This window comes from Paenibacillus sp. MY03, assembly GCF_002165585.1.
Taxonomy (GTDB): domain Bacteria; phylum Bacillota; class Bacilli; order Paenibacillales; family Paenibacillaceae; genus Pristimantibacillus; species Pristimantibacillus agaridevorans.
The window spans coordinates 1-115,343 of sequence record NZ_MXQD01000042.1; the positions used below are offsets into that span (position 1 = coordinate 1).

Annotated in this window: 95 protein-coding genes and 1 pseudogene (1 of these 96 running past the window's edge); 78 read left to right on the top strand and 18 right to left on the bottom strand. The window is 53.7% G+C overall.

The features are described from left to right. Positions 1-390: 390 nt before the first annotated feature. The 4 genes from B1748_RS26620 to B1748_RS26640 all read right to left on the bottom strand — a co-directional run bounded on the left by B1748_RS26620 (position 391) and on the right by B1748_RS26640 (position 6,237). A complete protein-coding gene (locus tag B1748_RS26620; protein WP_256975944.1) occupies positions 391-2,811 on the bottom strand; it encodes an FtsX-like permease family protein in 2,421 nt (806 codons plus the stop codon). Then, positions 2,808-3,575, bottom strand: a complete 768-nt coding sequence (locus B1748_RS26625; RefSeq protein WP_179215841.1) for an ABC transporter ATP-binding protein — start codon at positions 3,573-3,575, stop codon at positions 2,808-2,810. The genes B1748_RS26620 and B1748_RS26625 overlap by 4 nt, the downstream gene beginning before the upstream one ends. 481 nt (positions 3,576-4,056) lie before the next feature. Next, positions 4,057-5,499, bottom strand: coding sequence for a sensor histidine kinase (locus tag B1748_RS26635; RefSeq protein ID WP_256975946.1), 1,443 nt, complete (start codon positions 5,497-5,499; stop codon positions 4,057-4,059). Between the two features lie 27 nt (positions 5,500-5,526). After that, a complete protein-coding gene (locus tag B1748_RS26640) occupies positions 5,527-6,237 on the bottom strand; it encodes a response regulator transcription factor (protein ID WP_087570990.1) in 711 nt (236 codons plus the stop codon). Positions 6,238-7,025: 788 nt separating this feature from the next. On the opposite strand from B1748_RS26640, the gene B1748_RS26650 reads away from it, so the two are divergent. The 4 genes from B1748_RS26650 (at position 7,026) to B1748_RS26665 (ending at position 11,078) form a co-directional block, all read left to right on the top strand. Beyond that, positions 7,026-7,748 carry an HIT family protein gene (locus B1748_RS26650; protein WP_256975947.1) on the top strand — a complete coding sequence of 241 codons (723 nt, stop codon included), beginning with the start codon at positions 7,026-7,028 and terminating at the stop codon, positions 7,746-7,748. Between the two features lie 200 nt (positions 7,749-7,948). Then, positions 7,949-8,560, top strand: coding sequence for an FHA domain-containing protein (locus B1748_RS26655; RefSeq protein ID WP_246608596.1), 612 nt, complete (start codon positions 7,949-7,951; stop codon positions 8,558-8,560). 19 nt (positions 8,561-8,579) lie between these two features. Then, positions 8,580-9,899 (top strand): UDP-N-acetylglucosamine 1-carboxyvinyltransferase, encoded by a 1,320-nt coding sequence (gene murA / locus B1748_RS26660; RefSeq protein WP_087570993.1) that lies wholly within the window; start codon positions 8,580-8,582, stop codon positions 9,897-9,899. A 159-nt stretch (positions 9,900-10,058) separates the two neighbouring features. After that, positions 10,059-11,078, top strand: coding sequence for a leucine-rich repeat domain-containing protein (locus tag B1748_RS26665; RefSeq protein WP_087570994.1), 1,020 nt, complete (start codon positions 10,059-10,061; stop codon positions 11,076-11,078). Positions 11,079-11,178: 100 nt separating this feature from the next. Here B1748_RS26665 and B1748_RS26670 read toward each other — a convergent pair whose 3' ends face one another. The 3 genes from B1748_RS26670 to B1748_RS26680 form a co-directional block, all read right to left on the bottom strand. Then, entirely contained in the window at positions 11,179-11,610 is a 432-nt protein-coding gene (locus tag B1748_RS26670) for an NUDIX hydrolase (protein ID WP_087570995.1), read from the bottom strand. 145 nt (positions 11,611-11,755) lie between these two features. Next, a complete protein-coding gene (locus B1748_RS26675) occupies positions 11,756-12,637 on the bottom strand; it encodes a putative RNA methyltransferase (RefSeq protein ID WP_256975948.1) in 882 nt (293 codons plus the stop codon). A 244-nt stretch (positions 12,638-12,881) separates the two neighbouring features. Further along, the gene (locus tag B1748_RS26680) at positions 12,882-13,751 is read right to left on the bottom strand and encodes an AraC family transcriptional regulator (RefSeq protein ID WP_087570996.1); all 870 of its coding nucleotides are present in this window, start codon (positions 13,749-13,751) and stop codon (positions 12,882-12,884) included. Between the two features lie 163 nt (positions 13,752-13,914). On the opposite strand from B1748_RS26680, the gene B1748_RS26685 reads away from it, so the two are divergent. Further along, positions 13,915-15,891 (top strand): alpha-amylase family protein, encoded by a 1,977-nt coding sequence (locus B1748_RS26685; protein ID WP_087570997.1) that lies wholly within the window; start codon positions 13,915-13,917, stop codon positions 15,889-15,891. 44 nt (positions 15,892-15,935) lie between these two features. After that, positions 15,936-17,069 (top strand): serine hydrolase domain-containing protein, encoded by a 1,134-nt coding sequence (locus B1748_RS26690; protein WP_087570998.1) that lies wholly within the window; start codon positions 15,936-15,938, stop codon positions 17,067-17,069. A gap of 95 nt (positions 17,070-17,164) precedes the next feature. Here the strand turns inward: B1748_RS26690 and B1748_RS26695 are convergent, their stop codons facing one another. From B1748_RS26695 to B1748_RS26705, 3 genes are read right to left on the bottom strand one after another with little or no spacing between them, the layout of a single operon-like run. Beyond that, entirely contained in the window at positions 17,165-18,754 is a 1,590-nt protein-coding gene (locus B1748_RS26695; RefSeq protein WP_087570999.1) for a methyl-accepting chemotaxis protein, read from the bottom strand. A gap of 56 nt (positions 18,755-18,810) precedes the next feature. Then, entirely contained in the window at positions 18,811-19,236 is a 426-nt protein-coding gene (locus B1748_RS26700) for a chemotaxis protein CheW (RefSeq protein ID WP_087571000.1), read from the bottom strand. A 56-nt stretch (positions 19,237-19,292) separates the two neighbouring features. Next, entirely contained in the window at positions 19,293-19,928 is a 636-nt protein-coding gene (locus B1748_RS26705) for an HD-GYP domain-containing protein (protein WP_087571001.1), read from the bottom strand. 479 nt (positions 19,929-20,407) lie between these two features. Here B1748_RS26705 and B1748_RS26710 point away from each other — a divergent pair, with 479 nt between their 5' ends. From B1748_RS26710 to B1748_RS26755, 10 genes are all read left to right on the top strand, one after another. Next, positions 20,408-20,890: a helix-turn-helix domain-containing protein gene (locus B1748_RS26710; RefSeq protein WP_087571002.1), complete on the top strand. Its 483-nt coding sequence runs from the start codon at positions 20,408-20,410 to the stop codon at positions 20,888-20,890. Between the two features lie 220 nt (positions 20,891-21,110). After that, a complete protein-coding gene (locus B1748_RS26715; RefSeq protein ID WP_179215842.1) occupies positions 21,111-21,728 on the top strand; it encodes a uracil-DNA glycosylase family protein in 618 nt (205 codons plus the stop codon). A gap of 92 nt (positions 21,729-21,820) precedes the next feature. Next, positions 21,821-22,408: a P-loop nucleotide/nucleoside kinase family protein gene (locus tag B1748_RS26720; protein ID WP_087571004.1), complete on the top strand. Its 588-nt coding sequence runs from the start codon at positions 21,821-21,823 to the stop codon at positions 22,406-22,408. A gap of 40 nt (positions 22,409-22,448) precedes the next feature. After that, positions 22,449-22,940, top strand: a complete 492-nt coding sequence (locus B1748_RS26725; protein ID WP_087571005.1) for an SRPBCC domain-containing protein — start codon at positions 22,449-22,451, stop codon at positions 22,938-22,940. Positions 22,941-23,169: 229 nt separating this feature from the next. Next, positions 23,170-23,679, top strand: coding sequence for a DUF2569 domain-containing protein (locus B1748_RS26730; RefSeq protein WP_179215843.1), 510 nt, complete (start codon positions 23,170-23,172; stop codon positions 23,677-23,679). 150 nt (positions 23,680-23,829) lie between these two features. Then, positions 23,830-25,635, top strand: a complete 1,806-nt coding sequence (locus B1748_RS26735) for a sensor histidine kinase (RefSeq protein ID WP_087571007.1) — start codon at positions 23,830-23,832, stop codon at positions 25,633-25,635. Positions 25,636-25,644: 9 nt separating this feature from the next. Continuing rightward, the gene (locus tag B1748_RS26740; protein ID WP_087571008.1) at positions 25,645-26,433 is read left to right on the top strand and encodes a response regulator; all 789 of its coding nucleotides are present in this window, start codon (positions 25,645-25,647) and stop codon (positions 26,431-26,433) included. 154 nt (positions 26,434-26,587) lie between these two features. After that, positions 26,588-27,928 (top strand): ABC transporter substrate-binding protein, encoded by a 1,341-nt coding sequence (locus B1748_RS26745; RefSeq protein ID WP_256975949.1) that lies wholly within the window; start codon positions 26,588-26,590, stop codon positions 27,926-27,928. Between the two features lie 154 nt (positions 27,929-28,082). Then, a complete protein-coding gene (locus B1748_RS26750) occupies positions 28,083-28,964 on the top strand; it encodes a carbohydrate ABC transporter permease (protein WP_087571009.1) in 882 nt (293 codons plus the stop codon). Positions 28,965-28,988: 24 nt separating this feature from the next. Further along, on the top strand, positions 28,989-29,837 hold the full coding sequence (locus tag B1748_RS26755; RefSeq protein WP_179215844.1) for a carbohydrate ABC transporter permease: 849 nt from the start codon (positions 28,989-28,991) through the stop codon (positions 29,835-29,837). Positions 29,838-30,103: 266 nt separating this feature from the next. On the opposite strand, the gene B1748_RS26760 is transcribed toward B1748_RS26755, so the two are convergent. After that, positions 30,104-30,982 (bottom strand): LysR family transcriptional regulator, encoded by an 879-nt coding sequence (locus tag B1748_RS26760; RefSeq protein ID WP_087571073.1) that lies wholly within the window; start codon positions 30,980-30,982, stop codon positions 30,104-30,106. Positions 30,983-31,101: 119 nt separating this feature from the next. Between B1748_RS26760 and uxuA the strand changes: the two genes are divergently transcribed. The 5 genes from uxuA to B1748_RS26785 all read left to right on the top strand — a co-directional run bounded on the left by uxuA (position 31,102) and on the right by B1748_RS26785 (position 37,432). Next, positions 31,102-32,193, top strand: a complete 1,092-nt coding sequence (uxuA, locus tag B1748_RS26765; RefSeq protein WP_087571010.1) for a mannonate dehydratase — start codon at positions 31,102-31,104, stop codon at positions 32,191-32,193. Next, positions 32,183-33,043: an SDR family oxidoreductase gene (locus B1748_RS26770; RefSeq protein WP_373271308.1), complete on the top strand. Its 861-nt coding sequence runs from the start codon at positions 32,183-32,185 to the stop codon at positions 33,041-33,043. Before uxuA ends, B1748_RS26770 begins: the two co-directional genes overlap by 11 nt. 243 nt (positions 33,044-33,286) lie before the next feature. Beyond that, positions 33,287-35,269, top strand: coding sequence for a transketolase (tkt, locus tag B1748_RS26775; RefSeq protein WP_087571075.1), 1,983 nt, complete (start codon positions 33,287-33,289; stop codon positions 35,267-35,269). A 79-nt stretch (positions 35,270-35,348) separates the two neighbouring features. Next, positions 35,349-36,017, top strand: a complete 669-nt coding sequence (fsa, locus tag B1748_RS26780; RefSeq protein ID WP_087571011.1) for a fructose-6-phosphate aldolase — start codon at positions 35,349-35,351, stop codon at positions 36,015-36,017. 56 nt (positions 36,018-36,073) lie between these two features. Beyond that, the gene (locus B1748_RS26785; protein WP_087571012.1) at positions 36,074-37,432 is read left to right on the top strand and encodes a glucose-6-phosphate isomerase; all 1,359 of its coding nucleotides are present in this window, start codon (positions 36,074-36,076) and stop codon (positions 37,430-37,432) included. Positions 37,433-37,801: 369 nt separating this feature from the next. On the opposite strand, the gene B1748_RS26790 is transcribed toward B1748_RS26785, so the two are convergent. Further along, positions 37,802-39,181 (bottom strand): MFS transporter, encoded by a 1,380-nt coding sequence (locus B1748_RS26790; RefSeq protein ID WP_256975950.1) that lies wholly within the window; start codon positions 39,179-39,181, stop codon positions 37,802-37,804. Between the two features lie 115 nt (positions 39,182-39,296). On the opposite strand from B1748_RS26790, the gene B1748_RS26795 reads away from it, so the two are divergent. The 10 genes from B1748_RS26795 to B1748_RS26840 all read left to right on the top strand — a co-directional run bounded on the left by B1748_RS26795 (position 39,297) and on the right by B1748_RS26840 (position 55,406). Continuing rightward, a complete protein-coding gene (locus B1748_RS26795) occupies positions 39,297-39,602 on the top strand; it encodes an ArsR/SmtB family transcription factor (protein WP_087571013.1) in 306 nt (101 codons plus the stop codon). A gap of 222 nt (positions 39,603-39,824) precedes the next feature. Continuing rightward, positions 39,825-41,495: a sulfatase family protein gene (locus B1748_RS26800; RefSeq protein ID WP_087571014.1), complete on the top strand. Its 1,671-nt coding sequence runs from the start codon at positions 39,825-39,827 to the stop codon at positions 41,493-41,495. Between the two features lie 100 nt (positions 41,496-41,595). Beyond that, positions 41,596-43,377, top strand: a complete 1,782-nt coding sequence (locus tag B1748_RS26805; RefSeq protein WP_256975951.1) for a sensor histidine kinase — start codon at positions 41,596-41,598, stop codon at positions 43,375-43,377. Beyond that, the gene (locus tag B1748_RS26810; RefSeq protein ID WP_087571015.1) at positions 43,355-44,947 is read left to right on the top strand and encodes a response regulator; all 1,593 of its coding nucleotides are present in this window, start codon (positions 43,355-43,357) and stop codon (positions 44,945-44,947) included. The genes B1748_RS26805 and B1748_RS26810 overlap by 23 nt, the downstream gene beginning before the upstream one ends. Positions 44,948-45,058: 111 nt before the next feature. Beyond that, entirely contained in the window at positions 45,059-46,600 is a 1,542-nt protein-coding gene (locus B1748_RS26815; protein WP_087571016.1) for an ABC transporter substrate-binding protein, read from the top strand. A gap of 105 nt (positions 46,601-46,705) precedes the next feature. Further along, entirely contained in the window at positions 46,706-47,629 is a 924-nt protein-coding gene (locus B1748_RS26820; protein WP_087571078.1) for an ABC transporter permease, read from the top strand. A gap of 15 nt (positions 47,630-47,644) precedes the next feature. Next, complete coding sequence (locus B1748_RS26825; protein WP_087571017.1) at positions 47,645-48,529, top strand: carbohydrate ABC transporter permease; 885 nt, start codon at positions 47,645-47,647, stop codon at positions 48,527-48,529. A gap of 29 nt (positions 48,530-48,558) precedes the next feature. Beyond that, positions 48,559-51,093: a glycoside hydrolase family 3 N-terminal domain-containing protein gene (locus tag B1748_RS26830; protein WP_087571018.1), complete on the top strand. Its 2,535-nt coding sequence runs from the start codon at positions 48,559-48,561 to the stop codon at positions 51,091-51,093. A gap of 70 nt (positions 51,094-51,163) precedes the next feature. Beyond that, positions 51,164-53,389 carry a beta-glucosidase family protein gene (locus tag B1748_RS26835; protein WP_256975960.1) on the top strand — a complete coding sequence of 742 codons (2,226 nt, stop codon included), beginning with the start codon at positions 51,164-51,166 and terminating at the stop codon, positions 53,387-53,389. Between the two features lie 43 nt (positions 53,390-53,432). After that, the gene (locus B1748_RS26840; protein WP_179215845.1) at positions 53,433-55,406 is read left to right on the top strand and encodes a beta-N-acetylhexosaminidase; all 1,974 of its coding nucleotides are present in this window, start codon (positions 53,433-53,435) and stop codon (positions 55,404-55,406) included. Here B1748_RS26840 and B1748_RS26845 read toward each other — a convergent pair. Continuing rightward, complete coding sequence (locus tag B1748_RS26845) at positions 55,360-56,286, bottom strand: aldo/keto reductase (RefSeq protein ID WP_087571020.1); 927 nt, start codon at positions 56,284-56,286, stop codon at positions 55,360-55,362. The two genes, B1748_RS26840 and B1748_RS26845, sit on opposite strands and share 47 nt — an antisense overlap. Before the next feature lie 109 nt (positions 56,287-56,395). After that, positions 56,396-57,271 (bottom strand): deoxyribonuclease IV, encoded by an 876-nt coding sequence (locus B1748_RS26850; protein WP_087571021.1) that lies wholly within the window; start codon positions 57,269-57,271, stop codon positions 56,396-56,398. Positions 57,272-57,424: 153 nt separating this feature from the next. Here B1748_RS26850 and B1748_RS26855 point away from each other — a divergent pair, with 153 nt between their 5' ends. The 4 genes and pseudogenes from B1748_RS26855 (at position 57,425) to B1748_RS26870 (ending at position 68,617) form a co-directional block, all read left to right on the top strand. Continuing rightward, positions 57,425-58,069: a methyltransferase domain-containing protein gene (locus B1748_RS26855; protein ID WP_179215846.1), complete on the top strand. Its 645-nt coding sequence runs from the start codon at positions 57,425-57,427 to the stop codon at positions 58,067-58,069. Between the two features lie 47 nt (positions 58,070-58,116). Next, positions 58,117-64,887, top strand: a pseudogene (locus B1748_RS26860) (DUF7507 domain-containing protein). Continuing rightward, positions 64,884-66,212, top strand: a complete 1,329-nt coding sequence (locus tag B1748_RS26865; protein ID WP_087571022.1) for a DUF11 domain-containing protein — start codon at positions 64,884-64,886, stop codon at positions 66,210-66,212. Before B1748_RS26860 ends, B1748_RS26865 begins: the two are co-directional and overlap by 4 nt. A gap of 650 nt (positions 66,213-66,862) precedes the next feature. Further along, positions 66,863-68,617 (top strand): glycoside hydrolase family 2 protein, encoded by a 1,755-nt coding sequence (locus B1748_RS26870; protein ID WP_087571023.1) that lies wholly within the window; start codon positions 66,863-66,865, stop codon positions 68,615-68,617. A gap of 281 nt (positions 68,618-68,898) precedes the next feature. Here B1748_RS26870 and B1748_RS26875 read toward each other — a convergent pair whose 3' ends face one another. Then, the gene (locus B1748_RS26875) at positions 68,899-69,819 is read right to left on the bottom strand and encodes an ArsR/SmtB family transcription factor (protein ID WP_087571024.1); all 921 of its coding nucleotides are present in this window, start codon (positions 69,817-69,819) and stop codon (positions 68,899-68,901) included. A 197-nt stretch (positions 69,820-70,016) separates the two neighbouring features. Here B1748_RS26875 and B1748_RS26880 point away from each other — a divergent pair, with 197 nt between their 5' ends. The 15 genes from B1748_RS26880 (at position 70,017) to B1748_RS26950 (ending at position 83,796) form a co-directional block, all read left to right on the top strand. Continuing rightward, positions 70,017-70,949, top strand: coding sequence for a hypothetical protein (locus B1748_RS26880; RefSeq protein ID WP_087571025.1), 933 nt, complete (start codon positions 70,017-70,019; stop codon positions 70,947-70,949). 124 nt (positions 70,950-71,073) lie between these two features. Further along, entirely contained in the window at positions 71,074-71,295 is a 222-nt protein-coding gene (locus B1748_RS26885; protein ID WP_087571026.1) for a hypothetical protein, read from the top strand. A 543-nt stretch (positions 71,296-71,838) separates the two neighbouring features. Continuing rightward, positions 71,839-72,819, top strand: coding sequence for an ABC transporter ATP-binding protein (locus B1748_RS26890; RefSeq protein ID WP_256975955.1), 981 nt, complete (start codon positions 71,839-71,841; stop codon positions 72,817-72,819). Next, on the top strand, positions 72,812-73,570 hold the full coding sequence (locus B1748_RS26895) for an ABC transporter permease (RefSeq protein WP_087571027.1): 759 nt from the start codon (positions 72,812-72,814) through the stop codon (positions 73,568-73,570). Before B1748_RS26890 ends, B1748_RS26895 begins: the two co-directional genes overlap by 8 nt. Positions 73,571-73,614: 44 nt before the next feature. Beyond that, entirely contained in the window at positions 73,615-74,001 is a 387-nt protein-coding gene (locus B1748_RS26900) for a GntR family transcriptional regulator (protein ID WP_087571028.1), read from the top strand. Between the two features lie 6 nt (positions 74,002-74,007). Then, the gene (locus tag B1748_RS26905; protein WP_087571029.1) at positions 74,008-74,706 is read left to right on the top strand and encodes an ABC transporter ATP-binding protein; all 699 of its coding nucleotides are present in this window, start codon (positions 74,008-74,010) and stop codon (positions 74,704-74,706) included. Further along, positions 74,703-75,473: a hypothetical protein gene (locus tag B1748_RS26910; protein WP_087571030.1), complete on the top strand. Its 771-nt coding sequence runs from the start codon at positions 74,703-74,705 to the stop codon at positions 75,471-75,473. The genes B1748_RS26905 and B1748_RS26910 overlap by 4 nt, the downstream gene beginning before the upstream one ends. A gap of 146 nt (positions 75,474-75,619) precedes the next feature. Then, positions 75,620-76,162, top strand: coding sequence for a nickel-responsive transcriptional regulator NikR (gene nikR, locus B1748_RS26915; RefSeq protein WP_087571031.1), 543 nt, complete (start codon positions 75,620-75,622; stop codon positions 76,160-76,162). Positions 76,163-76,234: 72 nt separating this feature from the next. After that, positions 76,235-78,040, top strand: coding sequence for a hypothetical protein (locus B1748_RS26920; protein ID WP_087571032.1), 1,806 nt, complete (start codon positions 76,235-76,237; stop codon positions 78,038-78,040). 39 nt (positions 78,041-78,079) lie between these two features. Next, positions 78,080-78,598, top strand: a complete 519-nt coding sequence (locus B1748_RS26925) for a YbjN domain-containing protein (RefSeq protein WP_087571033.1) — start codon at positions 78,080-78,082, stop codon at positions 78,596-78,598. Between the two features lie 185 nt (positions 78,599-78,783). Next, positions 78,784-80,409, top strand: a complete 1,626-nt coding sequence (locus B1748_RS26930; RefSeq protein WP_256975956.1) for an ABC transporter substrate-binding protein — start codon at positions 78,784-78,786, stop codon at positions 80,407-80,409. A gap of 58 nt (positions 80,410-80,467) precedes the next feature. Then, positions 80,468-81,505, top strand: a complete 1,038-nt coding sequence (locus tag B1748_RS26935; RefSeq protein ID WP_087571034.1) for an ABC transporter permease — start codon at positions 80,468-80,470, stop codon at positions 81,503-81,505. Further along, complete coding sequence (locus B1748_RS26940) at positions 81,502-82,359, top strand: ABC transporter permease (RefSeq protein WP_087571035.1); 858 nt, start codon at positions 81,502-81,504, stop codon at positions 82,357-82,359. Before B1748_RS26935 ends, B1748_RS26940 begins: the two co-directional genes overlap by 4 nt. Before the next feature lie 17 nt (positions 82,360-82,376). Further along, a complete protein-coding gene (locus tag B1748_RS26945; RefSeq protein WP_087571036.1) occupies positions 82,377-83,189 on the top strand; it encodes an ATP-binding cassette domain-containing protein in 813 nt (270 codons plus the stop codon). Further along, positions 83,176-83,796, top strand: a complete 621-nt coding sequence (locus tag B1748_RS26950) for an ABC transporter ATP-binding protein (RefSeq protein ID WP_256975957.1) — start codon at positions 83,176-83,178, stop codon at positions 83,794-83,796. The genes B1748_RS26945 and B1748_RS26950 overlap by 14 nt, the downstream gene beginning before the upstream one ends. 293 nt (positions 83,797-84,089) lie before the next feature. Here B1748_RS26950 and B1748_RS26955 read toward each other — a convergent pair whose 3' ends face one another. Continuing rightward, the gene (locus B1748_RS26955) at positions 84,090-84,965 is read right to left on the bottom strand and encodes a helix-turn-helix domain-containing protein (RefSeq protein WP_087571038.1); all 876 of its coding nucleotides are present in this window, start codon (positions 84,963-84,965) and stop codon (positions 84,090-84,092) included. A gap of 153 nt (positions 84,966-85,118) precedes the next feature. On the opposite strand from B1748_RS26955, the gene B1748_RS26960 reads away from it, so the two are divergent. The 19 genes from B1748_RS26960 (at position 85,119) to B1748_RS27050 (ending at position 102,461) form a co-directional block, all read left to right on the top strand. Continuing rightward, a complete protein-coding gene (locus tag B1748_RS26960; RefSeq protein ID WP_087571039.1) occupies positions 85,119-86,189 on the top strand; it encodes a Gfo/Idh/MocA family protein in 1,071 nt (356 codons plus the stop codon). Positions 86,190-86,217: 28 nt separating this feature from the next. Then, positions 86,218-87,054 carry a sugar phosphate isomerase/epimerase family protein gene (locus B1748_RS26965; protein ID WP_087571040.1) on the top strand — a complete coding sequence of 279 codons (837 nt, stop codon included), beginning with the start codon at positions 86,218-86,220 and terminating at the stop codon, positions 87,052-87,054. A 1,212-nt stretch (positions 87,055-88,266) separates the two neighbouring features. Beyond that, positions 88,267-88,695, top strand: a complete 429-nt coding sequence (locus tag B1748_RS26970; RefSeq protein ID WP_179215847.1) for a transposase — start codon at positions 88,267-88,269, stop codon at positions 88,693-88,695. A gap of 45 nt (positions 88,696-88,740) precedes the next feature. After that, a complete protein-coding gene (locus tag B1748_RS26975; protein ID WP_087571042.1) occupies positions 88,741-89,304 on the top strand; it encodes a hypothetical protein in 564 nt (187 codons plus the stop codon). 276 nt (positions 89,305-89,580) lie between these two features. Next, complete coding sequence (spoVAC, locus tag B1748_RS26980) at positions 89,581-90,033, top strand: stage V sporulation protein AC (RefSeq protein ID WP_087571082.1); 453 nt, start codon at positions 89,581-89,583, stop codon at positions 90,031-90,033. A 1-nt stretch (position 90,034) separates the two neighbouring features. Continuing rightward, entirely contained in the window at positions 90,035-91,060 is a 1,026-nt protein-coding gene (spoVAD, locus tag B1748_RS26985; protein WP_087571043.1) for a stage V sporulation protein AD, read from the top strand. After that, the gene (gene spoVAE / locus B1748_RS26990; RefSeq protein WP_087571044.1) at positions 91,057-91,407 is read left to right on the top strand and encodes a stage V sporulation protein AE; all 351 of its coding nucleotides are present in this window, start codon (positions 91,057-91,059) and stop codon (positions 91,405-91,407) included. The genes spoVAD and spoVAE overlap by 4 nt, the downstream gene beginning before the upstream one ends. A gap of 194 nt (positions 91,408-91,601) precedes the next feature. Beyond that, positions 91,602-92,537 carry an AAA family ATPase gene (locus B1748_RS26995; RefSeq protein WP_087571083.1) on the top strand — a complete coding sequence of 312 codons (936 nt, stop codon included), beginning with the start codon at positions 91,602-91,604 and terminating at the stop codon, positions 92,535-92,537. Positions 92,538-92,540: 3 nt separating this feature from the next. Then, positions 92,541-93,785, top strand: a complete 1,245-nt coding sequence (locus B1748_RS27000) for a DUF58 domain-containing protein (RefSeq protein ID WP_087571045.1) — start codon at positions 92,541-92,543, stop codon at positions 93,783-93,785. Continuing rightward, positions 93,782-96,022, top strand: a complete 2,241-nt coding sequence (locus B1748_RS27005; protein ID WP_087571046.1) for a DUF4129 domain-containing transglutaminase family protein — start codon at positions 93,782-93,784, stop codon at positions 96,020-96,022. The genes B1748_RS27000 and B1748_RS27005 overlap by 4 nt, the downstream gene beginning before the upstream one ends. Before the next feature lie 133 nt (positions 96,023-96,155). Beyond that, positions 96,156-96,680, top strand: coding sequence for a YqeG family HAD IIIA-type phosphatase (locus B1748_RS27010; RefSeq protein ID WP_087571047.1), 525 nt, complete (start codon positions 96,156-96,158; stop codon positions 96,678-96,680). Beyond that, a complete protein-coding gene (gene yqeH, locus B1748_RS27015; protein ID WP_087571048.1) occupies positions 96,677-97,804 on the top strand; it encodes a ribosome biogenesis GTPase YqeH in 1,128 nt (375 codons plus the stop codon). Before B1748_RS27010 ends, yqeH begins: the two co-directional genes overlap by 4 nt. 51 nt (positions 97,805-97,855) lie before the next feature. Continuing rightward, the gene (aroE, locus tag B1748_RS27020; protein WP_256975958.1) at positions 97,856-98,734 is read left to right on the top strand and encodes a shikimate dehydrogenase; all 879 of its coding nucleotides are present in this window, start codon (positions 97,856-97,858) and stop codon (positions 98,732-98,734) included. Between the two features lie 81 nt (positions 98,735-98,815). Continuing rightward, complete coding sequence (gene yhbY / locus B1748_RS27025) at positions 98,816-99,106, top strand: ribosome assembly RNA-binding protein YhbY (protein WP_087571049.1); 291 nt, start codon at positions 98,816-98,818, stop codon at positions 99,104-99,106. A gap of 54 nt (positions 99,107-99,160) precedes the next feature. Continuing rightward, positions 99,161-99,763 carry a nicotinate-nucleotide adenylyltransferase gene (gene nadD / locus B1748_RS27030; protein ID WP_087571085.1) on the top strand — a complete coding sequence of 201 codons (603 nt, stop codon included), beginning with the start codon at positions 99,161-99,163 and terminating at the stop codon, positions 99,761-99,763. Continuing rightward, the gene (gene yqeK, locus B1748_RS27035; protein ID WP_087571050.1) at positions 99,738-100,310 is read left to right on the top strand and encodes a bis(5'-nucleosyl)-tetraphosphatase (symmetrical) YqeK; all 573 of its coding nucleotides are present in this window, start codon (positions 99,738-99,740) and stop codon (positions 100,308-100,310) included. Before nadD ends, yqeK begins: the two co-directional genes overlap by 26 nt. A 98-nt stretch (positions 100,311-100,408) precedes the next feature. After that, positions 100,409-100,756 carry a ribosome silencing factor gene (gene rsfS, locus B1748_RS27040; RefSeq protein ID WP_087571051.1) on the top strand — a complete coding sequence of 116 codons (348 nt, stop codon included), beginning with the start codon at positions 100,409-100,411 and terminating at the stop codon, positions 100,754-100,756. After that, positions 100,753-101,691: a CvfB family protein gene (locus B1748_RS27045; protein WP_087571052.1), complete on the top strand. Its 939-nt coding sequence runs from the start codon at positions 100,753-100,755 to the stop codon at positions 101,689-101,691. The genes rsfS and B1748_RS27045 overlap by 4 nt, the downstream gene beginning before the upstream one ends. Positions 101,692-101,693: 2 nt before the next feature. Continuing rightward, entirely contained in the window at positions 101,694-102,461 is a 768-nt protein-coding gene (locus B1748_RS27050; protein ID WP_087571053.1) for a class I SAM-dependent DNA methyltransferase, read from the top strand. A 204-nt stretch (positions 102,462-102,665) separates the two neighbouring features. On the opposite strand, the gene B1748_RS27055 is transcribed toward B1748_RS27050, so the two are convergent. Then, on the bottom strand, positions 102,666-102,884 hold the full coding sequence (locus B1748_RS27055; protein ID WP_087571054.1) for a hypothetical protein: 219 nt from the start codon (positions 102,882-102,884) through the stop codon (positions 102,666-102,668). A gap of 281 nt (positions 102,885-103,165) precedes the next feature. Between B1748_RS27055 and nrdI the strand changes: the two genes are divergently transcribed. From nrdI to B1748_RS27085, 6 genes are all read left to right on the top strand, one after another. Beyond that, a complete protein-coding gene (gene nrdI / locus B1748_RS27060; RefSeq protein ID WP_087571055.1) occupies positions 103,166-103,525 on the top strand; it encodes a class Ib ribonucleoside-diphosphate reductase assembly flavoprotein NrdI in 360 nt (119 codons plus the stop codon). A gap of 91 nt (positions 103,526-103,616) precedes the next feature. After that, a complete protein-coding gene (nrdE, locus tag B1748_RS27065; protein WP_087571086.1) occupies positions 103,617-105,701 on the top strand; it encodes a class 1b ribonucleoside-diphosphate reductase subunit alpha in 2,085 nt (694 codons plus the stop codon). Positions 105,702-105,768: 67 nt separating this feature from the next. Then, positions 105,769-106,725 carry a class 1b ribonucleoside-diphosphate reductase subunit beta gene (nrdF, locus tag B1748_RS27070; RefSeq protein WP_087571056.1) on the top strand — a complete coding sequence of 319 codons (957 nt, stop codon included), beginning with the start codon at positions 105,769-105,771 and terminating at the stop codon, positions 106,723-106,725. 134 nt (positions 106,726-106,859) lie between these two features. After that, positions 106,860-107,774: an HPr(Ser) kinase/phosphatase gene (gene hprK, locus B1748_RS27075; protein WP_087571057.1), complete on the top strand. Its 915-nt coding sequence runs from the start codon at positions 106,860-106,862 to the stop codon at positions 107,772-107,774. Between the two features lie 161 nt (positions 107,775-107,935). Beyond that, complete coding sequence (locus B1748_RS27080; RefSeq protein ID WP_087571058.1) at positions 107,936-108,397, top strand: GyrI-like domain-containing protein; 462 nt, start codon at positions 107,936-107,938, stop codon at positions 108,395-108,397. A gap of 77 nt (positions 108,398-108,474) precedes the next feature. Next, the gene (locus tag B1748_RS27085) at positions 108,475-109,293 is read left to right on the top strand and encodes a PhzF family phenazine biosynthesis protein (protein ID WP_087571059.1); all 819 of its coding nucleotides are present in this window, start codon (positions 108,475-108,477) and stop codon (positions 109,291-109,293) included. Between the two features lie 141 nt (positions 109,294-109,434). Here the strand turns inward: B1748_RS27085 and B1748_RS27090 are convergent, their stop codons facing one another. Beyond that, positions 109,435-110,607: a GGDEF domain-containing protein gene (locus tag B1748_RS27090; protein WP_087571060.1), complete on the bottom strand. Its 1,173-nt coding sequence runs from the start codon at positions 110,605-110,607 to the stop codon at positions 109,435-109,437. A 345-nt stretch (positions 110,608-110,952) separates the two neighbouring features. On the opposite strand from B1748_RS27090, the gene B1748_RS27095 reads away from it, so the two are divergent. The 3 genes from B1748_RS27095 to B1748_RS27105 form a co-directional block, all read left to right on the top strand. Next, positions 110,953-112,092, top strand: coding sequence for a glycosyltransferase family 4 protein (locus B1748_RS27095; RefSeq protein WP_087571061.1), 1,140 nt, complete (start codon positions 110,953-110,955; stop codon positions 112,090-112,092). Between the two features lie 61 nt (positions 112,093-112,153). Beyond that, positions 112,154-113,434, top strand: coding sequence for a metallophosphoesterase family protein (locus B1748_RS27100; RefSeq protein ID WP_087571062.1), 1,281 nt, complete (start codon positions 112,154-112,156; stop codon positions 113,432-113,434). After that, on the top strand, positions 113,431-115,343 hold the 5' portion of the coding sequence (locus tag B1748_RS27105) for an AAA family ATPase (protein ID WP_087571063.1). 1,465 nt of this gene lie beyond the right edge of the window; the window shows 1,913 of its 3,378 coding nt (coding positions 1-1,913); the start codon lies at positions 113,431-113,433; the stop codon falls past the right edge of the window. The genes B1748_RS27100 and B1748_RS27105 overlap by 4 nt, the downstream gene beginning before the upstream one ends.

Below are 115,343 nucleotides of genomic sequence, written 5' to 3' on the forward strand. Positions count from 1 at the left end.
ATCCCATAATCGTTAAAAACGACTATGGAGCTCGAAACAGCAACAAACATATCCCATAATCGTTAAAAACGACTATGGAGCTCATAACAGCGACAAATCCATCCCATAAGCGTTAATAACGCCTATGGAGCTCGAAACAGCAACAAATCCATCCTATAAGCGTTGCTAACGACATTCCTGCTTCGAGGCCTGCATAAGGAAAGCCTTGAGGTCGGATGGCTTTCGTTCGCCCACAATTTGCTCAATAATGCGGCAATAGAACAAATACCAGAAATGGCTGTGCAGGGTAACGCCCTAGCACCGCCATTTCTTCGTTTTTGACGTTTCATTCAACAAGTGAGCTATTTCATCAAGCGAGCGATCATACTTTTGAGACAGCTCGTTTCTGCATTAATCGATGGTTAGAATGCGAGGCGAAGTATCCCGGATGACCTTGGACGAAGCCCATGAGCCGAGAAAAGCCGCCGCGACGCTAATAATAGCGGCTAAGGCAATACTTCCGCCATTAAGAATGACCGGCAAACTCACGATGCCGTAGCCGGATAGTACCATCTCCAAGAGAACAGGGAGGACGAAGATGCCGAGTACGATGCCGGGGATCGTGCCGCTGAACGCCAAAGCGACGATGCCAAGCGCGATCGCTCCGCGAATCCGACCGGAAGTCATGCCAATCGATTTGTAGATGCCGTAGGTTTTGCTGGCCAACCGAATGTTGATGCGGCAGGTGCTGTATATAATGAGGAAAGTCGCAAGCAGGAACAGCAGACCCATGAGACTCATGGGATAGACCAGTATGGCGGAAGCTTGATTGTATACGGAATCCAGCAGCGTACCTTGCGTGACGATGGAAGCAGTCTCCTTAAAGCGGTCGTTGAGATCGCTGACGACAGCATTTGCTTCCTTCGGATTAAAGACATTAATAAAGGCGACGTCACGATTATTGAAGTCGGGATAAACCGCAAGCGCGCCTTCCATCGTTATACGCGCCGAGTTGGACATATTCGCAATGGCTTGATAAATGCCGGTTACGATCATCGTTACCCTTTGGCCGGCAATATACACGTCGATGGTGTCGCCCGGCTGCTTGTTCAGGTTTCTTGCCACTTGAACGCCGATGGAGATCTCGTTCCGCAGAACAGGGTGATCCCCCTCCAGATTCGCGAAGCCCAGCTCCTCATAACTGCCATCCAGAATACTGAGAGAGATGCTTGAAGCAGGGGCGGAAGCCGAGTTTTGCTGATCGCTCGCAAGGCTTCCGGACTGGACGATTGCCGTCATGTTGCCTTGCCAGCCAAACCCCGAGATACGGGAGTCCGATGCGAGCGTTTGCTCGAATTCGTCGAAAGGAAAAGCGGATTTGTTCACGACCATGGAGGCTGCGTTAGCCGAATCATATCCCCACTGCGCGGCCGTGCCCTGAATGCCGCCAATGCTGCTCAACACCACGGAACCTAACGTCAATACGGAGGAGGCCAGCATCGTCAGAATGAGCATAATAACGGCGCCCTTCCGGTTAATCAACAGGTTCCTAAGCCCGATGGCGGCGCTGACGGGAAGATGGCCGAACCTGATTCCGGTTGAGCCCGCCGCATTCGATCTGCTTAACAGACGTTTGCTGTCGCCCTCCGACATCCCGTAACGAATGGCCTGGGCCGGCATGACGGCACGCGCTCGCCTCGCATAGACGACGACGAAAAGCAGCACAAGCGCAAAAACCATGATGGCCACGATGACCGCAGCCCCTAAACCTTGAATGGCTGACCCGTAGCCAGGTGTACGCAACGACGACGCGCTCAGATCGATGATCATCTTGGCTAGCACGGTGCTTAGCGCGAAAGCAGGCAGGATGGCTGCGGCCGACAATAAGCCGTATTGCATGAGATAAGGCAGGATCGTCGCGCGGGAAGTCATCCCGAGTGACTTGTAGACGCCAATCGTCCTGTAGTTGGCCAGAATGCCATCGGAGATCGTAAAGCCAATCGTCAATAAGGCGATGATCAGCATGACGGCGCCCAAAAAAATCATAATGAAACCAACGATCTGATTAATGATGAGATAGAAGGCGGATATTTCTTCGAACTCCATCTTGCTTTCCAGGAAAGGCGTGCCCATGGCGCTCGAGAAGGAATGCCAATAAGCAAGATTATCTCCGTAGTTGTCGAACCGAAGTCCCAGCAAATAGTTGCTGCCCCCGTCCAAGCCATCTATTCGGGTCTCATAGTCCTCATGGTTCATCCAGACGCGGGCCGTGTTCGAGAAAGGAGCACCGTACGGAACATCGACTACGATAGCGGATACCTGAAGCTCTAGCTTGGTCCCGTCTACGGGAATAGAGATTTCGTCTCCCAAAGAAATGCCGACCGGATAAGCCATCGAGGTGGGAATCCATATGGTGCCGGGCGCGGGCTCCACTCCCGTTTTTCCTTCGGTAACGATGAGCTGATCGACGGACGGGATGTTCTTTGGTGTTTCCATCATGAACATATAGAGATTGGGAATATCTTTGCCTTTATGAACGATGCCGGACAGTGTATGGTATCGCATGAGATCCGAAGTTTGAACGCCTTGCTGCGATTGCCACCAATGTTGTACGGCCTCCGGATCGTGCAGCTTCTTCTCGAAAGTCAGAATTTGATGAGAGCCGTTAGTACGCATGTGCATTTCGTCGAAGCGGTCGCCGGTATTGGATACGATAATGGTCGCCGTACATACAAGCAAAGCGGATAACAGAACGAGCAGGGCAACGAAAGCGTTTTGTACTTTGTTCTTAACGAGATACGATTTGCCAAGCTTCCAGATGGCCGTTATCATACTTTCACCTTCTGGGACACGAATGAGAAAATCAAAGCCTCCCGATCGTTCGTATTCATGTCTCCCTGCTTGCCGAATTCGAGAATGCCTCCGATCTTGCCGTCTCGGATGTAGATAAGCCGGTCGGCTCTGCATGCCGCTTTGATGTCATGCGTGACCATAACGACGGTCTGGCCGTCCTTATTCATCCCGCTGAGCAAATCCAGCACTGCTACGCCTTGGTCGTAATTCAGGCTGCCGGTCGGTTCGTCCGCGAATAGGACGTCCGGCGAGTTAACAAGAGCTCTCGCGATGGCGGCTCGCTGCTGCTGTCCGCCGGAGGTTTGCGAAGGCAGACGGCCCAGTTGGCCTTCAATGCCCATCGTATGAGCGAGCTCTCGCGCTCGGGTGGCTATGGCTTCCTTCTTTTGTCCCGCGATGTAGCCTGGCAGCGTAACATTGTCCCATATCGTCAGATCGGGGACCAGATTTATGCTCTGATAGATATAACCGATATTTTTTGCGCGGAAGTCCGAAAGTTCTCGCTCGCCAAATTGATCGATGCGCCGATCGCGAAAGTAAACCTCGCCGGCCGTTACGTTATCCAGTCCGCTAAGCAGATAGAGCAAGCTGGACTTGCCGGAGCCCGAGTTGCCCATGATGACGGTAAATTCGCCTTCGTGGATGTCCAGGTCCACGTTCCGAACGGCATGATATTGTTCGTTGCCGGCGCTGTAGGTTTTGCAGAGGTTTCTTGCGGCTATAATTACTTGTCTCTCCAACATGATCACTCCCTGTATCTATTAGGTAAGCAACAGTATAGGGGCTCGATCTTGCAATCCGCTTATCAAATTATAAATAAATCCTTACAAGGATGTTCAAAAAGTCCGCTTTCCATAACGATGCATACCAGGGAGTGTACTCGACGTCGAAGCTTGAACTCAGCCGAAACTTCCGGTGCTCACGTAGCTCTGCTACGCTCCGCTCCTCAGTTTCTAGCTTCATCCAATCTTCTCGGTTCTGAAAACCGAACTTTTTGAACTTTGATATTACAGGGATATTCAAAAAGTCCGCTTTCCATAACGATGCATATCAGGAAGTGTACTCGACGTCGAAGCTTGAATTCAGCCGAAACTTCCGGTGCTCACGTAGCTCTGCTACGCTCCGCTCCTCAGTTTCTAGCTTCATCCAATCTTCTCGGTTCTGAAAACCGAACTTTTTGAACTTTGATATTACAGGGAAAAGTCCGCTTTCCATAACGATGCTTCAACAGAGGGGCAGAGTAAAATAAAACTCCGTTCCCTGGCCCTCCCGGCTCTTGAAGGAAATGACGCCACCATGGGCTTCGACGATGTTTTTGCAGATGGATAAACCTAAGCCGTTGCCCTCGGTCGCAATAGCTTGGCCAGGCACGCCGGATTGTCCGCGATAATAGCGTTCGAACAGGAACGGCATATCCTGCGGCCGAATGCCTCTGCCCGTATCCGCAACCGTAAATACAAGATGATTCTCTTCCAGATCAGCGGATATATGGATCGTATCGCCTGGCGACGTATGTTTAAGCGCGTTCGTTACGAGATTCGTCAGCACCTGCTCGATTCGCGCGGCATCGACAGGGAGCAGGACGTTCGGCATGTTCAACGATTCGCGATAAGCAATGCCTTGCGTTCGTGCATAATGACCTAAAGTGGACAAAATCGGAGGGAACACTTCCATGCTATAACGCTCCTTTGGCTCCACCGATATTTGACCGAGCTCTTCCATGGCGTGGAGGAACAGATCTTCCACCTGTCTGGACATCTTGTCCGTATGATTGCGCATAATGCCGACATACTCCAGCATCGTCTCGCGGTCGGAGCACACGCCTTCGAGTATGGCTTCCATATAGGCTTTGACGGTTGTAATCGGCGTTCGAATCTCATGCGAAATGTTGGTGATAAGCTCCTTCTGCGCCTTCTCCTGTCTGGCCCGCCGCTTGCGCTGCTCCTTAAGCTCCAGGGTAATCTGATCCATCATGGCATAAAGGCCGCCGAGCTCATCCATGCGAGCAAACTGTGTCCCGATGTGGGACGGAGGTTCATAGTTGCCTCTAAGAATGGCTTCGGCACGACCTTGTAACGTCCGGACAGGGGAGAGAATACGGGAATGAAAGCTTGTTCGCATAACCAACAGCAGCGCGACTGATCCCAGGAAAAGAAGGAACGACACGATCAACATTGTTAGCGGAAAGGCAGAAGAGGAGTCGCTCCCGAGCCTCTCCTTGGCGATATGGAAAATCGCGTTAGCTACATGCGAGTCTGTATCAGCATCCAGAACGGGAAAGGTAATACGATAACTTCCGTCGTTCTGCGTTGCTTCGTGCAAGTCATAGTGAAGAGAGGACCGCAGATTGAGGCGATCCCCTTGCTTGTAAGGAGAGGTCGAGAACAAGATTTCCCCGCTCAGCCCGGCGTAGGTAAGCGCCACGTCATGCTCCCCTGACAATGCGCGAAGCGTTGCTTGCACATGCTGGTCTCGGATGTTTTCGTAATGCTGCTCCATAAAGAGCAGGAGTGGATTTACCGCCAGGCGGACTTCGTTAATGACGTAATCCGACTCATGATTCCGTTCTTGGTTCGTCACGTAAAGGAACCAGCCGCCGCCTATTGCCGTCATCAGGAAAAAAAGCGCCATAAAGGCGCCGATCCAGCTTTTTAGCCAAACGTTCATATGGATCCGCCAACTCCGCTTCTCTGTTTAGTCCAAGCTGAATTTATAACCCACGCCCCATACCGTTCGGAGGCAGGCGGGCTTGGAAGGATCGACTTCGAGCTTCTCCCGCAATCTGCGTATGTAGACCGTGACGGTATTCTCGTCGCCATAAGCGGCGTAGCCCCATACCGCATCGAGGAGCTGGGCTTTGGAGAACACCTGGTTCTTGTTGCTGGCCAGATAGTGGAGAAGCTCGAACTCCTTGGCGGAGAGGGAGACCTCAAAGCCGTTAGCCATAACCTTGTAGCCCTTCTTGTCGATGACGAGATGTCCTAGGTTAAGCGTGCCCTCGTTCTCCGGAATCTGTTTCTTGGCCGCATTCATGCCGTCGTATCGACGGAAGTGGGCGTTGATTCGGGCGAGCAGCTCCGTCAAGGAGAAAGGTTTTGTCATATAGTCGTCCGCGCCGAAGCCCAGTCCGACCACTTTGTCCGTATCGCTGCCTCGGGCGCTTAGAATCAGGATGGGAACGTCGCTGCTCTCGCGGATAGATCCGCAAAGCTGGAGGCCGTCCATATCGGGCAGCGTGAGATCCAGTATAACAAAGTCGGGTTTCAGCAGTTCCATCATGCGCAAGGCGTCTTTCCCAGAGGAGGCGGCAGCGGCTTCATATCCGTTTTTGGTCAAATAATCCCGCAGTACGCGAGCGATATCATATTCGTCGTCAATAATGAGTATTTTCTTTTGTATGCCCATCGCGCGCTCACCATTCCGTGTCCCAATTTCCTTTTATTCTACTTCATCTTCCAATGGATTGATAGGTTTGGCATGTTGTGCGAGTTGGATGGAGGATTATAAATATCCCAAAAAGAGGGATGCGCGCAGCGTTTGTCGAAATGAGGGTTAATACGGTTATTCCCGTATGTTTAGGGGGACGAAAATTGAAAAGAAAACGAAGTCGTCTGGAGTGGGTGACGATAGGAGTCGTCGTTATCGCAAGCTTAATGTTTGCGACGGTACCATCTGAGGAAAGATTCGATAGATTCATTACGAAGAGGCATGGAATCGTATGCAAACCCGACTTTGAGTTTGGCCATAAATGTTATGCTGAAGAAAAAGTCATTCAATCGAAATCCGGCCATTTTCGGAGATCTTATTTACATGCCTCCTCCGAAAGAAACTACAAATTTGAAAATGGCGAAATTATAACGACGCGAACGTTTGGCGTGTTTGGCCTATTATTTGAAATGCGCGACGGGTTCTGGTGGGAGCACGTTTTTAATTGATGCTCGAATGCGAGTTTGTGGTTTTAACGGACATCACAAGCACTATTTCGCCGAAACTGTCCCGTTTGGAAATCTAACGGACAGGAATGACCTTATTTGAGTAAAAAGGGAGGCCGGCGCGTGGCTTTTGCTCAGATAGAGTCGCTGATGTCGGTTAGATTTAGAAAGTATGAAGTTTCTGCAAAATAAGGGCTGTGGTGTCCGATAGCGTCCCTTTGACCTAGCAATGCGATCTTGAGAAAAAAAGAGGTGATGGTTTTGAAACTGAGAGTAGGATTTTTTATTGCATGGATTATTCCTTACGTTTTTTTGGTTTGCTATAATATAGGTTTTTTTACGTACATCATAACGAACGCCAAAGGTCTCAATGAGATTAATAGAATGGGGATATTTGTATTCATGTGGTTTGTTTTCAGTCTCGTGCTGATATTCGGGGCCATTCGAATTATACAGTGGTATAAACAAGGAAAGTTTCATACCTCGCATCCATTGCCAAATCAGGATACTGAATCCGTAGTGCCGGAAGACGCGGGGAAAAGATGGAGCCCTGTGCTCGAAGCCCCGTCTTGCTTAGGCTGCCGCCTTGCCAACGGATTGGAGGAAGCGCATGTCGTATTCGAAAACGATTATGTGACTTGCCTGCTGGATATAGACCCGCTTAACGAAGGACATACCTTGATATTGCCCAAGCGGCATTTTGTAGAATTGGCGGACACGGATATAAGCGCCAGACATGCCATTATGAACGCTTCCGTACGCATCTCCAATGCCCTTAAAACGATTTATAAACCTGACGGAATATCCATTATGCAGAATGGCGGCAGCTTTAACGATTTGGGACATTACCACATGCATGTGTTCCCGAGATACAACAACGATGGTTTCGGTTGGAAGGAGCCGGCCGTTAAATCACGGCATTCTTTAGATGTGGTGAAACAACGAGTAGCGGAGCAGCTAAAAGACGGTATGCCCCAATTGTGACCCTGACGTCAGGGAGATGAGCTTTTCTTCCTCTCCCGAATGGGGTACGATCAATAGCAGAATGGCTAGATTATTAAATATGGCAGCTTGCCATCGCGAACGGAGAGGTCAACTTGGAAAACTTTGCATGCCTTTACGTCATACGAGGCGAACCATTTCCCTCAGGCACCTGCGTAAATTTGAACGAGGAAGAGACGATAGTGGGACGAGCATCCCATCAAGCGACGCCTGACGTGGCGTTTACGAACGCATTTGTATCCCGCCAGCATTTCTCCATTCGCCGGGAGCGGAATCAGGCGGTCTTGTATGATCTGGGCAGTCTTCACGGAACCGAAGTTAACGGGGAGCGGGTCAAACCCAATCAGCCGTATGTTCTCAACAACTTCGATATAATCAAGCTGGCCAAAGGGATGACGGTGCTTCACTTTTCTTATTTGTCCGCGGATCAGACGCTGGATATTGAACCGCTTAGCATAACCAAACGGCTGCAGGCCGTACATCTGTCCTTAACCATCCATTGGGAGAAACGTGAATGCGTGGTGGACGGTAAAAGAATTCCGATGTCTGAGAAAGAATATTCCCTCATTCGTCTGCTTCACGATAATGCAAACCGGCTGGTGCCGCTGGATGTCATTAAGACCACGGTTTGGCCGGAACGCACGGTAGAGGGAGATGGCATACCCGACGTGTCTCTGGACGAGCTCAACACGCTTGTCTACCGGCTTCGGAAAAAATTCGGCAAAGACACGTTTATGATCAGCTCCGTGCGGGGCAGCGGCTACGTATTGGAATCCGAAGTGAAATCGTATTAACGAAAGGCGGAGTTTCGCCATGAAAGTTATCCAAACGGAATATTCGGGGCCGTTGTACGGCTCTGTTCATATACCGGGGGCGAAAAACAGCGCCCTCGCCATTCTTGCGGCTGCTTGCTTGGCAGACGATATTGTAACGCTGGAGGGCATTCCTCCAATCGATGATGTGCGCGTCATTGCGACGATCGGCCGGGACATTGGCCTGGACCTCAAGCGGGTAGACGGCCGCATCGTTATCGATCCGCGCTGGATCCATAAAGCCGAGATCGATCACGGCAAAGCTTCCAGCTATCGTGCCTCCTATTATTTTGCAGGCGCGCTGCTGGCCAAATTCGGCAAAGTGACGATCGGTTATCCAGGGGGCGACGACTTTGTATCCCGGCCAATCGACCAACATATCAAGATGTTCCGGGCGCTTGGAGCACGGGTAAATCTGCAGGACGATCATTATGTCGTGGAAGCTGCGGAATTAAAGGGAGCCCCCATTTATTTTGACACGATCACCTCGGGGGCTACTATAAACGCGATGCTTGCCGCCGTGCGTGCCCGTGGCCGGACATGGCTGCATAATGCGGCGAAGGATCCGGAGGTTGTGGATACGGCGGCTTTTCTTAACAGGCTTGGCGCCAGAATCTACGGAGCAGGCACGGAGCATATTCGAATCGAAGGGGTTCCTTATTTAAATGGAGGGAGCTATACCATCATTCCGGATCGGCTGCTTGCTGGCGCGTTTCTGATGTCGGCTGGACTTCGCGGTGGACAAGTGACGGTGCAAGACGTCATTCCCGAGCATCTGGGTGCTTGCCTGGCGAAGCTGGGGGAGATTGGCTTGGAGATCGAATGCGGAGACAACGAAATCACCGCGTACGGTACGGGAACGCTTCGGGCGACTCGTGTGCGTACCGGCATGTATCCCGGCTTCGCGACGGATCTGCAGCAGCCCATGACCGCGCTGCTGCTTCAGGCGAGGGGCAAAAGCATCGTAACGGACCGCGTTTATCCGAAACGTTTCGCGCATGTGCCGCAGCTTCGCAGACTCGGCGCGGAAATTGAGCTCCGCAAGGAGAGTGCGTACATACGCGGAGGAGTACAGTTGCAAGGCGGCTGGGTTCACGCTACGGATGTTCGCGCCGGCACAAGTCTGATTTTGGCGGGCCTTACGGCCGAAGGCAGCACCTACATTACGGGAGTCGAGCATCTGGAACGCGGTTACGAAGACGTCATCGGCAGCTTCCGATCCATCGGAGCGAAGCTGGATATGCGTGAGATAGAGGCCGGCGAAGCCTCGGGACAATGGATGTTGCCGGGATTATGGAAGAAGGCTGCCTGGATTCGTTGAAGACGGGTGGTCGACAGCTGTCTTTCGGGAAGCGTTCGAAACTTCCCTTGGAGTTACGATATTGTTGATACTTGTATATCCCGTTTTACTAGCTATGGAGACGAGGCGGAAGAAAACAACCAAACATGTCATTAGACATGTTAGATCGGAGAAGATTCATTGAGATTTTACATGCCGCCGACAGGTGAAGCTTACAAGCGGGTAATCGATTTGGCGATCCGAAATTCGGATTGTTTCGTGCTTAAACAAGCGTTGGAAATTTACCCCGTTTGGGATACAACCGGATATATGCTTGCATTGGAGGAGCTGCAGCCATACCTCATTCATACGCATACGATTCCTGCGGGCAATATGGAGGATGTCATCGAGGCGCACGAAAGTTATAGAAGTAGCGCTTTTTATACGGCTGGCATCTACCGCTTCTATCGTTGCTCCGAGAATAGCGGCAAGGTGCTGAAGGAGCTGGCCGATGGTTTGTCCGATTGGAAGTTTCCCAACCTTCCCGAGGATTTGTGTTTCTTGATGGAAGGGGGCGGCGATTATTTGTATTCCATCGTACACGAGAACATGTATGGTCTGGAGGTATCCGAAGAAGAGGCGACTATGTTGATGGATCAAAATCCGGGCCTGTTTCTGGAGCTCGAGAACCATCACAATTTGGATCGTCTGCTGGAGGATGCCATCAAGCAAAAGGGGACCCGTCTCTCGATCAGCGGGCATGGATTGAAGTCGTTGCCCGATGACATTCGTTATTGCACGGAACTGGTCGAACTGGATATTTTCGAGCAGGATCTCTATGAGCTGCCCGAAGCTTTGTTCGAGCTGAGCAAGCTGGAGATTTTATCGATTATGACGGCCGATCTGGCTTGTATTCCTTCTTCCATCGGCAAACTTAAAAATTTGCGGGAGCTGCGTATCGTATGCGCCAGTTCGGACCGGCCCGCACCAGGCTGGACTCCCAAGCCCATCCATAAGATAAGCTTGAACCGCATCCCGCCGGAAATCGGCGAGCTGCAGCGGCTAGAGGTGCTTGCGATTCAATATTCGTCTATCGACGAACTCCCCCAAGAGATAGAGAAGTTGAAGAATCTCCGTCATTTGATGATTGCTCCAAGCTTGCTTCGCGCTAAACCCGACTTTCTCTCCCGCATGAAGGATCTGAGCTTTATCTACAATTAGAAATTGGAACAGCGACAGCCAAGGACGAGATAAAGTCCTGGGCCGTCGCTGTTTTTTGCTAACGATCTCCGTTGGCTAAATGGTCTATGCATTAAGTCGATTATTCAAACCATTGTCTCGGTCCAATCAAATGGAATAGTCGGTTACCATCCATATTCAACGCATCCTGAATACGTGCGATTGTAAAGTCACTAATAGGCTTGGGCAAATGATCTATAGCCCAATATTTACAATCAGTTACTTCTTTCTCATCCGGCTGTGGCGGTTGGTTGCCGTCCAGCTTACATGTGAAAACAAAGTGGTGCATATCATGAACAGCTTCATAATAAACGCCAGTCAAGCGCTCAACCGAAACTTCAAGACCGGTTTCTTCCAGCACTTCTCTTTTTGCCGTATTTTCGGCAGATTCATTTTGCTCAGATAAGCCGCCAGGTAGTTCCCAATTATATTTTCCGTAGTTATGTTTTACTAAAAGAACTCGCCCTTCCGAATCCATGATAACTGCCGCCGCTCCAACTGGCTTTCGTGACATTCCTGCATTCCTCCTGGTCGATTAAATTGAAAGAGTTAATTAACATATATTAACATATGAATAGACGTTAATTAGAATAAAAAGTTGCACTGAAATTAACGCAGTAAAGCTGCCGATCATCGTCGGCAGCTTCATTCCTGTTCGGTTATTTTTTACCAATCAAAATCTTAAAGTCCATCGTGACTTGTTTCAGATTCATCTGCAGCACTTTTTCTATACGCTCGTTAGAAGCACCCCAGGATAAAGGCGTCATGCCAAGCAAGGGTTCGATTAAGGATTCACCCAGGTTTACTTGATACCGAATGTTTTGAACATCCACTAACTTGATCTGCTCGTTAAAGTGGCTGGTGGTAAGGAAATTCGAATAAACCTGTTTATCTGAACCGCTGTAAAAGATTTCTCTTAATTCCATCAGATAATCCCGATTAGGCACGACTTTAATGACCAAACCATGATCACTAATCAATCTCTGGAATTCCGAATAATTTGCCGGGGAAAGAATATTTATAATGATTTTGAATTGCCGATTTGCAAATGGACAGTTTGCAATGTCCGCGACACACCAGATCGCATCGGAATATTCGGATGCGGCCATACGAATGCCCTCTTTTGAAATATCGATTCCTACAGCCAATGTAGCGATATTTTTATTCTGACTTATTTCTAATCGTATGTTATTTAAGTGAGACCCTTCTCCGCATCCCGCGTCCAGTATGCTTATAAGATCATTACTCGAGTGCTGATTCATTATCATTTGACTTACCGCGACATGTAAGGGATTAAACAAACCGCCTTTGCCGATTAATCTTCTGTGCTCGAATACCTGTTTATCATATTTAGTAAGATTACCTCGAGACAGTAGGTTTATATATCCATGTTTTGCTATATCAAAGCAGTGCCGATTGCTGCAAATCAAACTTTGCAAGTGGACCTCTCGCATCGATTTCTTGCACAATGGGCATCTAAATAGCTCTTGATTCTTTTCGATTTTTTCAGCACTAATCCACTTTTTACTTTTTTGGAACACAAAAAAGCACCCTTTCATTCGTAGTAGGACAATGAAAAAAGGCACAATCAAATAAACCCCGGCATTTCTGTTCAAAATGCGGGTTAAGTGATCTGCGCCTTACATTACCTTAAACGAATGAATTTGATGATCATGGATTAGCTCTCCCTTTTGTAATACAGGATACAGGATTAAACACTCTTATATTAGCATGTTTCGCTTATAGGAGGAAACATTGCTCGACCGCATGCGGCCTTCGCATATACTACGCCCGACCCTGCCTGGAGGAACGATATTGTCCCGGGGTTATGCCGGTTTCCTTGCGGAACAGCCGGATAAAATAGTTCACGTTATCGATGCCGACTCTCTCGCCGACCTCTGCAACGGATAGGTCGGCATTTGCCAGCAGCGAACGCGCCTCCGATATTTGCAGTCCGTGTTTGAATTGCAGCGGGCTCTTGCCCGTGTACAATTTGAGGCATCTAGCAATGTAGTCGAACCGGTAATGCAAGGCTTTCTCCATATGGTCGGCGCTAAACGGATCCGTTGCATGGCGCTGCAAATATGCAATGGCGAGATCGCAGAGCTTACGCGACCGGGGAGCATAACGCCTTTGCGCGGCTTCTTGCAGCTTCACCAACAAGGAGGCCAGTTCGGCTTGAAGCAACAGCGAGCCGGAGGCCGTCGCGCGATGATGCAGCTCCAACATGCGGTTCAAAACGGGCAGGAGATCAGGGCCGTTGAAGTCGGCGAACTTGGGAAGGTACATCGTCTGTCTGTGAGGAGCCAGGTCGAGATCCGTGCCTTTGGCATAAGGGAATGACCAAGGAATACTGGCGCTGTCAAGCGTACGGACAGGCGCATCGTGGACGAAATGAACCCAGTAGATCTCCGTTGCTTCGGAGCTTGCTTGATGGCCGATATGATGTTTGCCTGGCTCCAGCACTAACATATTGCCTTCGGTAATTTCATAAGACTTATTGTCTTCGGTCATATATAGGACGCCATTGTTAACAAAGAGCATGTCATATACGTCGAAAACGCGGGAGAGATGCTTGATCCCGGGCGGCCAGACAGCATGTCCGATCGTGACCAGCTGAGGCAACGGGGGGATCGTAAGCTCGAGACAAATCATGGCGGGCCATCTCCTTCGCAAGAAGTGCTGGTTGCAATTCATTGTAGCATGCTTCGGCATCGAAAGGTAGAAATCGTGCTATTACAAGTCGTTTCCGAATCTGTCCAATCCGCCCCGTGCTTCCTATACTTAAGGCATATGAACAGGAAGGGAAGAGTGAATCATGCGATTTCGTCAGGTCCATCTAGATTTCCATACTTCCGAGGCCATCACGCCTATCGGAGAAAAATTCGACAAAGGGCAATTTCAAGAGATGCTTCAATTAGGCAGCGTGGATTCCATTACGGTATTTTCCAAATGTCATCACGGCTGGGCTTACCATCCGTCCGAAGCCAACGAGATTCATCCCGGACTAAGCTTTGATCTGCTCGGCGCTCAAATCGAAGCCGCGCATGAAATCGGCGTCAAGACGCCCGTTTATTTGTCGGCGGGGCTCGACGAGAAACTGGCAATACGGCATCCCGAATGGCTGATCCGCGACAAGGAAGATGCGACAAACTGGGTCAAAGGTTTTATGGATCCGGGCTATCATGTTATCTGCTTTAACACGCCGTACCTGGACATTTTGCTGTCGCAGATCGCGGAGACGTTGTCCCGCTACGATGCGGACGGGCTGTTCCTCGACATCGTCGGCGTCAAATCCTGTTATTGCCACAGCTGCGTGGCAACGGCTAGACGGGAAGGGATCGATCCTCGGAACGCCGAAGACATGCGGCCGCTATGGGAGAGAACCTATGCGAATTATACGGCCAAGGTCAAAGAGACCGTGGAATCCGTAAAGCCGGGACTTCCGATCTTTCATAACGGCGGCCATATCAAGCGCGGGCGCCGCGACCTGGCATGGATGAACACGCATCTGGAGCTGGAATCGCTGCCTACTGGCGGCTGGGGCTACGACCACTTCCCGTTGTCGGCACGATATGCTCAGACCCTTGGCATGGAGTTTCTCGGCATGACGGGCAAGTTCCATACGACATGGGGAGAATTCGGCGGCTATAAGCATCCCAATGCGCTCCGTTACGAAGCGGCGCTCAGTATTGCGAACGGGGCCAAATGCTCCATTGGCGATCAATTGCCTCCGAACGGCCAAATGGACAAAGCGACCTATGCCTTGATCGGGGCTGCATATCGGGAGGTTGAGAGCAAGGAAGCGTGGTGTACGGGGACGACGAATGTTGCGGATGTCGCGATTCTGTCTCTGGAGGCGACAGGCGTGCATCCAAAGGTTAAAGAGGAAGGCGTAAAGTCGGAATCCGATGTCGGCGCGATCCGGATGCTGCTGGAGGGCAATTTCTTGTTCGACGTCATCGATTCGGAGCAGGATTTCTCGGCGTACCGGGTCTTGATTCTGCCGGATTACGTAGCAGTGGAAGACTCCCTGCTAGAGAAGCTGGAGGCTTATCTGGAACAAGGCGGCAAGCTGCTTGCGACGGGCTGGTCCGGACTGGACGCCGAGGCAGAGAGCTTCGTCATCGACTTTGGCGCGAGACTGGTTGGGCGCAATCCGTATCGACCGGATTATTGCCGTCCGTTGTTTAAGCCGGGAAGCCTGGAGGAAGCGGCGTTTATTTTCTACTCGCAGGGGCAGAAGATCGAGCTGCAGGGCGGAACGGAGCTAGGACGTCGCGAGGATCCTTACTTCAATCGGGATGTTTACACATTCTGCTCCCATCAGCATACGCCTAACAGCGAGACCTACGGGGGGCCGGGCATCGTTAAGAACGAGAATGGCATTTATATCGCCTGGAACGTGTTCGACGAATATGCCGAAAAGGGCAGCCTGATCCTGAAGGAAACGGTCGTGCACGCGCTGAAGCAGCTTCTTCCCGATATCACGCTCGATACCACTCTCCCGGCTCAAGGCGTCGTTACGCTGCAGGAACAGAAGGCCGAGAAACGTCTCGTTAACCATCTTTTGTACGCAACGCCTATCCGTCGCGGTAAAAGCATCGAGGTTATTGAGGACATCATCCCGCTTCACAACGTTGAGGTGTCCGTTAGGACTGACGCTGACGTTAAGGGCGTATATCTGGCGCCTCAGCTCACTCCGCTTCCATATCATTTCGAGAATGGCGTCGTTTCGTATACGGTACCCGAATTGGATTGCCACCAGATGGTCGTTATCGATTATAATGAATAGGTTGATAGATTAACGACTATTTTATTGTAAAAGGATGGCGAATCATGGACTTTAAACCATTAGCCTTATTCCTCGACCGTATTACCGCTTGGCGCATTCCGTGGGCGGAGGTGCTGGTCATGCATCGCAACGAGACCGTATTCCGCTATCGGAGCGGAATGCTGGATCTGGAGGCGGGAACGCCGATTGACGAAGACCGGATTATCAATATTTATTCCATGACGAAGATCATGACCTGCGTCGCGGCATTGCAGCTTGTCGAGCGGGGAGCGATGTTGCTTAATGACCCAATCTCCCTTTACTTGCCGGAATATGCGGAGATGAGCGTGAAGCAGCGGGGAGAAGACGGGGAAGTGACGCTGGCAAAGGCGGAGCGTCCTATTACGGTGCGGGATCTGTTTACGATGACGGCCGGCTTCTCGTACGATCTGTCCGTGCCGTCTATTCGCGAGGTGATCGAGACTACGGCAGGCAAGGTGCCTACCAGAGCGTTCGCAGAAGCGCTTGCGAAGGAACCGCTCCAGTTTGAACCCGGCACGCATTGGAATTACAGCCTCTGTCATGATGTGCTGGCAGCGCTGGTGGAAGTTGTAGACGGACGTCGCTTCGGCGTATACATCCAGGAGGAAATTACGGGTCCTCTGGGAATGAGAGATACCGGCTTCGACTTGTCTGCAGAGCAGCGCGGAAAAATGGCTCCGCAATATTTTTACGATGATGCTCTGGGCAAGGCAATAAGACATGACAATAACGGCTTCCGGATTGGGACGGAATACGAAAGCGGCGGCGCCGGTCTCTTATCGACCGTAAGCGATTATGCATTGTTACTTAACTCGCTAACGAACCGGGGAACGAGCCCGGCTGGCGTACGAATTTTAGCTCCCGCGACTGTAGAGCTGATGCTTGCGGATCATCTCACTCCGGCTACGCGTCCCGATTATAATTGGGAGCATATGAAGGGCTACGGCTATGGACTTGGCGTCAGAACCCATATTTCCAAGGAAGAGAGCGGTTCGTTAAGCCCCATCGGCGAGTTCGGATGGGCAGGCGCAGCGGGCTGCATGGCCATTATCGATCCTGCAAACGAGCTTACGGTCATGTATGGCCAGCATATGCTGAACAACCAAGAGCCATACGTGCATACACGCCTGAGAAATATCGTCTACGCTTGTATCTAAGCAATCGGCGAATAACAAGAAAGAGCCGTCCCCGGCATGTACCGGGAACGGCTCTTGTTCTTGCGGCAACCATTTGCGTTATTACAAGACTGGCTTTATCTGACCCGGAACACCGCGATCGCCTGTTGCAGCTCTTGGGCGAGCACGGCCAGGGACTGCGCAGTGGCGGCGGATTCTTCGCTCGCGGCCGCGGCTTCCTGCGTCGTGGCGGAGATGCTCTCTACCGCGGTCAATACCGTCGTCGTCTGGGCTGCCTGCTCCTCGCTGGCCGCCGCGATTTCCGACACTTTCATGCCCGCGTTGTTGACGAAGGACACAATGTGCTGGAACGATTCCGACGTCTTGTTGGACATGGCGACGCTTTGATGGACGGCCGTCGAGCTTTGTCTCGTATTTTCTTGCATGCCTTTAATAATGCCCGTAATTTGTTTCGTCGCTTCGCTGCTTCGTTCAGCCAATCGTCGAACCTCGTCGGCGACGACGGCGAATCCTCTGCCTTGTTCGCCGGCACGGGCGGCCTCGATCGCGGCATTTAAAGCCAGCAGGTTCGTCTGATCGGCAATATCTTCGATGACTTCGATAATATCGCCGATTCTGGAGGAATCCTCTTCGAGTCGCGACATAGAGCTCTGCAGGGAATGCATGCTTTCCATGGAAGATTGAACGACCTCGTTGCCTTGACCCGCCATCTCCATCGTTTTGTCCGACAACTCGGACGCGATTTCCGTGTTTTCCGCGACGGAATGAATGGCGGACGAGAGCTCCTTGAACAGCTCGCTGATCGTTTGAGCCGCTTCGGCCTGATTGGCATTGCCTCCGGCAAGCTCCTCGCTGCTGGCGGACAGCTGCTCGGCGGATGCGGCCACGTTTTGCGAATGCTCGGAGATCCGGCCAACAACAACTCTAAGCTTGTCGATCATGGCATTGATGCCGTCCCCGAGCTTGCCGATTTCATCGCGCGTACCGATCTCGACCTTCTCGCGCAGATCGCCATCCGCTACTTTTGAAAGCAAGGCGACAACTCGATTTAATGGGCCTGAAATAATGCGAGAGATGAAATATCCGAATGCAATGCTTGCGAGTACGGCTGCGACTAATACGGCAATCGTAATGTTCCGAGACGATTCATACAATGCTGCGCCTTCGTCTCTGGCAACATCGGCTTCATTCATGTTGATATCAATTAATTCGTTAAGAGGCTTCTGAAGCTCGCCAACGAGGAGGACATATTCTCCGTCGATAAACGCCAGCAAATCTTCAAGATTATTGCTGTCCCTAAAGGCAATGGCACGGCTCACCGCATCTTTGTATTTGGGCCATTGGGTCTGAAATTGGCTGAGCGCCGTTTCAGATTCCGTTGACAGCTTCGTTTGGCTGAAGGCTTGAACTGCGGTTTCCACCACTTTCATGTCGGTTTCCAAGGTCGTTTTCGTTTCGTTAATCATTGTGGAGGTTTGAGACATATATAATTTGCGGACGAACGTGCGCATCTCGCCAAGAGCGATTTTAGCATTCTGTATTTCGGCAACTGCCCTAAGCTGGTTCGTGTACATATCGTTTAAGCTGCTATTGGTTTTGCCCAAATTGCTTAAGCCGTACAAACCTATGAAAGTCATCATGATTGAAATAAGAAGGAACGCGGCAATCAGCTTAACCATCGTTTTGAGATTATAGAACCATTTCATGTTAGGTAACTCTCCTTGTCGCGTATGTAAGATGTTCCGCAGGGCGCGGCTATTCGTTATTGCATAAGCACTTCTTTCAGCTTAAGAATTCCAGTCAAATCGCCATCCGTAATGCCTATTCCGGCAAGCAGCGAGGAGGAGATACCGCCGAATTGATCAGGCGGAAGCTGAATATCCTTGAAGCGGAGCACCTTGTTCACTTTATCGACAATAATACCGGCCGTAGTATCCCGATTGCGAACGACAATAATGCGAGTGGATTTGGATACAGTCTCCTCCGACATGCCGAGCAGCAGTCTAAGACTGAAGACGGGGACGATTTTTCCTCTCAGATTTACGACGCCTTTTACATACATGGGAGTGTCCGGCATCCCCGTAATTTCGAGCATTTGAATAATTTCGTGTACTTCAGAAATAATGACGGCATATTTGTCCGTACCGATGTTGAATTCAACAAATTGTTCGGATAAATTGAGTTCCATGGTATTTTTCCTCCTGGGCTGGTGTAAAGCGCGGCATGGCGATAGGGCGCTCCTTGCTAACTGTCATTGGGGGCCATGGCGTTTGGCCAACCATACATGTACAGTGCGCCAGGCTTGCGAACCATTTTTATGAACAACTCCACGAGTCCAGGATCCAGTCGGTTGCCCGCCAATCGTCTCAATTCTTTTACGCCTCCTGCTATGGTTCTATGGGAATAATGGCCTCCAGGCATTACCCAACCATCAAAAATATCGAGAATCGCACAGATTCTTGCATATTGCGGAATATGTTCCCCTGTAAGCCCGTCTGGTGTGCCACCGCCATCCCAGCGCTCATTCTGATGACGAACCGCGGCAAGAATTCGGGAATTCATGACCGGTTCCAGTAATCGGACTCCGATAGCCGGATGCCTCTCCAGCGCGCCCGGACGTGATCCGAAATACTTCCTCTCATGATCAAGAATCGAGTTGTCGATCAACAGCTTGCCAATGTCATGCATGAGACAGCTTTGAACTAACTCTCTCGATTCCCGTTTGTCCAATTCAAGTCCTGCCGCGAACTTCTCAGCTAACAATGAGGTTCGAATGCAATGATAGTACGTGTCAGGGTGCTTGCGCCGAAGCGCCTCCATGGCATCGTACAACGGATAGCCGCCGCCGTGTCCTTTTTCCGATAATGCGATCACTCTCACCGTCGCCCACCTCTTTTCGCAAGCTGCTTCTCCGGATCGTCTATTTGGTGCGGCAACTTGAGCAAAATTCGATAACGCTGTAATTCGACAACATTTCCTGTGACGATTTAACTAGTTGAAGCGTTGTTCGAACGTAGTATAGTATGTTTATACTGTTTTTACAACCTTCATTTAAGTCCAAAGTCCCGAATGAAATATAAGAATAAAATGGAAAGTATTTAATAATAATTAAAGTGTACTAAACAAAAAGCTGTTAATATGTGAGATAATAAGTGAAAAAAATATTCGTAAGATTGAATTGATGAAATTTTCTTTAGATTCCAACGAATTTATTGAAAATAAATTTGAAACAATATTTAAAATCAATTTATTTCCTAATGATAAAAATTTAATATTTTTAATAAGAATTTGTCGATTTAAAATACATATTATGTTTTATTTGAACTATTGTTTTTCCAAAATAGCTTAGGGGAATCTGTATGTTTTTGTCGAATGAGAGAGATAGGGCAACAGGTGAAACGGGAAGCTTGGAGTCGGTCGAACACGCCATGAAGCGAGTCAAGGATCGACGAATGTATGAACGGTACCAGGCGCTGTATTTGCACCTGAAAGGATATTCGCCGGAACACATTTCCGATATCCAGAACCGTCACGTCAAAACGATAAAATCGCATATTAAAGCCTTTGAGGAAGGTGGGCTTGATGCCTTGAAGATGGATTTTTCGACTGGCGCGCCGCCTAGATTAACGGAAGGTCAGCTGGAAACGCTGGTGCAAATTATGAACAACAGATCTCCGAAGCGCGGCGGGTATTCCAGTGGTCGGAAGTGGACGTTGCAGGCTATTGCGACCTGTATTGAAAGGGAATTTGGATACCGATACTCTCTTAGAGGTGTATCGAAGCTCGTGGAACGGCATGCTATTCTTAAAGACTCCAGATCAAGCCGGAAAACGAAGTATTAGTCTACTTTTTGAACGACCTCTAAAGGGAAAAACATTAGTTCAAGTATGGGTTTGGGTAGTTGGGGAGCATTAAAATAGGGAAAAGGAGGAAATCGCGATTAACATTTATCCCAAATTGGAAAATTTTTTAGCCTACATTCATTCTTTGTCCGGCGAGAGACTGACTCGGGAGCAGTTGATTGTACCTGAGCTCCTGATGGATGAAGAGCAAAGGATAAAAATGTATTATGTGCCCTACGATTACATAAATGTTGATGCAAAGCTGATGCTCGTAGGTATTACGCCAGGTTTTACCCAAATGGAAATAGCTATTCGAACAGCGCGAGACGCATTGCACAGCAAGGTTCCGTTGCAAGACATCCACCGACGGGCAAAACTCGCCGCAAGCTTTGCCGGCACGATGAGAACGAATCTGATCGCCATGTTGGACTTAATTGGCATCCCGGCCCTTCTTGGCATAGCGGGAAGCGGAGAATTGTTTGGCGTTCGTCGCGAGCTCATCCATACGACCTCGGCCGTCCGTTATCCTGCATTCGTCGAAGGGCGCAATTATACAGGACACGTTCCTTCTATTATGCAGTCGTCTATGTTGTCCTCCTATGCCCGGTCGATCCTGCTGGAGGAGTTGGAGTTAGCTGGCAATGCTTTAGTTATTCCACTTGGGAAAGCGGTGGCGGACGTGCTTCGTTTTTTTGTTCAGGAGGGGCAGCTGCGGGCGGAACGATGCCTGTTCGACTTCCCTCATCCTTCCGGCGCGAATGGCCATCGGTGGAAGCAGCTCGAGATGCATCGGGAGAACTTGTCAGCGCAGGTTGCCGATTGGTTGAGTCGCGGGTAAAATGGACTCAAAGAGGCAGTATGCGTGGGAGACATAAAGATTACTAACCATTTCCCACTGTCTGTCTAGTCCGCAAGAAAGAGGTAGCTAACTTGACAGTTCCTCATCTCATTGTTATCAATGGTTTGCCTGGATCAGGCAAGACGACGTTATTCCGGCGTTTAGTTCAGGGATTGCAGATACCTGGCTTCGCAAGAGACGGAATTTATGAAACGCTGTTTGATGCCATGGATTGCGCTGAGAGCGGCAGTCCGCTAATGCTGGGTCATGGCGCATTCAGCATGTTGTATTATTCGGCAGGCCAGTTGTTGTCCATGGGACAACCAGTCATTATGGAAGCGTTCTTCGGGCGGCCGGAGCTCCGAAGTGCCGAATTTCGCCAACTGCAGAAACGGTATCCTTTTGAACCCATCCAACTGCTTTGCAAAGCCGATGGGAATGTGTTAGTGGATCGTTTCCTCGAGCGAATGACTTCGGAAGGACGGCATCTTGGACATCAAGATCAGGCATGGATAGAGAAAAATAGGAGCCGATTATTACAAGGGAAGCTAGAGCCGCTGTCGATCGGTGGTACGCTGATCGAGGTCGACACGACCGCTTCAAAGCAGAAAGTCTACGATGAGTTAATCGTGCAAATTCTTTCTCTTCTGAATGTAAGAAAACCTGAAGGGAATAAGTGAAAAACGAAAATCTCGATAAAAAAGGAGGGTTCATTGTACTATGAGTCATGGGCAACGAATCGACAAAGCCTCTATTATGATCTCTGCTACGCAGCGTGAGGTATACGAGGCGTTCATTCATCCAAAGGCCTACGAGTCGTGGCTGCCGCCACAGGATATGACGGGGCAATTGCTGGAGTTCGACCCCCAACCAGGGGGCGCTTTCCGCATGAAGTTAACGTATAACGACCAGGGTTACGCCCATGCAGGCAAGACGACCGAGGAAGCCGATATCGCGAAGGGATACTTTCGGGAGTTGACGCCCTATGAGCTTATTGTGCAGGCTGTCACATTCGAATCCGACGATCAGCGCTTTGCGGGCGAGATGACGATGACGTGGAAAATTTATCCTAATAACGGAGGCACTATGGTTTCCGTCGAATGCAGCGATGTTCCCGAAGGCATTGGCCAAGAGGATCATGAGATGGGTCTGAACGCCAGCCTTCGGAATTTGGAACTTTATTGCGAGATGCAAGCAGGACGAAGGGTTTAATACCGCAAAAAACGCCGAATATTCTAAAACCCTTCCGCAGGTTTGCTTGTCGGCAAAGTCCCAAGTAACCATAAAAAATCGTAATCCCTTCCGCAACGGGGCAGGGATTGCGATTTTTTGTTGCCGTCCGACCGTAGCACACTCCAGGATTTATGGTCTACACGACGTTGGGATAAGATGGTACAATAGGAAAAGTTGTGTTGAAGTAACTGTAGAGGACGTGCCGGCATTGGAGACGGAGAAAGCGGAACGCAATTACGAGGAGTTACCGCCGCTTGGAATTTCAGGATTTGGCGGATGGCTCGTACTTGTTCAAATTGGTTTATTTTTGACATTGGCGAATTTGAATTACCAGATTTTCCAAAATTCATTGCCATCCTTTGGTCCCGAAATATGGAATGTGCTCACTTCCAGGGATTCGGACATGTATCACCCCTTGTGGGCGCCGATTATCGTTTTTGAAGCCATTTATAACGTATTGTTTCTTTTATTTTCGTTATATGCGATTGTAAGCTTTTATCAGAAAAAAGCAATCGTACCGCGGCTTATGATTATATTCTACGGAATTAGCTTTTTGATCGGAGCAATAGATACGCTGCTCGTGTATCAGATTCCGGCAGCCAAGGAACTGGACAGCGGCGATTCTATAATGGATATTGTCCGCTCGTTTATCACATGTTTAATATGGATCCCGTACTTCTTGAAGTCGGAACGGGTCAAAAATACGTTTATACGATAGGGCGGGAGTATTTCCGCTTATAGTGATAGAACATTTTCATGCATTCCCCCCGCCACAATCCCACTTAATGATGCATTTCGACACGAGCCGCTTCCCTAAAAACAAATGATGTTATAATGATAGCACTATAGATAAAAGGGGAGTGCGCGCATGCGTAAGCGGCTCGGAATGCTTGTTCCCCATAAGCTCAAATATCGCCTGTTCGCCGTGTTCGTGCTCGTCATTCTGCTGCCGTTCAGCATACTCAATATCTACAATTACCAGCGGATCGAGACGTTGGTGCAGAACAAAATCAGCGAGCAGAGCCACGAGCAGCTCGACAATCTGCATCGTTCATTGGAGGATCAGCTCAGCATCGCGTTCAAGACGCTGATTTTCCTGGAGAAGGACTCCGACGTGCGGGATATTTTGCAGCATCCGGATAAACGCAATATACTTGAAAACGCAAAGTTAATGGAAAGCAAGTTCAAAAATTTAAACAACAGCTTTTTCCTATATAATCCTTCGGTGTATTTCACCTTGCTGGATGATGATGGGCACTTCTACACCTCATACTCGCCTCGCTACACGTTAACATACGAGGATTTCGCAGACAATTCGTCCATTGTCGAGATGAGGGAAACGGGCGCTTCGTACTTTTGGGTGTCCGATGACCAAAATTACGTGTCGCCGGACATATCCAAAAGCCCGACGCTGTTATCCCTGTACGCCAGCCTTAAGGATAATCGAAACCGCGTGTACGGCTGGGCCCGCATCAGCATCGACTTCTCCTTTTGGTTCCAATCGGTGCTGCAGAGATCGGAGAGCAATCAAGCTTATTTTATCGTCTCGCGGAAAGGCGAGATCATTTCCCGGTCGGCGCCGGAGTCCCTGCTCTCTGAAAAAGCCATTATGCAAGTGACGGCCCAGCCCGTCAACGGCTATTGGAAGGACGGGAAAAACAGCGCGCTTGTCAATTACAGCTATTTGCCTTCGCTGGATTGGTATTTGGTTAATCAAATTCCGCTAAGCGTCCTGTTCCGGGAGATCGAAAGCTTAAAAAAACAGTATTTTGTTTCTTTCTTCATTATAACGGCCGCATTTATCGCGGTAGCTTTCATGATCGCGTATGCGTTCACAAGACCGTTATCCCATATGCAAGCCAAAATGAAGGATGCCGTACGCAAAGATCTCCGTATTCGGCTCCCCGAAAAAAATTATAAGGGCGAGGTATTGGAGCTGACGCGCACGTTCAATGAAATGATGGTGGACATGAACGCACTTATTCACCGTCTAAAGGCGGAGGAGCGGCAGCGGGACGCCGTTCACTTCCAAATGCTGCTTGCCCAGGTTAACCCTCATTTTTTGCTTAATACGCTTAACACGATGAAGTGGATCGGACTGAGAAGCCGCAATGAAGAGATTGTGGAGATTTGCCTGTCGCTCGGCAAGCTGCTGGAAACCAGCCTCAACTCCGATGTCGATCTTATCCATCTGCGGGAGGAGATCGAGCTCACGAAAGCTTTTATCTACATCCAGCAGGTTCGGTACAGCAACAGCTTCGAGGTGGAGTTCAGCTACGAGGAGGAGGTCCAGTATGCGCTTGTGCCTAAGCTGAGTCTTCAACCGCTCGTGGACAACGCGATCAAACACGGGATTGCCAGTCTTGCGGGAGGCGGCAAAATCTATATCCGCATGGGTTTGTCAGAGAACGATGAAACGAAGCTCGCGCTGGAGGTGGAGGATAACGGCATCGGCATGGATGGGGCTCTGCTTAACGGAGAAGCCGGGCGGAAACGTCCGGGCATCGGTCTCGACAACGTGCGTGAACGGCTGCGCTTATTATTCAAGGAGGACGGGTCGCTCGAGCACGTGCCGATCCCGCAAGGCACGCTGTTCCGGCTTAACATGCCCTTCCTGTTGTCCGAGCCCTATGAGCTGCAACGGATCGAGCCGAACGACGGGGAAGAAAGGTAGGGATGGACCATGTGGAAGGTATTACTTGTAGAGGACGAGACATTCGTGCGCGAATCCGTCAAGGAGATCATTCGCTGGGAGGACATGGGCTTCACGTTGACCGGCGAAGCGAGCAATGGCGAGGAAGCACTTGAGATGATTCGGCAGGAACCGCCGGACCTTGTTCTATGCGATATCGTGATGCCCAAGATGGACGGGCTTGCGCTGCTGAAGGAAACGAGACGAGCGGGCATCCCGTCCAAATTCGTTATGTTGACCTGTATAGGCGACTTTGAATCCATGCGGCAGGCGATGGAATACGGGGCGTCCAACTATATTCTGAAGCTGTCGATGAGCGTCAAGGATCTCCGGGAGACGCTGGCGAAGATCAGCGCAGAGCTGTCTTCGTCGAGACCATCGGGAGTGCATGGGAATACGGGCGCTCCGCCGGACACGGCGAGCAGCAGTCGGCCAATGCCTGTTAATCCCCTGGACAAAATTACGCATCCCGAAGTCAAGAAGATCATTCAATTCATCGACAGACATTATGCCGAGGAGATTTCGCTGGCTTCGTTGTCCAAGTACGTCATGATGGGAGAGAACTACGTCAGCGCCTTGTTCAAGAAGAAGACAGGGGAGACGTTGATTCATTACCTGCATCGGATCCGCATCGAGAAGGCCATCGAACTGCTAAAGTCGACGGAACTCCCCGTTAATCAGATCGGGCAGAACGTAGGTTTCATGAACGACAACTATTTCATCAAAATTTTCAAGCGAATGACCGGAACGACGCCAAGCCAATATCGGCAGTCCCAATAGAACGATTCCGTTCGCGAAGACGAGGAGAACGCTTGCAAATTGCAAAGTTATGTTCCATCGGATTCGTGATTTTGTTACTTATAACGTTCCCATCCGTCTTGCTATCCTTGATGTGCACCACCCAATTCAAGACATTCAAGGAGGTCGAAAGCTTGTGACTAAAAAAACATGGTTGACCGGCATGGCATCGCTCGTTATCGTTTCGGGCGTTCTGGCAGGTTGTTCGGGTAATGGAAACACCGTCAATACAAATACGGATCCGGGGGGTTCTCCTTCAGCGAGTACGCAGGCTGCAAACGGCGAGAAGGTCAAGCTTAAGATGTGGGGCGGCGTGCCGCCGGAATCGGGACCGCAAGCGGTGGTTGATGCCTGGAACAAAGAGAATCCGAATATTCAGGTGGAATACGTGCGGTACGTGAACGACGACGAAGGCAACCTGAAGCTGGATACGGCTATGATGACGGGCCAAGACGTGGACTTGTTCGTCAACTATACGATCTCTCATACCGCGAAACGGGTGGAGTCGGGCCTTGCGCTGGATCTAAGCAGCTTCGCCGACTACAATATCGAAGAGAAGATGGGCACGGATTCCGCAAGCTGGAAGATCGGCGGCAAGTTCTATGGCGTGCCAACGACGAAAAGCCCGTTTTTCGTCGCTTTGAACAAGGATGCGCTGGATGCGGCAGGACTTGAAGTACCGAAGGACTGGACTTGGAACGAGCTGCGCGAATATGCGACAAAGCTGAAGTCCGGCGATGGATACGGCTTCATTCAGCACACGGAGCCGTATGTTGACCCCATTGACTCCGTCCTGTCGCAAGAAGGTTACACGAAGGCGGATGGCACCTCCAACCTTGATCACCCGCTTGTGAAGACCTGGCTGGAGACGCTGAACGGCATGATGACGGCAGATAAGTCCACGCCTCCGCTCGGCGAGCAGTTGACGTCCAAGATGCCTGTAGAGCAAGAATTCCTAAGCGGCAACGTACCGATGCTGAACATTGGCGCTTGGTTGCTTCGCAGCTCCAACAACTTCACGGACTTTCCGCGCGACTTCAAAATCGCATTCGCCCCGGTTCCGCGTTTGACCGAGAACGCTGTTGATTATACGACGCGCGGCGGATTGGGAGATTACATCTCCATTAATGCCAAGTCCAAAAATCAGGCCGCAGCATGGGAATTCTTGAAGTGGTATGCGGATGGCGGAATGGCGCCGATGGCTTCCGGCGGCAGGCTGCCGGCTTCCAAGGATGCCGATCAAGCTACGGCGCTCGACAACTTGCTTGGCGACAAAGCCGACACGTACGATCTGGACTCGCTTATGTATGTCATGTTCGATAACGAGGTTCCAACCTATGTCAGAAGCTTGCCGCAAGAAGTGATGGATATGCGGGCGCAGGAATACGAGAAATATTTCCTTGGCACGCAATCGGCCGATGCCACCATCGCCAAGATGATGGAGCGTCACAACGAATATTTGAAGCAAAACAAATGATAGAACGATTTGTTGAATAGCGCAAGCGAAACCGCCTTCCGAGGCGGTTTTTTTGTGTGAAATCGTGGGATCAATCCGGTAGATATGTTCATTACCGACAGGACGGACGGTTGATAAACTTGACGTATTCCATGAAGAAACGAGGATCAGACGCATGACTAATAACTGGATGAAAAAGCAACGGCTGCTCGGCTACATCTTTATCGGGCCCAGCATGCTTGGCGTACTGCTGTTTTTCCTGATTCCGGCGGTGTATTCGTTCGGTCTCATGTTCACGAACTACAAGTTCATGAATCCGAACGTCGATTTCGTGGGCTTCGATAATATCGCAAGGCTCGTGAAGGACCCCATGTTCTACTTGTCGCTCAAAAATACGGTCATCTTCCTGGCGGCCGTGCCGGTCTCCATCGCGCTCGGCTTCGTCGTTGCGGTGGCGCTCAACCAGAAGATTTACTTGAAGAAGCTTCTGCGGGGCATGTACTTCATGCCGTACATTACGAGCGGCGTCGCCGTCGCGTTCGTCTGGATGCTGTTGTTCCATCCCAAGCAAGGCCCGATCAACGGTCTTCTTCGCAGCATCGGCATCGACAACCCGCCGGGCTGGCTGTCGACGACGACCTCATCGATGTTCGCGATCGATATCATTTGGATTTGGTTCCTGCTGGGTTACAACATGATCATCTACCTGGCCGCGCTTCAGGAAGTGTCGCAGGAGCTGCTGGAAGCCGCCAAAATAGACGGAGCGAAGCGGGGTCAGATTCTATGGAAAATCATTTGGCCGCTCGTCAGCCCGACAACGTTCCTGCTGCTCATTACCGGTCTCATCATGACGATCAAGACGTTTGGCATTATCCAAGCCATTACGCAGGGCGGTCCCGGCAACAGTACGACGATCCTCTCCTTGTATGTGTATCAGAATGCCTTTCGATACTATGATATGGGGTATGCTTCGACGCTCTCCTGGGCATTGTTCGTTGTCATCTTGCTCATCACGCTCGTCCAATGGATCGGGCAGAAAAGATGGGTTCACTACTAAGCTCAATAGGGGGAGACAAATCAGATGGAAACGTCCAAAAACTACCTGTCGTCCAGCTTGGTCAAACGCTGGGGCCTGACTTTCATTTTGCTCTTCCTGGCCATCGTTATGATCGTCCCGTTCCTGTGGATGATCAGCACGTCGCTCAAGACGCCGGCTCAAGTATTCGAGTATCCTATCAAGTGGATTCCGTCCAATCCGACCTGGGAGCATCACGTGAAGGTATGGACGGGAGCCAAGAGCTTCGGTACCTACTACTGGAACTCGCTAAAAATATCCATCATCGGCATGTTCGGCGCGACGTTCCTGTCCGCCTTCGCCGCTTATGGCTTCGCCCGGATCCAATTCAAAGGACGCGATCCGCTGTTTATGGTGTATCTGTCCATGATGATGGTGCCGCCTCAAGTGCTGTTCGTGCCCAAGTTCATCATGTTCGAATGGGCGGGCATCTATAACACGCATTTGGCGCTTATTCTGCCGGGGTTGTTCACGATATTCGGGGTGTTCATGCTCCGCCAGTTCTTCCTCTCGATCCCGAATGAAATTACGGAGTCCGCGTTCATCGACGGGGCGGGACACTTCCGTATTTTCTTCCAGCTCATCCTGCCTCTGGCGAAGCCCGCGCTTGCGACGCTTGCCATTATCGATTTCTCCTGGCAGTGGAACGATTACGAGAACGCGCTTGTGTTCCTGATCGACGAACGTTTGTATACGGTGCCGCTTGGACTTCAGAACTTCATTTTGGAGAACACGGTCGACTACAACGGCATGATGGCCGCCGCGTCGGCAGGCATTTTGCCCATGATCGCGGTATTCGTTATCGGTCAACGCTACATTATTCAAGGGTTAACCAACTCTGCTGTCAAAGGATGACCTTATGTAACGGAATAACGTTCATAGGGATTGATAGAGGCTGCTTCTCTCCTTGAAATGTTCATGAGCAAGGGAACCTGTGTGGTTGCCGATTAATACACCTTCGGACGGCACTGTCCGTCATACGAATTAAAAAGGAATGGGAGAACGGATCAAACGTTCTTCCGTTCCTTTTTTCTCGTATGGAACCGCAATAGAACGTTATTTTTCACACAAGAGAGAAGGACATTACTGCTATTTATTCGGATAAGATGATAGGGGAAGCGTCAATGAACCATGTCGATGAACTGTTGAGCGGAGCGGGACAACGGCATATTGCGCATGGTCATTAGACCGACATGGGTCGGCGGGAGCTGCACGTCGAGCTTGATCTCGAAGAGGGATCCTTCCTGCAGCTCATTGGCGACAAATTCCTTGGTGACATAAGAGATGCCAAGCCCCTTGCGAGCGAACTCGATAAGCAGGTCAACGCTGCCGACCTCGATTTCGGGTTTAATGGTATAGCCATAATGCTGGAATAACTCGTTAATCGTCATCCGGGCCCGGCTGTTGCGCGAAAACAGAATGATGGGATGCTGAAGCAACTGCTCCAGCGACATCACTTGATCCTTCAGCTCCGAATAACCGGCGCCTGCTACGAAGCAATCCTGAAGCCTGATGCTCTCGCGCACCTCCAGCTGAGAGTCGCCGATCGGCATGCGCACGACGCCAAGATCGATGCGGCCTTCCTTCAGGAACGTGATAACCTCGGGAGTCGTGCCATGGTTGAGATGGAGCTTGATCCCGGGGTAGCGGCGATGGAAGTCCTCCAGATACGGCAGCAAATAATGTTTGAACAACGAATCGCTGCCGCCTACGCGGAGCTCGCCGCTGTCGAGATTTTTGAGCGCGGCCATTTTCTCTTCGGCCAAAGTGATCAGAATTTGGGATTGCTCGATGTACGAATATAGGATAGAGCCTTCCTGGGTCAGCGTTACGCCCTTGGAGGTCCGGTAGAACAAGGCCATGCCGAACCGATCCTCCAGCTGCTTTACCGCATGGCTGACGCTGGGCTGGGTCAAATATAATGCGGCTGCGGCCTTCGACAGGCTGCCGGTCTTCGCTGCCCAGTAGAATACTTTATACAACTCGTGGTTGTTGGATATAGACATGGACGATGGCTCCCGTGACTTGTATTCACCATATGAATGAAGGTTACTAGCATTATATCGGAATGGTTCATGCGATTCAATTGCAGATTAACAGAAAGCCGAGGGATTAAAATATGCGCATGACATTTCGCTGGTTCGGAGAGGGCAATGATACGGTCCCTCTTCGTTATATTAAACAAATACCAGGCACGGACGGCGTCGTCTGGTCGCTTCATGATCTGGCGGCGGGGGAAGAATGGCCGATGGACCGCATTCTGGAGATGAAGTCGCTCGCGGAGAAGGAAGGCCTGCACATCGACGTGGTCGAGAGCGTAAACGTTCATGAGGATATCAAGCGGGGACTGCCTTCGCGCGATATCTACATCGAACGGTATATCAACACGATTCGCAAGCTGGGACAGGTTGGCGTGAAGGTGATCTGCTATAACTTCATGCCGGTCTTCGACTGGCTGAGGACGGATCTGCACTGGCGAATGGAGGACGGCTCGACGGCGATGTTTTACGGGAAGTCCGTGATTGAAGGAGTTGATCCGCGGCAGCTGGCGGCCACGATCAACGCCAATCCGGCGTTTACCATGCCGGGCTGGGAGCCGGAGCGATTGCTCCATATGGAGGGATTGATTCGGTCTTATCAAGGCGTTTCGGAAGAACGGCTATGGGGAAATTTGGCTTACTTCCTGGAGGCGGTTGTTCCTGTTGCGGCGGAGAATGGCATCCGGATGGCCATTCATCCCGATGATCCGCCATGGCCCGTCTTCGGGCTGCCGAGGCTGATGACCTCGCAGGCCAATTTACGCAAACTGCTGAAGCTGTGCGATCATCCCTCCAACGGCATTACGCTGTGCAGTGGATCGCTTGGCGCCAATCCGGACAACGATATCATCTCCATGATTCATGAATTCGGAGATCGAATTCCGTTCGCGCATATTCGCAACGTTCGCCGTTTCGGCAATGGCGACTTCGTCGAGAGCTCGCATCGGACCTCGGACGGATCCGTCGATATCGCGGGCATCGTCAAGGCGTATCATGATATCGGATACACGGGATACGTCCGTCCCGATCATGGGCGTCAAATCTGGGACGAATCATGCAGGCCGGGCTACGGCTTGTATGACAGAGCATTGGGCATTATGCATCTATTAGGGTTATGGGACGGCTACCAATATGCGAAGAGCACGGGGGGAGACAGAGGACATGACGATTAAATTGCAGCCCATTCACGAATCGTTACACGGCAAAGTTGCAGTTGTTACGGGAGGCGCGGGCGTTTTATGCCGAGCGATGGCGATCGAGCTTGCCAGGCAAGGAGCTAAAGTTGCCATCCTTGGCCGGACGGCGGAGAAAAACGAAGCTGTCGTAAACGCGATTGCCGTTAACGGCGGAATCGCAATCGGCGTCGTTTGCGACGTGACGGATATCGACAGCGTGCGGGAAGCAGGACGGGTCGTCCTGGAAAAGCTGGGTCCCTGCGACATTCTCGTTAATGGCGCGGGAGGCAATCATCCCAGCGCGAATACGACAAACGAGACTTATGCGCCGGAGGATCGTACGGCCGAAGGCGTAACGAGCTTCTTCGATCTTAGCATTCCGGCCTTCCGGAACGTGCTCGATCTCAATTTCGTGGGCACGCTGATCCCGTCCCAGGTGTTCGCGGAGCAGATGCTGGACCGTCCAAGTCCGGTTATTATCAATATTTCGTCCATGAGCGCGCCGTCTCCGATGACGAAGGTGCCGGCCTACAGCGCGGCCAAAGCGGCCGTCGACAACTTTACGCAATGGCTGGCCGTCCATATGGCGGAATCGGGCATTCGCGTCAACGCGATCGCGCCCGGTTTTTTCCTGACAGAGCAAAATCGCAAGCTGCTCGTGCAGGAGGACGGCTCCTTGACGCCTCGCTCCGGCAAGATCGTTGCCCATACCCCGATGCGCCGCTTCGGCAAGCCGGAGGATCTGCTTGGCGTGCTGCTATGGCTCGTCGACGATACGACATCGGGCTTCGTTACCGGAACGACCATACCGGTAGACGGGGGATTTATGGCGTATTCCGGCGTTTAGCCGATTTTGTTCGAATAACCTCTGGACGCGTTCATTCGCGGCAGGGGTTATTTGGCGAGAACGGAAACCGGATATGAAGCTTTCATTTAGCTATAGATCATATGTATGGCTACTGTGAAATATATCAATTACTTGTATGGCGAAGAAACGTATTATAGTGGAATTACGAAATCGATTGGCAAGATTTATTTAAAGCGAGGGAAACAACCTCTCAAGGAAAGGAAGTACGAACAAAATATGACGATAACAAAAACGATCGAACAACTGGCTATCGACACGATCCGTACGCTGTCCATCGACGCGATCAACGCGGCGAATTCTGGACACCCGGGCCTGCCGATGGGAGCGGCGCCGATGGCGTACGCGCTGTGGGCTCAGAAGCTTAAGCATAATCCGGGCCACTCGAAGTGGTTCAACCGCGACCGCTTCGTGCTGTCCGCCGGTCACGGGTCGGCGCTGTTGTACAGCCTGCTCCATCTGAGTGGATATGCAGTATCGCTCGACGACGTTAAAGGTTTCCGCAAGCTTAACAGCTTGACGCCGGGACATCCCGAATTCGGCCATACGGACGGCGTTGACGCTACGACGGGGCCTCTGGGTCAAGGCGTCGCGATGGCGGTTGGCATGGCGATGGCGGAAGCGCATCTGGCAGCCAAGTTCAACAAGGAAGGTTTCGCGGTCGTTGACCACTATACGTATGCGCTCGTCGGCGACGGCTGCCTGATGGAGGGGATCTCCTACGAGGCGATGTCGATGGCGGGGCACATGAAGCTGGACAAACTAATCGTGTTGTATGATTCGAATGACATCTCGCTAGACGGCGAGCTGGCGCTTTCCTTCGGGGAAGGCATTCAGAAGCGCGCGGAATCCGCTCACTGGCATTACATCCGGGTCGAAGACGGCAATGATATCGAAGCCATCGCCGGCGCGATCGAATCGGCCAAGAGCGCGGGCAAACCATCGTTGATCGAGGTTCGCACGGTAATCGGATACGGCAGCAAAGTCGCCGGCACGAACAAGGCGCACGGCAACCCGCTCGGCAAGGAAGAAGCGAAAGCAACCAAGAAGGTATATGGCTGGGAGCATGAGGAAGACTTCTATGTACCGGAAGAAGTGAAGGCGCATTTCGCTGCTTTGAAGGAGCAAGGCGCAGCGGCGGAAGCGGCATGGAACGAGCTTGTCTCTTCTTACGGCAGTCAATATCCGGAGCTGGGTCAAGAGCTGGCTCAAGCCATCGAAGGCAAAGCGCTGATCGATGCTTCCGACATTCTGACGTTCGATACATCCAAGTCGATCTCGACTCGCGTGGCAAGCGGCGAAGCGATCAACCACTACGTGAAGCTGGTTCCTTCCATCTTCGGAGGAAGCGCCGACTTGTCCCACTCGACGATGACGGACATTAAAGGCGAAGGCAAATTCGCGGTTGATTCTTACGCGGGACGCAATGTCTACTTCGGCGTTCGCGAGCACGCGATGGGCGCTGCCGGCAACGGCATGGCGCTGCATGGCGGCGTGAAACCGTTCGTCAGTACGTTTTTCGTTTTCAGCGATTATCTGCGTCCTTCCATTCGTCTGGCGGCGCTGCAGAAGCTGCCTGTGACGTACGTATTCACGCATGATTCCATCGCCGTAGGCGAAGACGGCCCGACTCACGAGCCTGTCGAGCATCTGGCGGCTCTGCGCACCATTCCTGGTCTGACGGTCATTCGTCCATCCGATGCGAACGAAACGGCCAGCGCTTGGGCATACTCACTAGTGCAGAATGACGGTCCTGTCGCGCTTATTCTGAGCCGTCAAAACCTGCCTATCTTCGAAGAGACGAAAGGCAACATCGAAAACGTGGCGAAAGGCGGCTATGTGCTGTCTCAAACCAACGATCAGCCGGACATCATTTTGATCGCCACGGGCTCCGAAGTATCCCTTGCCGCAAGCGCGAAGGCGGCTCTCGAGCAGGAAAACGTATCCGTCCGCGTCGTAGCGATGCCGAGCCGCGAGTTGTTCGACCGCGCGCCGCAGGACTACAAAGAAAGCGTGCTTCCGAGCTCGGTGACCAAGCGCGTTGCGATCGAAGCCGGCATTTCGCTTGGCTGGGACCGATTTACGGGACCTGCAGGCAAGGTCGTCTCCATCGATACGTTCGGCGCTTCGGGCCCTGGCGGCGAGGTGCTTGCCTACTTCGGGTTCTCGACAGATAACGTCGTGCGCGTGGCCAAAGAGCTTTTATAGAAGTTGTTAAACACGAAGTTATAGTATACGCTACTATTGACATAACTAACCAAAAAAAACTTTAGGGGAGGCAACAACAATGAAATTTTTTATCGATACGGCTAATGTGGAGCAAATCAAAAAAGCGTACAAAGTCGGCGTCTTGTCCGGCGTAACGACAAATCCTTCGCTCGTGGCGAAAGAAGGCGTGAAGTTCGAGGATCGCATCGCGGAAATTTTGCGCGAGGTGCCGGGCGTAGAATCCGTATCCGCGGAAGTAACCCCGGACGCCGAGACGGCGGAAGAGATGATTGCGCAAGCGAACGAGCTGATCAAGATCAACGACAACGATCCTAACATTACGATCAAACTCCCAATGACGCTTGCCGGCCTCGAAGCATGCCGCTACCTGGCGGACAAAGGCGTTAAAACAAACGTTACGCTGATCTTTACCGTTAACCAGGCTTTGCTGGCAGCTCGCGCAGGCGCAACTTACGTGTCGCCGTTCCTGGGACGCCTCGACGATATTTCCGAAGATGGCGTGCAATTGATCGTAAAAGTTGCCGAGCTGTTCCGCATTCACAATCTGGATGCTCAAATCATCGCGGCATCCGTTCGCCATCCGGATCATGTGACGCGCGTTGCGATGGCAGGCGCTCATATCGCGACGATTCCGTTCTCCGTTATCGAACAAATCTCCAAGCATCCGCTTACGGACCAAGGACTCGCGAAGTTTGCGGCTGACTGGAAGAACACTGTACTCGCATGAGAAACAAAGCTATGGTATAGAGAAAACGACGATTGGTTTAGGAGGGAATAGGCAATATGGCTATACGTTTTGATTATTCCAGCGCGCTATCGTTTATTGGACAGCATGAGGTCGATTATTTCGAGCCGTTCGTGGGCGCCGCCCATGACATGCTGCACAAGGGTCAAGGCCCGGGCTCCGATTATCTTGGCTGGGTGGATCTCCCGAACAGCTACGACCTTCAAGAATTCGCCCGGATCAAGGCATCCGCGGAGCGCATCCGCGGAAATTCCCAAGCGCTTGTCGTCATCGGCATCGGCGGCTCTTACTTGGGTGCCAGATCCGCAATAGAGTCGCTGTCCCATACGTTTCACAATCAGATGGAGGGAAATACGCAGGTTTATTTTGCCGGCCAAAATGTCAGCTCCACTTACATGTCCCACTTGCTGGAACTGCTAGAGGGCAAGGATGTCTCCGTCAACGTTATCTCCAAGTCGGGCACGACAACGGAGCCGGCAATCGCGTTCCGGATTTTGCGCGATTACCTGGAGAAGAAATACGGCAAGGAAGAGGCGCGGAGCCGCATATTCGCGACGACCGACGCTTCCAAGGGAGCGCTTAAGAAGCTGGCCGACGAAGAAGGCTACGAGACGTTCGTCATTCCGGACGATGTCGGCGGACGTTATTCCGTACTGACTGCCGTAGGACTGCTGCCGATCGCCGTCGCCGGCCTCGACATCGACAAGATGATGGAAGGCGCCGCTGCGGCCGCGAAGAAATACTGCAATCCGAACCTGGCGGAGAACGAAGCTTACCAGTATGCCGCCGTGCGCAATGCTTTGTACCGCAAAGGCAAAAACATTGAGCTGCTGGCAAACTTCGAGCCGTCGCTGCATTATGTGGCGGAGTGGTGGAAGCAGCTGTTCGGCGAGAGCGAAGGCAAGGACGGCAAGGGCTTGTATCCGGCTTCCGTCGACTTCACGACCGATCTGCACTCCATGGGTCAATACGTGCAGGAGGGCCGCCGCGATCTGATCGAGACGGTATTGTCGGTAAAGAAGCCGCGCGTGGAATGGACGATAGAAGCGGATTCCGGCAATCTCGACGGACTCAACTTCCTCGCCGGCATGACCATGGACGAGGTCAACCGGAGGGCAGCCGACGGAACCCGGCTTGCGCACGTGGACGGCGGTGTGCCGAACCTCGTCGTGGAGCTGGACGAGCTGAACGAATACACATACGGCGAGATGGTCTACTTCTTCGAGAAGGCTTGCGGCATCAGCGGCCACTTGCTGGGCGTTAATCCATTCGACCAGCCGGGCGTCGAAGCTTACAAGACAAACATGTTCGCGCTTCTTGGCAAACCAGGCTTCGAGGCGCAAAAGGCCGAGCTGGAAGCTCGACTGGCCACAGAAAAAGATCGCGTTCACGCGTAAATGCTGCTTCATGCGTTAAAAAAAGCCCAACGAACCACAAAATGGCTCGTTGGGGCTTTTTTCGTTGAATGAAAAGCAAAAAAATAACGATATCGATACGAGGCCGCCGTGGTCCCAGCTACAAAATAGGCAAAGTGTTCAACGGAGATATAAATAAGTGGAAAAAGTCCATTTAATTTTATGACATTCGTTCTTTCTTTAACTTTAGTGGGAAATGTGCACGCTAATTATCGATGAATTTACGAAAATTTCCGAAATTGCATGAATTAGTGGGTGGATATCCCTTTATTTATCTGAAACGGACCACGTTCATTGGATTAGAGGGAGGTTTTCCTCTTAGACAATTCGAAATATGATTCTGCTTGATGATTAACGTACATGCAAAGCACGACCGCTGCTCTTGGTGTACAGGAACGAGCAGAGTATAGCGAGAAGAACGATCATGGACAGCCCCCAATAGATGTTGCTGTAAGCATGAGTAAGCGAGAGCTGCTCTTGCCAGGATAATGCCGCAGCCGACATGGCTACCCCGAAGGCGCCGCTGAAAAACTGCAGCAACTGGTACAAGCCGAGACCGGACCCGATCTGTGCAGGTTCCAGAATACGCGACAGCTCGTTGGAAACGCTGCTCTGCAAGATCGTAAAGCTTATGCTTAGCAAGATGTAGATGAACAGCAGCGCCCAGAAGGAGATGCCTTCAAACAATGCGAACAGCACGACGGAAGCCAGCAGGAACAACGGAACGTATCGAATGATAGAGCTGTTGCCCTTCGTGTCAATGTATTGACCGACGCGTCTGGAGACGAGCATTGCCAAAATCGAGCCGGGGAAAATAATCAGACCGGCTTCGATGGCGCTGAGCTCGTATTGTTTCACTAATATTTGTGGCATAAGGAATAAGGTGGAAAAGCTGCATAAGTATCCGGCAATGCCAACCGCGCCTAAGATGAGGTAGGGGCGGTTGCGGAAGAGCGAAGGAAGCACGAACGGCTCCCTCGCCGTCCGGATGCGTAGGGTGAACAATACCAGCGACAACACGCCGGCAGCCAACGCGAACCACGAGCCGCCCGTCAGGAACAGCAGCAATCCGGTTGTTCCGACGCCGATCAGCAGCGCTCCCAGCCCGTCGAATGAGCCTTCCTTCATGTTTTCTTTGGGCAAGTAGAGCGAGAATAATGGAAGGAGCAGAACGGTTAACGCCGTCAGCGCGAAGAGGAAATGCCAGCCCATAAATTCCACTACCGCGCCGCCAACAACGGGACCAAGTCCAAGTCCAAGCGACACGGAGGACATAATAAGCGCCATCGCTTTGCCGCGGCGCTCGACAGGAATGTATCTCGAGATGAATACGAGCGATAAGGAAGGGATCGCTCCAGCTCCGGAAGCTTGCACGATGCGAACGGCAAGCAGCATCAGGAAGCTGTTGCTGAACATTCCCGCGATAGCGGCGAAGCTGAGCGAGATTATGCCGATCACAAATAGTCTGCGGATCGGAACGAAATCGGCCAGCCTGCTGTAAGTTATGGACGATATCGCGAATACGATGGAATACCCCGTGACGATCCAGGATGTCGAGGAGGGGGATAACGCGTACGCTTCGGCAACGTCGGGCAAGGCCAGGTTAAACATCATTGTATTCATGATGACAAGAACGATCGTTATGCCAAGCAAGCCGATGACGAGTCCTTCTTTTACGGCGGGAGTTTCCGCAAGGGGTTTATTCGTAGTCATGGATGAAGCTTTGTTCAAGGGGATCCCCACCTTTAAGTTCGTTATTTCGATTGTTATCGAACAATAGGATAATAGCATATCATATGATATACTGCAATCATCAATCCTAGTCGAGATGAAGGAGGATACCCAAGTGAAGGTGTTATTCCACCCTGATCGTGAAGATATAGATTTGTCATCCGTTTTATATGCGTTAAGCGATCCTCTGAGACTTGCGGTCGTCTCTCAGCTTTATTGTTCAGATGAAAGAAGCTGCGGCGAATTCGATGTACCCATCGCCAAATCGACTTTGTCGCATCATGTACGCACGTTGAGGGAAGCGGGAGTTGTCAGAGTCAGAAGCGCCGGTACTCAGAGACTTATATCGCTCAGGGCGGAGGATCTGGAAGCCCGGTTTCCCGGGCTGCTCACGTCCGTGCTTAATGCTTACGAGGTTTGAGGAACTCTACGAACGAAACGGCGACCGTTTGACGGCGACCTTTGCAAGTTAATCCTACATTGCTCTCGCTGGACGTCTGGCATTATCCCGACGGTCTATTTGTCGTTTGCCGACCTCTCCCGCGCGATTGGTCGGCAAAACGCTAATGCTTGGTCGGCAAATGCATAGTTCGGCGATAAGGACTTTAGTATGCTGGAGAGACTATGCAAAGGTGGGATGACGATGAATCAAACGAAGCCGAATATCGTCTGGATTACATTGGAGGATACGAGCCCGAGATTCGGGTGTTACGGAGACGTACTCGCCCGCACGCCGAATATCGATGCATTGGCAGGCGAAGGCGCATTATATTGGAACGCATTCGCCGTCGCCGGCGTCTGCGCGCCCAGCCGCTCCGCCGTTATAACGGGCATGTATCCGACCGCGGTTGGCGCGCATCATATGCGAACCGGCCACATCAGTCCTTTCGCGCCGGAGCTGCCAACGCCATACGAGACCGTTCTTCCGCCGCAGGTCAAGCTCATTCCGGAGCAGCTGCGCGGAAACGGTTATTATTGTACGAACAATTGGAAGACGGACTATCAGTTCGATGCCCCGATCACGGCCTGGGACGACAACGGCCGGGAGGCGCATTGGCGAGGCCGCGAGCCCGGCCAGCCTTTTTTTGCCGTGTTCAATTACGATGATACGCATGAAAGCGGCATGTGGAGCGCAGAGACCAAGTCGCGATTCCGCCCTGGCACGGAGGAACAGCCTCTTGTGACCGATCCGGACCGTGTGACGCTGCCGCCTTATTTGCCCGACACGCCAAAGACCCGCATCGCTCTTGCCAAACATTATGATCACGTGGCCGACGCTGACGATTATGTGGGAAAAATTCTGAGTCAACTGAAGGAGGACGGCTTAACGGACAATACGGTAGTGATGCTCTGGAGCGATCACGGGGAAGGATTGCCGCGCGCGAAACGATGGACATACGATGCGGGCATTCGTGTGCCCCTGATCGTAAGATGGCCGGGCAGGGTAGAGGCCGGCGCAACGAATGAGCGGTTAGTCAGCCTGATCGACCTGGGCCCGACCGTTCTTTCGCTCGCAGGCGTTCCGCTGCCCCGTTATTTGCACGGAGCACCGTTCATGGGAGAGAAGACGGAGACGAGACGGTACGTTTTCGCCACGCGGGATCGGTACGACGAAGCCTATGATAAAGTGCGAAGCATTCGGGACGAGCGCTTCAAATATATCCGCAACGACTATCCGGAGCTGCCCTACCTGCAATGGATTCCGTTCAGCCAGTTGCATCCGGCCTTCCGGGAGCTGTGGCGGTTGCAGCTGGAGGAAGGGCCGCTCGAGGGCGATATAAGCGCGCTTTTGCGGAATCGGCGCCCGCCGGAAGAACTGTACGACTGCGCGAACGACCCACACGAACTCCGCAATTTGGCGGAAGAAGAGGCATATCGCGATATATTAAACCGCATGCGTCAAGAGCTGGACGACTGGTGCCTCGAATACGATGTCTGGGGCGTTATCCCCGAGGAGCGCATGGTCGAATCGATGTGGCCGGGACGCGTTCAGCCGTCAACGGCCAAACCGTTGTTCATACCGATCAATAGTCGGCTTCCCGGCGTGGCCGTCATGACCGTAGGCGCATTCGCGGAGCCGACGGTCGTGATGCTCCACGCGGCAACGCAGGGAGCGTCCATCGCGTTTACCTGCGAAGAAGGCGATGCTGCCAAGTGGAAGCTCTACACAGGTCCCGTCAAGCTGCCGGAAGGCCAAACGAAATTAAGGGCGAAGGCGGTACGGATCGGTTACAAGGAGAGCGAAGAAGCATCGGCATTATTTGCGTATCATCCATATCCAATACAGGCGAGTACTGTAAGCGAATCGGAATAAGCAGTTGCGGGGGAGCCCATAATGATCGTAGGATTTAAGAGAATGAGGGCAGAGCGTCGGGCTTGTCCATCCAATTCATAGGCAAGGAGGGTGTGCGACCGTGAAAGGACGCCTCCGCGACATTCCTTGGCAATCGATCAGGGTCAGGCTGGTGCTTGGCCTTCTCTGCATTACGTTGCCGATGATCGCGTTATTGATCTATAACAACCGTTACAGCGTAAACGTCATTCATAATCAGGTGGCGAATTCCAATCAGAATCTGGTCTCCGTTTATATGAAACAAATCGACGACCAATTGTCCGAGGCGGAGCGGCATATGATGGGACTAATGTTGTCCGAATATAATCTGCTGGCAATGGGCGAGGCGGGTTCCAGCGACGATTACGTCATGGCCAAGAGCGGCGTATCCCGCAGGCTGACTTCTGATCTCATCGTGTATCCCTACATGGACGGTTTCTTTGTCTATTCGATTCCGCGCCGCGACATGGTAGAAGCCTCTCGGTCTTCTTTGAGCTACGACGCGCTCCGTCAACTCCGGGATGCGATGGAAGAAGCGGTCCTGCTGCTGGAAAAGAAACCTTCCCCGATTGGCGCGGAATGGACGGCGGTGACCATTAACGGGGAAGCGCATATCGTGCGGCTGTTCAGCGACGGCAGCATTACGATAGGCGCATGGGTGAAAGCGAAGACCATGCTGGAGCCGCTTCGCAACATTCATACGGGCGACTCGGGTGCTACGCTTATCGTCGACGGCGCAGGCAAGCCGCTGTACAGCACAAGAGATCTGAAGGAGGAAGGCATCGATTTCGCAAGAGGGTTCCGCCAGTATTACTTGTCGGGCAAGGATGACGATTATCTCGTTGTCGGAGAGTCTTCCGCCAAAGGCGACTTCAGTCTGGCCGCGGTCGTCCCCGACAAACTTATTCTCGAGAATTTGCCTTATTTGGCCAGAGCGGCCGCGCTGCTCATCGCAATCGCCGTCGCCATGCTGCCGATCAGTCTATGGTTTCTGCGCAAAGTGTTGTTGCTGCCGCTCCAGAAGATGACGGTAGCGATGCGGCGGATCGGGGAAGGGAACTTCAACGCGGGAATCGAAGAATCGTCCGTGCAAGACGAGTTCCAGCTCGTCAACCGTACGTTTAATCAGATGATCGGCCAGATCGCCGAGCTCAAGATCCATGTGTACGAGGAACAGCTTAACAAGCAGAGAGCGGAGCTCAAACATTTGCAGCTCCAGATCAATCCGCATTTTTTTATGAATTCGCTCAATATTCTCTACAACCTGGCGCAAGTGAAGCAATATGGACTCATTCAGGAAATGACGTTATGCCTCGTGCAATATTTCCGCTACATGCTGCAGAGCAATCGGCCGCTTGTGCTGCTGAGAGACGAACTTCAGCATGCGCGCAATTTCCTCCGCATTCAGGAACTGAGATTCCCTGACAGGCTGGTTTGCCGAATCGATGTGCCGGCTTATTTGCAAGATACGCCCATTCCCCCGCTCATGCTGCATACGTTCGTCGAGAACACGATCAAACATGCCGTCCGGATGGACGAGCCGATCGAGATCGTCATCGAAGCGGCACTGGACGAGCTGGCGGATGAACCGATGGTCATTCTGACCATCCGAGACACCGGACAAGGGTTCTCGGACGAAGCGCTGGAGAACGTGCGGGCAGGCGTGCAAGCGGTGGACGACAAGGGCGAGCATATCGGTCTGTGGAATGTGAGAGAACGGCTTCGTCTGCAGTACGGCGACAGGGGCTGGATGGATTGCTACAACGACGATCCGCATGGAGCGGTCGTTGAGATAGGTATTCCTATGAATCCCGAAGCAGGGAGAGAGGGGGCACAGGATAATGAAGCAGCTGCTGATCGTTGACGACGAAAGAATAGCGATCGAAGGAATCAAGTCGGGCGTGCGATGGTCCGACGTCGGCATCGGCCGGCTGCTCGAAGCGCAAAGCGCGGAGCAGGCAAAGGCGGTATTTCGTCAGGAGCGGGTCGATCTGATGTTGTGCGACATCGAGATGCCGCAGGGCACCGGGCTGGAATTGCTGGAATGGGTCAGGGAACATTATCCCGCAACAGAGACGATCTTCCTGACTTGCCATGCGGACTTCGGTTATGCCAAACAAGCGATCCAGCTCGGCAGTCTCGATTATTTGCTCAAGCCGATTCCGTACCCGGAGCTGGAAGACGCGATTCGGCGCGCGATCGTCAAGCTGGACGAGCATAAGCGGCTTAACGAATTCAGCCAATACGGAAAATATTGGGTCAGGCATCAGCCGCTGCTTGTGGAGCGGTTCTGGCTCGACATTCTCGGGCAGAACATTACTGGAACGGCGGAGGCGATCGGCAGGGCCGCGGCGGAACGCAATATCCCGTATTCGGACGAGATGACGTTCCTGCCGGTGTTTATCCATATTCGGCGCTGGCATAAAGCGATAACATCCAGGGACGAAAAGATTATGGAGTATGCGGTTCGAAAGTCGGCCGAGGAGGTGCTGCTTCTGTCGCCCGAAAATGGAGTCTTGCTCACGGTTGGCAAAGGCGAATTCCTCGTCATGTTGAACGGGGAATCGCGGCAGGCAGCTGCGGAAGCGCTGAAGGAGGCATGCGAACGGTTCGTCGACGCTTGCCTGACCTATTTTTTTGCCGGCGTCGCCTGTTACATCGGGGAACCCGCGCAAGGGCACGGCATGGCTTCTGCGTTCACCAAGCTCCGCAAGCTGGACGAAAACAACGTCGCGCATGATCACGGGGTATTCGCCATGCGGGATCCGGATGCTTTTCCGATCGGTCATCTGCCGCCCGACATGGGGGTTTGGTCCGTGCTGCTGGAGGAAGGAGACCGCGGCAAGCTGCTGCAACGCGTCGAACAATATATGGGCATGCAAGTGACGTCCAATCACCTTAATCCCGAACTGCTCAACCGATTTATTCAAGACTTCCATCAGATGGTGTATTACGTGATGCAAGTGAAAGGCGTTCAGGCGCATCAGCTGTTCGGAGATAGCGAATCGACGGAGCTTCATATGTCCGCGACGCGTTCCGCCACGGATGCGCTGGCCTGGATTCGGCATATCGTGGACAAGGTGCTGCCATTTGTCGCGGAGCGCCAGCAAAGCGTTGTGGACAAGGCGAAGACCTACATCCGCGAACGTCTGGCGGAAGATATTTCCCGTGAAGACATCGCAGGCCATGTGTATTTGAATCCCGATTATTTGACGCGCGTTTTCAAAAAAGAGACGGGATTGTCGGTTTCCGATTACTTAATGCAACAGCGGCTTGGTCTCGCGGCGGAGCTGCTGTCGAGCACCGATCTGCCGGTCGGGACGATCGCCGCCAAGGTCGGCTACGCGAATTTCTCTCATTTCTCCCGCATGTTCAAGAAACATACCGGGCTCGGTCCCGTGGAATTTCGAGGCAGGGAGCACGGGAGCGGATAAGGTCGTCAAAGTGGCAATGGGAGGTCGTCATCGGGGCAGAGGAAGGCGTCGCCTCCATCGTACAATAAGATCATCAACAAACCACTACACGATAAGCGGGGGAAAACAAACATGAACAAATCGAAAACCGGAGCGGCCGGACTGCTATTGAGCGTCGCCTTGGTTCTGGGCGCATGCTCCGGCGGCAACGGCGGCAATGCCGGGAACGGTGACGTATCGCCGGAAGGCAGCGGCAACGGAGGCGCGCCAGCCGAGCGCAAGGTCGAAGAAATTACAGTCGCATTCCCGATCGTCACGACGTCCCAGCAGGATTTGCAGCTCGTCGAGGACGCGATCAACGTGATCTCGGAAGAGAAGATTCAAACGAAAGTAAAGCTCTTGCCGATCAACGCGGGCGAATGGGCGCAGCGCATGAATCTGATCTTCAGCGGAGGAGAAAAGCTCGACCTGACGTTCGTCTCCGGCACGATGTACAGCAACATGGTCGCCAAAGGACAGCTTATTCCGCTTGACGAGCTGCTGGATTCGCAAGGCGAGGGGATCCGGACGGCGGTCGAGGAACAATATCTGAACGGTACCCGCATCGGAGGGAAAAGTTACGCCGTGCCGACCGTTCGCGATCTCGCAGGCAGCTACGGTTTGACGATGCGCAAGGATCTTGTCGACAAGCATGGAATCGACATCGCTTCGATTAACACGCTGGACGACGTGGCGAACGTGCTGAAGACGATCAAGGCCGGCGAGCCGAACGTCGTGCCGCTCATTCCGGGCGCGCCGGGGCAGTCTTTCCGCGACAACTATACGTTCTACGATCCGCTCGGCGACCATATGGGCGTGCTGCCGGACTACGACAACGGGCTTAAGATCGTCAACCTATACGAGACGACGGAGTACAAGTCGTTCCTGGATACGATCCGTCAGTGGTACCTGGACGGCTACATCCTGCCGGATGCCGCCACGAACAAAACGACGACGTTCGAGCTGCTCAAGTCGGGTAAAGCCTTCGGTTATCTGGCGATGCAGAAGCCTGGCTTCGCCGAACAGGAGACAAAAAGCTCCGGCGTCGAGATGGTGACCAAGGAACTGCTGGCGCCGGTATCGACGACGACGAACGTCACTGCCGCGATGTGGGGCATCCCGGTGCATTCCAAGCAGCAGGAGAGAGCGATGGATTTCCTGAACCTGCTGTACACGGACAAGGACATCGTCAATCTGTTCGATTGGGGTATCGAAGGCACGCATTACATCAAAGCGGAAGGAGGACCGGACAACGTTATTGCGTATCCGGAAGGAAAGGATGCGGCGTCGGTCGGCTACAACATGCTCGGCTGGGTGTTCGGCAACCAGTTCCTCTCCTATGTGATGAAGAACGGCGATCCCGATATTTGGAACAAAACGGAGGCGTTCAACAAAAGCGCCAAACCGTCCAAAGCTCTAGGCTTCGTGTTCGACGCTTCGGCGGTCAAGACGGAAGTCGCCGCGGTATCCAACGTTGTGACGCAATACCGTCTGCCGCTGGAGACGGGCAGCGTCGACCCGGCCAAGATGCTGCCCGAATTTGTCGAGAAGCTGAAGTCGGCAGGTCTGGACAAAATTATCGCCGAGAAGCAGAAGCAGCTCGACGAATGGGCGAAGACGTCTTCGGCTCAATAATACGCTAGCTTTTGCAAACGTAAATGTCGCCCGGCCAATAAAGCGTTGGCCGGGTTTATTATTCCGCCGTTCTTACGGAGGAGGGGAGTGAGTACGGTGACGACGATGACGCACCGCAAGAGAAAGATCAATTTCCGCCGTTACATCCCGCTGTACCTCATGATGATTCCTGGGCTCGCTTACCTCGTCATCAATAATTATTTGCCCATGTTCGGTCTGTCGATCGCGTTCAAGGACGTCAATTACGCGAAAGGCATATGGGGAAGCGATTGGATCGGACTGAAAAACTTCGAATATTTGTTCAAAACGACCGACGCCTATATCATTACTCGAAATACGCTGCTATACAACGCGGTATTTATCGTGCTCGGTCTTGCTATCGCAATCGCGATTGCGATTCTGCTGAACGAAATCCGCAACAAAACGGCGAGAGGACTTTATCAAAGCGTCATTTTGCTGCCATTCCTGATTTCCATCATACTGGTCAGCTACCTCGTATATGCGATGCTGAGCGTCGATTCCGGTTTTCTGAATAAGACAGTGCTGCCGATGTTTGGTCTCGATCCGGTGTCCTGGTATTTGGAACCCAAGTATTGGCCTTATATATTAACCATCGTGCATATTTGGAAAGGCGCGGGTTATTCCTGCATCGTGTTTCTTGCCGCGATCATCGGCATCGACCGGGAATATTACGAAGCCGCGGAGCTCGACGGCGCCTCCAAGTGGACGCAAATCCGCACAATCACGTTGCCGATGATTTCGCCGATCATTACGATGCTGGCGCTGCTGGGCATCGGCCGGATCTTCTATTCCGATTTCGGCTTGTTCTACCAGGTGCCAATGAACTCCGGTGCGTTGTACGAGACGACCAACGTCATTGACACGTACGTCTTCCGCGGCCTGATGCAGCTTGGCGATATAGGCATGTCGGCTGCGGCCGGGTTCTATCAATCGCTTGTCGGCTTCGTGCTGGTGCTGGTGTCCAATTATATCGTGCGCAAATTCGACAAGGACAACGCCTTGTTCTAGGAAAGGAGATGCCTCATGGCTAACGAATACCGCGCCTGGCGCGTGTCGGCTCATATTTTACTCGGCTTGCTGTCGCTCGCCTGCCTGCTTCCGTTCGTGCTGCTTATTATGTCGTCCGTTACGGATCCGTCCGATATCGTGAATAAGGGCTACACCTTTTTCCCATCCTCCTTCAGCTTGACGGCTTACGAATATCTGCTGGACAATTCGGAGATGATCTTCCGCGCTTACGGAATCACGGCGCTGACGACGGTTTTGGGAACGTCCGCGAGTCTCATGATTACGTCGATGCTCGCCTACCCGTTGTCGCGCAGAGATTTGCCGGGCGGCATGGTCATCGCGTTTATCGTCTTTTTTACGCTGCTTTTCAATGGCGGCCTCGTGCCGACTTACATGGTGTATACGCAAATGTTCGATATCAAAAATACGCTGTTCGCCCAACTCGTGCCGTGGCTTCTCATGAATGGCTTCAACGTGTTGCTGATGCGCGCGTTCTTTATGAACAGCATTCCGACGCCCGTCATCGAATCCGCAAGCATCGACGGAGCGGGCGAATTCAAAATTTACTCCACGATCGTGCTGCCGCTTTCGCTGCCGATCATGGCAACCGTAGGTTTGTTCCAGGGACTGGCCTATTGGAACGACTGGAATAACGGCCTCGTGTTCGTCACCGACGCGAATCTGTTTAATCTGCAAAACGTGCTGAACAAAATTATGAGCGACATCGAGTTTCTGTCGAGCAATTCCGGCATGGGAAGCGGCGGCGCCGCGGCGGCTCTGCCGAGCGAGACGTTCCGTATGGCCATCGCGGTCATCGGCATCGTACCGATTCTGATTGCGTATCCGTTTTTTCAAAAATATTTTGTGAAGGGGCTGACGATCGGAGCCGTGAAGGGCTGACGAATCGCGGCAAGAAGGGAGAGGAAGACATGATCGGATTGTGGCACTCCATCGTGAACACGCCCAAAATGAGGCTGAAATTTCAATTCAAAATATCCCGAAAAGCAGCTTACACGCTCGATATCGCTTCTGAGCCGCTAGCCATTCCGATCAAGGTGGACTCGGTTGCGGTCGATGGAAGCTCGCTGAGCGCGACGGCCGGGGCTTTCTGGATGCCGGGGCAGTCCATCGTCGTAAAGCTCGCATTCGACGGAGAAGAGTTCAAGGGCGAAATGACGATTCCGGGGATGGGCACGCTGCCGCTTCAAGGAGCGAAAGGCCGGGGGCCATTCCTGTCAGAGGATTTGATCGAGCAGGTAAGGCCGCTGCGCAAGGATGATATTCCTGTTCGCGCGGACGAGGAAATCGATCGGGAGGTCGAAACCCTCCTGGGTCGTCTAACCCTCGAGGAGAAGGTCGGCCAGATGTTCCAGGTTCCGGCATCGAATTTCTCGTTCGGCGATGCGGTGGAGTCCGATCCGCCCGAAAAGCTGGTCGCGGAAGGGCGCGCCGGATCCGTGCTCGGCGCGTTCGACGTTGCCCGCGTCTACGAGCTGCAGAAGCTGGCGGTGGAGAAATCGCCGCATGGCATTCCGCTGCTGTTCAACGCGGATATTATTCACGGCGCCCAGACGATTTTCCCTGTGCCGCTAGCCTGGTCTTGCAGCTGGGAGCCGGAAGCGGTCAAGGAAGCTTGCGCTATTGCGGCCAAGGAAGCCAGCGCCTCGGGCACCGTGTACAATCACGGACCGATGGTCGATATCGGCCGCGATCCGCGTTGGGGCCGCGTGGTGGAAGGCGCGGGCGAGGACCCTTATTTGGGCGCGCTGATGGCAAAGGCCCAAGTGGAAGGGTTCCAGGGCGAATCGCTGGCCGATCCGGAGACGATCGTCGCTTGCCTGAAGCATTTTATCGCATACGGGGCGGCGGAGGGCGGCCGGGATTACAACACGGTCGACATCTCCGAGATGTCGCTCCGCAATGTGTTCCTGCCGCCGTTCCAAGCGGGTCTTGAGGCGGGAGCGGCATCCGTCATGAACAGCTTCAATATCTATCAGGGCGTGCCGGTGGCGGCAAGCGAGCCGCTGCTAAAGGAGCTGTTGCGCGACGAGCTTGGTTTCGACGGCGTGCTGATCTCCGACTACGGCGCGGTGGAAGAGATCGCCGTACACGGCCATGCGCAGGACGCGCGGGAAGCGGCGGGCATGGCTGCGCGGGCGACGATGGATATCGAGATGGCGACGCGTTCGTACGAATATTTGCCGGATCTGGTCAGGGAAGGAATCGTGCCGGAAGAGAAGGTAACGGATGCCGCGCGCCGCATTCTGCGATTGAAATACAAGCTCGGGCTGATGGACGATCCGTACCGATACGTCAGGCCGGAGAAGGAACGCGACTATCACTTTAACGAGGAGCATCTGGCGGCAAGCCTCGAGCTGGCGCGCAAATCCGCGGTGCTGCTCAAAAACGACGGCACGCTGCCGTTGCGGGATGGCGAAGGCGGGAAAATCGGGCGAATCGCGCTAATCGGGCCGTTCGCCGATAGCAGGGATTTGCTCGGACCTTGGCAATTCTCGCGGTTCAGCCATGAGACGGTGACGTTGTACGAAGGGTTGCTCGGCAGGGGCATTGCGCCGGAGCGTCTGCTGTATGCGCAGGGCAGCGGCGTAAACGAGCCGCTGGAAGGCGGCATCGAAGCCGCATTGGAGCAAGCGGCGGCAGCGGACGTTGTCATGCTGGCTCTGGGCGAGAGCAGCGACATGTCGGGCGAGGCGGCTTCGCGTCTATCTATTGAGCTGCCGCAACCGCAGCTAGAGCTCGCGGACGCAGTGCTCGCGCTGGGCAAGCCGGTCGTGCTGGTTTTGACGAACGGACGTCCTCTCGTGCTCGGCGGGCTTGGCGAACGAGTCAACGCCATTCTCGAGACGTGGTTTCTGGGCTCGCAGGCGGGGAACGCCATCGCGGAGCTGCTTACGGGCGATTGCAATCCGTCCGGCAAGTTGACGATGAGTTTCCCGGCGCACGCAGGACAGGTGCCGGTCTACTACAACGGCTTCCGGACCGGCAGGCCGGTGACGAAGCACAACGAACGCAGCAAGTTTATTTCCAAATATATCGACGGTCCGAACGAACCTGCCTATGCTTTCGGCCATGGGCTGAGCTACTCCGAATTCGTATATTCGGATTTGCGGCTGGACCGCGCCTCCATCACGGGAGACGAGAAGCTGACCGTAACGGCGACCGTCGAGAACAAGGGGCATGTTGCCGGCGTGGAGACGGTGCAGCTGTACATTCAGGACGTGCACGGCAGTATCGTTCGACCGGTGAAGGAGCTCAAGGGATTTCGCAGGCTGCGGCTAGAACCCGGCGAAAGCAAGACGGTTTCTTTCGAAATCGCCGAGCGGGATTTGATGTTCTGGTCGCCAAGGAACGGTTATGCGGCGGAGCCGGGCGATTTCGTTGCGTATGTCGGAGGCAGCAGCGTGGATACGCTATCGGTTGATTTTAAATGGTCCATTATGTAAAGCGGCAAAGGAGGATGACAGTATCGTGAACGTGCAGAAGCAAAGAGATATCAAGGCTTTGATCGCGGAGATGACATTGGAGGAGAAGGCCGGTTTGTGTTCCGGACTTGATACCTGGCATACGAAAGGCGTGGAGCGGCTCGGCATCCCGTCCGTTATGGTAACGGACGGCCCGCACGGCTTGCGCAAGCAACGCGCCTCGGCCGATCATCTGGGATTGTTCAACAGCGTGCCGGCCACCTGCTTTCCATCGGCCGCGGGCGTCGCCAGCTCCTGGAACCGCGAGCTGATCCAGCGCATGGGCGAGGCGCTCGGCAAGGAATGCCAGGCGGAAAACGTCGCGGTGCTGCTTGGTCCGGGCGCCAATATTAAACGTTCGCCGCTTTGCGGTCGCAACTTTGAATATTTCTCCGAGGACCCGTACCTGTCTGCGGAGATGGCGACCCACCATATTCTGGGCGTGCAGAGCAAGGGAGTCGGCACATCGCTGAAACATTTTGCGGCGAACAATCAGGAGCATCGCCGGATGACCTCGGATTCCGTCGTCGACGAACGAACGCTGCGGGAAATTTATCTTGCCAGCTTCGAAGGCGCGGTCAAGAAGGCGCAGCCTTGGACGGTGATGTGTTCGTATAACAAGGTTAACGGCGAATTCGCCGCGGAGAACGAATATTTGCTGACCTCCATTTTGAAAGAGGAGTGGGGTCATGAAGGGTTCGTCGTGTCCGATTGGGGTGCGGTGAACGACCGGGTGAATAGTCTTGCCGCAGGCATGGAGCTCGAGATGCCGTCCAGCCACGGCGAAGGGGATCGTGCCATCGTGCAGGCCGTGGAGGACGGCAGGCTTCCGGTAGAGAAGCTGGATAGTGCCGTCGAGCGTCTGCTGTCGGTCATCTTCAAAGCGGTGGACAATCGGCAAGAAGGCGCCGGCTTCGATCCAGAGGAGCATCATGCCCTTGCCCGCGAGGTTGCGAGGGAAAGCATGGTACTGCTCAAAAACGAGGACGGAGTGTTGCCGCTCCGCCGCGAGGGCTGCATAGCGGTGATCGGCGCGCTGGCGAAGGAGCCACGTTACCAGGGCAGCGGCAGCTCGCAGATCAATCCTTCTCGGCTTGAGGACATTAGCGAGGAGATGACGCGGTCGGCGGGCGATGCCGTGGAGCTTGGTTATGCGCAAGGGTATGCGCTGGATTCGGACGATGCGGACGACCTGCTGACGCGCGAGGCTTTGGAGCTGGCAGCCCAGGCGGAGGTTGCGGTATTGTTCGCCGGGTTGCCTAAGCGCTACGAATCGGAAGGTTTCGACCGCAAGCATCTTCGCATGCCGGCTAATCAAGTTGCGTTGATCGAAGCGATCGCCGCCGTGCAGCCTAATCTGGTCGTCGTGCTGAGCAACGGGGCGCCGATCGAGATGCCGTGGCTCGGCAACGCAAAGGCGGTGCTGGAAGCGTATCTCGGCGGACAGGCGCTGGGCGGGGCGATCGCGGATCTGCTGTTTGGCGACGCGAACCCGTCCGGCAAGCTGGCCGAGACATTTCCGGTGCAGCTGAGCGACAATCCTTCGTACCTGAGCTTCCCGGGGGAAGGCGACAAGGTCGAATACCGGGAAGGACTGTTCGTCGGGTATCGTTATTACGACAAGAAACGGTTGAGACCGCTGTTCCCTTTTGGTTTCGGTCTGAGCTACACGACGTTCGAATACGCCGATCTGACCGTTGACCGGTCCGAATTAAGCGATGACGATACGCTGCTAGTATCCGTCAAGGTCCGAAATACGGGAAGCCGAAAGGGCAAGGAGATTGTTCAGCTGTATGTATGCGACGTGGAGAGCGGCGTCATCCGTCCCGACAAGGAGCTTAAGGGCTTCGACAAGGTCGAGCTGGAGCCGGGAGAAGAGAAGAAGGTTTCGTTCCGGCTGGATAAACGCAGCTTCGCTTATTACGACGTCGAAGCTCGCGACTGGGTCGTCGAGACCGGCGACTTCGAGCTTCTGGTAGGTGGATCGTCGCAGGACATCGCCTTATCGGCGCGGGTGCGCGTCGTCTCGACGTTCGTCCGGGAGCTGCGATTCCATCGCAATTCTACCGTATCCGACTTGATGGTGACGGAAAAGGGCGCGGCGTTCGTGGAACGGATGATCGAGATGCTTCCGTTCGCGGGGAACATCGCGGAGGAGCACAGGGCGATGCTGAGAGCGTTTATGGAACATATGCCGCTTAGAGGTCTTATTTCCTTCAGCGGAGGCAAGTTTACGGAAGAGCTGCTGGCGCAGACGATTGCGCAGTTGAATGAATAAACGCATCGGCCGATGCGAGGAGCGGAGAGGGAGTGGATTGACCGTGACAGAAAGTATAGAGATTTATCCGCAGCCTAAGAAATTTGAAATGAGGAAGGGAAGGGCGGCATTGTCCGCCGATTTCGAACTCCGCGCGCAAGGCGGGCCGGCCGAGTCGATATCGGCGCAGGTGCGGTTGGAGCAGCGGCTGAGGGCTGCCGTCGAGCGATTAACAGATACCGAATCTTCCTTCGGCAAATCCGCATCGGTGGCGACGAACGTGGACGTCATTCACGACCCGGCGCTGCATCCGCAAGGATATCGACTAAGCTGGGACGGAGGCGCGCTGACCGTGGCGAGCAGCGAGGCGCAAGGACTCCATTACGCTGTCGTGACGCTGGAGCAGATGTTGGCGCGGCACGGCGCGGTATGGGACGGCTTTCTCATCGAGGATGAACCGGACTTTCCCGTCCGCGGCCTTATGCTCGACATCGGCCGCAATAAAATACCGAAGACGGATATCCTTCGCGGTCTAATCGATACGTTGTCGGAGCTCAAGATGAACCATCTGCAACTGTATATAGAAGGTTTCAGCTTTGATTACCCGTCTTATCGGGAATCGTTCCCGGAAGCGACGCCGATTACCGCCGAGGAGTTCCGCGAGCTGGACCTTTACGCGAAGGAACGGTTCGTCGATCTGGTGCCGAACCAGAATTGTTTTGGCCATATGGGGCCCTGGCTGGCGAAGCCGGAGTTTCGCGAGCTGGCGGAGCATCCGGACGGCATGCCGACGCCGCTGTCCTTCAAGCTGCCGCCGCTTACGCTCGATCCGACGGATGAGCGCTCGATTGCGTTAGTCCGCAAGATGTTCGACGAGTTGCTTCCGCATTTTTCCTCCGGGTACGCCAATGTCAACATGGACGAGCCGTTTGGGCTCGGCACCGGCCGGAGCAAGCCGCGCGCCGACGAGATCGGCGCGGGCCGCGTCTATTTGGAATTCGCCGAGAAGGTGTTTGAGGCCGTTCGGAAACATGGCAAACAAATTCTGATGTGGGGCGATATCGTCACGAAACATGAAGAAATCATTCCGTTGCTGCCGAAGGACGTAACCGTGCTGGATTGGAACTACGAAAGCCATACGTCCTTCGAAGCCCACTGCAAGCTGTTGTCCGAGAACGGCGTGCCTTTCTATGTTTGTCCGGGAAGCAGCGCTTGGTCGGCCATAACCGGGCGTACGGACAACATGCTCGCCAACATCGAGGATGCGGCGAGAAATGGACTGGCGTATGGCGCTGGCGGGTTGATCGTGACCGACTGGGGCGATTCCGGCCACTGGCAGCCGCTCGTCGCCAGCTATCCCGCTTATGCGTACGCCGCCGGATCGAGCTGGGGCGTCCTGAATAACGCCGATCGTCACGATGCAATGGAGCAATATGTGTCGGATTGCATGTTGCGGGATCGCAAAGGCATTGCCGGCGGATTGCTGCTGGAGCTTGGACGCTACAATCGACTGGAGCAAAGCACGCTGGAGAACATGACATATGCAAGTTATTTGCTCAACCGTGGCTTGTCGACGCGAGTAAAGCTTGAAGAAGAGACCGACCAAATAATCCGGCTGTTCGCGCAGATCGGCGGGCGCGGCATCCCGTTCAAGTTGGACTATCGCTACGAAGAAATGCTGGCGTGGCTGGAGCGCCGCGAAGAAGAGCTTTCCAGACTGAAGCCGGATCTTTCGGACGGCGTTATCGTGGTTGAAGAGCTTGCCAACGCTCTGCGGCTCATTCGACAAGGCGCCGGCTTGCACCGCTTCATTTTCAGGATCGATTTACCGGACGCACGCTCCGAGCTTGCCTGGCTCCGCGCGCTCAGGGACGAGCTGTCAACTGCCATCGAGGAATTCAAGCGGCTCTGGCTGCTGCGCAACCGCGAGGGCGGACTATCGGCCAGCACGTCTAATTTGTATCGATTGCTTGGTCAATACGAGGATGAGATCAGAGCGCTGGAGGAGCAAGTCGAGCAGTCTTCTCGGCCTGAGTGACATCAAGCCGACGTTTCGCTTCCGCGTACACGTCGGCGGGAAGCGGGCCCATCGCCGCATAACGTACGTTGTCGGCCAGATGGTCGACGTTCTTCGTGCCGACGATCGTCGTCGTCATGGAAGGATGGGACAAAGTAAATCGCAGCAGGAAACCCGTTCGCTGTTCGCCATGTTCAAGAAGTTCGTCCAGCTTGGCTTCCTCCCAGATGCTCCAACGCTCCGAGGAACCGCGTCCGACGCCGGGTTCTCCTTGTCCTACGCCGCCGCGAACGATAATGCCGGCTCCGGTCTCCGCAGCCCGGTCGATCCAGTTCTCATGCTCGCGCTCCAGCGCGGAGTAGGGGAGCTGGATCGAATCGAACGAACCCCATTCGACGAAAGCGGGGAGATGGGGCAAGTAGGACGATACGCCGATGTGCCTGACTTTGCCGCTAGCTTGTATCTCATTAAGTACTTCTACCAGCCTGCCGTCTTCCGCTTGCTTGACGGTTGGGCCATGCAATTGCAAAATATCAATGTAGTCTGTACGTAATCTGGATAAGCTGGTGTCGATGTTTCGCATCAGATGATCTCTTGTCCACTCGTGCGAAACTTCATCGTGGTCGCCGCAATCGACGACCCTGCAGCCGCATTTGGTCGCCAATACGAATTCATGGCGGCGGTGGCCGAGGTATTTTCCGATCAGCTCCTCGCTTCGTCCATAATCAAGGGAGGTGTCGATCAGGTTGATGCCGGAATCGAGCACGGCCTCCAGCACGCGGGCCGCTTCGGAGTCTTCGATCGGCCGCCCGCTCCATACGCGGGGACCGCGAATTTCCATTGCTCCGTAGCTAAGCTTCGTCACTTCAATCCCCGTACGACCCAATATCGCTTTGTCCATGATTATTCAGCTCCTCTCCGGTACCGCCGCCTGATCCATCGCAGCGGTTCGTATCTATTGTAACCGGATTCGGCCTGGGCAGGAATACTTTTACAGCGCTTAACCCGATTTATCTCGCGACAGGTTCGTCGATTTCCCCGCGCAGGAGACTAATTTCATGCTTGTACGGCGGATTGACATATTTCCGCTCGCCGATGGAAGGCGTCTCTAGCAGCTTCGGAATGTCCGTTAACTGAGGGTGGTTAACCACGTATCGCAGCGCCTCCAGTCCAATGCGCCCATGACCGATATTTTCGTGACGATCCTTGCGCGAGCCCCGGACATTTTTGGAATCGTTGATATGGATAACCTTAAGCCGTTCGATTCCGATAATGCGATGAAATTGCTCCAGCACCCCGTCGAAGTCGTGCCGGACATCGTATCCCGCATCATGGATATGGCAAGTGTCCATGCAGACGGACAGACGATCGTTGCGATGCACGCCTTCTATAATGGAGGAAAGCTCTTCGAACGAGGAGCCGCACTCGCTTCCTTTTCCCGCCATGGTCTCAAGCGACACTTGTGCAGATCCGTCCTCCGACAAAACCTCGTTAAGTCCCTCGATAATGCGGCGGATCCCGGCTTTCTTGCCGGCCCCCACATGAGAACCGGGATGAAGCACGATCTGCAAAGAGCCGAGCGCTTCCGTCCTTTTGATCTCCGACCTTAGAAACTCCACGCCGTGCTCGAATACTTTAGCAGTTATCGTGTTGCCGAGATTTATAATGAAAGGAGCGTGCACGACGATGTTCGAGATGCCATGCTCTCTCATATGCTCATGTCCTTCCCGTATCCGAAGCGACTCGATCGGCTTGCGTAGCGTGTTGTGCGGAGCGCCGGTGTAAATCAAGAAGGTATTCGCGCCGTAGGAAGCGGCTTCCCTGCTGGCACGCAAGAGCATATCCTTTCCGGACATGGATACATGAGATCCGATTAACGGCTCCATCCTCGACCAACCTCCCATTCGAGCCTTGTATGCCTGCCGCAAGCAAGCTTAGCCATAGTGTTTCAAGAATTACCGGTTATAATCGCCGGCATCCGAATAAATATAGCGATAAGAACGACAATCCGAGCGGGTTCGCAGATTGGGGTGGTCAGCATGAAGCTTGATCTTGGATGCGGGGAGCGCAAGCAGCGAGGCTTCTTCGGCCTTGATATTTCTCCGCTCGAGGGAGTGGATATCGTGGTCGATATGAACGAAGGGTTGCCATTCCCCGACGACTCCGCCGAATATGTCATTGCCTCCCGGTCGCTTCCGTTCGTCCGGGATCTATTCGCCGTTCTCTCCGAAATTCATAGAGTGTGCATGCATAAGGCGGTCGTCTGCATTCTCGCCCCGTATGCCCATAGCTATCATCACAGCTCCAATCCGCATTTGCGCCATCGATTCGACGAGCATACTCCCCGATATTGGACATCGGCCTTCTTCCAGCCCCAGCTAGGTCCGGTCAGCCCGGAAGTATCGCATTATGCCGGCCCCAAACCTCCTTTTGACTTCCGGCTGCTTCGTATGGAGCATTTCTATCTGCCGCCTTATCGATCTCCTATCTTCGAACAGGAGGAACTGGAAATTCTACAACAGCTTCAGCTTAACGTCGTGGACGAAATTATGTACCATCTATTGGTCGTGAAAGAGGATATTGCGACGGAAGAGCTCGACCGGCTGAGCAGGATGGCATACGAGGAGCCTGCATGCGTGCAGGAGCTGAGGGTGAGAGACCGGGGGGACATGGAAGAAGGATAGACAAGTAACCTAATTATTCGCATTCGCCGGAATCGGGGACATGCATAATGGATAACGTCCGCAATATAGATAGGGTTGGCGTACCAGAAAGGAGGTGGAATGATATTCCGCTTATCGTAAGAGCTACCTTCAATGCTACGGGCGCGATTACGTTCACGGGCAATACGCTGGGCCTCAGCCGCTCCGACGTATCCGGCGTCCCCGGCACGCTGGACAGCATCGGCGCGTTCACGACGACGAATACGGCGATCCGTTACGGCTCCTATCCATTCGGAACGACGGACAATTACCTGCTTAACTCCTCCTCTGCCCAACTCGCGCTTCCGGCAGGCAGCTCCATATTGTACGCCGAGCTGATCTGGGGCGCCAGCTATATAAATGGAACGGTCAATTTGTCGTCCGTCATCAACAATGCCATCACCTTCGCGACCCCTACGGGTTCCTTCACGGTATCTCCCGATTCGACGACAAGCAACGACATTGACTTGGGGAACGGCGTGAGCGCGTACGTGCGCTCGGCCAGCGTAACGTCCATTATCCAATCGGGCGGAGCGGGTACTTACACGACCGGGCGGGTGCCCGGCACGATTACCATCAATAACGACCCTACCGGCAACCATGCGGGCTGGACTCTGGGCGTCATCTACCAGAACCCCTCGCTGCCATTCCGGAACATGTCGCTGCGCGCCGGCGCCGTTCTGATCCAGGCCGATTCCTCGGCCGTGACGACGACGCTGACGGGATTCTCGACGCCGGTATCGGGAGCCCTTGGGGGGCGAGCGCTGTTCAGCGCCCAGGAAGGCGACGCGAACCGCAACGGCGACCAGGCCCTGTTCGGCCCCACGACGTCCAATCTCGTCGCGCTGTCCGGAACGAACAACTTCGCGACCAACTTTTTTGCATCGCAGATCAATAACGACTCCGGAGCGCTGGACACGACGGGAACGTTCGGCACGCGCAACCAGACGAACGGGGCGCCGGGCACGAACATTAGCGGGGGGCGCCAAGGCTGGGATATTACGAACGTCGATATTTCGTCGAGGCTCGTCAATAACCAGACGACGGCCGTCCTTCGCTTGACCACGTCGGGCGACGCGTACGTATTGAACGCGAACGCGATCCAAGTGAACATCAACGCCCCTCTCGTTACCGTGTCGAAGGCAGCCAACGTGACAGGGGCGCTGGTCGGCGACACGATCCGATATACCGTCACCTCGACTAATACGGGCACGGCGGATGCGACCGGCGCAATCCTTACCGACGCGCTTCCAGCGGGATCGACGTTCATCGCGGGCAGCGTCACGGTGTGAGGCGTCCCCAGACCGACGAACGATATCACGGCCGGCGTGCCGCTTGGAACCATCTCCCCGGGAGGATCCATTGTCGTCGCATACAGCGTCCGCGTGACTTCCATGCCTTCGGGACAGCGGCTCGTGAACGTCGCCAACTTGTCGTTCTCCTTCCAAAGTGTATCCGGCGGACCGATCACGAACGCGATTATTCCTTCGAATGCCGTCACCATTCCCGTATACTCGCCGCTGCTGACGCTGACGAAAAGCGCCAACACGGGTAACGCCCTCGTCGGCACTACGGTTACTTATACGCTAGTGGCGTCTAATACAGGCAACATCGCATCTGCGGTGACGGTCTCAGACCCCATCCCGGCGGGAACGACTTTCGTGCCGAACAGCGTGACGGTTAACGGGTCGACCGTTCCTGGCGGCAATATCGTAACCGGAGTCTCGGCCGGAACGATCGCCGTTGGAGGGAGCTCTACGGTCACGTTCCAGGTGCTTGTGCAGAGCGTGCCTTCGCCGCCGCAGCTGACCAATCAGGGCAGTTCCTTGGGAACGTTCCAAGTGCCAGACGGCAGAACCTCTTCGCAATCCGTCGTCAGCAATCAGGTGCAGGTGCCCGTAGCCTTGCCCAATGTGGCAGCCGTTAAAAGTGCCAGCTTCACGGATGTTACCGTCGGAGACACGATTACGTATTCCGTCGTCGTCACCAACAGCAGCGCGGGTTCCGTGACCGACGTCGTCGTTCAGGATGCTTTGCCGACCGGATCCCAATTCGTCACCGGAAGCGTGACTGTTCGGGGTGCGACGGTTCCTGCGGCGAGTCCCTCAAGCGGCATCTCGGTCGGCACGCTTGCCGCCGGAACGAGCGCTACCGTCACGTTCAAAGCGCTTGTCGCTTCCGTTCCGTCGTCGGGAAGCCTCGTCAACCAATCCAACGTCGCGTTCCGCTCCGGCGCATTCAACAGCATCGTTCTGACGAATACCGTTACGATTCCGGTCTACCAGCCCGTCATCAGTACGACGAAATCCGTGAACGCGACGATCGCGACGGTGGGAAGCACGTTAACCTATTCTTTGTCGGTTACGAATTCGGGCAATATCGCGGCGCAGGGCACATTGACGGACCCCTTGCCGTCGTCCGTCACCTTCGTGCCGGGCAGCGTGTTCGTCAACACGGTCAATCTGCCGGGAGCTTCCCCGATCGCGGGCATTCCTCTCGGGACGATCGCGCCGGGCAGCACCGTGCCGGTAACGTTCCAGATCGTGGTCAACGCCGTTCCGCCATCCTCCAGGCTGGTGAACCGGTCCACGACGGGGTACTCTTACCAGCTGCCTGGCGGCAGGTCTTTCACGGGACTCGTTTCCTTATCCAATACAGTGGATATTCCCGTGACGTCTCCCCAAGTAGCGGTGACGAAAAGCGTAAATACGGCGATCGCCATCTTAAACGATGTGCTTACATACACTTCTGTCGTAGCAAACAACGGCGTACAAGGCATTACCGGGGTCGTCTTCTCAGACGTCATTCCTTCCGGACTGACATTCGTGTCGGGCAGCGTAACGATCAACGGCGCGGCGGCGCCGATCGCCAATCCGGCGACGGGGATATCCCTGGGCAGCATCGCCGCCGGAGCGTCTGTCACCGTCGTGTTCCGGGCGAGCGTCGATTCGGTGCCGCTAACCATACCGGCGATCGTCTCCAACCGATCGAACGCGAGCTTCACATCCGGCGCGTTCAACGGGACCGCTTCGTCTGCACTGGTCAATACGCAGATTCTGCAGCCCGTCATCGGGATCGCGAAGTCCGGCAGCGTGCAGTCGATTACAGTGGGCGGAACGTTCAGTTACACGCTCACGGCGAACAATGCGGGCAACTATCCGGCGGACGTCATGTTGTTCGACATCATTCCGCCATCAATGTCGTTCGTACCGAACAGCGTCGTCATTAACGGATTCCCGAATCCGGGCGTCGCCCCCTCGACGGGCATCCCGCTCGACACGCTCTCCGCCGGGGAAACCAACGTGGTCAGCTTCTCGGTGACGGTCGTCTCGCTCCCATCGCCCCAACAGACGGAGAACCAGGCTCAAGCGGCATTCCAGTCCACGCTTCCCAACGGAAGGGTGCTGACGGGCTCCATGCTTTCCAATACGGCGAAAGTCGCCGTGTTCGCGCCGGACGTGGAAGTCGTTAAAAGCGCAAGCGTGCCGACCGCCGTGAGGGGAGACAGCTTCGTCTATACGGTATTCGTCACCAACGAGGGGACTGAGACGATCAATGAGGTCGTCTTGCTCGATTCGCTTCAGGCGGGATTGACGTTTGTTCCCGGCACCGCAACGGTAAATGGCGCTACTAGGCCAAACGCCGACCCGGCTGCCGGCATTCCAATCGGTTCGATAGCGTCAGGCGCATCGGTAACCGTAACATTTGAGGTGATGGTCAACATGGCGGATCCGACGCCGATTATTAACCAGTCTACGGTAAGCTTTACGTCGGGCGCGTTCGCGTCCTCGTCCTGGTCCAACGTGGTCGTGACGCCAGTCACCCAGCCCGTCATCACGCTCGCGAAGTCGGCGAGCACTAGCAATGCAACGTTAGGCGATTCCGTCGTCTATTCCATCGTCGTATCCAACACGGGCAATGTAGCGGCTAACTTGACGTTGACCGACCCCATACCGGCGGGGACGATCTTTACGCCGAACAGCGTTGTCATAGGCGGCGTTCCGCTTCCCGGCGCCGACCCGTCAGCCGGTATTGCGTTAGGCAGCGTCGCTCCGGGTACGTCGGTGACCGTGACGTTCAACGTCGTGGTGGATTCGCTGCCTACTCCGCAGCAGCTCAGGAACCAAGCGACGGCTGCGTATACCTTTGTTCCGCCTGACGGCAGGACGCTCAGCGGAAGCGCCGTGTCCAATACGCTGGTCATCCCGGTATCCGCGCCGAACGTCACGCTCGTCAAGAACTCTGCGACAACGAATACGACGATCGGGGACACGATTCCGTTCTCGGTTGTCGTAACGAATTCAGGTATCGAGGCCGTCAACAATGTCATTTTTGTAGATCCCGTACCCGCCGGAACTTCTTTTGTTACGGGATCTGTCACCCTTAACACTGTACCTGCTCCGACTGCCGTGCCGTCTAACGGCATCAATCTGGGCAGCATTCCGGCCGGAGGTTCCGTAACGGTAACCTTTAACGTAACGGTGACGTCGGTGCCTAACGGCGGTTCTATCGCGAACCGGGCTTCCGCCAACTTCACATCGGGCGCGTTCTCAGGCATCTCTTTCTCCAATACGCTCACGATTCCTGTAAACCAGCCGAGCGTAACGGGCGTCAAGTCCTCTTCGGTGACGAGCGCGACCGTAGGCGATACGATCAACTTTACGGTAGTCGCTACCAATACGGGCAACTACCCGGGTACGGCGACTTTGACGGATATCGTTCCCGCGGGCGCTTCGTTCGTCGAAAACAGTGTCGTTATCGGCGGCGTGCCGCTGCCGGGCGCATCTCCGGTAACGGGGATCCCTCTCGGCTTGATCCAGCCTGGCAATTCGGTCACGACATCGTTCTCCGTCCTGATCGAATCGCTGCCGACGCCGCCTCAATTGTCGAACCAGGCGACTCTCAATACGTCCTATACGCTGCCTGACGGTCGATCATTCTCGAATCAGACGCTTACGAACACGGTCGTGGTGGCCGTTCGCGCCCCGAACGTCAACGTCGGCAAGGCGACGACGACCACGGCAACTACGATCGGCGATACGATCGAATACAGGGTCACGGTTACGAACGAAGGTATTACGTCCATTTCGAATACGATTCTTACGGATCCGATTCCTGCCGGCACGACCTTTGTAACGGGAAGCGTGACGGTGGGCGGAGCGCCGGTGCCGGGAGCCAATCCGGCCACGGGCGTAGCGCTTGGAACCATTGCGCCGGGCACGACCGTTCCGGTGACCTTCCAGGTTGCGGTGGGCAGCGTGCCGACCGGACAACTGGTCAGCAACCAAGCGTTCGTCAGCTTCACGTCGGGATCCTTGTCCGCTACTTCGTTCTCGCCGATTATTTCGACACCTGTATACGTACCTGGCGTTACGCTGGTCAAATCGGCCAATACGCCTGGCGCCATCGTAGGCGATACAGTCGTCTATTCGACGGCCATCACGAATACGGGCAATATCGGAGCCAATACGACGTTCTCGGACGCCATCCCTGCGGGAGCCGTGCTCGTGCCGAACAGCGTGATCTTTAACGGAAGCTCGCTCGCGGGGGCCGATCCTGGAGCGGGCATTCCGCTCGGCGTATTGGCGCCAGGCTCCACCAGCACGCTTTCGTTCTCGGTCGTCATTACTTCCCAGCCAACGACGAACCAACTGAGCAACCAATCGAACGCAACGTTCTCCTATACGCTTTCCGACGGACGTACCTTCAACGGCAGTGCCGCATCCAATGTCGTTGTTACGCCGGTCTCTTCGCCGGACGTCTCGCTCGTCAAAAGCACGACGTTCACCGCAGCGACTGTCGGCGATATTGTTCCTTACACCGTCGTCATTACGAACAGCGGCGCAGGCAGCGTCACAAACGTGACGTTTTTCGATCCGGTGCCGTCCTTTACGACGTTCGTATCGGGCAGCGTCACCGTTAACGATACGGCGGTGCCAGGCGCTAATCCTGCTCTTGGCGTAACGATCGGCACGATTGCCTCGAGCGCATCGGCTACCGTAACGTTTAACGTGACGGTCAATTCCTTGCCGCCATCCGGTCAAATCGTCAACCAAAGCTCCGCGGCTTATACTTCAGGGGCATTCTCGGCGACTTCATTCTCCAACCAGCTCTCGCTGCCGGCGTATCAAGCCCTCATCAACGTCGTCAAGAGCGCGAACGTTACCGTGGCGACGGTTGGCGATACGATCACGTATTTGCTGAACGTTACCAATACGGGCGATATCGACGCGCTGGTCACGCTCAGCGATCCCCTCCCGGACGGAGCGGAGTTCGTACCGAACAGCGTCATTATCAATGGCGCTCCGCAGCCGGGCGTCAATCCGGAGACGGGCATTCCGCTTGGCGTCGTGCCGGCGGGAGGAGTATTGACCGTTGCGGTAACGCTGCAAGTGACGGTGGAAGCCCTGCCGTCGCCTCAGCAGCTCGCGAATACGGCGACGGCAAGCTACTCCTATACGCTTCCTGATGGCCGCGTCATTACCGGCTCCGTCAATTCCAACACGCTGGTCATACCGGTGTCCGCGCCGGACGTAACCGTCGTAAAGAGCACGCCGGCGATCGATGCCGTCTCGGGAGACATCATCACGTATACGGTCGTGGTATCGAACAACGGCATTGAGACCGTCAACAACGTCGTGCTGGTCGATCCCATACCGCCGGGCAGTACCTTCGTTGCGGGCAGCGTTACGCTTGACGACGCTTCGCTGCCGCTTGCAAATCCCGCAAACGGCATCACGATCGGCAGCATAGCTGCCGGCACCGACGCCACCGTAACGTTCCAGGTACAGGTTCTATGAGTTCGGAAGGCAACAAACCATCCAGGCTGGAGAATACGTCTCATATTTTGTACGATTCCGGCTCAAGCAGCTACACGACATATTCCAATACGGTCCGTATTCCTATCGTAGGTCCCGATATCGAGTTGGAGAAGAAGACGGACGCACGCGAGGCAGTGCCGGGCAAGCCGATCCCATACAGGGTCATCCTGCGAAATAAAGGGAATTACGCCGCAAAGGTCGTGTTATACGACGAACTGCCGAAAGGCATGGCTTTCGTGCCGGGCAGTATTGTAAAAGACGGCGTCCCTTTGCCGGGAGTCGATCTCGACGAAGGTTTAAAGCTTGGAACGGTTGATCCCGGCGAAAAGGTGAAAGTTGCCTTCCAGCTTGTGCTTAAGCTAGGCAGCGAAGAGGATTGCGGCAAAAAAGTTTGCAATCGGATGAAAGCGAGCGTTTCGTTCTATAGCTCAAACGGCAGGAAAGTGAAGGGGAACGTCTTTTCCAATACGATTTGTCTCCCGGTGGCAAAGGCCGACGAAGCCGTGCCTTTCGCAAAGCTGACCGTCGATCCGGCCAAAGCGGCGCCGGGAGATCGACTTAGCTACAAACTGATTGTCGGCAATCAAGGGCATGCGGCAGCCATGGTTACTCTGTTGTCTTTTTTGCCCAAAGGATTGCTGTACGTGCCTAATAGTTTGACCATCAATGGCAATTGGATGAGCGGAGGGGTTCCGGGCAATGCCGGGATCCCGCTGGGTCTCATCGAACCGGGGGAGAGCGTCACGGTGGCGTGGGAGGTCGTCGTTCCGGGAGTCACTATCGTATCGCCGGGCCAATGGATTGACAATCGAGCTATTCTGAAAGCTTCCTGCCGTGACCCGAGTTGCGCTGAACGAGTGTCGGAGGAATTTCATTCGAACAAAACGGTTGTCGAGCTCTGTTTCCCCGTCATTACAGCGAAACTTAAGGCGAAGCCGGAAGTTTCTTTTCCGGATGGCTACGTCAACTTCACGTTGCAGCTAGCAAATGCCGGCAATCGAGCTGCGATTTGCGGGTCCGACAAACTTTTGAGGGGACCCATAAGCCTGGTTCCGGAAAGCTTGACGGTTGACGGCGAGGGGAAGCAGGCGACAGTCTCGGACAATCGGATCGTATTCGGCGAGCTGGCGCCGTCTGGCGTTATGAGGATTCTATTTCAAGGAATCATCAGTCCGCTGGTCACCACGCGTACCTTACGCGGGCATATCGACGTGCAATACGAATATTTGCTGCATGACCAAGTGCATAAGGAAGCGGTATCCACCAATCCCTATACGATCGCGATTATGCACGATGATGAATAGCGGAGCGTTTATACCAATTAAGACATATGGAGACAGGGCTGTCCGAGAAGCGAACTTTTAAGGCAGCCCCGTTGTCCCTATGGCTCGAATATGGATAGGGTTGTATACAAAATTCAACCAAAGTGGCTTCACCGGGGACCTAAGTAGTATGAAAATTCATACACACTCCACCAGATAGGCTGTGATCTGGTCAAACGTGTATGAAAATTCATACACAATCCACCAAATAGGCCGGCAACTGGCCAAACGTGTATGAAAATTCATACACAATTCACCAAACAGGCCGGCAACTGGCCAAACGTGTATGAAAATTCATACACAATTCACCATCAGGCCGGTATTTTGAAAAATGGAGTGCTGACGCCCACGTTTAGGTTGAATGTTAAGTGGCAGGCATCCACCTCGCCACTTTCCTGAAAATCAATTACACGAAAAGTTGGACGGAAGCGTCTTTCCGCCCAACTTTTTATTTTTGAGACTTATTGGACAGCCCTGTTTCTTTTTATAATTAACTACTTGGTTAACGTAACTAGGTTCAATTAACTTATGATTGACAAATAAGTTGACCTTCTTCATAATGAAACTGAATTTATTTAAATGATTTAATTAAACATTAATCATTTAGTTAATCTAAAGGAGGTCTTTTATTTATGTCAACGATATACCGATCCGAGCACCCGAGACCACAATTCATGAGGGACAGCTGGCTTAATTTGAACGGAGAATGGGAATTTGCGTTTGATGATGAAAATACGGGCACATCGGAAGGATGGCATAAGGGAGATCGGCCTTTGCCGCTTCGCATTCAGGTGCCGTTCGCTTTCCAAAGCAAACTTAGCGGCATTGCCGATCCAGCCGTGCACGACACGGTATGGTATCGTCGTCCGCTGGACATTCCTGCCGAATTTGCAGGCAAAAAAACGATTCTCCACTTCGGAGCTGTCGATTATTTAGCTTCGGTATGGGTAAACGGCGTACTGGTAGCTACGCATGAAGGCGGACATACACCATTCCAGGCGGATATTACTGATGCGCTACGCGAAGCCGATAACTGGCTCGTTGTAAAGGCGATCGACTTTAGCCGGGACACAACGCTGCCGCGGGGCAAACAATTTTGGCTGGACGAGTCCGCTTCTATCTTCTATACAAGAACGACGGGGATCTGGCAGACGGTATGGATGGAAGCTGTCGCGACGGCATCTATCGACCGTGTGCGGATGATTCCGGACATTGACCGTAATGCAATTGAGCTGCATTCCTATTTCCGCGGGACAGCGGGACGCTCTCTCAAGCTGAAGGTTGAAGTGACCTACGAAGGCGAACCGGTGGTTGAGGAGACGTACAATATTACCGACGACCGGCTTGATCGAACGATCGGACTCCGGGATCTATACGATCGCGGCGCCTCCCGACATTGGAGCCCGCAGCATCCTCGTTTGTACGACATCGTGTTCTCTCTGATAGAAGGCGATGCGCTCATAGACCAAGCGACCTCTTATTTCGGGATGAGGAAGGTATCCATCGAGGGTGGCAAGCTTTGCCTGAACAATCGCCCATTCTTTAGCAAAATGGTGCTCGATCAAGGTTATTTCCCGGACGGCAATCTTACGCCGCCGAGCGACGAGGCGATTCGCAAGGATGTCGAGCTGACCAAAGAGATGGGCTTCAACGGTGCGCGCAAACACCAGAAGCTGGAGGATCCTCGCTACTTGTACTGGTGCGACAAGCTGGGCCTTGTAGTCTGGAGCGAAGCGGCCAACGCATATCAGTTTACAGAAGAGTACGTGCAGAAGTTTACGAAGGAATGGATGGAATCCGTCGAACGGGACGCCAATCATCCGAGTATTATCGCCTGGGTGCCGCTCAATGAGAGCTGGGGCGTGCCGAATATCCAGGTCGACAAGCAACAGCAGGATCATGCCATGGCGATGTATTATTTAACCAAGTCGCTGGATCCTACGAGACCGGTCATTTCCAATGACGGATGGGAGCTGGTCAAGACAGACCTGTTCAACATCCATGATTACGAATGGAGACGCGAAGTGCTGGAAGAGCGGTACAGCACAGTTGAGAACGCCATAGAAGCGATGCCAGCGAACCGGAGATTGGCGGTAGAAGGTTACCCTTATGCAGGCCAGCCGATCTTGCTGACGGAATTCGGCGGAATCTCCTACAAGAAAAGCGATTGGGAGGGCTGGGGGTATTCCGGCGCGGACAATGACGAGGATTTCGAACAGCGCCTCCGTGCCGTCATCCAGCCGTTCCATGGCGCTGGCAGCGTCGTTCAAGGTTATTGTTATACGCAGCTTACGGACGTCGAGCAGGAGATTAACGGTCTGCTGACCTACGATCGCATCCCCAAAATTCCGCTGGAGCTGATCCGCGCGATCAACGAAGGCAAATAAGCTAGGGCGTGTCTGAATACTCCGAGGGGAGAAGATTTTGCCGAATTTTCGTTCCATGCAAGGAACTTTTGTGAAGGCGTACCGGGGGTACGTCAAGCAAAAGTGACGAAGCAGGGGGCGGAAAGGCGGTGAAAGATGCCCTTGAGCGGGTTTTCAGACACGACCTAGTATTGCAGCGGAATATCGGTAAAATATAGCGGGGCAGCCGCAAGTCATAAAATAATGACTTGAGGCTGCCCCGTTTGTTGTTGGCAAGTGCCATTTTCTAAAACCGTAGCGCCCTAACAACTGATCGTCACGACAATGTCCTGGTCGTAATTGCCGAAGCGTTTGCCGAATAGACTTACGCCTCCGGCGTGGACGGCATCCTCGGGTGATTCGATGCGGAACAGGATCTCTTCGCCTGCGCTAAGCGGCAGATCGCCCACGGTGACGTCCGACAGCTTGACTCCGTCCATGTAGGTCCCGTCTTGCGTAACATGAAGCGTCTTGAGCAAGCCGTGCTGAGTGCTGTATTCCCCCCACCAATGCGGCGTGAGCTTGCCTGCAGACTTGCCGAAGTCGCCTGGCGACGTCCAACGGCATACCGGGATGCCGCCAATCGCAAACGTGATATCGGACAGCCAATTCTCATCATAACCCGGCGCCTCCGAGCAGATTTCCAGCGAGATGCGCAAGTTGCTGACGGGCTTGCGGCCGGTCAAATAATTCGGAATGCGGTATTCGACGAAACCGCTGGCGAACCAGAGATGCTGCGCCAGCACATGATCGGGCTCGGCAAAATATCTGGGATCATCGCGCATGCCGATCAGCTTCGTATCCGAAGCCAGACCGCAGGTGGGCTTTACATGGTATGCGGAATATTGACCGATCGGGATGGAGCTTGTGTAATGGTTATAAGGCTGTTCCGTGTTTTCCTCAGGCGCTGGACCTTCCCTGAATAGAAGCGTTGCTTTGTCGAGCTTCAGCTTGCATATTTTCTGGGTGCCGCGTTTGCCCGCGGCTACTTCGGTCTCCAAAATGCCGGCTTCCTCCAACTGGCTGACATGTTTCGTCACGATCGCGGAGGAGATGCCCAGGCGGGCTGCGATTTCCTTCATATTTAATTGCTCTTGCTTAAGCAGTTCTATCATTTGTATGCGGGTTTTTGATGCCAGCGCTTCGAATAATGGCAAATTGCGTTGATTGACTTCCAGATTCATGGCGCACTCCTTCGAGCAGGCGAGCTGCTGCCTGTTAATCGATTTTATACGATTATATAACTGTTTCATTAATGTAACAAGTAATCGGTTAACTTATAGTAGGAAATTTTCTATCGAGGCCTTCGTTGTAGTAATATATGGCAGTCCCCCTCATATCTCGTTTCGTATACGAACCGTATGATGAAGAGGTGATTGCGATGTTGACTAAAAAACATTGTGTGTTCTGTACGGAGCTTGTTGGAATGGAACGCGACGGTGAATACGAACGATATGTCGGATGCATGTGCGCCCCGCAAGGGCATTACAAGGTAAAGAGCGATGCGATTGCCGCGTTACAGTCGTTTCCTTACGAAAAGAAGCGGCGTGTTCTGCCCCTTCTATCGGCATACATTCGGGAGCTGGACGAGCATGGCGAACGGGCATCTCTGACGCTGGAGCAAGCAGAGGCTATTGTGTCATCTCCGGAAGTAGCTACAACAATGGAGCAGAAGGGCCGCCGGCTGCTGAGATACTTATATCGGAATTCGAATTCCGCAGGGGATCCCGTCAATCTGCACCCGCTGGCTCGAGCTTATAATGTCGCTTATGCTTCTAATTTGCAAGAACTGGTCTACTTGATCGAAAAAGCACGCGACTCGGGATGGATTGATCGCGAGGGTGCCGTGCTAAAGCTGACGGAATCCGGCTGGGCTGAAGCGATGGCCGAATCCGGCGCCGGACGCCGCAAGGAGTGCTGCGTACTCGCAGGCAGCGAGCAGATCTATACGCAATGGTCCGCGATCCTTCCGAACGGTCTTGAACAATGCGGGTATGGCGTTCGTATGTTCCATCCGAATAAGATCCGGGAAATCGCCCGCGAAGCGCTGCAAGAAGCTGCCGCCGCAGGATCGGACGGACGAAGCGAAATGGTGGAGCGTCTGACATCATGCAAGCTGATCATTGTCGACGTGACGGAAGCCGATCCGGAAACGTATTTTGCCGCGGGGTTTGCCGCCCGGGCCGGCGTGCCGATTCTTTGGACCATCAAGCGGGAAGCGAGCGGCGATGCGGCCGGGCAGCCATCATGGCTGCGGCCGTTGCCATGGGATATGCCCGAACAATTAATTGAATTGCTGCAAGAGAGAGTCTAAGCAACGGTATATGAGGGTTTTCTCATGATGAATGCTGTTTCATTCTGATCCCCGGCAGGTTAAGGAAGGGTAGGCGCAACAGTCGCACACCTTAAAAATAACTGAAACCGAGAGGAAGATGATTATGAAGAGAGAGTCTAATAATCCCGTTCGCAAAACAACCCGTACCAAGCTGCTGCTGACCGCCACGATGTGCGCGGTGCTGTTGCTGGGGGCTTCGGCCTGCAACAACGGCAACAATGTCAATACAAACTCCAATGGCATTAACGATGATGCCAACAATATGCCGACCGTCACGGATGAAACGGTTGTTCCAACCGCAACGGATGCGCCGGCAGCAGAATAAGCGAGGAATTCCGGCGACTCCGCCGTATGTATAGGATGCCGATTGGCATCCTGAAACCTCCCGCCCATGGTCCTGATTTCGGACTTCCAGGCGGGAGGTTTGTTTTGTAGTGCGCGAACGGCAAAGAACCCGTCTCTACGAACCGCCGGTGTTCCAGCCAACAAGGCTGCCCCTAATCTCCGATTATCGGAGATTAGGGGCAGCCTTGTTGGCGTACGCTTACTTCATTTGCATTAGAACATAGGGAACACATAACGGACGAGGAAGTAAAGAAGTCCAAAGAAGATGAGGAGATAAGCCGCGTATTTAATCAAAGTAGCGAAAACGCGGCTGGAATCCGATCTGTGTTCGACATGTCTTTCTTCAATCTCGATATTTCGATTTGGCGGGTTCATGGCCATCGCCCCTTTCCCTGGTTTGTAATTATTAAGTACCCGCCTGTCCGCTATTCGAATCAAAGAGAAGAAAGGACGTCTTTACAATGTCTGAGTTGTAGTGTACTATTTAACTATAACACCTATACACAGGAGGAGCGGACGCTTAATGGTTGACATGAATAAAAGAAATTCTGCTGCCGAGGCCCGGTCAGATCGCAATGAAACGGTGCTTCAGTTGGATAACGTCTCGAAGATCATCGGAGGGAAAAAGCTGGTCAACGGACTCAGCTTCGAAGTAAAAAGCGGCGAGATCGTCGGTCTGCTTGGGCCTAACGGCGCCGGCAAGACGACGACGATCCGGATGATCGTGGGACTCATCGGGATGTCGGAGGGCGATGTCCGGATTGGCGGGAGCAGCGTAAGCAAGAGCTTTGAAGCGGCAATTAGGCATATTGGCGCCATTATCGAGAATCCGGAATTTTACCCTTATATGACGGGATTAGATAATTTGAAGCAGTTCCAGCGAATGACCGAGGGCGTGTCAGAAGAACGGATCCGCGAAGTAACAGCGCTTGTCGGCTTGCAGGATGCCATGAACAAAAAGGTAAAGGCATATTCGCTTGGCATGCGGCAGCGTCTCGGCATCGCGCAGGCATTGCTTCACAAGCCCAAGGTGCTCATTCTGGACGAACCGACGAACGGGCTTGATCCTGCAGGCATTCGGGAGATGCGCGATTATCTCAAGCTGATTGCAGACAAGGAGAGGATCGGCATTCTCGTATCCAGCCACATGCTCAGCGAGATGGAGCTGATGTGCAGCCGCGTCGTCGTTATTCAAGAGGGTAAGCTTATTGCGGTCCGCTCAATCAATCATAATGGCAGCGAAGAGAAGAGTTCCATGTCCCTCAGCCTGGAAGTAACCGACGTCGAGCTGGCATCCAGGACGCTGGCAGCCTTAAATAAGGCGGAGCTGCTAAGCAAGGATGCTGACAGAGGCATGCTGGCCGTCAAGCTGAAGCACGAGGATATTCCGTCGCTGGTAAAGGCGCTGACGGATGCGGGAGTGGGACTCTACCGGTTGGAAGAAATTAAATCTTCGTTGGAAGATGAATTTATGAAATGGACGGGGGCGAATCGCAGTGCGTAGTTTTAGTAGGTTGGTGCTCAATGAATGGTTAAAGCTTTTTAAGCGAAGCTCGATCTTGGTCCCGTACGTTATTCTTGCGGCGTATGCCGCGATCTTCGGCTATGCGGTATTCAAGATGGGGAGCGAGTTCGGTTCCGGGGCGGAATTTGCCGCGCTGGCGATCGGCATGAGTTCTGCTGGACAGGTGCTTCCTCTGCTTGCTATCATTACGATGGCTGGCATGGTGTCCAAGGAATATCGGATGGGCACCATTAAGCTTCTGCTCATCCGTGCACACAGCCGCAACAAGATATTAGCTTCCAAATATACGGCATCGCTCCTGTTCATCATCTCTCTTATTTTGTTCACGGCTGCTGCCGTTCTCGTAACGGGCACCGTCGTTTACGGATGGGGCGGAGAAGCGGCACACTGGAACGAGATCGGCCGATCGATGCTGTACATGTTTATTTATACGACCGTCTACGTAACGCTTACCTTCATGATTGACATACTGACCAAGTCGAGCGGCGTTACCGTCGGCATTGCCTTGTTCTGCGTCATGATGGGAGGACTGGCGACGCTCCTTTTGTCGAAATACTCTTTTGCTAAATTTATTTTGTTCGCAAACACGGATCTATCGCAATTTAACGAGGGCAACGAGCCCATGATTCCGGGCATGACGCTGCCGTTCTCCGTATCGGTGCTGATCGTGTATGTAGCGCTGTTCCTGCTTGCAAGCTTTGTCACGTTTAGAAAACGCGATGTCTCATAAGTCGGCCTGGAGCGGACTGGCATCGAGAAGGAGCATAGCCCACTGTGACGATTGAATTCGATAATAACATGCCGATTTATATTCAAATCATGACGCATGTAAAAAAGATGGTTATTACCGGCAAGCTCGGTCCCGGCGACAAAATTGATTCCGTGAGAGAGCTGGCCGCCGAGCTGCAGATTAACCCGAATACGATCCAACGTACGTTCCAGGAGCTGGAGCGCGAAGGAATCGTCGAGACGCGCCGCGGCATGGGGCGTTATGTGACTAGCGAGGAGTCGACCATTATGCGTTTAAAGAAAGAGATGGCTGGAGATATGCTGGAAAGGTTCGTGCTCGGCATGAAGGAGCTGGGCTTCGACGACAGCGACATATTGGCGCTGGTAAAGGATACGGTTCATCATCATTCCGAACGGGAAAGGGAGAGCTGATCGTCGATGGAGCCCATTCTTCAGTTAAAAGACGTAGTCAAACGCTACGGCACGAAGCCGGCGCTCTCCGGCGTGTCGTTCGAAGTGGGGCCGGGCAAAATTATCGGTCTGCTCGGAAGCAACGGAAGCGGCAAAACGACGATCATGAAGCTGGCGGCGGGACTTATGCAGCCGACATCGGGAAGCGTCGCCGTTTGCGGACTGCCAACGGGCAACTACTCCAAAGCCTGCACGGCATTTATGCCCGATAAGCCGCTGACGGAGAGCTGGATGAAGGTGCGCGACGCCATTGCGTTCAGCCGCGATCTCTATCCGGACTTCGATGATGCCAAGGCGCGCGACATGCTGTCGTTTATGCAGCTCAACCCGGACGACAAGACAACGTCATTGTCCAAGGGGATGAACGAGAGGCTGCAGCTTACGCTCACTATATCGCGAAATGCGAAGCTGTACCTGCTGGACGAACCGATCGGCGGCGTCGATCCCGTCGCGCGCGATAAAATTTTGGATGCGATCGTTCAGTATTACAACGAAGAGAGCAGTCTGATCATATCCACGCATCTGGTCCGTGATATCGAGCGGATTTTCGACGAGGTCCTGTTTATCAAAGAAGGCAAGGTAGCGCTGCACGAGGCTGTCGACGACTTGCGAATGAAATACGGGAAAGGCGTGGATGAAATGTTCAAAGAGGTGTACGCGCAATGATCAAGCTGCTTAAATATGATTGGAAGCGCAATTCGAACAGTATCTTCGCTGCGACGGTTATTTTTATCCTTGCGCAGACTATATTGACGGTTGTTGGAGAAATCAAGGACTGGGTGCCGCTTACGACCTACATCGTTTCAATCGTCCTCTATGTGTTTGCAGGATTTTTGGCCTTCTTAATGGTGTGTCAAACGTACAACGCCAACTTGAAGGCATACAGCCGGCGATTGCTTCCGTTGCCTTCGCTTTACACGGTCGCTTCGCCGATTCTGTTATTGCTCGCCAGCTTGGCTTTCCTGCTCGTTCTTTTTTTGCTTCATGAATTTGCGTTCGTGACATGGCTCGGATTGGATGAGACGATTTTGTCGCCTATAAGGGAGCAGTTGGAGCTGAAGCTCCTATTGTCGTTGTTGATCGGATTTGTATGGCTGACGGTTTCGGCTACCGTCTTCGTTTTTTTCTGCATCACCTTCGCCAGAACCTTCGAGGGCAAGATCGGCACATGGCTTGGCATTCTCATGTTTATCGGCTTGGCGGCGGTGCTGGGTTGGCTGGATGAGCTTGTGCATTCGAACTCCTCGAGCGGCAATGTGCCGTTCGGAATTACGGGATTCAGCATGGCGGACACGCCAAGCGGCGATGGCTTGACGGTGACCGTAACGGGGATCCAAGGCATCTCGATCATCTCCTTCCTGATCGAGATTGCAACCTGCGTTACGCTGCTCTTTGGCATTCGTTATATGATGAATCGCAAAATCAAGTTGTAACCTCCTTATCCGTCCGGCCAGTGAAGCTTTCCGCTTTGCTGGCCGGACGTTTTTCTTTGCGCTTATCCTCTCCCCATTTGGTCCAAGGTAGTCTATAATAGACAAATAACGACAATCAGTCAGGACAGAATGGAGGTGTAAGCGTTATGTCGGATAAGGAAGAGTTGGTACGATTCGGCGTATCGTTCCCTTCACAGCTGATTGGGCAGTTCGACGCATTTATCGAAGAGCAGGGCTACAAAAACCGATCGGAAGCGATTCGCGATTTGGCGAGGAAGGTTTTGCTGGAGCCTACGCGACTCGGAAGCGATGAGTTCGTGGCCGGAACGATAGTTGTCGTCTACGACCATCAAGTTCGGGAGCTGCCGATCGTCTTAATGGACATCCAACACGATTATCATCATGATATTGTCTCCAATATGCACGTGCATTTAAATCACGATCAATGCCTGGAGGTCATCGTCGTACGCGGCCAAATGGCTGCGCTGAGGGAGCTGCATGAGCGCATTCAGATCCAGAAGGGCGTTTCGTACGCGGAGCTGTCCGTCACATTCGCCGAACCTCAAGGAACAGAACCGCAAACTCATGGCCATGGTCACAATCATGGTCACGGTCATCATCACGGTCATCATCACGGTCATCATCACGGTCATAGACACAGTCACAGTCGTCAGGTAGATGAACGATAAGATCAACATTGACATGAAGCTGTTTCTTTAAGTGACGATTCATACATAGGGCGGAAAGGAGAGAGAATAGAGATGGCGCAGGGCCAAATGGCGGACAAAACAACCGGCGGAGCGCAGGCAGGGAAAGCCTCCTCGTCTTCCGGACTTAAAACATCGGCTTCAAACGCCTTCCCTCAGCGCGGCCAAGAAGCGGACAAGCTCAGATGGATGCAGGCATCCGTCGGCAATCAAGCGACGATGCAGATGATGGCGAGGCGCGGGGCGATTGCTCCGATTCAGAGACAGACCGGGGCGCCCCAGCAACAAGGACAGCCGACAAATACGCCGCCACCGTCCAAGCTCGGATTAATGCGGCTTAAGGTTGGTGAAGCCAAAACGGCAGGTACTTTCGGACAGGCAGAGGCTTTCAAGGAGGAAAGCGGTGCTGTCGACAACGTTGGGGACACGACCGAAATAACAGGTACGGGAGTCGGCGGTCAAACGGATGTATATTCGGACGCTTCTGACGAGTTGAAGAAGGCGATTAAAAAAGGGGAGGAGAACGATCAGGACGTCTCCTCCGAGAAGACAGAAAAAGCGAAGATTGACCGTGAGAATCAGAAGCTCGGCGTTGCTTCCGGCCTGTTGGATGTAGGGTCGGGTTTTATCGGGCTTGTTAACATGAAAAAGGCGATCTCGGAGTCGAAAAGCAAGTCGGAAACGGCAGGCGCCCTTTACGAAGGCTTGGAAAGCGGACAAAAAGCGTTCACGGGCGTCGCTAAAGTCGTGGACAACGCCGCCAAGCTGGAGGGCAACGAAAACGGCGTCGGCTCATCCGAAGCGGTGGCAGGTTACGGCGGCAGCGTGGGAGATGCTTTATCCGCCATCAAGAGTGCGTTTTTTATGGTCAAGGCCGTTTACGAATTGTTCAAGGAAGGTTTCTCGGACGAAGGCGTGACCAAAAAAGAAGTAGTCAAGGGCGGTCTGGAAGCCATTCAGAACGGCTTGGAGGCGGCTCAATCCGCCGTCAAGACCGTCAAGTCGATTTTGGAAATTTTGGAGGCAGGCGTTGGCAAGCTGACAGAAGCGATCCCTGGCATTGGCATTGCCATTAGCGGCATCAAGATCACAATTAAAGTATTCAATATGATGCAATGGCATAGCTCCAAGCAGAAGATGACGACGATCAAGCGCGATTTCAAAAGCAAGTACGCAAACAGCGGCATGGTTAAGGCCAACAAATACACGGTGTTTGGCAAGACGATCCATGAGTCCAAGGGGACCGATAAAACGGCTCTCGAAAATCGCCGCGTAGAATTGATGAAGATTATCGATCCAGCCAATAAAAAATCGACTGAAAAGGAAAAGAAGGACGCGCAGATCGAACTCGACGATATCGAAAACTACGAACTGGCCAAAGAGATGAAAAATATTAACCAGAAGAAGCTGGTTCGCGGAGGCATCGAGGCCGGACTGGAGATGGCGAGCATCGCGGGCGATATTGCGACGCTGAGCGGAGCGGGAGCTGCGGTTGGTATCAGTCTTAAGGCTGCGGCCAGCGGCACGAAGGTGGGCATGAGCTTGTTCCGCCGAGCCAAACAATATGGTCGCGACAAAGCTGCTAAGGGAGGCCCTAACAGCGCATGGTCGTCTGTGTTCAACGCGGATAAATCATCCGACAAAAAACATGATAAACGGGTTAAAGACGCCGACCTGATTCTTAATATGGTGGGTAAGCTCCCAGAAGACGAAACTTCAGCCGATGGACTCAAACAATATCAGCGCGTGCTGACTTTTATCGAAGCGACGGGCTGCAGCACAAAGGCATTGTTCCGAGCAAACGGGAATATCGACAAGCAGCGCGAGCTGTTGATGGAAGCTATGAAACAAAGGGATTAATGGACTTAAATAGGGATGAAGACTGGAGGTTGGCCTAAAATGATATCCGAGATGGAACATGCGAAGCAACTGGCCGAACTTGGCGGCTTGCAAATCGCGTTCGAGAAGGAAGGGTTTCAAACCCGGCTTCTTGAGCGATCCGAGAGTATTCGCTTGCATGTACTTGTGATGATGCTTGGCGAGGATGACCAGGGCAGGGATCGAACGATGAATTTGAATTTCCAGCCCCTGCCAGAGTCTGACATCGAATGGATTCGCTTGCTTCAACTCCACACGATCTTGCCTTTCCGGGTGGCGCCAGCGCAGAGAAGCGCTGTAGAGCGTGTGCTGATTGGGGCTAACGCTATGGTTCCGCTGGGAGGGTTCGGCCTGGACGAAGATGGCGAAGTTTACGCCCGCTATGTTTACACCGTTCCGTCCTCGCAGACCATTTCACCCGACGAGCTGCTAGAAGTGATTTCGATCTTTCATTACATGTTAGTCCTGTTCGAAGAACGAATCGAGCAGGTAGCGGCCGGAGAGCTAACGCCTGAGGAAGCGCTGCGGGTACAGGAATAGGCCAGGCGAGGCTAATAGGCGAAAGGCATAACAACATACAGTAGTCGGCCAAAATATTTGGCCGGCTTTTTCCAAGTTCTAAGGAAATTTATAGTTTCCAACGTTGTAAAAATGTGATGTCAAATTTTCTCACTCGTGTTACAATATAATGAGATCGTAACACGATGCAGGGGAGAGAATGAGAAATGAAGAATGGGATTAAAATGAGATTCAATATTAGGTCTATAGTGATGACGAGCGTGCTTCTGCTCCTTGTCATCTCATTGATAGCGGCCTGCTCGTCTCCGAAGGCGACGGAGAGAGAGTCGCAGCGACGTTCGGACAAGCTGGTCGTGGCGATTGGTTCCGAGCCAGAGGATGGTTTTGATCCGACGCTAGGGTGGGGCCGCTATGGCTCGCCGCTTTTTCAAAGCACGCTGCTCAAGAGAGATGACCAACTTAATGTGACAAACGACTTGGCGGAGAGCTATGAGATCAGCAGCGATGGTCTGATTTGGACGGTCAAGCTTCGCGAAGATGTTCAATTCTCTGATGGTCAGCCGCTCACGCCAGACGACGTCAAATATACGTTCGAAACGACGGCGAACAGCGGATCCGCGATCGATTTGACCAATCTAAAGGCGGTTGAGCTGGATGGGAATAACATTCACTTTAAATTGGGCAAACCTCAATCGACGTTTCTAAACGAATTGACTACGCTCGGCATCGTTCCCAGTCACGCGCACGGCGCTGATTATGCCAGCAATCCTATTGGCTCCGGTCCATTCAAATTCGTGCAATGGGATCGCGGTCAGCAATTGCTGGTGGAGAGCAATCCGAGCTATTACGGCGACAAGCCGTCGTTCCATCATATCACGTTCCTGTTCCTTAACGAGGATGCGGCTTTAGCTGCAGCAAAAGCGGGCACAGTGGATATGGCATATATCCCTTCTTCTTTCAGCAAACAAGAAGTGCCGGGCATGCGTCTGGAGGCGCTGCAAACGGTAGATAATCGCGGCATAACATTCCCTTATGCTGAGCCAGGCGGCAAGACGGAGGAAGGTTATCCCATCGGCAATGCCGTAACTGCCGATCTTGCGATCCGGCAAGCAATTAACATGGCGATGGATCGGGATAAGCTTGTTGAAGGCATTTTGGAGGGCTACGGCACGCCGGCTTTTACATCCGTTGACGGACTCCCATGGTGGAATGAAGATACGGTCATTGCGGATAGCGACATCGAAGGGGCTAAGAAACTGTTGGCCGAAGCGGGTTGGAGCGACAGCAATGGAGACGGCGTACTCGAGAAAAATGGATTAATCGCGGAATTCCCGCTCATCTATCCATCCGGCGACACATTAAGACAATCGCTGGCGCTTGCCGCAGCGGAGATGATGAAGGAGATCGGAATCCGTATGACTGCTGCGGGCAAGAGCTGGGAAGAGATCGAAAGGGAGATGCATGCCAGCGCGGTGTTGTTAGGGTGGGGCAGCCATGATCCTTCGGAGCTGTATGCCCTTTATGCATCCAAGTATTCCGGCGTCGATTATTACAATACCGGCTATTACAGCAACCAACAGGTAGACGGCTATATGGAAAAAGCAATGGCGGCTCGCACGATAGAGGAGGCGATGGCCAATTGGAAGCAATCGCAGTGGGACGGGACGACGGGTTCAAGCGCCAAAGGCGACGCTCCGTGGGCGTGGCTCGTCAATATAAAGCACCTGTATCTGGTAGACGATGCTCTTGACATCGGCTCGCCGCGCATACAGCCGCATCGCCATGGCTGGCCGGTGACCGACAATATCGCAAGCTGGAAGTGGAAGGAGTAGTAGGGTTGGCGGGTTTGCTTAGTTATCTGGAATGTCATCGAGGACGGGGGTTGGCGCGATGTCGGGTCTGCACGAGACGGTAACAGCGCAGGTCAAGGGGCAGTGGCGTGGCTGGATACGATTTGCGGGCGGACGGGTGCTGAGGCTGCTTTTGCTGCTTGCATTCGTATGTTTTGTTACGTTTCTGCTTGCCGATTTGTCGCCGATCGACCCGATCCAGGCATACATCGGAGCCGATATGATGCGCGTAGGGCCGGAGCAGCGCGCCGAGATTGGAGCCTATTGGGGACTTGATCAACCGTTCGCGGAGCGTTTGCTGCGCTGGGCGGGAAACTTGCTGCAAGGCGACATGGGAACCTCGATGATCTATCGTGAGCCGGTCTCGGACGTCATTGCGGATCGGTTTGCAAGCTCTGCCGCTTTGATGGCGACGTCTTGGCTGCTCTCGGGGATTATAGGTTTTGCGCTCGGATCAATCGCGGCGATTCGTCAAGGAGGAATAACTGATCGTTTTATTCAATCGGTCTGCTACACGATAGCTTCAACGCCAGCATTCTGGATAGCGCTGCTTGCGATGACGATTTTCGCCGTCTGGCTGGGATGGTTTCCGGTTGGACTCGGTGTTCCTGCGGGAGTGCTCGCCGGCGATGTGACGCTGCTTGACCGGCTGTATCATATGGCGCTTCCCGCTCTTACGTTATCCGTTGCAGGTATCGCGCCTGTCGCACTGCATACAAGGGCGAAGTTAATTGAGGTGTACGACAGCGATTACGTCCTGTTCGCAAGAGCCAGGGGCGAGCGTGGGTGGAAGCTGTTCCTCAGGCATGGACTTCGTAATGCGGCATTGCCTGCCTTAATGCTCCAATTCGCTTCCTTTAGCGAGTTGTTCGGCGGCGCCGTTCTTGCCGAACAGGTATTCTCGTATCCCGGATTGGGACAAGCGACGGTTGAGGCTGGACTTCGCGGAGATGTTCCGCTGTTATTGGGACTTGTTATATGCAGCTCCTTGTTCGTGTTCACGGGCAATCTCCTTGCAGATTCGATCCACTCGGCAATCGATCCGAAAAGAAGGCTCCATCCGGAGGTGAAATCATGAGCGCAGCGCGAAGCCTGACAAGGGGGCGCGGACGACGCTTGACCGGCAGAACGAGACTCCTGATTTCCGCTGCGACGACAGGACTGCTCTTGGTTGGAATCATACTTTGCTCCTTGTTCATCGGCGAGCAGGGATTAAGCGTCAAGCTGGAGCTTCGCGACTTGCCGCCTTCCTTGCAGCATCTTTTCGGTACGGACTGGCTTGGACGGGACATGTTCTCGCGCACGGTGCAAGGTCTAACCTTAAGCGTCGCAGTTGGCCTTGCCGGAGCTGCCGGGAGTACCGTCATCGCAATGATGATGGGGCTGGCGGCTGCATTTCTGGGCCGCAAGGTTGACCGGGTCGTCACTTGGTTGATCGATGCGACGCTCAGCGTTCCGCATCTGGTCATGCTCATTTTGATTGCCTTTGTTAGCGGTGGCGGGATTCAAGGGATCATGATCGGCATTGTTTTTACTCACTGGCCCAGTCTGGCCCGCGTCATTCGCGCTGAAGCACTAAGTGTGGTAACCGCCGATTATGTAGCGGTAAGCCGAGGCTTCGGAAGAACCCGCTGGTGGATAATGAGACATCATCTGGCGCCGCATCTCCTTCCGCAGCTGTTTATCGGTTTCCTGCTCTTATTTCCTCATGCCGTGTTGCACGAAGCGGCTATTACGTTTCTGGGGCTGGGCTTTTCGCCCCACCAGCCGGCTATTGGCATTATTTTGTCCGAGTCGATGCGATACTTGTCTTCGGGCATGTGGTGGCTTGCTGTATTTCCCGGGCTTGCGCTGCTCGTGACGGTTCGGGCATTCGATATGCTGGGCCATTCGCTGCAGCGTTTGATCGATCCCAAGCATTCTCGGACTTGAGGGAGGCAGAAGTAGATATGAATGTCCTGGATATCGAAGCTTTGTCGGTGTCGTTCCTGAATTATGATCGGGGTACGGAAAGAACGAATACCAAGGTAATTCATGGCTTGAATCTGTCAATTGGCCGCGGCGAGATCGTTGCGGTCGTTGGGGCCAGCGGTTCTGGCAAAAGCCTGTTAGCGCATGCGATTATGGGCATTCTGCCGCGAAACGCGGCGCGCACGGGCGAGATCAGGATGAACGGAAGGCTTCTAGATGAGAAGGAACTGCTTAAGGCGAGAGGGCGCACGTTAGCCTTGCTGCCGCAGTCCGTCGGTTATCTAAACCCGCTGCTCTCCGTCGGTCGGCAATTGCAAGGACCATTTGATAGTAAAAAGAGTATGGAAGCCAGGCAAGGCTTGTTGGCGCGTCTTGGTCTTGGTGAGAAAATAAATCGATTGTTTCCATTCCAGCTATCTGGAGGTATGGCGCGCAAGCTGCTGCTCGCCATGTCGGCTCAGCCGGAGACGGGTTTGATTATAGCCGATGAACCAACACCGGGAATGGGCTCGGAAGACGTGGCGGAGACGTTGCATTATTTCCGCGAGCTGGCGGCAGGGGGGACTGGCATTCTTATGATTACGCATGACCTGGAAGCTGCTGCAGGAACGGCGAACAGAGTGGTTGTGATGAGGGAAGGCGAAGTGGTGGAGATTGCTCAGGCTGGCAGTTTTGCGGGCGATGGCAGCCTCCTGCAGCACCCCTATAGCCGGGAGCTATGGCAGGCATTGCCCGGCAACGGATTTAAGCGGCCTGTTGCCAGGGAGGTTGAAACCATTGGGCAGAGCTAGTTTGCAAGGATCACGATTGGGCTGGCGGTACGGCAGCAACGAATGGTTATTTCGGGAGTATTCGGTCGAGATCACGCCGGGTGAGGTGGTTGGATTAATGGGGCCAAGCGGAACGGGCAAGTCGACACTTGGGAAGCTCCTGGCTGGCTATATGGTGCCAACGGAAGGAAAAGTGCTAGTCGGCGACAGAAGTCTGCCCGGTACCGGTTATTGCCCTGTTCAATTAATTCACCAGCATCCCGAGCTGGCTGTCAATCCGCGTTGGACGATCGGGAAGATGCTTGCGGAAGGCTGGCAGCCGGATACAAGCATGCTGAAGGCCTTTGGTATACAGGAAGCATGGCTGGAACGTTACCCGAACGAATTGTCTGGAGGGCAGCTTCAGCGATGCTGCATGGTGAGAGCGTTGGGGTATCAGACGAAGTTTATTGTCGCAGACGAGATGTCCGCCATGCTGGATGCCGTAACCCAGGCTGAAATCTGGCATGCCTTGCTCACGATCGCAAGCGAGCGATCCATAGGCATATTGGCTATCAGTCATGATGCGGCATTGCTGGATGTAGTTGCAGATCGACTCATTGGTTTAGCAAGCCTAACCTATTCTTAAGTAGAACGCCAAAAAACCAAGCTCCGCATTTGTCATACCCTGCATAGAATGAATATATACGGGTAATGAAGATGCGGAAGGGGTGCAAAGGCATGAGCAGGCGCACGATCAGAATCGTCTCTCTCGTCTTGTATGTCATATTCGTAATCGTACTGACGTTCAGCTCAATTCAACATTGGAAGGGCTGAGCAATTCCCGGACAGAAGTGTCCACGAACAAAGGGCAATTCCACGGTCGCAACGGACGACATCGCGGAATTGCCCTGATTGTTGTGCCATCATACTCTCAAGTGCTTACTTGCGCTTTCGATATTCCTTGGGTACAACGCCCTTCGTTTCGCGGAAGACGCGCGAGAACGTATTGTAGGACCCGTACCCGACCTCCAGCGCAATTTCGGATACGCTCATCTCCGTCGATACGAGCAAGCTGCAGGCATGACGGATGCGAAGATCATGCAGGAAATAAAGAAAGTTTTGTCCGGTTGTTTCTTTTATGACTTCGCTGATTCGGGACAGACTCATATTAAAACGCGCAGCAAGATCGCCAAGAGTAAGATCGTCCTGATAATGCTGATGAATATAATGAATGATCGGCCAGACAGAAGAATGCCTTCCATATGCGCGCCGGTCCAGTTGGATTCTGTCGCCGCTCTGACTATTCTCAGTCAGCGATCTGCGATGACGATCGAAACGGATAAGCAGCTCCTTAAGCCGAATTTGAAGCATGGTCTGCCTCCAAGGTTCGTTGCTCTTATATTCGCCGTACATTCCCTCAATAAGCGATCCGATTCTTTCGCGATCCTCACCCTCCAACTGAGCAAACGGCGGTGCGCCAACAGCGTCGATTAATCCTAGAAGTCTTTCCTGGGGGGAGGATTCCATAAGCAAATCCATGCTAAACATACAATTGTACAGGACAAGCCTGCTCCCCGGGTCCGTATAGATCTGATGCACTTGGTACGGAAGGACGAAGGTGAAGGTGCCTGGTTTCATGGGATGCAGCACCTCGTTGATGGATTCGGATCCGGATCCGTCCACTACATAAGAAAATTCCAGAAAGTCATGACGATGAGCGCGGAATCCCGAATGAAGCGTATTCAAGCTAATATGCAGAGGGCTGGAAGTATTCATATTTGGATAGTTTTTGAGATAATCCGGGAAGTAAGTCATGTCGGAATCGCAGCCTCCGAAGAAATGAGATATTTATCGAAATTCAGGGACGAAATTACCCTCTTGCTATCTTATCATAAAAGTCGTAGTGTTCGGTAAGCGTTTGCTGCTGGAATTACTGGAACGATGTGACGATCAGGAGGAATTATAGAGATGGCAAACGGTAAAATCAGAATCGGCATTATTGGTGCAGGCAACATTGGCGGCGTGCATGCCAGAGAATTCTCGGCTTTAACAGAGCAATGCGAAATTACAGCGATTACGGATGCTTATTTGCCGCTGGCGCAGGAGAAGGCTTCCGTGTATGGAATTCCTAATGTGGTAGAATCTCCGGAAGCCTTGATCGGTCTCAGCGATGTCGATGCTGTTATCGTCGGCGTGCCGAACCAGCATCACGCGCCGCTTGCCATTCGGGCTATCGAAGCCGGCAAACACGTTTTGCTCGAGAAGCCGATGGCGATCAACAGCGAGGAAGCCCGCCGCATTTATGATGCTAGCCGCAAGTCCAATGTTATCGTAATGATGGCCCATCAAATGCGTTTCGAAGCTGTGCCTATGCAGATCAAGGAGCAGGTGGAGCGCGGCGAGCTGGGACGTATTTACACGGCGAAGACGGGGTGGTTCAGACGCAAGGGTATTCCGGGCTGGGGCACCTGGTTTACTCGCATGGACCAATCCGGCGGTGGTCCGCTAATCGATATCGGCGTGCATATGCTGGACCTCGCCCTTTATCTGATGGGCAATCCGAAGCCAGTGTCTGTGTACGGCGCAACCTACGCAGAGTTTGGTCCCAACCGCAAAGGAATCGGTACATGGGGAAAACCGAATTGGGATGGCATCTATGATGTGGAGGACCTTGCAACCGCGCTGATCAAAATGGAAGACGGCAGCACCTTGTCGCTTGAAGTCAGCTGGGCCGTTCATATGGATACGGACAATACGCCGTTTATCCATCTTATGGGCTCCGAAGGCGGCGCCAGCTACAAAGGCAGCTCCGGCAAGCTGCTGACGGAGAAGTTCGATCGTCCGATCGAAACGCCTCTTAGCAAGCCGGAGTCCGATGAAGGCGAGCGTACGCGCCTCAGCCGCCACTTCCTGGAGTGTATCCGCGAGGGCAAACAGCCGATTACATCTGCGTTGTCCGGCTACACCAACAATCTGATTCTTGATGCGATCTACGAATCGTCCAGAACGGGCAATGAAGTGAAATTGAATTGGGATTAGGAAATTATACGAATCCGGAGGAATGGACATGTTGAGAGGATTAACCGGCGCCGGACTTGGCGCTTTGGACAATCAGCGACAACTGATTGAACTGGCGGGACGTTACGGCTTCCAGGCAGTCGATACCGATGCTTTATCGCTTGTCAAAGAATATGGCGTCGATGGCGCTCGTGCGCTTCTCGCCGACAATGGCGTAGTTATTAGCTCCATTGGCTTGCCGGTGGATTGGCGCGGTTCGGAAGAATCCTTCCTAAAGGACCTGGAAGGACTGGCCGCGGTTGCAGCCGCTGCCAAGGCGCTTGGCTGTACGCGTTGCTGCACATACATCCTGCCGTCCACTGACGAAAAGGCAGCTCCGTTCATGGCTGCGGCGACACGCAGACTGCGACTTTGCGCGCAAGTGTTAGGCGCCTTTGGCATTTCGCTGGGCTTGGAATTTGTCGGTCCGCATCATTTGCGCACCCGTTGGGCGAATCCGTTCATCTGGACGCTCCAGGAGACGCTGGATTGGATCGACGCGATTGGCGAGCCGAACGTGGGCCTGTTATTCGACGCCTACCATTGGTATACGAACGGTTTGACGGTCGCCGACATCAAAGCTCTCCGCCCGGAGCAGATCGTTCATGTTCACATCAATGACGCGAAGGATGTGCCAGTAGAGGAAGTGCTGGACAACGACCGCGTCTACCCTGGCGAAGGCGTCATCGACCTTACTGGTTTCTTGCAAGGTTTGCAGACAATCGGTTACACAGGAACTGTCTCGCAAGAAATACTGTCCGTCCAGCCGCCAACAGGCACGCCGGAAGAGCTCGCAGCTCGCTCCCAAGCTGCCTTCAATAAGGTTTTCACCGCTGCAGGCTTGTAGATTCACCTATACACCACAACAGACTAGCAAAACAGATTAACTGGCTTATGATTCAGCCTTTAGGCTCCTGCCGTTCAATACGGGGGAGCCTTTTTGTATTTGTCGACAACATCAGTGAGTGATCATGCGCTTGAGTCCAAGAAAGCAAAATCAAAGAAAGCAAAATCAAAGAAAGCAACTCAAAGCAGGGACTATTGATTACTATCCCTTAAGCTCAGTGAACAACTTCAAGACTTACAACGTTAGGCAATCATTGCCTTATGCTCATTCCCGCATGTATGAAGGCAGGATAAGCCCAACACATTGCTCAATATCCCCAACATTCAGTTAATAACGAGCGAAGTTTAGGGAGTTCGTGTTGTGTTAAGTAAATTAGAAATTTATCGATTTGAATATCCCCAACATTCAGTTAATGGCGAGCGAAGCTTAGGGGGATTTGTGTTTTGATTATTAATAGGAAGTATCGATGTGAATATCACCAACGTTCAGTTAATAGCGAGCGAAGTTTAGGGGGATATTTCGTGTAGTGATTTAGTAAATGGGAATATCAAGGCGAATACCCCAACATTCAGTTGATTACGAGCGGAGTTTGGGGGGATATTCGTGTTGTGTTGAGTAATTGGAACTATCGACGCGAATTCTAGTATGGGAATTAATGTAATTCGATGGATTAACTTGAGCGTTCATGGAAACACCTGAAATCATCAAAGACTGTCCCTCGCATCAATATCCCTTTGGATCAGTTTAGCTATTTATTCGAGCTTTATAAAAGTGATGCACCTGTGCAAATATAGGAAAGCGATTATCTCCATACATTCTCGCCATTTTTCGGGATGAAGCACACCGGGCCCCCAAAGGATGATGATGGCCGTTGCTGCTTTTTATTCATGGTTTTTGCGAAAATGAGTCTTTAACTTCCGAAAGCGTGGGATGCGAAAATATAATTTGGAATTATTGGAAGCTAGTGTATGATCCGGTCATGGATGAGTTGGAAAAGCCATTGACGCTGATCCGTTCCTGAGCGGCGGGGATGGCGATGAATAACTCATGTCGCTAGAGTAATTTTTATTCGCTGCTGTGGTAGTAACAATCCTCGAAACCACACATGCCCGTAGTAGTTCGATAATAATTTTCTTTGGTGGATTGTAAATCGGATACAGAAGTGGTAAAATAAAAACAGAACATACGTTCTATTTTGTGAGGTGATTAATCTTGATAGACAAGGAAATTATCGATAGTTTTGCAGAACAATTTCCCGATGAGGCGGATTGTATTGCGCTTGTTGAGAAACTGCGATGGCCAGGGGGCTATCGTTGTCCTTCTTGCGATCATAATGAGGCATACCGGATACAGACTCGGAAGTTGCCGCTTTTTGAATGCCGACAATGCGGTCATCAGACGTCTCTAACGGCGGGAACGTTCATGCATGGAAGCAAAACTCCGATTAGCAAATGGCTACTTACCATATATTTAGTCGCAACACAAGCTAGTGGCATCAATGCAGTAAAACTTTCCGAAATTCTAGGTGTGACTTATAAAACCGCTTGGTTGATGCTTCATTTAATTAGACGTACTATAACCATGACGGATGGCCAGGAGCCATTGTCTGGACATGTCGAGGCTAAACATGAATTGTTTTAAGCTGATTTTTGGTTGGTTGAATCCCGTATGTCAAAGGAGAAATCGATGATTATTTCTCGCGAGGTCGGGAAGCAACAATCCCCCCGTTACAAGATTAAATTGATTACGGAATCGAAAACAGCCAGAGAGCCTTTAACGGAAAAGCAGGCTATGGAGTTTGCTGCGCAGCAATGCGATGGCGGTCTTCGGTCGTTTGCAATAAATCCAAGACATCAATTTAGCCGATACAAGACGGTGTTCGAGGATGAACGAAACGTTAATCGAACCAAGCTTATAATCTTACATTCCTCTCCAGCGATGTTCGAACAGCGGCAGCAACTCTGTTCTTTGGCGCCTTCCGAATCGCTTTCGGAAGTTGCGATGAGTGCTCGCGAATGGATGAGCCGAACCTTCAACGGAATAAGTGCGAAATATGCACAGCTTTATTTCGATGAGTTCTGTTTCAGATTAAGTCATGCAGACTGCGTGGAGGAAATTGTTTTCGAAAAGTTAGTATCCTTGTCATTTGGCATTAACATGTGTCGGATGCGGAAATCCTCATCTTACTTGCTATCCAATTTTTCATCTATTGGCAATAAATCAATGCAAATGGCTCAACAATCAGCTTAAAGTTTGCGCGAAGCGTTTCTGAACAGTCGGGATATTGATCAAAGGTGCTTCGAGGTATTGGTAATTTAACCAAAGTCCGGTTCGGCGGGATAATTTGTGGCGGTTGATCAAATAATGAACGGGAAGGAAGGATTGGGATCGGTGTCAGGTGTCGGCGGACATGACGGCTGCTGGCGATCGATCTTGAAGGAGGAGAGAGCATTGGCGTCCAAGGGGTCCATTTCTCAGGCAAGTTCCGGGTCAGGCAAAGGGGCGGCTGCTAATCGTTATCAGAAAATGTCGATGTCACCAAAAGAGTATCAAACGTTTGCCAAAGGGAAAGAACCGCCGCGTTCCGTGTTCGGCAATTGTGTGAAGGCGTTTCTGATTGGCGGGGCGATTTGTTGCTTTGGTCAAGTCATTATGGAGCTGTTCATGCATTTGATGAACATGACGCCCGAGCAAGCGAGCAATCCGACTGTAGCGGTACTCATTCTGCTCTCCGTCATTCTGACGAGTCTAGGCGTGTACGATAAGCTTGCTCAGTTCGCAGGCGCAGGCTCGGCGGTACCGGTGACGGGGTTCGCAAATTCGATGTGCTCCGCCGCGCTGGAGCATCGGAGCGAAGGGCTCGTACTCGGCGTAGGCGGAAATATGTTCAAGCTGGCGGGAGCCGTAATCGTCTATGGCACTGTTGCAGCATTTTTTGTAGGCATCGCTCACCTTATTCTTGGCACCGGGGGGCAATAGGATGCTCAAAGGCAAACAAACCTGGTGGTTCGAGAATAAGCCTGTGATCATCGGAGCGGCTACGGTGGTTGGCCCGGACGAGGGAGACGGACCGCTGGCAGCAGACTTCGATCTGGTCCATCCTGAGTTGGATATGCAGCAGAAAAGCTGGGAGAAGGCGGAGCGCTTGCTGCTGGAGCAAGCATCCGAATTCGCGATTCAGAAGGCCGGCTTGCAGCGCAGTGACGTGCAGTTCTATATCGGCGGGGATCTAATGAACCAGATCATCAGTAACAGCTTTGCGGCAAGATCGATTGGAGCGCCGTATATTGGCGTATTCGGCGCCTGCTCGACATCGATGGAGACGCTGGCCCTCGCGTCTCAGCTTGTCAACAGCGGTTCCGCGACCCAAGTGCTAGCCGGCACGTGCAGTCATAACTGTACAGCGGAGAAGCAATTCCGCTACCCGACGGAATACGGCTCGCAGAAGCCGCCGACGGCGCAATATACGGTCACCGGCGCTGGTGCAGCGCTCGTTGCAGCCGCGGGCAACGGTCCCGTCGTTGAGTGCGCGACAATCGGCAAGGTTGTTGATCTTGGCATAACCGATCCGTTTAATATGGGCGCGGCAATGGCCCCGGCGGCGGTGGATACGATCCAGACGCATTTTGAGGATACGGGTCGTTCGCCAGGGGATTACGATTTGATCGTAACCGGAGATTTGGCCGGGGTAGGCCATCCCATCGCCAAGGAACTGCTGATGCAGGACGGTGTTCCCATGGACCATACGGTATTCGGAGATTGCGGTCTAATGGTATACGATGTCCAAAAACAGAAGGTGCAAGCGGGAGGGAGCGGCTGCGGCTGCTCGGCTGTAGTGACTTACGGTCATCTGTTGAAACGTATTGCCAAGGGGGAGCTTAAACGTATACTCGTCGTTGCGACGGGAGCGCTGCTGTCTCCGCTTTCCTTCCAGCAGGGCGAGAGCATTCCCGGAATCGCCCATGCGGTAGCGATCGCTGCTGCCGGAAAGGAGGCGCAGGCATGATATTTCTCTGGGCTTTTCTGGTCGGGGGGGCCATATGCGTGCTCGGACAGTTAATGTTCGATGTGCTTAAACTGACTCCCGCCCATACGATGGCGACTTTGGTCGTTATCGGCGCCATCGTGGACGGCTTTGATTTGTACGAGCCGTTGGTCAAATTCGCCGGTGCCGGCGCGTCGGTGCCCATTACGAGCTTCGGTAACGCGCTCGTGCACGGGGCGTTGACCGAGCTGCATAATCAGGGCTGGATCGGCGTCATTTCCGGCATATTCAAGGTTACAAGCGCAGGCATTTCGGCTGCGATCATATTTTCGTTCCTCGCGGCGCTCGTCATTCGGCCGAAGGGATGAATTCACCATGGAGAATCCTGTAGGATTCTCCAATTTTTTTTGGATGACTGCGATTTGTGCGGGTTGAGCTAGTACTGTAAAATAGTATTATTGGCGCACATTTTATACCCACATTAGTGCGAGTTATAAAATTTTGGTTAATATAACTTTATTTTCCGGGAGGTCATTTCATCGTGGATATTCGTACCGACGACATGCAATTATGCTCATCGATTCTGGCTAATCTCAACTCTTGCATCCTGGGAAAAAAAGAAGAAATTGAAAGATTGCTAGTCGCCGTGCTGGCAGGCGGCCACGTGTTGCTGGAGGACGTGCCCGGCACCGGCAAAACTCAACTGGTGAAGGCGCTGGCCAAATCAATCGGCGGCCAATTCCGCCGCATTCAGTGCAATCCCGACCTTTTGCCTACCGATATTACGGGCGTTTCTATCTATCATCCCAAGCAGGAGACGTTTATGTTCCGTCCCGGCCCAGTGATGACCAACATATTGCTGGCCGATGAAATCAATCGAGCCACCACGAAGACACAATCCGCGCTTCTGGAGGCGATGGAGGAGGGGCATGTCACTGTAGACGGCGATACGTACGAGCTGCCGCAGCCTTTTGTTCTGCTCGCGACACAAAATCCCATAGAGTTCGAAGGGACGTACACGCTTCCGGAAGCGCAACTGGATCGATTTATGATGAAGCTGTCGCTGGGATACCCGAGCGAAGAAGACGAGCAAGGCATGATTGCCGGCAATCGCGCGATTCAGCCTTCGAGCATGATCCAATCGGTGCTTCAAGCAAGCGACGTTGCGCATATTCAGCAGCAAGTGCTGCAGGTGCATGTGGATGATGCCGTCGGCAAATATTTGGTCGGCCTTATTCGCGGCACGCGCGAGCATCCGCAAGTGGTGCTCGGGGCGAGCCCTCGCGCGACGATCGCGCTGGCTAGGGCCGCCAAGGCGGCTGCTTATCTTAACGGACGCAAATATGTAACCCCGGACGATATAAAAGCGCTTGCGCCATACGTGCTGTCGCATCGCCTGCTGCTGCGCACGGAGGCTCGCATGAACGGACTAAAGGCGGAGAACGTCGTTGATCAAGTGCTTCAGTCGACCAAAGTGCCTGTCCGGCTTGAGAGATAACGTATGAACGAGAAGAAGAAGCAGCGCTTCCGCAAGTCGTTCATCGCGGCCGTCTACGTCAGCAGCTTGTTCTACTTCTTGTTCCAGGGGGGCAAGACGTCCCTTATGCTCTTCATTATTCTCAATTTGCTGCTGTTGTATTTGCTGCTGGGACGCTACAGCGGCATTGCCAAGGTAAAGGGCAGCAGAATGCATGTTCTCCAAGGCTCGGGCTCGCAGCCGGATACATTAACAGCGGGGAGCTCGCTCGACGTGAACGTTGAGGTTCGTATTCCGGGTTACTATCCGCTTCCTTATGTCATTGTTCGCGACGGATTTGTCCGGCACGACGGAAGGGTATTTCAATTCGAGACGTCGTTTGTGCCGAATTGGAAGCGGACGGGCTCCATCGGCTACCGAACGCCTCCGCTTCCCAGGGGAGAATATCGCTTCGCGGAGACGGAATGTCTCGCTTACGACGTATTCGGCCTATTCGAGCATTCCGGCAGCTTTGCGACGGAATCGGCCTTCAGCGTGCTCCCGCAGACTGTTCCGCTTCGCCAATGGAGCGGATTTCAACGGGGAATTCGCGGACCGTATTCCCACGCGGCCGCGTCTCGTTCGGCGAAGGAGACCACGCAAATTAACGGCGTTCGCGAGTATCACTACGGCGATCGTTTGTCACGCGTGCATTGGAACGCCACGGCCAAAACGGGGGAATGGAAGTCCAAAGCGTTTGAACGAGAATCGCTTCCCCGAACGCTGCTTATTCTAGACCGGCATGCGGATTCCTATGGGGACTCTCAAGACCGCTTTGAGCTGGCCGTCTCCGTAACGGCATCGTTCATCGAGCACGGCCTAAAGGATGATACGGCGATGGGTCTTCTCTCCGCGGGCTCGAAAGTCACGATGCTTCCCCCGCGCTCCGGCGTGGAGCAGCGGAGCCTGGCCATGAAGCATTTGACCAGCGTGAGCCCGGATGCACCCTATCGGATCTATGATTCCCTCACGCGTTCGGAATATATGATTGAGCCCGGCTGCTTCGTACTGCTTGTTACGGCCGATATCGGCAGCGGCATGATACGAAGCATGGAATGGCTGTCCCGCAAAGGCGTGACGCCTTGTCTCATTCATATTGGCGATCCGGACGACAAGCTGAGCGGCAATATCGCCTGGAAAGGGCTTATTCGCAGCAGAGGTTGGCAGTTGTACGAAGTAAAGCATCTTCAGGATCTGCCTTCCGCCTTGGAAGGGAGCGTGACCGCATGAAGAAGGTATTATCCTGGGTCGGCGCTTATATGGCTGCCGGCTGGTATGAACGATTCGTTTCCTTATTCGTAGGTGTCATTCTGATGGCTTGCGTTGCGGTATTCGACGGATACTGGTGGCCCGAAAGCTACACGATCGCATATGCGACGCTTGTAGCGGCTATTATAGTGGACGCGCTTCTGCCGCAGAAGCTCAGATGGGTTCGCTGGACTTTCCAATTGATTGCCGCCATCTGGGTGACTTACCGCTTCGCGCGCAAGGAATGGTATATTGCTGCGCCGGCGGACAGCAGCGAATGGGGCTGGTGGATGGAGCAGCAGCTTGCTCAGCTCCATCCGTTTATATGGATTAGCTTGGCGTTGCTTGGCTTGCATATGCTGTTCGCGGCCTGGGCTACTACGCGGACGCGCTTGTTCGGCATCGTTGGCGCCGCTCTGCTGGTCTTGACTATAGCAGATTCCTTTACGCCAATCTGGTTGTGGGACGATGTGGCAATCGTCGTATTTACGGGCCTCTTATGGCTGGTCGTCCATCATCTGAGGAAGCTCCAATTGACGCATCCCGATAGCTGGAGGACGTTGTTCGAATATCCTGTCGGCCTAATAACGCCGACTTTTATCGTACTCGCGCTGCTAGTCTTGATCGGCGTGAATGTGCCGTCCACTGCACCTTTGCTGCAGGATCCTTACACCCTCTGGAAAAATGCCAGGGGCGAGCAGGTCCGCGTGTTCCTGGGAGACAAGGCCGTGCCGGCGAACAATACGCCTCAAAGTACAGCGAATGCCAGCTCCGGCTACAGCCGGGAAGATGGCTCGCTCGGCGGCGGCTTCGACTATGACTACTCGCCGATGATGACCGTTTCCACCTCCCAGCGGAGCTATTGGCGCGGGGAGTCCAAAGCCATCTACACGGGCACCGGATGGGTAGATGCGGACAATCGGACGATCGATACTACCGCAAGGGTGAACCAGGAGCAAGCTCTGCTAGCCGCAGAGGACCGTTCGCTTGCGGAGACGGTGGAAGTGAGCCAGATAATCTCGATGATCAGGGAAGATACTTATCCCGTTCTGTTCGGAGCGGCTCCCGTATCCAGCGTGAATTGGATCAACGAGGAAAGCGGGAACTTCTCTCCTAATCTCATGAGATGGAAGCCATATGAGTGGGAGCTGAGATGGGGCGATCCCGATTCGTATCCCAAGTCTTATTCGCTTACGTCAACCATTACGCTGCTGGATGAAGAAGGGCTTAAGGAAGCGGATGCGGCCTTCTCCGAGCAAAATCTGCAGCAGGTTTATACGAGCCTGCCGGCATCGTTGCCGCAACGGGTTCGAGACCTTGCGGTACAAATATCCGCAGGCGGCGCAAACGACTACGAGAAAGCTCGTCTGATCGAGGATTATTTGCGCAGCAACTTTGTCTATAATAACAAACCTGACTTGTCCAAGTTATCCGGAACAAGCGAAGACTTCGTCGATCAGTTTCTTTTTGAACTGATGGAAGGGTATTGCGACTACTTCTCTTCGGCGATGGCTGTGCTTGCCCGGAGTCTCGACATGCCGGCTCGTTGGGTAAAAGGATTTGCGCCGGGCGTGTTGCCTGCCGATCTTTACGGTCCGGGAGAAATGCTGGACGGCGAAGACTTCAACCCATCAGGCGCGGGGATGTACACCGTTCGCAACTCGGATGCCCACTCTTGGGTAGAGATTTATTTTGAGGGATATGGCTGGATCTCGTTTGAGGCTACAGCGGGCTTCTCTTTCCCATATATGGTAGCGGAAGGCGAAGAAACGCCACTGCCTACAGTAGCGCCTTCTGTTGATGAGCCGGTTGTCAATGCCGAGCCGCCAACAGAATCGAAGGGGGCTGCTGTATGGATGATCGTTGTAGTATCCGCTCTTGTTGCCGGAGCTGTTCTGTGGCTCGTGCTGCGTCGCCGCGATATTCCGGTCTTGTGGAACAAGCTGGTAGGCCGGGACTACTCGTCGAACGAACTGATTGTCGTCGAGACGAACAGGCTACTGCGCCAGTGTCATAAGCGAGGCATGCGCCGCGAGGAACATGAGACGCTGCGGGAAGCGATTCTCAGATGGTCGAAACAGCAGAAGAGGCTTACGGATGACTTCCGTTATGTGCTTGACAGCTTCGAGCATGCCAAGTACGGTCAAGCTGCCGTCTCACGCGAAGAGGCCGAGCGGTTTGCAGGCAAAATCCGTTATTTGATCGGTGAATTGAAATAACCTTGAAATTATTCCTACTATAATAATATATACCGCTTGCCGGTACGCCGGCGGCGGCTTTTTTTTGCAACAAATTCGGATTGTATGGTATAGTTTCGTAAGATAGCAGGCAGAAAGAGAGAGGGATCACAGAATGTTCGAAAGGCTTCTTCCGAATATGAGGGTGGGTTCGGTATACGAGATCGATCTAGATGTTCTCGCCGCCCAAGGGGTCCGGGGAATCATCACGGATCTGGACAATACGCTGGTCGGCGCCAAGGAACCGCTGGCAACCCCTGAACTGGTACTTTGGCTGGACAAGGTGCGGGATGCGGGGTTCAGTGTCGTTATCGTGTCCAATAATAATGAAACAAGAGTTGGCAGCTTCGCGGCTCCGCTCCAAATTCCGTTCGTTCACGCAGCTCGAAAGCCGACCCAAGGGGCATTTCGCAAAGCTCTTGCGATGCTGGGACTTAAAGCGAATGAAACCGTCATGATCGGCGATCAAATGATGACGGATGTTCTTGGCGGCAATCGAATGGGATTATATACGATTCTGGTCGCGCCGATTTCCCCGGCGGATGAGGGCTTTATGACGCTGTTCAACCGCCGGATCGAACGAATTGCATTGGCCAGACTGCGCAAGCGCGGATTGTGGTACGAGGAGGAAACGAAGTGAAAGACCAGCAACTAAGAGAACAGACGCCTTCCTGCGCGGGATGCGGCGTAACGCTGCAAACGGAAAACGCCGAGAAGCCGGGATTCCTGCCGGAGGCCTCGCTGCAGCGCGATCCCGTCATCTGTCAACGATGTTTCCGCATCAAACATTATAACGAGGCGTCTTCGGTTGCTCTTGATCAGGACGACTTCTTGCGGCTGCTCGGCAGCATCGGGACGACGAACAGCCTTGTTGTTCACATCGTCGATTTATACGATTTCGAGGGCAGTCTGATCTCGGGCCTGCAACGGTTCGTCGGCAATAACTCGGTGCTGCTCGTCGTCAACAAGATTGACTTGCTGCCGAAGGGGATGAACGTGAACCGTATTCGCAATTGGGTGCAGCGTGCAGCCAAGGCGCAAGGCCTTCGCACGGTGGACGTCATTATGTGCAGCGCGAAGCGGAACATGGGCTTCGAACATGTCATCGAAGCGCTTGAGCAGCATCGAGGCGACCGCGACATCTATGTGGTCGGAGCGACAAACGTCGGCAAATCGACGCTGATTAACCGTCTCATCCGCGATTACAGCAATATGGAGCGGGAATTGACTACTTCCCGTTACCCAGGCACGACGCTGGATGCGGTATACATACCGCTGGATGACGGCAAGTCGATTATCGATACGCCGGGAATTGTCTACTCCAGCCGAATGACGGAGGTCGTGCCGCGCAGCTTTCTGGGCTCGCTGCTGCCGGACAAGCCGATCAAACCGCTGGTGTACCAGCTGAACGAGCAGCAGACGCTGTTTATCGGCAGTCTTGCCAGATTCGACTTTGTCGAGGGCGAACGCCAGTCGTTCACGCTTTATATCTCGAACGCGCTGCATGTGCATCGCACGAAGCTGGAGCGGGCGGACGAGCTGTACGAGGAGCACAAGGGCGAGTTGCTGGGCGCTCCTTCGCGTGATGAGTTGGCTTCGATTCCGGAGTGGACGCGGCATTCCTTGCGCGTGAAGCCAGGCGAGAAGCAGGATGTTTTTATCGCGGGCCTGGGCTGGATTCAGGTCAATGGCCATCGCGGGGCGTTGATTGACGTTTATGCGCCGAAAGGCGTCAAGGTTCTTCTTCGCGATTCGATGATTTGATCCGTCCTGAGTGGACTTTTGTACTAGCGGTTAGAAAGTAGGGGAGCGGTTGTGACTGAGCACATTAAACGGGGGACCATAGACAGCCATACGGTATTGTATGGCGTCATCGGCGATCCCATCCGGCATTCCAAGTCGCCGATTATGCTAAATCGGGCATTTCGCGAAAGCGGCATTAACGGCGTATATACGGCGTTCCATATTACCTCGGAGTCGCTGCCGGCATTCATAGCCGGCGTGCGGGCGATGGGGATTCGCGGCGTTAACGTGACGATTCCGCACAAGCTGCAAGTGATGGAGCTGATCGACGAGATCGATCCGGGAGCTCGGGCGATTGGTGCCGTTAATACGATCGTCAATGATAACGGCAAGCTGATCGGTTACAATACCGACGGCATCGGCTATGTAAGATCTTTGAAGGAAGAAGCGGAGCCGAACCTTGCCGGCAAGCGGATCGTCGTAATCGGCGCAGGCGGCGCCTCGCGGGGCATCGTGTACGCGTTGCTTCAAGAAAAGCCGGAGTCCGTCGCGATCGCCAACCGGACGGTAGAGCGCGCGGAAGAACTCGCGGAATCGCTTGGCGGCGCTTCGGCGGGTGTTCACGCCATCTCCAATGATGAGCTGCAGCGCTGGTGCGGCGATGCGGATATCGTCATTAACACGACTTCGGTCGGCATGTATCCGAACGTAGGTCAATCGCCGATCGAAGCGGGGTGGATGAAGCCCGGCGCGGTCGCAAGCGATCTCATCTATAATCCGCTTCGGACGGAGTTCCTGCTGCAAGCGGAAGCGGGCGGCTGCAGGACGCATGGCGGGCTCGGCATGTTCATCTATCAAGGAGCATACGCGTTCGAATATTGGACGGGCAAGGTTGCGCCTGTTGCGGCTATGCGCGATACGGTGCTGGAGGCGCTCCAAGCAGGGCAATAAGATAATAAGCAATCTAGGTTTTTGGCGTGGCAAGCGCTGGCGCTGCCGCGTATTCGTATACGAAAGAAGGAACGGTATTCTATGTTAACAGGCAAACAAAAAAGACATCTGCGCTCTTTGGCGCATCATCTTCAGCCGATCTTTCAGGTCGGCAAGGGAGGCACGAACGATCATCTTGTCCGCCATATTTCCGAAGCGATCGAGACACGCGAGCTGATCAAAGTGTCCGTCCTTAACAATTGTATGGACGATCCTCGCGAGATCGGGGCGGAAGTAGCCGCGGCAGCCGGCGCCGAGCTGGTGCAGGTTATCGGCAAGACGATCGTGCTCTACAAGGAATCCAAGGATCACAAAAATATCGAACTGCCTTAGTGGTAGTTCAATTAATAGTAAATTACTACAACGGTACAGGGGGTGATCGGCGTGATCAAAGTTGGCATAATGGGCGGCACTTTCGATCCCATCCATATTGGTCATCTCATCGCAGCCGAGTCGGCGATGGCAGAGTGCGGGCTGGATGAAGTGTGGTTTATTCCTACTTCATCTCCGCCGCTCAAATCGGGCGCGCCAGGCGCATCCGAGAATGACCGCTACGAGATGGTAGCCGCGGCCATCGCTACCCAGGATCGGTTCCGCGTGCTGGATATCGAGCTGCGCCGGGGAGGCACCAGCTATTCCATCGACACGGTGCGATCGCTCAGGGAGCAACATCCCGATCACTCCTTTGCTTATATTATCGGATCCGACCGCATCAACGACTTGGCTAAGTGGCATAGAATCGAAGAGCTTGCCGAGCTCGTGACGTTTATCGGCCTCTCCCGGCCGGAGACGACGGCAACGCCGGAGCTGCTGCCGGAGGAGCTTCGCTGCCGCATAACTTTTGCGGAAATGCCGGCGATCGGCATATCGTCGACCGTGATTCGCGAACGGCTGGCGGCAGGGAAGTCGATCCGTTATCGAGTGCCGGACGCGGTATACGCAATGATTAGGAGGCATGGTTGGTATGGATCGACAAGAGATGATCGATAGAGTGCGCGCGGAGATGCCGGAGAAGCGGTGGCTGCATACGGAGGGCGTTATGGCGACAGCCATCGTGTTGGCGGAGCGGTACGGCGAGGATCCTCAGCGGGCCGAACTGGCGGCGATCCTGCATGATGTGGCCAAGTTCTGGCCCGTCGACCGTCAAGCGGCCGTCATACGCGATAACGCTCTGTCATCCGACGTACTGGACTATGACAAGGAATTGTGGCATGCTTTGGCTGGCGCATGGGTTGCGCGGCGGGAATACGGCGTAACGGATCCGGAGGTATTGGATGCGATCAACTATCATACGTCCGGCCGCCGAGGTATGACGAAGCTGGAGAAGGTGGTCTGGCTTGCCGATTACATCGAGCCGGGAAGAAATTTTCCCGGCGTGGACGATATCCGCGCGCTCGCCGAGCAAAGTCTTGATCGGGCCGTTCTTGCGGGGCTGGACGGCACGATCGGCGTATTGATCGCCAGAGGCAAGCGGATCTATCCGCTAACGGTGGAGGCGCGTAATGGATTGATCGAGGAATTGTCGGGCAAATCATAATAGAGGAAGTTCAAAAAGTCCGCTTCCCATCACGAAGTAGGGCCAATCAAACAAAACGATGACGCGTTTGCTAGGCGAACGCCAAAGGAGGCTCGTGAATGACCGTACATTCCGATGAATTGATGAAAATCGCGGTAGATGCCGCAGACGATAAAAAAGCCGTGGACGTCATTGCGCTTAATCTTAAGGAAGTGTCGCTGGTGGCGGATTATTTCGTTATCTGCAGCGGCAATTCCGATACGCAGGTGCAGGCGATCGCGACGGAGATTCGCAAGCAAGCCGAGAAAAGCGGGGCAAGGGTACGCGGTCTCGAAGGCATGGATACGGCAAGATGGGTGCTGATCGATCTCGGCGATGTGATCGTCCACGTCTTCCATCGCGAAGAACGCGAATATTACAGCCTGGAGCGGCTGTGGTCGGACGCGAAGGTCGTGGAATTCGCATGACGCTGACCGCTGGCACGAGACAGACCCTGCGCGTCGCAAGAGAAGTATCGCCTTACGGCTTCTTTCTGAGCGACGGCGAGTCGGAGGTGCTGCTGCACTATACGGAGCTGATCGGCTCCAAGCCGCATATCGAAGATTCCGTCGACGTGTTCATCTATTACGATTCCGAGGATCGCATCGCCGCGACAATGAAGCAGTCGCTGCTTCATCTTGGAGAGCTGGCGCGGCTTCGGGTGGTGGACGTGCATCCCCGGCTGGGCTGCTTCCTGGAGATGGGTCTTAGCCGTCACCTGCTGCTGCCGCTCTCGGAGCTGCCGGAGAGCATCCCGTATCGTCCGCTTCCCGGCGATGAAGTATACGTCACGATGCGCCATGACAAGATCGGCAGGCTTGTCGCCAAGACGGCCTTCGAGGAAGAGTTGTCTCCGCTCGTTTTCTCTGCTCCCGCTACGTGGAAAAATAGCTGGGTGGAGGGCTGGGTGACGAAATCGCTTCAGATGGGCTCTTTTGTCATCGTGGACGGCGGAGTCGTCGGCTTCGGCGTGTACGGGCTTATTCCGAGCCCGGATCGAACGAGGGCGCTTCGTCTCGGCGAACGCGTACGAGCCCGCGTCACCTTTATTCGGGAGGATGGCAGAGTCAATTTGTCGATGACGGAGCGCAAGGAAGTTGGCCGCGTCGAGGATGCTGACCGTATTTTAACGTTCCTTAAGGAACGCCCTGGCGGGGCTATGCCGTACTCCGACGAGACCGAAGCGGAGCTCATTAAGAAACGTTTCGGGATTAGCAAGTCCGCCTTCAAGCGGGCGCTTGGCAAGCTGATGCGGGAAGGTATCGTGACGCAAAAGGGGAGCTGGACTCATCTGGCTACCGAGCAGGAGGAGTCCGGTGCAGCCGGCGGTGCAACTCGCGAAGAAGGGACTGAAGGCAAGTGATCATGGGGCAATCCTACGGACAATTCGCGCTCGTTTATGATCAACTGATGGAGGATATGCCCTACGTAGATTGGCTCGGGTTCGCCCGCGAGAGCTGGTCGCGTTACGGCATGCCCTCCTCTGTTGTGGATTTGGGCTGCGGAACGGGGAGCTTGTCCATCCCGCTTGCGCGTTCGGGCTTCCATGTCTACGGCATCGATCTGTCTTCGGACATGTTATCCGTCGCCAGGAGCAAGTGGGACGAAACGCCCGAGCAGGCTGTACGGCCTCGCGCGGGCACGATTCGTTGGCTGCAGCAGGATATGCGGGACTGGGGGATCGGAGAGCCCGTAGACTCCGTCTTGTCGTTCTGCGATTGTCTTAATTACTTGACGGAGGAAGCCGATATCGAAGCTGCATTTCGAGCGACTTACCGGGCGCTTAAGGACGGAGGATCCTTTCTGTTCGACATGCACCCTCCGTCCCAACTGATCCGATACGCAGCGGAGCAGCCGTTTGTCCTTGACGAGCGGGATATCGCCTACATATGGACATGCGACTTCGAAGAGCAGCGCTGCCAGATCGAGCATAACTTGACGATCTTCGCGCGCGAGAAGGACGCCCGGTTCTACCGCTTCGAGGAAACCCACCATCAGCGGGCTTATGACCCCCAGTGGGTCGTTGCGGCTCTGCGCCGCGCGGGGTTCCGTACGGTGGATGAATACGCGGATTTTGAGTTTAAGCCGCGCAACGCCGGCTCGGAGCGTCTATTTTTTGCCGCGATCAAGTAATCGCAAAGTTTCGCTCAGAATCAACAACGAGCCTCTATCAGCGCTTTTTTAGGCGCGGGCAGGGGCTTTGTTGCTGTTCGCGAACCTCAACTTGCGACGATAGTTCGAACGTCCTGTTTTTTGGATGCTATTCATATCTGGTGTCGAAATGTCGATATTGGTAAGCATGTGCCAAAATGCAGAGCGAGGTTCCCGCGTGGTCGATTATTCCCTCAATGCATCCATAAGTCGACTGTTCATCGGCGACCCCGATGCCGGCTTGCGGGATGCGGAACGGCGTAATTTCCGCAGCTCCTCTTCCAGCCTGGATGCCTTGGATTCCAGTTCTTTTATATAGGCAAACACGTCCGTTGCGTCCATGCCGGACGCTCTCTGCATGTCCTTAAGCGCCGACAACACCTCTTCGGATGTCAGTTTTCTCATAATTTCAACCCCCATTATACCTATAAAATGTCACTATCCCATCATAGTCTTATCTGTTAAAATAGTCGAGCATGTCAAAAAAAATAGATTAATAAGATCTCCATAATTTTCATTGACTATACCTATATCTTGATGTAAAATCAGAAACATCAACTACATATTGATGGTTTAAGGGCTTATGAGATCTACCAATGGTATATCGCAACGAGGCGCAGCTGCCCGCTGTAAAGGGGTAGAAGCGCTTTTTCATTGCTAAAAATCAGTAGGGGAGCTGGCATGCGATGTTAGTCGTCTATGACTCGAAGACAGGAAACGTGAAGCGGTTCATCAACAAGCTGAATATGCGATCGGTGCAGATCGACGAAGATACGGAGATCAACGAACCGTTCGTGCTCGTCACTTATACGACGGGATTCGGTCAGGTGCCGGAGAAGGTAAACACGTTCCTGCGGAACAATCATGGACTGCTTCGCGGCGTATCGGCAAGCGGCAATCGGAATTGGGGGAGCGGCTTCGCCAAGAGCGCGGATACGATCTCCACGCTGTACGATGTGCCGGTCATACTGAAGTTTGAGTTGTCGGGAACGAATCGGGATATGCAATATTTTGTCGAAAGGGTGCGTGCCATTGAAGCTATTTGACGAACTAAGCACAGATACGAAAGCGATGGGAGCGACGGCGACCCTAGCCGAAGCCAAGGCCGAAGTGAAAAGCGATACGAAGCAAACGGACATGAAACATATCGAATTGAACAATCAGTTGATGCAACGCGGAGCTGACGGGTTCTACCAGTTAGAGAAAGACAAGGAAGCGGTCGAAGCATTTATGGCCGAAGTGGAGCAGAAGAGCATGAAGTTCGGCTCGCTGCGCGAGAAGCTGGACTACCTCATAACGAACGACTATTACGATGATGTATTCGTTAAATATACATTCGAGCAAGTGGAGGCCGTCTTCAACTTAACGGCAAATAGCGGTTTCCAATTCCAGTCGTACATGGCAGCTTCGAAGTTCTACAAGGATTACGCGATGAAGACAAACAACAAGGCGCATTACCTGGAGCAATATCCGGACCGCGTCGCGATTGTAGCCTTGCATTTGGGCGAAGGAGATGCCGACCGCGCGCTTCGCATCGCGGAAGCGATGATCGAGCAGCGCCTGCAGCCGGCGACGCCGACGTTCCTGAACGCGGGCAAGAGCCGCCGCGGCGAGATGGTATCCTGCTTCCTGCTGGAGATGGACGATTCTCTCAACTCTATCAACTACGTGCTGGGCACTTGCATGCAGTTGTCCAAGATTGGCGGGGGCGTGGCGGTCAATCTCTCCAAGCTTCGCGGACGCGGCGAGCCGATCAAAGGCGTGGAAGGCGCGGCCAAAGGCATCATGCCGGTGCTCAAGCTGATGGAGGACGCATTCTCCTACGCGGACCAGATGGGCCAGCGCAAAGGCTCCGGCGCGGGTTATTATAATATTTTCGGCTGGGACATTATTGAGTTCCTGGATTGCAAAAAAATTAATGCAGACGAAAAATCGCGTATCAAGACGCTGTCGATCGGACTCATTATCCCGAACAAATTTTACGAGCTGGCTGCCCAGAACAAGCCGCTGGTCGTATTCGGTCCCCATTCCGTGCATAAGGCTTACGGCCAGCATCTGGATGACATGGACATGGACGAGATGTACGATGAGCTTCTCGCCAACGACAAAGTAACGAAAAAAACCGTGATGAACGCTCGCGACATGCTGACAAAGATTGCGTCCATTCAGCTGGAATCCGGTTATCCATACATCATGAACAAGTCCAACGCCAACCGCGTACATGCGCTTAAAGATATCGGCAGCGTGAAGATGTCCAACCTGTGTACGGAAATCTTCCAGCTGCAAGAGACATCGGAAATCAACGATTACGGCGTGGAGGACTTCATCCGCCGCGACATCAGCTGCAACCTGGCTTCCCTTAACATCGTGAACGTCATGGAACGCGGCAAAATCAAAGATTCCGTTCATGTCGGCATTGAAGCTCTTACGACGGTCAGCGACCTGTCGAAGATCGACAACGCGCCGGGCGTGCGCAAGGCAAACGACGAGCTGCATTCCGTCGGTCTCGGCGCGATGAACCTGAACGGTTACCTAGCGAAGAACAAAATCGCTTACGAAAGCGACGAAGCGAAGGAATTCGCGAACGCGTTCTTTATGATGATGAACTTCTACTCCCTGGAAAAAAGCATGGAGATCGCGAAGGAACGCGGCGTCACGTTTAAGGACTTCGACCGTTCCGAGTACGCGAAAGGCACTTACTTCACTCGTTACATGGAGACGGACTACCGTCCGCAATCCGACCGCGTGAAGGAATTGTTCCAGGGCATGGAGATTCCGTCCCCGCAAGATTGGGCGGAGCTCAAGGAGAAGGTGCAGCGTCACGGCTTGTACCATGCATACCGTCTGGCGATTGCGCCAACGCAAAGCATCTCCTATATCCAAAATGCGACATCGAGCGTTATGCCGATCGTCGAGCATATCGAGACTCGAACATATGCGAACTCGACAACGTATTATCCGATGCCGTACCTGTCGCAGGATAACTTCTTCTATTACAAGTCGGCTTATAACATCAACCAATTCAAGCTGATCGACCTGATCGCGGAGATCGGCCAACATATCGACCAAGGCATCTCCACCGTTCTTCACGTTAACAGCAACGTGACGACCCGCGAGCTGGCGCGCTTCTACGTCTACGCCGCTCAAAAGGGCCTGAAGTCGCTGTACTATACAAGAACGAAGCGCCTGTCTGTCGAAGAATGCACAAGCTGCGCCGTTTAAAGCGCAGCTTCACCCTGCGGGTGGATCGAACCCGCGACTATGTAGCCAAGAAGGAGCATGCCTACTTATGAAAGCCGTTAACTGGAACCGCCCGGACGATGATTTTACACTGACCTTCTGGCAGCAGAACGTCATGCAATTCTGGACGGACGAAGAAATTCCGTTATCTGACGATAAGATGGATTGGATGGCGATGACCGACGAAGAGCGTACGCTCTACAAGAACGTGCTGGGCGGCCTGACGCTGCTCGATACGATTCAAGGCGGCGTCGGCATGCCTAAGATACTTGAACATGTGGACGGTCTGCAGCGCAAGGCGGTATTGTCCTTCATGTCGATGATGGAACAAATCCATGCCAAGTCGTACAGCAGCATCTTCACGACGCTGGCATCCGGCGAAGAGATCGATGCGATCTTCCGTTGGGTGGAGGAGAACCCTCAACTGCAAAAGAAAGCGAATATGATCGCTACCTGGTATTCCAACATAACGACCCCGCAAGAGCTGTACAAGGCAATGGCTGCTTCCGTATTCCTGGAGAGCTACCTGTTCTATAGCGGCTTCTTCTACCCGCTTTATCTGGCGGGACAAGGCAAGATGACGAGCAGCGGCGAGATTATCGACCTGATCCTTCGGGACGAAAGCATCCACGGCTTGTACGTCGGCGTACTGGCTCAGGAGCTGTTCGCGACGTTCACGCCAGAGGAGCAGGCTACGCTGCAAGCGCAAGTTCTTGCGCTGCTGCACGAGCTGTACGAGAACGAGGTTATCTATACGGACGACCTGTACGGTCCGGTTGGATTGGAGGACGAAGTAAAAACCTACGTTCGTTACAACGCGAACAAAGCGCTTATGAATCTTGGCATGGAGCCGTATTTCCCGGAAGAGCCGGTCAACCCGATCGTCTTTAACGGCATCAGCACACATACGAAGCAGCATGACTTCTTCTCGAAGAAGGGCAACGGCTATGTGCGGACGATTCACGTCGAACCGCTGAATGACGACGATTTTGTATTCAATTTCTAACTACATTCATATACTCATTCATGTCATCGCTCTCGAATAAGCCTTGCGGCTATGCGAGGGCGATTGTTGCTAAAAAGGCTTGCGAGCCACCTCAAAAAGTTCGAGTGAACTACCTCTAGAAAGGAGCTTGGAGAATGAAGTCTATTGCCGTTCTACAATTGGCACAGCGGTTCAAGCTGGAGGTGCTTGCAGGCGCCGAACGATTGGACCGCAGGATCGCGAAGTCCCGCGCTTATCGGCCGGGCCTTGAGTTCACAGGGTATTTCGACTTTTTCCCGCAGGCGCATGTTCAGGTGCTGGGGAGGAAGGAGATTACGTACCTGCATAGCCGGACGGAGGAGGAACGAAACCACCATATCGGCAATATCGTCAAATATCATCCGCCCTGTTTCGTCGTGACGGCAGGCCAGGAAGGACTCAAGTATTTGACCAAATATTGCGAGCAAGAAGGCATTCCGCTTTTACGGACGAAGGATGCGACGGCGTCCTTCCTGGGCATGCTCGAAGCGTACCTCGTCAAGGAGCTGGCGCAGGAAATCGCGGTGCACGGCGTCTGCCTGAACGTATCGGGCATCGGCATTTTGCTGCGGGGCAAGTCGGGCGTGGGCAAAAGCGAAACGGCCCATACGCTGATCCGGCGCGGCCATCGCCTTGTCGCCGACGACATCGTCGTGCTCAAGAAGCTGAGCCCGCAGACGCTGCTCGGCAGCCATAACGAGAAGTCCAAGGAGTTTCTCGCGCTTCGCAGCGTCGGGCTCGTCAATGTCGTCCGGCTGTACGGACGCAAGGCGTTCCAGGACGAGACTCGGATCGCGCTGGACATCGAGCTTACCAAGTGGCGCGACAACGAGCTCAACAACGATCTGGAGCTGGAGCCCAAATTCGTGGATTACATGGGCGTCAGCGTGCCGCACTTCGAGATTCAGCTTCAGCCCGGCCGGGATGTGGCAGGACTCATCGAAGCCGCGGCGAACAACTGGTATTTGAAGCAACAGGGCTACAGCGCGATGGAGGACTTCATGCAGCGGCTGCAGCAGCAGGACGATTAAGGCGTCTAAATAGGATAGTCCGACTATCCATCGGTCTTGAGACATGTTACACTAAGGGAGTCAGCCCATTTTCCATCTGTCACAAGTTCACCCGAGTCAAAGGCGTTTCATCCGCCTGGCTGGTCAAGTTTTGCTCGACAAAACGTGAAGGAGGAAACAACGTGGAAAATTGCTCAATCGTCACAAAGCCTGCCCTCAATGTGGTGGGCATCAGTTACAGCGGCCCGTATTCGTCCTTCCCGGATGATGCCATCAGGCTGCAGACGGAGATTCTGTCGCGCAAGCACGAATTAAACGAAGCCATCAAGGGGACTGTCATCTATTGCCCTTATTATGGTAACGAAGCATTCGCGACGTATTGGGCTTGTTATGAGGTGCAGCATCTGGAGGAAGTGCCTCCCGGCATGGTGCAATGGACGATTCCGCCCAGGCGGTATGCCATGGTAGCCAGCTCCAATAAGCGGGTCGGAGAAGGTTACGAGCAGCTGAATACTTGGATGGCCGAGCAGAAGCTGGAGAAAGAAGAACGCGCCGTATCGCTGGAGCTGTTCTATATCGACGAGCAGCATTGGGAAGAGGAGCCGGTCGAGCTGCTAATTCCGCTGCGGGATGAAGATCATTAAATGATTATAAAGAGCTTGCAGAAGCAGGTTCTTTTTTTTCTGCGATTATAGTTGGTTGGAGAAGGAGTTGCGACAAAGTGAGCAGGCCGATCTATGTAGTAGACGCATTTGCCCGGACTCGATACGGGGGCAATCCAGCCGCGGTATGTATTGTAGATGACGTCATAACGGAATCCGAGATGGCCGCGATTGCAGCGGAGATGAATTTGTCCGAAACGGCGTTCGTGCAGCAGCAGGATGGCGGAGTATACAGTCTGAGATGGTTTACGCCGCAGGCGGAAGTGGAGCTGTGCGGCCATGCGACCCTTGCCGCCGCGCATGTGCTGTGGGAGAGCGGACGGTTGGAGGCGGCAAGGGAGGCGGCGTTCGACACGCTAAGCGGGAGATTAACCGCCATACGCAATGGAGAAGATGGCACAATTGCCATGGACTTCCCCGCCGAGCCGCCGCTGCCGGTGCAAGCGCCGCAGGAGCTGCTGGAAGGTCTCGGACTTATTCCCCGTTATGTCGGGCGCAACCGGATGGATTATATTGTGGAGATCGACGGAGAGGGGACCGTACGGACGCTGAGACCGGACTTTGGCATGCTGAAGCGGCTGGATGCTCGAGGGGTCGTGGTAACCAGTCGCGCAGACTCCTCGGCAGAAGCAGAAGGTGTGCGTTACGACTTCGTTTCGCGGGCTTTCTACCCAATACTCGGCGTCGACGAGGATCCTGTGACGGGCTCTGCCCATTGCGCTCTTGCGCCGTATTGGGCCAAGCGGCTGCGCCGGACGGAGCTTGCCGGCTATCAAGCTTCGGCGCGCGGCGGACTGGTTGGCATGTCGCTGAAGGAGGATCGCGTGCTGCTCTCCGGCCATGCCGTCACCGTGCTGAGAGGTGCGATTGAGAGTTGAAAGATAGCAGCGGCAAAAAGAGAAACCTCCGATTCCGCGAACAGAGCGGTGAACCAGAGGTTTTTTTAGGTCGTCGCATACAATAATTGGCCCGCAAAGGCGCTTGCGTTTAACGTTACGGGACCTGGCGCCATACGTGCGTTATCCCAAGTTCTTCGCAGAGGCGGGAAGCGACTTGAAGCTGGAGACGCGGTTTTTTCCGTTCATCTTGGAATAATACATCGCCTCGTCCGCCTGCTTGACCATCTCCTGCACGGAACCGCTCTCCTTGGATGTGCTGAAGCCGACGCTGACGGTAACGATCGTCTCGCTCTCGATGCGCTTGCGAATGCTCTCCGCAACGACATCCGGCTTCACGCGTTCCGTGCTGATGCAAGCCAGCAGCTCTTCGCCGCCGTATCGCCCGGCGGAGCCGATGCTGATGGCCTCCTCCTTAATAATCTCGGCTACCCGCTTAAGCACGATGTCCGCCTTGAGATGGCCCTGCGTATCGTTAAGGCGCTTGAAGTTGTCGATATCGCAGAAGATGATCGCCATGGACTTGCTGCCCTTGAGCAATGCATCCGCCTTGCTGCTGAAATGGCGGCGATTGTACAAGCCCGTAAGTCCGTCGACAATGGACGACTGGTAGGTTGACATCAGCCGTTCGATGACCCACTCGAACAGCAGCATGAACATTAAGCTGAAGTACACAATGGGGAGCAGGAGGCCCAGCAGAAGCAACCAAGGCTGCCCGCCGTGGAAGACGTAGGCGTCGGCCATGCGTGCCAGCTCTCCGATGAAGTATACAATCAACCCTGTATAATATTTTGGACTGAGGTCCGCCACTCGCGTTGCCAGCAATATAATAAGAGTAACGACGATCATGTAGACGTCCAGCAACGGGAACGATACGATCAGCCCCTCTCTGGATGCGCCCGAGCCGGAAGGAGCGACCGCGTATTGGGCTGCGGCGAGCGCGACGGTCGCGCCCGCCATGATCAGGAAGGGCAAGCTTCGCAGTTGGGCGGTGCGATAAGTATATAATTTCATGAATACAAAGTTTATAATGATAAAAGAAACGATCCCCAGCAAGCTGGATGCCAAATAAATCCAAGGCGACAGCGACTGTCTGGAGAAAGCGAGACCAATCAGGACGGCCTGCTTCGCCATCATTAACGAAATAGCGGCAATCAGCCATCTGTAGGTTACTTTGTTGCGATAGCTTGCATATAGTTTGAGTGACATAAACAGCATCAGAATGAGGACGACGATGACGGACGTGGAAGAGAAGAGTACGCCGTTCGGTCCCGTGAGCCATTGCATCATTGTCATAGGTTAAACCACCGTTATGTAGGAATGTCTGGAGGAAGCCAGCGACTTTAGGTCGTGTCTGAAAACCCGCTCAGGGGCATCTTTCACCGCCTTTCCGCCCCCTGCTTCGTCACTTTTGCTTGACGTAGCCTTAGGTAACGCCTTCACAAAAGTTCCTTGCATGAAACGAAAATTCGGCAAAATCTGCTCCCCTCGGAGTATTCAGACACGCCCTAGACTTTTTGAGCAAGAACTTTACAGAAACATATGTTCTAATATATCATATTCCAGTAGTTTCGTAACCATGAATCTGGCACTATTTTCGAAGCGGAGTTACGCTTTAGACTTTTTATCGGGAGTTGGCTCATGAATATTTTGCAGGCATTGTTTTTCCCGCCGGAGCAGCCGGGTGGCGTATCGTCGATGGTGCCTTATATACAGGAACGGTTCATCAAGATGGGATGGGGGATGGAGCTGTTCTCGCTCCCCAAACGCGTTAGAAACAAAGGACAGGAGGAAGTGAGCTTCGAAACCTTTGAGCATCGCGACTTCGAAGATAATCCTCTGGTCGCCAAATATATACAGACATACAAGGATTACGTGTGGTGGACCAAGTTGAGATTGCAAAAGTCTTACGATATTATTCATGCCCATCATCCGATCGCGGCGCTTGTCATGAAGCAGCTCTATCCCGACACGCCGCTTATTATGACGATCCACTCCAGCTATGAGCGCGAGCTGATGCTCAACGGCAGGATCCGGGAAGGCGGGACGGAGCACCGCTTCCTGACATCGATTTATCGGGAGCTGGAGGCGAAGGCGGATCTACTGACAACCGTGTCGGCGTCATTTCGCTCGTATATCGCGCCTTACGTGGATCGGCCGGAGGCCATCAAGGTCATTCCCAACGGCTACGACGAGAAGCGGTTCAAGCCGATCGCGCATGATAATGCCGTTACGCAGTTGATTACCGTCTGCCGGCTCGTTCCGGCCAAGGGACTGGACATTCTGCTCCGGGCTTGCGCCGAATTGAAGGAGCGCGGCTGTCCGTTCGTGCTGCACATCATCGGAGACGGCCCTATGCGCAAGGAGCTCGAGGCGCTCGCGCAGGAGCTTAATTTGTACGACGACATTATCTTCTACGGCTATATGCTGCATCCCGAGGAATTTATGCCGTTCTTCGACGTGTTTGTCCTGCCTTCGCGCGCGGAGGCGTTCGGCTCCGTATTCGCGGAGGCGGCGCTGTGCTGGCTGGCGTTGGTGGGCACGAATGTGGGCGGCATCGGAGAGCAGATCGAGGATGGCGTTAACGGACTGCTCGTAGAGCCGGAAAATCATCTGGCGCTGGCTGAGGCTTTGGAGAAAGTCGTATCGGATCCCATCTACCGTCATAACCTGGCGAGAGCGGGTTGGAACAAGGCGAAGAAGGAGTATTCGCTGCAAAGGGTCATCACGCAGTTCAAAAAGGTCTATCTCGGCCTGAAGCCGGAGGGATCGGCAACGTAAGAAGGCGGCCTTCCATAGAGGAAGGCTCGTCTAACTCGGGAAGAAGGGAGCTGAAGCGAAAGTGGGTGTGCCTTTCCGATTTATTCATGCAGCGGATTTGCATCTCGACAGTCCGTTTCGCGGACTCGTCAAGGCGCCGGACGCCGTTCGGACGGCGCTCTCTGCCGCCACGTTCGCGGCGCTGAGACGATTAACGGATGCGGCGATCGAGCATGAAGTCGACTTCGTTGTCGTGGCCGGCGATCTGTTCGACGAGGCGGACCGCTCCCTGAGAGCCCAGTTCGCGCTGATGAAGGAGTGGGAGCGTCTCGCCGGGCATGGCATTGCCGTGTACGCCATTCATGGCAATCACGATCATCTGGGCGGCCGGCGGGCTAAGCTAAAATTGCCGGATGGCGTACATATTTTCGGAGCCAATCGGGTACAATCCGCGCCTGCTTATACGAGAAGCGGCGAGTTGGCTGCCAACGTCTACGGCGTATCCTACGGGGAGCGAGCTGTGACCGAAAACCTGGCCTTGCGTTATGCTGCGGATGCCGATGCCCCCTATCATATCGCATTGTTGCATGGCAATGTGGGAGGAGACCCTTCTCACGACAGTTATGCGCCATGTTCCTTGGAGCAATTGACCGGCGGCGGCTTTCACTATTGGGCGCTTGGCCATATCCATAAGCGCGAAGTGCTGCATCAGTATCCCCATGTCGTCTACTCCGGCAATTCGCAAGGCCGCAATCCGCGAGAAACCGGGGCCAAAGGCTGTTATCTCGTCGATGTGTCCGCCGCTGGAGCGACCGATCTGACCTTCCTGCCTCTGGATGCCGTCAGATGGCAGGAGATGATCGTGCCCATCGAAGGCGCGGCGACCGAGCAGGAGCTGCTGAGCAGACTTCAGACGGCGGCAGGCAGTGCCTCTGAAGAGGGCGAAGGGCGGCCCGTTATGTTAAGGCTTAAGCTTGCGGGGAGCGGTCCGCTGCATGCGCGTCTTAAGGATGGGACGTTGACAGCGGCTCTGCTGGAGCAGCTTCAGGAGGAGCTCTGGCGAGAGGGATCTGCATGGGTGTACGTCCACAGCCTGGAAGCTTCGACCTTCGCGCAGATGGACTGGGCCGCGCTTGCCATGGATGATGGCTTTACAGGCGAGCTGTATCGGCTTGGAGAGAGGCTGCGCGAGAATTCCGAGGCTTGGAGAATGTTCGCAAGGGCTGCGATCGCGGACATCGACAGCCATCCCAAGTTGGGCAAGCTGGGCCGGCGGAGCTGGGACGAGCTGCCAATGGATTGGCTGGAGGAGGCGCGCCTGCTTGCCATCGAAGCCATCGCGGAGGAAGGGGAAAAGGAATGAGGCTGATCGAAGCGCGCATTGACGGATACGGCGAGTTGAATGATCGGAGCATCGGACTGGATGCTCCGGTCATTGTCGTCTACGGGCCAAACGAAGCGGGCAAAAGCACGTTGTTCGGCTACCTGCGAACGATGTTGTATGGTTTCCCGAGACGATCTTCCCCCGGAGAACGACATGAGCCTGCTGGAGGCGGCAGACATGGAGGGAGGCTTGTTTTCGCCGATGCGCAAGGACGCGAATTTCTTTTGGAGCGTTACGCGGCAATTGCAGGCGGAAAGCCCAAGGTAAAGCAGTGGCAGCGAGACAACGGCGAAAAATGGCTTAATGATACGGAATTCGGAACGGAGCGGGTACTGGAGCAGGCCGCATGGGAGGGGCAGTTTCTCGGCGGCGTGCAGGAGCGGCTCTATCGGCAGCTCTTCGCGATTACATTGTCGGAGCTGATGGAAGTCGGTACATTGTCCGGCGGCGAGCTAGGCCGTTATCTCTATCAGGCAGGCTGGGAAGAGGGGCGCGCCGTTGCGGCAGCCGAGAAACGTATACAAGCCGAGATGGACGAGCTGTTCAAGCCAAAGGGGACAAATCAGAGATTGATCGGCTATGCGCGAACGATCGAATCTCTCGATGCGGAGCTCCGGGGTCTGGAGGACGGCATCGATCGATTTAATGAGCTTACTCGAGAAGGAGAGACGACAGAGCGGGAGCTGGCGGCACTGGAGGGAGCGGTACCGGCTGCAGAAGAGAGTGTTCGGCTGCTGCGCAAGGCCGTGAAAGCGAGGCCGATCTGGCTGCGCGGCATTCTGCTGCGCGCCGAGATGGAACGGCTCTCGGGTGCCGGACATCTGGATGCGGATGCTTCTTCAGTATGGGATGATTTGAAGGGTAGACGAGAGGTACTGAAGGAGGAGGCCGTGCGACTTCGCAAGGAGCTGGAACAGGCAGAGGGCAGAAGGCGGTCGCTCACGTATGACGATACGCTGCTCGCGCGGGGCGACGAGCTCGAAGCGATGCTGCAAGGGGCGGAGCGAATCCGCGGCCTGTCTATGCAAGTTTCGGAATGGCGGGTCGAGCTGGAGTCGCTGGACGAAGTTATCGCCAAGCTGGTTACAGCTATATCGCCCGAATGGACGGAACGTCAGCTTCGTGAATTAATGGTAACGGTAGCAGATAAGGACGATGTCAGGGAAGTGCGAGAGCGGATGCTGGTCATGCAGCGCAAGGAAGAGAAGCTGGGAGCCGAATGCGAAGGTCTGCAAGCCAGGCATCTCGAAGCGCAAGCGCTGCTTGAGGAGACTGCAACCGCGCTTCGGCTGGAGCGGCTGCCCGAGAGCGCAGCAGGAGGCGATGGCATATACTCGCTGCTGGAGCTGACTCCGTCCGGCCTGGCTCAAGCCTGGTCATCGGTTGATGAAGCGCTTCGCGCATGGGAGCTGGAGCGGGCTCGTCAGCAATCCGCAAGCCCGTCCGCCGACGCCGTGACGAAGGAGGAGTACATCGCTTCCGGCGGGGCCAGGACAAGCTGGCTGCCGTGGGGCATAAGCGGGCTTGGCGCTGCCGCCTTGCTCGCAGCAGGATCGCTGACCGGCCTGCTGGGCGATCTATCCGACGGTGCTTTAGCCGCAGCGCTTCTGATTGGCGGAGCATCCGCCGCACTTTTGGTCGCAGGCCGACTGTCCGCGGATAGAGGTGCAAACAGGGCAAAAACGAGAGGGAAATCCGATCGAGACAGCCGTTTGGCTGGACGCTCCGGCAAAAGCGGCAACAACAGGGGCTGGAGCGCTGCAACAGGCGGCATCCCTGACGCTGCGGAGACGGCTAGTGCAGCCGAGGAGCGGTTAGAGAGGGCCCTTGGGCTGCTCGTGAAGGATCCGTCAGCGGTTTTGAGCGCGTTAATTGACCGCTCCGCGGG

What these genes read in the sequence shown, in the direction of transcription:
- B1748_RS26620 (WP_256975944.1), bottom strand. Translation starts at nt 2,811, where the DNA reads ATGATAACGGCCATCTGGAAGCTTGGCAAATCGTATCTCGTTAAGAAC.
- B1748_RS26625 (WP_179215841.1), bottom strand. Translation starts at nt 3,575, where the DNA reads ATGTTGGAGAGACAAGTAATTATAGCCGCAAGAAACCTCTGCAAAACC.
- B1748_RS26635 (WP_256975946.1), bottom strand. Translation starts at nt 5,499, where the DNA reads ATGAACGTTTGGCTAAAAAGCTGGATCGGCGCCTTTATGGCGCTTTTT.
- B1748_RS26640 (WP_087570990.1), bottom strand. Translation starts at nt 6,237, where the DNA reads ATGGGCATACAAAAGAAAATACTCATTATTGACGACGAATATGATATC.
- murA (WP_087570993.1), top strand. Translation starts at nt 8,580, where the DNA reads ATGAAAGTTATCCAAACGGAATATTCGGGGCCGTTGTACGGCTCTGTT.
- B1748_RS26670 (WP_087570995.1), bottom strand. Translation starts at nt 11,610, where the DNA reads ATGTCACGAAAGCCAGTTGGAGCGGCGGCAGTTATCATGGATTCGGAA.
- B1748_RS26680 (WP_087570996.1), bottom strand. Translation starts at nt 13,751, where the DNA reads ATGATTTGTCTCGAGCTTACGATCCCCCCGTTGCCTCAGCTGGTCACG.
- B1748_RS26685 (WP_087570997.1), top strand. Translation starts at nt 13,915, where the DNA reads ATGCGATTTCGTCAGGTCCATCTAGATTTCCATACTTCCGAGGCCATC.
- B1748_RS26690 (WP_087570998.1), top strand. Translation starts at nt 15,936, where the DNA reads ATGGACTTTAAACCATTAGCCTTATTCCTCGACCGTATTACCGCTTGG.
- B1748_RS26695 (WP_087570999.1), bottom strand. Translation starts at nt 18,754, where the DNA reads ATGAAATGGTTCTATAATCTCAAAACGATGGTTAAGCTGATTGCCGCG.
- B1748_RS26700 (WP_087571000.1), bottom strand. Translation starts at nt 19,236, where the DNA reads ATGGAACTCAATTTATCCGAACAATTTGTTGAATTCAACATCGGTACG.
- B1748_RS26710 (WP_087571002.1), top strand. Translation starts at nt 20,408, where the DNA reads ATGTTTTTGTCGAATGAGAGAGATAGGGCAACAGGTGAAACGGGAAGC.
- B1748_RS26715 (WP_179215842.1), top strand. Translation starts at nt 21,111, where the DNA reads ATGTATTATGTGCCCTACGATTACATAAATGTTGATGCAAAGCTGATG.
- B1748_RS26725 (WP_087571005.1), top strand. Translation starts at nt 22,449, where the DNA reads ATGAGTCATGGGCAACGAATCGACAAAGCCTCTATTATGATCTCTGCT.
- B1748_RS26735 (WP_087571007.1), top strand. Translation starts at nt 23,830, where the DNA reads ATGCGTAAGCGGCTCGGAATGCTTGTTCCCCATAAGCTCAAATATCGC.
- B1748_RS26740 (WP_087571008.1), top strand. Translation starts at nt 25,645, where the DNA reads ATGTGGAAGGTATTACTTGTAGAGGACGAGACATTCGTGCGCGAATCC.
- B1748_RS26750 (WP_087571009.1), top strand. Translation starts at nt 28,083, where the DNA reads ATGACTAATAACTGGATGAAAAAGCAACGGCTGCTCGGCTACATCTTT.
- B1748_RS26755 (WP_179215844.1), top strand. Translation starts at nt 28,989, where the DNA reads ATGGAAACGTCCAAAAACTACCTGTCGTCCAGCTTGGTCAAACGCTGG.
- uxuA (WP_087571010.1), top strand. Translation starts at nt 31,102, where the DNA reads ATGCGCATGACATTTCGCTGGTTCGGAGAGGGCAATGATACGGTCCCT.
- B1748_RS26770 (WP_373271308.1), top strand. Translation starts at nt 32,183, where the DNA reads ATGACGATTAAATTGCAGCCCATTCACGAATCGTTACACGGCAAAGTT.
- fsa (WP_087571011.1), top strand. Translation starts at nt 35,349, where the DNA reads ATGAAATTTTTTATCGATACGGCTAATGTGGAGCAAATCAAAAAAGCG.
- B1748_RS26785 (WP_087571012.1), top strand. Translation starts at nt 36,074, where the DNA reads ATGGCTATACGTTTTGATTATTCCAGCGCGCTATCGTTTATTGGACAG.
- B1748_RS26800 (WP_087571014.1), top strand. Translation starts at nt 39,825, where the DNA reads ATGAATCAAACGAAGCCGAATATCGTCTGGATTACATTGGAGGATACG.
- B1748_RS26810 (WP_087571015.1), top strand. Translation starts at nt 43,355, where the DNA reads ATGAAGCAGCTGCTGATCGTTGACGACGAAAGAATAGCGATCGAAGGA.
- B1748_RS26815 (WP_087571016.1), top strand. Translation starts at nt 45,059, where the DNA reads ATGAACAAATCGAAAACCGGAGCGGCCGGACTGCTATTGAGCGTCGCC.
- B1748_RS26820 (WP_087571078.1), top strand. Translation starts at nt 46,706, where the DNA reads ATGACGCACCGCAAGAGAAAGATCAATTTCCGCCGTTACATCCCGCTG.
- B1748_RS26825 (WP_087571017.1), top strand. Translation starts at nt 47,645, where the DNA reads ATGGCTAACGAATACCGCGCCTGGCGCGTGTCGGCTCATATTTTACTC.
- B1748_RS26830 (WP_087571018.1), top strand. Translation starts at nt 48,559, where the DNA reads ATGATCGGATTGTGGCACTCCATCGTGAACACGCCCAAAATGAGGCTG.
- B1748_RS26835 (WP_256975960.1), top strand. Translation starts at nt 51,164, where the DNA reads ATGACATTGGAGGAGAAGGCCGGTTTGTGTTCCGGACTTGATACCTGG.
- B1748_RS26845 (WP_087571020.1), bottom strand. Translation starts at nt 56,286, where the DNA reads ATGGACAAAGCGATATTGGGTCGTACGGGGATTGAAGTGACGAAGCTT.
- B1748_RS26850 (WP_087571021.1), bottom strand. Translation starts at nt 57,271, where the DNA reads ATGGAGCCGTTAATCGGATCTCATGTATCCATGTCCGGAAAGGATATG.
- B1748_RS26855 (WP_179215846.1), top strand. Translation starts at nt 57,425, where the DNA reads ATGAAGCTTGATCTTGGATGCGGGGAGCGCAAGCAGCGAGGCTTCTTC.
- B1748_RS26865 (WP_087571022.1), top strand. Translation starts at nt 64,884, where the DNA reads ATGAGTTCGGAAGGCAACAAACCATCCAGGCTGGAGAATACGTCTCAT.
- B1748_RS26870 (WP_087571023.1), top strand. Translation starts at nt 66,863, where the DNA reads ATGTCAACGATATACCGATCCGAGCACCCGAGACCACAATTCATGAGG.
- B1748_RS26875 (WP_087571024.1), bottom strand. Translation starts at nt 69,819, where the DNA reads ATGAATCTGGAAGTCAATCAACGCAATTTGCCATTATTCGAAGCGCTG.
- B1748_RS26880 (WP_087571025.1), top strand. Translation starts at nt 70,017, where the DNA reads ATGTTGACTAAAAAACATTGTGTGTTCTGTACGGAGCTTGTTGGAATG.
- B1748_RS26885 (WP_087571026.1), top strand. Translation starts at nt 71,074, where the DNA reads ATGAAGAGAGAGTCTAATAATCCCGTTCGCAAAACAACCCGTACCAAG.
- B1748_RS26890 (WP_256975955.1), top strand. Translation starts at nt 71,839, where the DNA reads ATGGTTGACATGAATAAAAGAAATTCTGCTGCCGAGGCCCGGTCAGAT.
- B1748_RS26905 (WP_087571029.1), top strand. Translation starts at nt 74,008, where the DNA reads ATGGAGCCCATTCTTCAGTTAAAAGACGTAGTCAAACGCTACGGCACG.
- B1748_RS26910 (WP_087571030.1), top strand. Translation starts at nt 74,703, where the DNA reads ATGATCAAGCTGCTTAAATATGATTGGAAGCGCAATTCGAACAGTATC.
- nikR (WP_087571031.1), top strand. Translation starts at nt 75,620, where the DNA reads ATGTCGGATAAGGAAGAGTTGGTACGATTCGGCGTATCGTTCCCTTCA.
- B1748_RS26920 (WP_087571032.1), top strand. Translation starts at nt 76,235, where the DNA reads ATGGCGCAGGGCCAAATGGCGGACAAAACAACCGGCGGAGCGCAGGCA.
- B1748_RS26925 (WP_087571033.1), top strand. Translation starts at nt 78,080, where the DNA reads ATGATATCCGAGATGGAACATGCGAAGCAACTGGCCGAACTTGGCGGC.
- B1748_RS26930 (WP_256975956.1), top strand. Translation starts at nt 78,784, where the DNA reads ATGAAGAATGGGATTAAAATGAGATTCAATATTAGGTCTATAGTGATG.
- B1748_RS26935 (WP_087571034.1), top strand. Translation starts at nt 80,468, where the DNA reads ATGTCGGGTCTGCACGAGACGGTAACAGCGCAGGTCAAGGGGCAGTGG.
- B1748_RS26940 (WP_087571035.1), top strand. Translation starts at nt 81,502, where the DNA reads ATGAGCGCAGCGCGAAGCCTGACAAGGGGGCGCGGACGACGCTTGACC.
- B1748_RS26945 (WP_087571036.1), top strand. Translation starts at nt 82,377, where the DNA reads ATGAATGTCCTGGATATCGAAGCTTTGTCGGTGTCGTTCCTGAATTAT.
- B1748_RS26955 (WP_087571038.1), bottom strand. Translation starts at nt 84,965, where the DNA reads ATGACTTACTTCCCGGATTATCTCAAAAACTATCCAAATATGAATACT.
- B1748_RS26960 (WP_087571039.1), top strand. Translation starts at nt 85,119, where the DNA reads ATGGCAAACGGTAAAATCAGAATCGGCATTATTGGTGCAGGCAACATT.
- B1748_RS26965 (WP_087571040.1), top strand. Translation starts at nt 86,218, where the DNA reads ATGTTGAGAGGATTAACCGGCGCCGGACTTGGCGCTTTGGACAATCAG.
- B1748_RS26975 (WP_087571042.1), top strand. Translation starts at nt 88,741, where the DNA reads ATGATTATTTCTCGCGAGGTCGGGAAGCAACAATCCCCCCGTTACAAG.
- spoVAC (WP_087571082.1), top strand. Translation starts at nt 89,581, where the DNA reads ATGTCGATGTCACCAAAAGAGTATCAAACGTTTGCCAAAGGGAAAGAA.
- spoVAD (WP_087571043.1), top strand. Translation starts at nt 90,035, where the DNA reads ATGCTCAAAGGCAAACAAACCTGGTGGTTCGAGAATAAGCCTGTGATC.
- spoVAE (WP_087571044.1), top strand. Translation starts at nt 91,057, where the DNA reads ATGATATTTCTCTGGGCTTTTCTGGTCGGGGGGGCCATATGCGTGCTC.
- B1748_RS26995 (WP_087571083.1), top strand. Translation starts at nt 91,602, where the DNA reads ATGCAATTATGCTCATCGATTCTGGCTAATCTCAACTCTTGCATCCTG.
- B1748_RS27000 (WP_087571045.1), top strand. Translation starts at nt 92,541, where the DNA reads ATGAACGAGAAGAAGAAGCAGCGCTTCCGCAAGTCGTTCATCGCGGCC.
- B1748_RS27005 (WP_087571046.1), top strand. Translation starts at nt 93,782, where the DNA reads ATGAAGAAGGTATTATCCTGGGTCGGCGCTTATATGGCTGCCGGCTGG.
- B1748_RS27010 (WP_087571047.1), top strand. Translation starts at nt 96,156, where the DNA reads ATGTTCGAAAGGCTTCTTCCGAATATGAGGGTGGGTTCGGTATACGAG.
- yhbY (WP_087571049.1), top strand. Translation starts at nt 98,816, where the DNA reads ATGTTAACAGGCAAACAAAAAAGACATCTGCGCTCTTTGGCGCATCAT.
- yqeK (WP_087571050.1), top strand. Translation starts at nt 99,738, where the DNA reads ATGGATCGACAAGAGATGATCGATAGAGTGCGCGCGGAGATGCCGGAG.
- rsfS (WP_087571051.1), top strand. Translation starts at nt 100,409, where the DNA reads ATGACCGTACATTCCGATGAATTGATGAAAATCGCGGTAGATGCCGCA.
- B1748_RS27045 (WP_087571052.1), top strand. Translation starts at nt 100,753, where the DNA reads ATGACGCTGACCGCTGGCACGAGACAGACCCTGCGCGTCGCAAGAGAA.
- B1748_RS27050 (WP_087571053.1), top strand. Translation starts at nt 101,694, where the DNA reads ATGGGGCAATCCTACGGACAATTCGCGCTCGTTTATGATCAACTGATG.
- B1748_RS27055 (WP_087571054.1), bottom strand. Translation starts at nt 102,884, where the DNA reads ATGAGAAAACTGACATCCGAAGAGGTGTTGTCGGCGCTTAAGGACATG.
- nrdI (WP_087571055.1), top strand. Translation starts at nt 103,166, where the DNA reads ATGTTAGTCGTCTATGACTCGAAGACAGGAAACGTGAAGCGGTTCATC.
- nrdE (WP_087571086.1), top strand. Translation starts at nt 103,617, where the DNA reads ATGAAACATATCGAATTGAACAATCAGTTGATGCAACGCGGAGCTGAC.
- nrdF (WP_087571056.1), top strand. Translation starts at nt 105,769, where the DNA reads ATGAAAGCCGTTAACTGGAACCGCCCGGACGATGATTTTACACTGACC.
- hprK (WP_087571057.1), top strand. Translation starts at nt 106,860, where the DNA reads ATGAAGTCTATTGCCGTTCTACAATTGGCACAGCGGTTCAAGCTGGAG.
- B1748_RS27090 (WP_087571060.1), bottom strand. Translation starts at nt 110,607, where the DNA reads ATGACAATGATGCAATGGCTCACGGGACCGAACGGCGTACTCTTCTCT.
- B1748_RS27095 (WP_087571061.1), top strand. Translation starts at nt 110,953, where the DNA reads ATGAATATTTTGCAGGCATTGTTTTTCCCGCCGGAGCAGCCGGGTGGC.